Here is a 111571-nt window from a genome sequence, read left to right as displayed (position 1 = left end):
GCTGGCATCCGTCATAGAGGCGCTAACCAGGCTCGCCACACATTCGCTAGCCAAGCGCTATCCAGCCACGTTCCGATCGAGTTGGTTGCCCGCCAACTCGGCCACACTGACACCACTATGGTACGCAAGCACTACGGCCGCTGGATATCGAAGGGCACTAAAAGCATGGCAGATATAGTATCGAAGATGATGGGGCTGTTGTAGCGTGTGCTATTAATGACCTTGGGACCGGACCTGCTCAATGTATTTCTCCAGCCCTTCCGGCGAAAATCGTGGTGGCTGTAATTTCTCAAAAAGACGCGGCTCACGCTTCGCAAATCTAATACTTCTTCCACCCTCGACAGAAAACTTTTTGTCGAGGGCATCCCCAACATTTTTTAGCGCAGCATCTAAGCTTTGAATACCTTGATCAAGAACTGATAGCATATTTTCCGTAACCATATACAACGCCATAATTCGGCCTGGCTCAACCGATCGCAATACAATTCTAAAATCATTCTCTCTCCCATCAACCAACCCAAGCTCGGAAGCCTTTTGCCGGAAAGCATAAAGCGCCTTATTACGCTCTCTAAAGTTCTCAAAGCAAGCAAAATAAGACTGATCACCAAGCAAAAGCTCTTGAATTGCTTCTGCTGCCTCAACATCAGCAAGCAAGTTAAGGATCCGGCCGTCAACCTGATCTTTGATTGCTGGGGACTCAGGCAATGGACCAATGGAGACAAAACGATGGCCTCTATCCTCGAGCGGAAGAACCGATAGCTTCTTGATAGACACCAACTCAGACATTTTATTTATGAGTTGAAACTTCACCATTCGCAGGACATGAACCGACTCTTTAAAATCTCTATCGAACTCAGCCCTCTTTTGAAACTTATACGCAACTAGCGCGCCCAAGCCAGCACCACCAAAGCCGGTGAAAACTGGTCCTAAAACATCCTTTAAATACGATATCAACACCTGGTCTACGAGACCGGTGGCTGGAGGGTAAAAAGCAAAAACGAACAGCACTATCTGAAACGCAGCGAAAAAGCCCAGAAAAAAACCTAAACCCAAATCACTCCATTTCATTTTTAATACTGCCGGCAGGCAGCACTCCTCCTTAAGTCAATCGCCGCTCCAACCCCAAGGATCGCACCTTTGATCGGGCCTGATTAGGCCTGCTCCGGCCCACTGAATCAGAATTATGCCCTAGGATTGCCCTAAAGCATCAGACTGAAACGACAAAGCCCCTGAAACTTTGCAGTTCCAGGGGCTTTGACATGTATGGCGGAGAGATAGGGATTTGAACCCTAGGTACTGTTGCCAGTACAACGGATTTCGAATCCGTCCCGTTCGGCCACTCCGGCATCTCTCCAGTGGCGCGCATCATACCAGCACTTTCTCCAAAGGCGAAGCCTTTTTGAGAAAAAAATCGCGTGCTTTCAGATGCTTGCGCGAACGTGCCGGTTTACAGCGGCACGCCCAGGCGTTTGGCGACTTCTTCGTAGGCTTCGATGACATCACCGAGGCCCTGGCGGAAGCGGTCCTTGTCCATCTTCTTGCGGGTTTCCTTGTCCCACAGGCGGCAACCATCCGGGCTGAACTCGTCACCCAGGACGATTTCGCCGTGGAATACGCCGAACTCCAGCTTGAAGTCGACCAGCAGCAGGCCAGCGTCGTCGAACAGCTTGGTCAGCACTTCGTTGACCTTCAGCGACAGCGCTTTCATCTTGACCAGTTGCTCGGCGGTGCCCCAACCGAAGGCGACAACGTGGGATTCGTTGATGAACGGATCGCCCTTTTCGTCGTTCTTCAGGAACAGTTCGAAGGTCGATGGCTCCAGCTTGATGCCTTCCTCGACGCCCAGGCGCTTGACCAGGCTGCCAGCCGCGTAGTTACGCACGACGCATTCGACCGGGATCATGTCGAGCTTCTTGACCAGGCATTCGTTGTCGCCCAGCAGCTTGTCGAACTGGGTCGGAACGCCGGCTTCTTCCAGCTTCTGCATGATGAAGGCGTTGAACTTGTTGTTCACCATGCCTTTACGGTCGAGCTGTTCGATACGCTTGCCGTCGAAGGCCGAGGTGTCGTTACGGAACAGCAGGATCAAACGGTCGGCGTCGTCGGTCTTGTAAACCGACTTGGCTTTGCCGCGGTAGAGTTCTTCACGTTTTTCCATGATGGGCTCCGCTTGCTAAATGAGGGGGCTAGACGATTTCGCGCCAGTCGAGCCCGCAATCCTGGTTGGCCACTTGCAGCCAGTCCGGGTCGCACCCGAGGGTATCGACGAAACATTGCCGGGCCAGCTGTGGCAGGTTGTTCTTGCTGCTGAGGTGGGCCAGCACCAGGTGCTGCAACTGTTCCCATCCCAGCTCCGCCACCAGGTTCGCAGCCTGGTGGTTGTTCAAATGTCCGTAGTCGCCGCCTACCCGCTGCTTGAGAAACATCGGGTAGTGACCGCGTGCCAGCAGGTCGCGGCAGTGGTTGGCTTCGATCATCAGGGCGTCCAGCCCGCGGTAGTGCTCCAGCAGCACCGAGTCGTAGCAGCCCAGGTCGGTGAGTACGCCGAGGCGCCTGCGACCGTCGCTGAACACGTACTGCAAAGGCTCCAGTGCGTCATGGGTCACGCCCACCGCGCGGATGCTCAGGTCACCGACGTCGAACGTGTCGTTCGCCGCGAGCAGCCCTGTCGCCTCCAGCGGCTTGCGCAGACCGCGCAAGGTGCCTCGACTCAGGTACACCGGAACATTGTAGCGCCGTGCCAGCAACCCCACCCCATGCACGTGGTCGGCATGTTCGTGGGTCACCAGCACGGCGCTCAGGCTGTCTGGCGCTACGCCGAGCCGCGCCAGGCGCCGCTCGGTTTCACGCAGGGAAAAGCCGCAGTCGACCAGCACCCGCGTGTCGCCACTGCTGACCAGCGTGCCATTTCCCTGGCTACCGCTTCCGAGAACCGCGAAGCGCACTTAACCCAGGTTGTCCTGGATGACGCTCAGCACGCGACGGGCCACGTCAGCCGGGGCCACGGTATTGATGTTCTTCTCGACGGTGACCTGGACGCTGTCACCCACCTTGCTCAGGCGAACCTGGTAGCGCTCGGCACGGGCTTCGATCTCTTCCTTGCTCGGCTCGCTGCCGAACATGCGGCTGAGGAATCCAGGCTCGCTCTTCGGCTCGGCTTTCTCGGCCAGGTTGATGTAGTACAGGCCCAGGCTGCGGTTGATGTCTTCGACCCGCCATTCGCCGTGCTCCAGGGCACGACCAACGCTGGACCAGGCACGATCGAGATCGGCGCCGAGGTTCAGCACCGGGTTACCGCTGCCGTCTTCGCTCAGGCTGACGCGGCTCGGGGCATCGAAGTCGCGGGCCGCGAGCAGGGACACCGAACCGCCTTTCTCGGCGCTGCGGGTCATGCTGGCGAGCATTTCGTCGACCAGCACGGCGTCGACGCCGGTGTTGCTGGAGCGGGCCGGGAAGTCCTGCTCGGCGGTGCTGCCGGCCGCACGCTCGACGGTCACCACGTAGACCTCACTGGTGTTGCGCTGCACGCCCGGTTCGATACGCACGCGAGCGCGGATCTCGCTGTCGCGGCTGCTGGCCGCGCCGCCCAGGCGATCGGCCATGGACGCGGACAGCTCGTCGAAACGCTGCCAGGTGGTGTTGAACTCACCGGTCTGCGGACGCTCTTCAGCGATGCGGAAACCGTTGTCCTCGAAGAACTGCCGGGCCACCGGCCAGGTTTCCGCCGGCGAACGCTGGGCCAGGACCCAACGCGCGGCGCCGCTCTTCTGCAGGCTGAAATCGCTGACATCGGCGGTAGCCGCCAGCGGCAGCGGACGGGGAACCTCGAACTCGCCCTTGACGGTGTCGTCCGCGACATTGCGCGGAATCGGCAGCAGCGGGTCGAGACGCTTCACATTGGTTGCATCGGGCGGCAACTGCATGGGGGCCTTTTGGGTCGCCTCCAGGTAGTCGCTGCCACGGTCACGGAAATACCCGTCTTCGCCCCACAACCAGGCGCAACCGCTGGTGCTGGAAATGACAAGTGCAAGGGCGGAAAGACCAGCCAATCGCTTCATGCGGGGTACGTCCTCAATTAAACCAGTACGCCGCACTGGCGCATGGCCTGGCGCAGCGTGTCATGACAGGAGGTGCTCAGCCAGGTCAGCGGCAGGCGAATGCCGTTGCCCATCAGACCCATTTCATTCAGGGCCCACTTCACCGGAATCGGGTTGGCCTCGATGAACAGGTTCTTGTGCAGCGGCATGAGTTTTTCATTGATGGCCCGTGCGGTTTCGGCATCGCCACGCAGGGCGGCCTCGCACAGGTCGGCCATTTCGCGCGGGGCGACGTTGGCCGTGACGGAGATGTTGCCCTTGCCGCCGAGCAGGATCAGCTCGACCGCGGTCGGATCGTCGCCGGACATGACGATGAAGTCGTCGCTGACGCCGTCGATGATCGCCTTGGCGCGGGTCAGGTCACCGGTGGCTTCCTTGATGCCGATGATGTTCGGCACGCTGGACAGGCGGATCACGGTCTCGGCCAGCATGTCGCAGGAGGTGCGGCCCGGCACGTTGTAGAGGATCTGCGGAATGTCCACGGCTTCGGCGATGTGCTTGAAGTGCTGGTACAGGCCTTCCTGGGTCGGCTTGTTGTAGTACGGCACGACCAGCAGGCAGGCGTCGGCGCCGGCGTTCTTGGCATTCTGGGTCAGGTGAACGGCTTCGCTGGTGGAGTTGGCGCCAGTGCCGGCGATGACCGGGATACGGCCCGCGACCTGCTTGACCACGAACTCGATGACCTGGATGTGCTCTTCGACATCGAGGGTTGCCGACTCGCCGGTGGTGCCGACGGCGACGATGGCATGGGTACCGTTCTGCAGGTGGAAGTCCACGAGTTTGCTGAGGCTGTCCCAGTCCAGACGCCCTTGTGCATCCATGGGTGTGACCAATGCCACCATACTGCCCGCAATCATGAAGCTGCTCCTGCCGGAAAAAGAGAGCGGTAATGGTACTGGCGACATCGGCCTTGCACAAGCGACGCGGGCGCCTGGAGCATTCCCCTTCGCGGCCATTTTCGCTACCCTTTGTCCTTTGATCGGTACACAGCGGCCCGTCGGGCTGCCAACCATGCGTTCCGGCAGTGTCCGCCCCTCGATCCAGAGTCCCTGGAACACGCGGATCCGCCTTTTTACCGCGTCAGGTACCGACCGCTCATCGCTTTAGGAATGCTATGTCCACCCCCACCGTCCGCGAACAATTCCTTGTCGTCAGCGCCCTCGGCCCGAGCCCGATGGAGCTGACCAACATCCTCTGCCGCGCCAGCAACGACAGCCGTTGCGCGGTGGTGACCTCCCGCCTGACCCGCCACGGCGAGTGCAGCGCGCTGATCCTGCAGATCAGCGGCAACTGGGATGCCCTCGCGCGCTTCGAAGGCGCCCTGCCGAGCCTGGCCAAGAAGCACGGTTTCATCGTCAACGTGGTGCGCAGCACCGAACTGGAAGTGCGCCCGCTGTCGCTGCCCTACGTTGCCTACGTCAGCGCCGCCTATCGCCCGGACATCATCAACGAGCTGTGCCAGTTCTTCATCGACCACCGCGTCGAGCTGGAGAACCTGACCTGCGACACCTACCAGGCGCCGCAGACCGGCGGCACCATGCTCAACGCCACCTTCACCGTCACGCTGCCCGCCGGCACCCAGATCAGCTGGTTGCGCGACCAGTTCCTGGACTTCGCCGACGCGCTCAACCTGGATGCCCTGATCGAACCGTGGCGTCCACAGAACCCGATGTAAGGAGCCGCCCCATGGCCGTCGAACTCGATAAACCCGTCGCCGACTTCCAGGTCCAGGCCACCAGCGGCCAACAGGTCAGCCTCGCTGACCTCAAGGGCCGCCAGGTCGTGCTGTATTTCTACCCGAAGGACAGCACCCCGGGTTGCACCACCGAAGGCCAGGACTTCCGTGACCAGTACGCCGCCTTCCAGGCCGCCGGCACCGAGGTGTTCGGCGTGTCCCGCGATGGCCTCAAGTCCCACGAGAACTTCAAGGCCAAGCAGGCCTTCCCCTTCGAGCTGATCAGCGACAAGGACGAAAGCCTCTGCCAGCTGTTCGACGTGATCAAGCTGAAGAAGCTGTACGGCAAGGAATACCTGGGCGTCGACCGCAGCACCTTCCTGATCGACAAGAACGGCGTGCTGCGCAAGGAATGGCGCGGCGTGAAGGTGCCGGGCCATGTGGCCGCGGTACTGGCCGCAGCCGAAGCGCTGAACAAGGCCTGACCAGCTCCAAGCTTCAAGCTTCAAGCGGCAAGAAAAAGCAGTCGGCAGCGCTGCGGATCGCTCTTTCTTGCCGCTTGAAGCTTACGGCTTGAAGCCCTAAAGCAGCGGCGCCACCGCCGGTTCCCGCCTTGGCCAGGCATCCAGCACGGCCTTGAACAGCGTCGCCAGCGGAATGGCGAAGAAGATCCCCCAGAAGCCCCACAGCCCGCCGAACAGCAGCACCGCGCAGATGATCGCCACCGGGTGCAGGCTGACCGCCTCCGAGAACAGCAGCGGCACCAGCACGTTGCCATCCAGCGCCTGGATGATCGCGTAGACCGCCATCAGATAGATGAACTGATCACCCCAGCCCCACTGGAACAGGGCAATCAGGGTCACCGGCACCGTCACCACCACCGCGCCCACATAGGGCACCACCACCGACAGCCCCACCAGCAGCGCCAGCAGTGCCGCGTAGTTCAGGCCCAGGGCGACGAAGGCGATATAGGTGGCCACGCCGCAGATCAGGATCTCGATACCCTTGCCGCGAATGTAGTTGGCGATCTGCCGGTTCATTTCCTCGGCGACCCGGGTCATCAGCGCACGCTCCTGCGGGAGGTAGCTGACAACCCAGCGGGCGATGGTCTCGCGGTCCTTGAGGAAGAAGAACACCAGGATCGGCACCAGCACCAGATAGATCATGATGTTGACCAGCAGCGGCAGGCTGGACAGCGAGAAGGTCAGCGCCCACTGGCCGAACTTGCCGATCTCGCCGCGCATGGCCTCGATCGCCTGCAGCACCTGGTCATCGGACACCAGATGCGGATAGCGCTCAGGCAGCAACAGCAACAGCGACTGCCATTTGCCGAGCATTCCCGGCAGTTCGTTGAACAGGGTGATCAACTGGTGCCAGAGCAACGGCACCAGCACCAGCAGGAATACCCCCAGCGCCCCCATGAACAGCGTGAAGACCAGGGCCACCGCGACCTTGCTCGGCACCTTGAAGCGCTCCAGGGCGTTGACCAGGCCCTGCATCAGGAACGCCAGGACCATCCCCGCCAGCACCGGCGCGAGCATGCCGCCGAGGGTCAGGACCGCGGTGAAACCGAGAAACAGCAGAACCGCCAGCACCACCGCTTCCTCGTCGGAGAAATAACGGTGCAGCCAGCTGCGAAGCACTTTGAACATCGGAGGGACTCAGGCCTTTTTCAGCCAGTAGGTGTAGGTGCCGCCTTCGGCGGTTTCGTGAAGCAGGGTATGACCGGCCAGCTTGGCGAAAGTGCGGAAGTCGCGCTGCGAGCCGCCATCAGTGGCGATGACCTTGAGCACCGCACCGGAAGCCAGGCGGTTGAGTTCCATCTTCGCCTTGAGCAACGGCAGCGGGCAGCTAAGGCCGCTGGCGTCCAGTTCGGCGTCGGGATTGGGGATGGTGGTCATTGCTGCACTCCAGAAAAGCGGGTGGCCGGGTCGGCACAGGTCAGGCGAGCCGGCAAGCCTCGCAGAATTGCGCCACTGGTCGCAACCGTGCGAGGCGGCTACAGTAAGGCTTTTTGTCGACCAGAGCTCCGTGCATGACATTTCTGCGCCCTACCCTGCTGACACTGGCCTGCCTGCTGGCGCTTCCAAGCCATGCCGACGACCTGCCGTCACTCGGCGACGCCAGCTCGGCCATTGTCTCGCCGCAACAGGAACACCAGCTCGGCCGTGCCTGGCTGAGCCTGCTGCGCGGCAATGTCAGCCAGCTGTCCGACCCCCAGCTCAAGGATTATGTCGAAACCAGCGTCTACAAGCTTGCCGAAACCAGCCAGTTGCAAGACCGTCGCCTGGAATTCATCCTGATCAACAGCCCCGAACTCAACGCCTTCGCCGCCCCCGGCGGGATCGTCGGGGTCAACGGCGGCCTGTTCCTCAATGCCCAGACCGAGGGTGAATACGCCTCGGTGCTCGCCCACGAACTCGCGCACTTGTCTCAACGCCACTTCGCCCGTGGCGTCGAAGCCCAGCAGCGCATGCAGTTGCCGATGATGGCGGCCTTGCTCGCTGGCATCGTGGTCGCCGCCTCTGGCGCGGGCGATGCCGGTATCGCCGCCATCGCCGGGACCCAGGCCGCCGCCATCCAGGAACAGCGCCGCTTCTCCCGGCAGAACGAGCAGGAAGCCGACCGTATCGGCATCCTCAACCTAGAAAAGGCCGGCTACGACCCGCGCAACATGCCGACCATGTTCGAACGCCTGATGCGCCAGTATCGCTTCGACGCCAAGCCGCCAGAGTTCCTCCTCACTCACCCGGTTACCGAAAACCGTATCGCCGACACCCGCAACCGGGCGGAACAGGCGCCGGCGGGCGGGATCGAGGACAGTGCGCGCTACCAGTTGATGCGTGCGCGTGTGCAGTTGTTCTATGAGGGCACGCCAGGTCTGGCGGCCAAACGTTTCCGGGCGCAACTGGACGAGAACCCGAAACTCGACGCGGCGCGCTATGGCCTGGCCCTGGCGCAGATCAAGGGCGGCCAGCTCAACGAAGCACGGGAGAACCTCAAGCCCCTGCTGGCCAAGGCGCCCAACGACATCACCTACAACCTGACCCAGATTGACCTGGAGATCACCAACAACCGTCTTGCCGATGCCCAGCAACGGGTGGATCGCATGCGCCAGCTGTATCCGGGCAACTATCCGCTGAAACAGGTGGCTGCCGACCTGCTGCTCAAGCAGAACAAGCCGGCCGAGGCGGAGAAGACGCTGGAAGCGCTGGTCAAGGAGCGCGGGGACGACCCGGATGTCTGGTATGACCTGGCCGAAGCTCGCGGATTGTCCGGCAATACCATCGGCCTGCACCAGGCCCGGGCCGAGTTCTTCGCGTTGACGGGGGATTTCGACCAGGCGATCCAGCAGCTGGACTACGCCAAGCGGCGGGCCGGCACCAACTTCCAGCTGGCCTCGCGGATCGATGCGCGGCAGCGGGACATGCTGGAGCAGCAGCGGATGGTCAAGGACATGATGCGCTGATCTTCAGGGCCTCATCGCTGGCAAGCCAGCTCCCACAGGTACTGTATACACCGAACCTGTGGGAGCTGGCTTGCCAGCGATGGGAGCCCCTCGAATCTTAAGCGTTACCAGAGAGCTTCAACCGCGCCGCCGCGGTGAAATCCAGCATTCGCTGCAACGGCCGGATCGCCTGTGGAACCAGGGCCGGCTCGACGAAGATCTCGTTGGTGCCTTCACGCAGGCACTGCAGGGTGCGCTCCAGGGTGTTCATCGCCATCCACGGGCAATGGGCACAGCTGCGGCAGGTCGCACCGTTGCCCGCCGTCGGCGCTTCGATGAACTCCTTGTCCGGGCACAGCTGCTGCATCTTGTAGAAGATGCCGCGATCAGTGGCGACCACGAAACGCTTGTTCGGCATGCGCTGCGCCGCCGCAATCAACTGGCTGGTGGAACCCACCGCGTCGGCCAGCTCGATCACCGCTTCCGGCGATTCCGGGTGCACGAGGATCGCGGCATCCGGGTACAGAGCCTTGATATCGGCCAGTTGCCGCGACTTGAACTCTTCGTGAACGATGCAGGCACCGTCCCACATCAGCATGTCGGCGCCGGTCTGCTTCTGGATGTAACGCCCCAGGTGCTGGTCCGGGCCCCAGATGAAGGTCTCGCCGTTGTCCATCAGGCTTTCGACGATCTCCAGCGCGCAGCTCGAGGTCACCACCCAGTCGGCACGGGCCTTCACCGCCGCCGAGGTGTTGGCGTAGACCACCACGGTACGCTCCGGATGCTGGTCGCAGAAGGCCGAGAACTCGTCCACCGGGCAGCCCAGATCGAGGGAGCAGGTCGCTTCCAGGGTCGGCATCAGGATGCGTTTTTCCGGGGTGAGGATCTTCGCCGTCTCGCCCATGAAGCGCACGCCGGCCACCAGCACGGTCTTGGCCGGGTGGTTCTTGCCGAAGCGGGCCATCTCCAGGGAGTCGGCCACGCAACCACCGGTTTCCTCGGCCAGGGCCTGGATCACCGGGTCGCAATAGTAGTGGGCGACCAGCACCGCATCCTGCGCCTTGAGCTCGGCGGCGATGGCGGCACGGTAGTCGGCCTCCTGTTCAGGAGTGAGGGGCTTGGGCTGCTTGGCGTCCAGGTGGGCCTGGACCAGAAGGCGTTCGGAAATCTGCGTCATGTTCGCAAGACCTGCAGGCGCTGATGCGCGTAAGTCGAGAGTATCATCGGGCACGGACAAATCGGGTAACAGCTTGACTGTTGCACGGGCGGCAAAGTCCGCTGCGACCTCGGTTTTATGAGTGGCCGAAGGCTACAGACAATCGGATGAATTCTAAAGAGTTTTTTACCCCGCCAGGCGGGTGGGCGACGCTCGACACATCGCCCGCCAGCCCAGGTGGTTACTGTGCGGCGCCGGTGATTCCGGCAGTACGCTGCTGGACCAGGGCAGCGAACTGATCGGCGGTCATCTTCTGGCCGTTGAAGTCCACCTGGCCGTCGGCGTACTTCAACTGTACGAGGACGTCGTCGCCCTTGACCGTCGCCAGCTGGCTTTGCGCGGCGATCATCCCGACCATCTCGCCGGAAGCCGAGGCCTGGCGGACCTGCTCGGCGTCCAGCCCTTCGAGTTTGGCGCGCAGGGCCGCCAGGTCACCGACCATCGGCTTGGAGATCTTCAGGTTGGTCTGCAGCGCCTTCACCGACTGGGCGAAGGCCTGCTCCAGCGGGATACCTTCCAGCCCCTTGCCGGACAGGTCCAGATCGAGGTCGAAGCGGCTTTCGCCGTTGGCCGTCTTGAACGACAGCTCCTGCAAGGTCACCCGCGGACCGCCCTCCAGCAGCTTCAGCAACGGCGCCTGCAACTGCGGATCGTCCAGCATCATCGCGCCAGCATCCGGAGTCATGCTCAGGGCCATGCCTTGCAGTTGCGGCAGGTTCTGCTCATACCAGTTCACCAAACTGCCGACCGCTTCCGGGTTCAGCCGCTCCACGCTCCAGGCGAAGCGGGCGCTGCCGATGGGATTACCGGAAAAACTGATGTCCGCCAGGCTGGCCTGCTGCTTCAGCGACAGGCCCGCCTCCTCGATGCGATAGACATCGCGCTGCTCGAACTTGCCGAAGTGCAGCGACTGCTCGTTGCCGAACGACAGATTGCTTTCTGCGACATCCAGGTTCATCGAGCCGACGAAATAGCCGTAGTCACTCATGGTGAAGTCGGTGGACAGGGCAACACCCTTGAACGTCACATTCACCGGGGCTTCGCCAGCGGTCAGCAATGCTACCCGGCCCAGATCGCCCTGCAGGCGCAGGCCATCGCCTTTCAGCGACGACTCCAGGTTCAGGGTCAGGCCAGAGAACGACAGCGAGGTGCCATCCTCATCGCTGGACTCGAACGGCTCGACCCGCAGTTCATTGTGCAACGCACCGCCGTAGCCAACGCTCATGCTGCCTTGCAGCGGGGCCTTGTCGCCGGTCAGGCCGAACCACGAGGCGGTGTTATCGGTCTTGAGCAGCGCGTAGTTGCTTGCCGCCATGACCGGCGCCAGTTGCAGGCGCTTGACCCGCGACCAGGGGAACGGGCCGTGCTCCAGATGATCGCTGAACTCCAGCTGGATCGGCTCGACGTCGTTACCGGCGAGGGTCAGGCGGTAGCGCGCTTCGCTGCTGAACACCCCGGATTCCAGGGACAGCAGCTCGACCTTGCCGCTGCCACTGCCGCTCAGGGCCGCCGCCAGTTGCCGGTTGGACTGCGCCAGCGAGGATTCGAGCACCTCGGGCAACTGCTTGCCGGTGTACCACGCGATCGAGGTGCAGGCCGCACCTACTACAACCAGCCCGCCAATAACTACCAGTGCTTTCTTCATGAAGTGTTCCAGTTGCGTTCCTTGAGTAGAGAAGGCCCGGACTTAAGTGGTCGGGCCTTCGGAGGGCGAGAGTAACATTAGTGAAAGATGATTCCCCCGAACCAGGTGAAACTAATGAACCGATTTACGCCCGAGTATCCTGAGGAGTTCATCCAGGGGTAGTGTTCTACCATTCAACTCCGCCTCATCAGGCGGCGCCACACGCAAGTTCATCTGGATCTCGTTGCTCGAGCGTCAGACGATAACGCGCATCGGCACCGAACGTCCGGGCATCGAGAGAAAGCAGCTCGATTCTGGCCTTGCCTTCAAATCCAAGCGCCACCTTCAACTGCTGGTTAACCTGAACGAGCACGGCGTCCAGCCGTTGCGGCATTTTCCCCGTGTACCAAGCGGCTAGAACGCCAAGCGAAACAAGCACGCCGAGCGCTATCAGTATTTTTTTCATTACGTGGGTCCAGCGGCAGGAAAGGTCACCCGGAAATCTCTCCAAAGCATTTCAAACGGGACGTTATCACCACGCCGGGGTTCGAATCGGTCAGGAAAGAGCGACTGAAGAGAAGGAAAGATCGTCGCCTGTCGTGGCCTTATTCCGAGAACCGCACTGCCTTCCAAACACTCGGACAAAAGACAATCCGGCAAACGCCAGTCGGCCCCTCACGAAACTGTCATCGGACACTGCCATGGTTCTGCGCATCGCTCCGCCCTGTGTGGCGGGAGGAACAGCATCGCGCTGAAAAGGGAGCCTCTTATGAAAGTTGCAGTGTTCGGTACCGGTTACGTGGGCCTGACCCTCGCTGCCTGCCTCGCCGAGGTTGGCCATGCGGTGTGCTGCGTGGACGTCGATGCCCATCGCGTGGCGAGCCTGTCCGAAGGCCATTGCCCGATCTTCGAGCCCGGCCTGCCGGAACTGCTGAAGAACGGCCTGACCAGCGCGCGCCTGAAGTTCACCCTCGACGCCGCCCGAGCCATCGATACCGCAACGGTGATTTTCATTGCCGTCGGCACCCCTTCGCTCCCCGACGGCAGCGCCGACCTGCGCCAGGTCTTTGCCGTGACCGACAGCATCGCCCGCCACGCCCGGGGCGAAAAGGTGGTGGTCAACAAGTCCACCTCGCCGGTGGGCACCGTGGATGCGATCAAGGCCCGCCTTGCCAGCCACGATGCCAGCACCGCGCAGCGCCTGGACGTGGTGAGCAACCCGGAATTCCTCAAGGAAGGCTCGGCGGTACTGGACTGCATGCGCCCCGACCGCATCCTGATCGGTGGCGCCAGCCCGACGACCCTGAACCTGCTGCGCGAGCTGTTCGCACCGTTCAGCCGTAACCATGACAAGTTCATCAGCATGGACGCTCGCAGCGCCGAACTGGCCAAGTACGCGGCCAATTGCATGTTGGCGACCAAGATCTCGTTCATGAACGAAATGGCCAACCTGGCCGAACACACCGGTGCGGATATCGAGGCGGTGCGCCGCGGCATCGGCTCCGACCCGCGCATCGGCTACGACTTCATCTACGCCGGCTGCGGCTTTGGCGGTTCGTGCTTCCCCAAGGACCTCTCGGCCCTGCAACGCATCGCCGAGCAATACGATTACCAGCCGCGCCTGCTCCAGGCCGTGGATGCGGTAAACCAGCGGCAGAAGCATCGCCTGTTCGAGAAAATCCTCGATCACTACGACGGCGACCTGGCCGGCAAGACCTTCGCCCTCTGGGGCCTGGCATTCAAGCCCAACACCGATGATATGCGCGAGGCCTCGAGCCAGGTCCTGCTGCGTTCGCTGTGGCAGGCCGGGGCGAAAGTCCAGGCGTTCGATCCCCAGGCACGCGCCGAGGCACGCCGCCTGTTCGGCGAGCGCGACGATTTGCAACTGATGGACAGGAAGGAAGACACCCTGGCCGGCGCCCATGCCCTGGTGATCGTCACCGAATGGCAGGATTTCAGGGTGCTGGACAGCGGGATGGTCAGGCAGCGCCTGCTCGATGGCACGGTGTTCGATGGCCGCAACCTGTTCGAGCCGGCGCAGATGGCCGAGGCAGGACTGGCCTACTACAGCATCGGCCGGCCTGATGCCGGAACGCGCCCAGGCGCTCCGGCGGTGCAGGCATAAGGCAGCGCCTTACTCGTTGACGTCCATGAACTCACGGGCCCAGACGATGTAGTCGTTCGGCTGGGTGTAGGTGTGGGTCAGCTCGGTCGCGCTCAGGTCCGAGGCGGCGCTGGTGATCCGGCGCTGTTCGCGCAGGCAGTCGTAGGTGGCCTTGATCGCGGCGAAGTAGGCGCCATGGCCATCGACGGCGATACGCACACCGAGTTGCGCCAGGCGCGCATCGTCGTGCAGTTGCGGGTTGCCGTAGGTGACCAGCATCAGCGGTACGGTGAGGTGGCGGGCGATCTCTTCGAGATGCTCGAAATCACGAACACCGACCATGCAGATGCCATCAGCGCCAGCATTCTGGTACGCCACGGCGCGAGCGATGACTTCCTCGGTCGGAATGGCGGCGGCGTTGGTCCGGGCGATGATCACCAGCTCCGGGTCGACACGGGCTTCAAGCGCTGCACGAACCTTGCCGACACCTTCGGCGATGCTGATCAGGTCAGTGGACTTGCGGCCGAACTGGGCCGGCAGCAGGGTGTCCTCGATGGTCAGGGCAGAAACCCCGGCGCGTTCCAGTTCGATCACCGTGCGCATCACGTTCAGGGCGTTACCGTAGCCATGGTCGGCGTCGGCAATGAATGGCAACTGGGCGACACGTCCGATACGGGTCGCCTGCTCGGCGAACTCGCTCAGGGTGATCAGGGCAAAATCCGGTGCTGCAAGTACCTGTAGCGACGCCACCGAGCCCCCGAGGATACCCACCTCGAAACCGAGGTCGGCGGCAATACGCGCGGACATCGGGTCGAACACCGAGGCGGTGTGGTAACAGTTGGGGGACGCAAGGAGTTTACGAAACGCACGGCGCAGTTCTTGGTGGGACGCTTTAGGCATGATCAATCCACTTATCTCGACTTCATTCTGCCCGGCAACATACCACTGCTTGATGTCGCTCTGACAGCAGGAAAGGTCTTTGTCCGACAAATTGACGAAACGTTTCATCTCCCGGGATTGAAGGGCTGCGCTGGAACAGGGGATTCCCCGAGCGGGACGGAGAGAAGTAAGAAGCGGGAAAATCGGCGCTGCGCAGCGAGGAAATTTTCCAGTCTTTCATCAAAAAATCGCGAAATGAGTATGAACTGTGCATGGGTTTCTCCATCAACACTGACTCAGGCCAATCCTGAGAAAGCCATCAGGGATTAGCGTATTGGATCCATTTGCACACTCAGTGATTCCCCTAGCCATTAAGCGTAGCTTTTGTGCGGCTATGGCATAATGAAATCATTCCGCACCTCCAGATAACGAGCCGTGACTTGTGTCAGTAACTACCCTAACCGTCTGTGACGACTCCACCGTTGCCCGCAAGCAGGTCCTGCGAGCCTTGCCCTCCGACTGGCCGGTTTCGGTCACGGAGGCCGCCAACGGACATCAATGCATGGACGCCGTGCGCAAGGGCCTGGGCCAGGTCGTGGTGCTCGACCTGAACATGCCGGAAATGGACGGCTATCAGGTACTGCATGCGCTGCGCGACGAGGGCTTGCAGGCCAATGTCATCGTTATCTCAGGGGACGTGCAGCAGGAGGCCCTGCGCCGCGTGCAGGAACTGGGCGCCCTGGCCTTCCTGAAAAAGCCCTTCGAGCAAGAACAACTGCGCGAAACCCTGGACCGCCTGGGCCTGCTGCAACTGGCGGGCCGGGCGGCGCAGAGCCATCGTCCGCAGACCAGCGCCAGCGTCAGCTTCAACGAGGTGTTCCGCGAAACCGTCAACGTCGCCATGGGCCGCGCCGCCGCACTGATCGCCAAGGTGCTCGGGGTGTTCGTGCAACTGCCGGTGCCTAACGTGAACATCCTCGAAGTCGGTGAACTGCACATGGCCCTGGCGGACGCCGGGCGCTGCAAGCAACTGACCGCGGTGTGCCAGGGCTTTATCGGCGGCGGTATCGCCGGAGAGGCGCTGCTGATGTTCCACGACTCGGAAATCGCCGATATGGCGCGGCTGATGAAGCATGAGAGCAGCCACGCCTCCGACCTGGAGATGCTCCTGGACCTGTCCAGCATCCTGATCGGCGCCTGCCTGAGCGGCATCGCCGAGCAGGTCGACGTGGTGTTCTCGCAGTGTCACCCGCAGATCCTCGGCCAGCACGCCAATATCGAGGAACTGATCCGGGTCAACCAGCGGCGCTGGAAGAAGACCCTCGCGGTGGAGATCAGCTACGGCCTGGAAGGCCATGACATCAGCTTCGACCTGTTGCTGCTGTTCACCGAAGACTCCATCGAACGACTGACCCATAAACTCGCGTACCTGATGAACTGAGCCATGAACAAAGCCCTTGATCTGACCGAGTTCCACTGGCTGCTGGCGATCGTGCAGAGCATCGACGTCGGCGTGGTAGTGCTCGATCGCGACTACTGCGTGCAGGTCTGGAACACCTTCATGGAGAACCGTTCCGGGGTGCCGCCCAAGGACGCCATCAGCCAGTCGTTCTTCCGGTTGTTCCCCGAAGTCAACGAGGACTGGTTCCGGCGCAAGCTCGACAGCGTGGGCACCCTTGGCACGGCAGCGTTCACCGTGTGGGAACAACGCCCCTATCTGGTGCGGTTCAAGAACTACCAGCCGATCACCGGGCAGGAAGACTTCATGTACCAGAACACCACGCTGTTCCCGCTGCGCTCCACCGACAGCAGCATCAGCCATTTCTGCCTGGTGATCTACGACGTGACCGACGTCGCCACCAACCGGCACATGCTGCAGTCGGCCAACGCCCAGCTGCAGAAGCTTTCCAGCACCGACCGCCTGACCGGCCTGTACAACCGCGGCCACTGGGAAGACAGCCTCAAGGTCGCGTACGCCCGCCACCAGCGTCATGGCAACGCCACCAGCCTGGTGATGTTCGATATCGATCACTTCAAGCGCATCAACGACACCTACGGCCACCAGGCCGGCGACGAAGTGATCAGGCAGGTCGCCGCGCTGCTCCGCGAGTATGTGCGCGACACCGACGTGGCGGGGCGCTATGGCGGCGAGGAGTTCGGCGTGGTGCTGTCGGATACCGACAAGCATGGCGCGGTGGCCTTTGCCGAGCGCCTGCGCAAGGCGGTGGAGGAACTGGAAGTGAAGCATGAAGGCTTGACCATCCGCTTCACCATCAGCCTTGGGGTCGCCGATCTTGGCCAGCCGTCCGACAGCCACGCGGACCTCATCGCCTGGGCCGACCAGGCCCTGTATGCCTCGAAGAAAGGCGGACGCAACCAGGTTTCCGTGTACGGATGACAAGACGCCATCACCGCCTTGCATCTGCAAATCATTCTCGTTAAAGTCGGCGCCCTCGCCCTCCCGGGATAACGGCCGCCATGTCGAGCATGAGCACGGAAGAACTGGAACGGGCATTCAAGGCCCATTCCCGTGAGCTGCGAGTGTTCCTCTATCGACAGCTGCACAGCACCGAGACCGCTGCCGACCTCACTCAGGAAACCTGGTTGCGCATGCTCAGGCAGCGACCGCGCACGCCGGTGGAGAACCTGCGGGCGTTCATCTTCCGCATCGCCCGCAACCTGGCCATCGATCATGTGCGCAGCCGCGCCTCCCGCGAGCGTCACGACCAGGGCCTGGCGTATCTTTACGAAGTCACCGGCGAAACGCCCGAGCTGATCGACACCGTCGCCGCCAGCCAGGAACTGGAAACACTGGATGCCGCACTCAAGCGCATGGGGGAGCCGGAGCAAAGCATCTTCCTCAAGTGTCGCCTCCAGGGCATTGCACAAAAGGATGTAGCCCGGGAGCTGGGCATGTCCCTCAGTTCGGTGGAGAAGCACCTGGCCAGCGCGCTGGACTTTTTGCGTCGAAGCCTTCAGCGTTGAACACCATGCCTGACCTCAAAGCCGATCCTGCCGACCTTCACGCCACCGCCCAGTACTGGGTCGTACGCCTGACCTCGGAAGACGTGGCACCTGCCGATATTGCCGCCGCCCGCGCCTGGTGCGCCGAGGATCCCGCGCACCAGCGGGCATTCGTCGACGCACGCCGGCTATGGCAGCTCAGCGGGCACTTGCAGGCCCCTGCGATACAGCGCCGCTCACCGACGTGGGCCTGGGCGACAGCGGCAGTCCTGCTGATCGCCCTCGGGCTCGGACTGGTCCGACAGCAGGCCTGGGATGCGGATTACCACACCGGCCTCGGCGAACAGCAGCGCATCACCCTGGCGGACGGCTCCCATGTCCTGCTGGATTCCGACTCGGCGATAGACGTCAGCCTGTACGGTGACCGGCGGGAAATCACCTTGCGCAAGGGCGAGGCGCTGTTCGAAGTGGCACATGACCCGCAGCGCCCCTTCCAGGTCCGTACCGGGGACCTGGGCGCGACCGCCCTCGGCACCGTCTACGCGGTGCGCAAGCGCGGTGACGACGCACAGGTCACTGTGGCCCGCGGGCGTGTCGCGGTAAAGGACGCCGGCGCCAGCCTGGTCCTCGGTGCCGGGGAACAGGTCAGCCGCCTGAACGGCGCCCTTGGCGATAAACAGACCGTCGATACCGCCAAGGCCCTGGCCTGGCAACACGGCCGCCTGGTCTTCGAGATGGCACCGCTGCCGGATGTACTCGCCGAGTTGCAGCGCTACCGGCCTGGCTACCTGCTGATAGGCGACGACAGCCTGCGCACGCTCAAGGTCAGCGGCAGTTTCCGCCTCGACCGCCTGGAGGATGCCCTGGGCACGCTGGAGCAAGCGTTTCCCTTGAGGATCCAGCGCTACACCGACTACCTGCTGGTACTACAGCCCCGCTGAGTGAAATTATTTTTACGGGTCTGCCGGGCTCACCCGTCTTCCCTCGCGAAAAAGATAATTACTTGCATTCGCCAGGGAGAATCAGATGTACCCACCGTCCACCGGTCACCGCCCGATCGTCCTCGCCCTTCGCCGCGCCACGCTGCTGATGGGGCTGCTGCCTGCTATCGCCTGGGCAGAGCCGGTCGCCTTCGATATTCCGGCCCAGTCGCTGGCCAGCGCGCTCAATCAGCTCGCCGAGCAAAGTGGCTTGCAGGTCATCTACAACGGTGAACTGGTGCAGGGCCTCAACAGCCCGGCCGTGCGTGGCAACCAGGAACCGGAGGCTGCCCTGCAACGCCTGTTGCAGGGCAGCGGGCTGATCTGGCACAGCACCGGCCAGGGCAGCGTCATGCTGGACAAGCCTGCCACAGGCGAGAGCGTCCAACTGGGTGCCACCGCCATCAGTGCTGCCCTCTCCGGCGACAGCACCACCGAAGGCAGCACGCGCTACGCCCCCTCCGGTCCCAGCAGCACAGCCACGCGCCTGGGCATGAGCCTGCGCGAGACGCCGCAATCGGTGACCGTGGTTACCCGCCAGCGCATGGACGACCAGAACATGAAGGACCTGGACGACGTGCTGGAGAACACCACCGGCATCGTGGTGATGAAGAACGGCGGCGAGCGCTCCCTGTACCAGACGCGCGGGCAACTGGTGGAAAGCCTGCAGATCGATGGCGTGCCCACCAACATCAGCAATGCCTATTCGATGGACGCCATCTCCAAGCCGGCCACCGACATCTACGACCGCATCGAAGTGGTGCGCGGTGCTACCGGCCTGACCGAGGGTGCCGGCACGCCATCGGCGGCGATCAACATGGTGCGCAAGCGCCCGACGGCCGAACCTCAGGCGCTGGTCGAGACCTCGGTGGGCTCCTGGGACGACTACCGGACCATGCTCGACCTCTCTTCGGCACTGAACCCCGAAGGCACCCTGCGCGGTCGCACCGTGGTCAGCTATAACGATGCCAACAGCTACATGGACAACGTGAAGAAGGAAAACCAGCTGTTCTACGGCATCGTCGAGATGGACCTGACGCCGAACACCCTGGCCACCCTCGGCTTCTCGTGGCAGAAAGACCGTAACTCCGGCTATGACTGGTCGGCGTTGCCTACCCGTGCCGATGGCTCCTTCTATCCGCTGTCGCGCTCGACCAACCTCACCGGCCAGTGGAACAAACTGAACAAGCGCAACACCACGGTGTTCGCCGACATCCAGCACAGCTTCGACAACGACTGGAAGCTGGTGGTGGCCGCCAACCAGATCTGGGCGAAGTCGGAATTCCTCGGCAACTACACCTGGCGGGTCAGTGGCGACCGCTTCAGCCTCAATCCGCGTCACTTTTTCTACGACGATACCCAGACCAGCCTCGACGGCTATGCGACCGGCCCCTTCCAACTGTTCGGCCGACGCCATGAACTGGTGCTCGGCGCCAATATCCGCCAGGACGACTTCGACTACCACGGCGGCCGTGACGCGACCTACAACTACCAGTTCGACATGAACGACCTGTCCGGCTTCAATCCACCCAAGCCGACCGCGCTCAATTCGAACCAGTGGAAGTACAACATCACCCAGCAACAGTCGGGCCTCTACAGCGCCGCACGCTTCAGCCTGAGCGACAGCACGAAGTTCATCCTTGGCAGCCGCCTGAGCTGGTTCAAGACCGAAAACATGACCAACACCACTGGCACGCCGCGGCGCAGCGAATACGCGAAGAACCAGGAAGTCACACCCTATGCCGGGCTGGTGCAGGAACTGAGCGACAACCTGAGCGCCTATGCCAGCTACACCGAGATCTTCAAGCCGCAGAGCAACCGCGATATCAGCGGTTCGATCCTCGACCCCATGACCGGCAGCAACTACGAGCTCGGGCTCAAGGGCGAGTTCCTCGACAAGCGCCTGACCGCCAGCATGGCGCTGTTCCAGGCGGACCAGACCGGACGGGCAGAGTATGTGATTCCCTGTGATTGCTACGAAGCCTCCGACAAGGTGCGCAACCGGGGCATTGAGCTGGAAATGAATGGCGCGCTGACGCCAGACTGGAGCCTTTCGGCCGGGTATACCTACACCCAGTCGAAATACATTGGCGGCAGCCAAAAGGGCGAGGCATTTGCCTCGAATGCACCGCGCCATCTGCTCAAGGTTGCCACCGACTACCGCCTGCCCGGCGTCCTGAACAGGGCGCGGGTGGGCGGCAGCGTCAACGTGCAGAGCGACATCAGCAATCGCGACGAAGGCTATACCATTCGCCAGGGCGGCTATGCCCTGGCCAACCTCCACGCAGTCTACGAACTGGATGAGCACCTGGAGCTGCAGTACAACCTGGACAACGTGTTCGATCGCAAGTACGTCCAGACCGTGGGCAACGACAACTACTGGAACTTCTACGGCGAGCCGCGCAACTTCAACGTGGCATTGCGGGCGAAGTTCTGACACGGGGCGCTCAAAGCCGGGAGCGGTTTCACCGCTCCCACGCATTAAAAAAACCATGAACGAAAAAGCCCGCCGACCTCGAAAGGTGGCGGGCTTCTTCGTACTGCGTATGGTGGGTCGTGTAGGATTCGAACCTACGACCAATTGGTTAAAAGCCAACTGCTCTACCAACTGAGCTAACGACCCGTTGGATGGCGCGTATAATACTGATTTCTAACAGGAAATCAACACCCCATCGCAAAATAATTCAAAAATATCTGGTCGGGTCCTGAACACCGGCCGCTGCGAAGCCTTCGGCGCGCAGGCGGCAGCTGTCGCATTTGCCACAGGCACGGCCTTCATCATCGGCCTGGTAGCAGGAAACCGTGAGGCTGTAGTCCACGCCACGGGCCAAGCCCGCCTGGACGATCTGCGCCTTGCTGAGGTTCTGCAGTGGCGCCTGGATACGGAAGCCCTGCCCTTCGACACCGGCCTTGGTCGCCAGGTTGGCCATGCGCTCGAAGGCTTCGACGAACTCGGGACGGCAGTCCGGGTAGCCGGAGTAGTCCACCGCATTCACTCCGATGAAGATATCCCGCGCCTCCAGCACCTCGGCCCAGCCCAGGGCGAGGGACAGGAACACCGTGTTGCGGGCCGGCACGTAGGTCACCGGAATGCCGTCGCTGGGTGCTTCGGGCACGTCGATGCTGCTGTCGGTCAGGGCCGAGCCGCCGATACCGTTGAGATTCAGGCCGATCACCTTGTGCTCCACCACACCCAGGTCGCGGGCGACCCGGGCGGCGGCATGCAGCTCGGCGCGATGGCGCTGCCCGTAATCGAAGCTCATGGTGTAGCACTGGTAGCCCTCGGCCTTGGCCATGGCGACCACGGTGGCCGAATCCAGGCCGCCGGACAGCAGAATTACCGCACGTTTCTCAGTCATTGCAGAAGCTCCTCTCAGCGTCCCGGTTCGTCGTTCCAGAGCAGTTTGTGCAACTGCATCTGCAAGCGAACCGGCAGGTTGTCGGCGACGATCCAGTCGGCCAGATCGGTGACGTTCAGTTCATGGTGGCTGGGCGAGAACAGGACTTCGCCGGCACGCTTGTCGAGCCCGTACTGGATCAGCTTGGACACCGCCCAGTCGTAGTCCTCGCGAGAACAGAGGACGAACTTGACCTGGTCGTTGGCGGTCAGCAGCTCGATGTTCTCGTAGCGGTTGCGATGGACTTCGGCCGAACCCGGGGTCTTCAGGTCCACCACGCGGCTGACGCGCAGGTCGACCGCAGAGATGTCCATCGAGCCGCTGGTTTCCAGGGAAACCTCGTAGCCGGCGTCACAGAGCTGCTTGAGCAAAGGAATCGCATTGGGCTGGGCAAGCGGCTCGCCACCGGTCACGCACACGTAGCGCGGGCGATAGCTGGCGACCTGTTCGAGGATCGAGTCGAGAGTGCGGAGGGTGCCGCCACTGAAGGCGTAGGCGCTGTCGCAGTACTGGCAGCGCAGCGGGCAGCCGGTGAGACGCACGAATACCGTGGGCAGCCCAGCGGTGCGCGTTTCACCCTGCAAAGAGTAAAAGACTTCGGTGATGCGTAATGTGTCTTGCATAGTCGCCACGGGCTGGACAGCTGAACAGGCTGCCCGCCTCCGTCAGGCACCATCGCGAACTCGACATAGCGTTATTCGCGACGGCGTTTCAATAAAAGGGCGCAGATTCTAACGAAAAAACCCGCGACAGGCGCGGGTTTCTTTCAAGCGGTGCGATCAGAGCTTTTGCAGGTCGCGCTGGGCAAGCTGTGCAGCCGAGGTACCCGGGTACTGGGTGACCACTTGCTGGAGAATGCCCTTGACCCGGTCGGTGTGACCGAGACGACGCTCCACGTCGGCCAGCTTGTACAGCGAATCCGGCACCTTGTTGTGCTTCGGATACAGCTGGCTGACCTTGGCGAACGCCTGGCCGGCGCCTTGCAGGTCGCCTTTGGCCAGGTTCACTTCACCCAGCCAGTACTGGGCATTGCCGGCGTACTGACTGTTCGGGTACTTGCGCAGGAAGGCGTTGAATGCCTGGGCGGCCTTGTCGAAATCCTTGGCCTTGATCAGGTCGAAGGCTGCGTCGTAATACAGCTTTTCCTTCGCCGGATCGCCCGGTTCGCTGCTCGCAGCCGGCGGGTTGGCCGGGGCTGCGGTATTGCCGGCGGCAGGTGCAGAGGCACCACCGTCAGCGGAATTCTCGGGGGTTGCGGACGGAGCCGGGGCTGCGCCGCTGGAAATACGCCGATCCAGGTCCTGGTAACGCTCCAGGCCTTCCTGTTTCAGGCGGGATACTTCGTTCTGCAGGATCTCGATCGTGTTTTGCTGACGATCGATCTGCTCCTGCATCTGTTGCAACTGCATGAACAGCTGGCCCTGCGCAGAGGCAGGGGTCGAAACCCCTCCCCCGGCGTAGGCGCCGTTCGTACCGTAACCTGCAGGCGGATAACTGCTTGCGCCGTTATATCCACCAGCATTGTCATCGACAACAGGAACCTCAGCCGCTGCCATGAGAGGCAGGGTGAGAGCCAGGACGGTTACAGCACGACGGCACGCTCGCATATCGAATTACTTACGCAGTTCGACGCGACGGTTTTGAGCCCAGGACTGCTCGTCGTTGCCGGTGGCAACTGGACGCTCTTCGCCGTAGGAAACCAGTTCCAGCTGGGCTGGGGAAACGCCTTGCAGCACCAGGTAGCGCTGAACGGCTTTAGCACGACGCTCGCCCAGAGCCATGTTGTACTCGCGAGTACCACGCTCGTCGGTGTTGCCTTCCAGAACGACGCGAGCGCCGTTGCCTTTCAGGTCCTTGGCGTGAACGTCCAGAGCGCGCATGGCTTCTGGCTTCAGGTCCGAGCTGTCGTATTCGAAGTAGAAGGTGGTGATTGCGCGCAGAGCAGCTTCTTCGCTCAGGCTGCCGTCGACAGCACCGGTGTTGGCGCCGTAGCCAGCGTTTGGATCAACAGCGCCTTCGCCAGCGTTGTCACCGCCTTTCGAGGAGCAACCTACAGCTACGGCCATGGCCAGAGCCAGCGCAGCAAACTTACCAAACTTCAGCATTTCCATCGTGAAACTCCTAATGAACCCCAGTGTGTTAAGTAAAACGTGTATCGCCGCATCAGTTCAGGTAAGGGGACCAGGACGGTTCTCTGACTTCGCCTTGAGCGGTAGGAAGCGGGAGCCTCACGCGTCCGTTGAGAGAGACGAGCATCAAGACTCCCCGGCCCTGCTGGCGGGTGGCGTAGATTAGCATGGTGCCGTTGGGCGCAACAGTGGGAGACTCATCAAGGTTGGTATCCGTGAGGATCTTTACACTGCCGCGCTGCAGGTCTTGCGCCGCCACTTTGAAATTGGTGAAACCATCCTGGCGATGGATCATTACCAGAGTCTTTTCATCCGCCGAAAGTTTCGGGTTGGCGTTGTAGTTGCCGACGAAGGTCACGCGCTCGGCGCCGCCGCTGCCGATGGTGGTCTTGTAGATCTGCGGCTTGCCGCCACGGTCGGAGGTGAAGTACAGGGTCGAACCGTCCTTGCCGAAGAACGGCTCGGTATCGATGGCCGGGTTGTTGGTCACGCGGGTCAGCTGACGCGAACCCATGTCCATCACATAGATCTCCGGGTTGCCATCGCGCGACAGCACGAACGCCAGGCGGTTGCCGTCAGGCGACCAGGCCGGAGCACCGTTCAGGCCTTCGAAGTTGGTGATCTGCTCGCGGCGGCCGGTATCGATGTGCTGCACGAAGATACGCGGGCGACGCTGCTCGAACGACACATAGGCGATGCGCTTGCCATCCGGGGCGAAGCGCGGCGACAGGATCGGCTCGCGGGATTGCAGCAGGGTCACTGCACGGGCGCCGTCGTAGTCAGACCGTTGCAAGGTGTAACGCGTGCTGTTGGCAGAGAAGCGCTCGGCGGTCACGTAGAGCATGCGGGTGGAGAACGCACCCTTGATGCCGGTGAGCTTTTCGAACGACTGGTCGGCGATGTAGTGGGACATGTCGCGCAGTTGATCGACGCTACCCGAGACGCTGCCGGTCAGCACTTGCTGCTCGGTGGCGACGTTGAACAGCGCGTACTGCACCTGCAGGCGACCGCCCGACGGCACGATGCTGCCAACCATCACGTACTGGGCACCCAGGGCTTTCCAGTCGCGGAAGATGACTTCGCTGGCCTGGCTCGGCTGGCTGATCATGTTCTGCCGCGGAATCGGCGAGTAGTAACCCGAGTTGCGCAGGTCGTTGCCGATGATATCGGCCATGTCCTCGGGCAGGACGCTGCCGCCCTGCAGACCGAACGGCACCACGGCGATCGGGGTGGCCCGGTCGCTGCCGCTGGTCACCAGGATGTTCTTTTCTTCTGCGTTGGCCATCCCTGCTGCACAGCAGAGAACGACCAGCAGTCCTCTAAGAAGGTTAATCACAAGGCTAGGTCCTCAGGTGTGAATGTCATCTTGAATGAACGATACGGATTGAATTCGCTCGGTTTCAAACCCTGCATCTCGGTCAGGCGGCCGATGTTCTTGACTGCCGCCACGGCGGAGCTGTCGAACGGACCGTCACCACTGGAGCGTGCGACGCTGACGTTGGTGATGGTGCCATCGGGCAACATGTTGATCTGCAGGACCACTGTCATGTTCTTGCGCGCAGAAGGTGGACGTGCCCAGCCTTCGGCTGCCCGGGCGCGGATCAGGTCGTCGAAGTCGCCGGCGACCTGGTCGCCCTGCTCGTCCGCCAATGCCTGCTGGCGCTCGGTGGTGTCGGACAACAGCTCGGCCAGGGCCTGGGCTTTCTTGTCTTCCGCCGCCTTGCGGGCTGCCTCGGTGGCCTTTTTCTTGGCCGCGTCGGCTGCTGCCTTCTTCTTCGCTTCTTCAGCTGCCTTTTTCTTCGCCTCTTCGGCGGCGGCGGCTTTCTTCTTCGCGTCCTCGGCAGCCTTTTTCTTGGCGTCCTCGGCTGCTTGTTTCTTCGCCTCTTCGGCCGCCTGCTTCTTGGCCTCTTCCTCAGCCTTCTTCTTGGCTTCGTCTTCGGCCTTCTTCTTGGCGATGTCGGCGAGCTGCTTCTCTTCGGCCTTCTTGGCTTCGTCGGCTTTCTTCGCTGCCTCGGCTTTCTTGGCTTCGTCAGCGGCCTTGGCCTGTTCGGCCTTCTTCGCTTCAGCGGCCGCGCGGGCTTCCTCGGCCTTTTGAGCAGCTTCCTCTTTCTTTTGTTCCGCGGCCTTCACAGCCTCCTGCTTCTGCTGCTCGACCTTCTTCTGCTCCATCTGCTCTTCTTCAGTCTGGCGCGCAGCGGTTTTCTTCGCTTCCCCGGCAATCTTCTGATTGGTCTGGGTGGTCGCCTGACTCTTGGATTTCAGTTGGTACAGGGTAGCCTGGACAATAGGCTTGGCCGGCGGCAGTTCAGGGGTCATGGCGAAGCTGACGAACAGCATGCCGAACACCAGGACGTGCAGCGCGATGGCCCAGACACTGGGCCAGAAGTAGCTTTCCGAGGCGGATGGCTCTCGCTGTTGCATCAGGGCGCCTCGGTAATCAGGCCAACGTTACCGACACCGGCCTTCTGCAACCCGCCCATGGCGCCCATCACCGCACCGTAGTCGACGGACTTGTCGCCACGGATGAAGACCTGGGTCTGTTTGCCCTGGTCACGGCCGGCGGCGATGATCTTGGTCACCGCGTCGGTCATTTGCGGCAAGGTCATGGCCTTGTCCATCTGCTTGTCGGTGTCGACTTCGCTGCCAAGGTTCCAGTAGTAGGTCTTGTCAGCCTTGATCGAAATGGTCAGGACCTGGACGTTGTTGTCCTGCGGCAAGGCTTCGCTGGAAACCTTGGGCAGATCGACCTTAACGCCCTGGTTGAGCATCGGTGCGGTGACCATGAAGATGACCAGCAGTACCAACATCACGTCGATGTAGGGCACCACGTTCATCTCGGCGACCGGCTTGCGTTTCTGACGAACTCGGGCCATTGGTTTCTACCTGATCACTCTTCGCTGGTGTGCACTTTGCGGTGCAGGATGGCCTGGAACTCGTCGGCGAACGTGTAGTAACGACCGATCAGCACTTCACTGCGGGCAGCGAAACGGTTGTAGGCGATAACCGCCGGAATCGCGGCGAACAGGCCGATCGCGGTGGCGATCAGGGCTTCGGCGATACCCGGGGCAACGGTGGCCAGGGTGGCCTGCTGTGCCGAGGCCAGGCCACGGAAGGAGTTCATGATCCCCCAGACGGTACCGAACAGGCCGATGTACGGGCTGGTGGAACCGACGGTGGCGAGGAACGGCAGGCTCTGCTCGAGCTTCTCTTCCTCGCGGGAGATGGCCACGCGCATGGCGCGACCGACACCTTCCATTACCGCATCAGGATCGACGCCCGGCTGCTGGCGCAGGCGGGAGAATTCCTTGAAGCCGGCACGGAACACTTGCTCGACACCCGAATCCGGATCCGGGTTGCTGCCGGCCTGGCGATACAGCTTGGACAGGTCGATACCCGACCAGAAGCGCTCTTCGAAGCTGTCCAGAGCTCGGCGACCGGCGCGCAGCATGGTGCTGCGCTGGAAAATCATGATCCACGAAGTCACCGATGCAGCAACCAGTGCCAGCATGACCAGCTGCACCACGATGCTGGCATTGCTGACCAGGCTCCACATGGAGGTATGGTCGACGACGTTAGCTTCCACGCTTAATCTCCTGCGTTTGTATGAATGCCCGCACTGCCCGCCTCGCTGAAGGCCGCTCGCAGTTCGGGGGGAATAGCCCGGGGTTTGAAGGTATCGGCGCGCACACAGGCCACCAGGAACTGCCCTTCACAGAGCAGCGTTGCATCACTTTCGCGCCAGACCTGCTGCACGAAACGCAGGCTGGCACGATTCAATTCAAGCACTTGTGCGGTGACCCGCAATTCGTCGTCCAGCCGGGCCGGCGCGTGGTAGCGCGCTTCGCTGGAATGAACCACGAACAAGGTGTTCTGCTGCGCCAGTTGCGACTGGGCAAAGCCCAGGTCACGCAGCCTTTCGGTGCGGGCGCGCTCCATGAATTTCAGATAATTGACGTAATACACCACGCCGCCCGCATCGGTGTCCTCGTAATAGACACGACAGCGATGTGCGAACGGCTCGACCCCATTTTGCGCGCGCATACTCTAGTGCTAACTCCTCAGCTTGCCAATCCGCCCAACCAACTGTTTTTGCGGATCATGTCGTATTGCTAGCGCCGTCAGTGCCAGTCGGCGATTAGGACCACAAAACCGCAAGATAAATCTGTCACTCATCATCTGAATCGGAAAAATCACTACCAGATGCTTCACCGAGCTGTTTCGGAATGTTCAGGCCGAAATGCAGGTAGGCATGCCGGGTCACCACACGACCACGCGGAGTACGCATGATATAGCCCTGCTGGATCAGGTACGGCTCCAGCACATCCTCGATGGTATGGCGCTCTTCGCTGATTGCAGCAGCAAGACTGTCCACGCCTACCGGGCCACCGTCGAACTTCTCGATCATGGTCAGCAAGAGACGTCGGTCCTGGTGGTCGAAGCCACGTTCATCGACATCCAGCAGGTTCAGCGCCATGTCCGCGACCGCCTTGGTGATCTCGCCCTTGCCACGCACCTCGGCGTAATCACGCACTCGACGCAGCAGGCGGTTGGCGATCCGCGGCGTGCCGCGGGCACGCCGGGCGATCTCGAAAGCGCCCTCGTCCTCGATCGGCAGGCCGAGAATCCCGCCGGAACGGCTGACGATCGTGGCCAGGTCGGCGTTGCTGTAGAACTCAAGACGCTGGACGATACCGAAGCGGTCACGCAGCGGGTTGGTCAGCATGCCGGCGCGGGTGGTGGCGCCGACCAGGGTAAAGGGCGGCAGGTCCAGCTTGATCGAGCGTGCGGCCGGGCCTTCGCCGATCATGATGTCGAGCTGGAAGTCCTCCATGGCCGGATACAGCACCTCCTCGACCACCGGCGACAGGCGATGGATCTCGTCGATGAACAGCACATCGTGAGGCTCGAGGTTGGTCAGCAGCGCCGCCAGGTCTCCCGGACGCTCCAGGATCGGCCCGGAGGTGCTCTTGATCGACACCCCCATTTCCTGGGCGATGATATTGGCCAGGGTGGTCTTGCCCAGCCCCGGCGGGCCGAAGATCAGGGTGTGGTCGAGGGATTCGCTGCGATTGCGCGCCGCCTGGATGAACAGGGCCATCTGCTCGCGCACCACCGGCTGGCCAATGTACTCGGCCAGGCGCAGCGGACGGATCGCCCGATCCTGGACTTCTTCCCGGTCGCGGCCGGTGGCGGTTATCAAACGGTCGGCTTCGATCACTTAAATCATCCCTTTCAGGCTGCGCCGGATCAGCTCTTCGCTGCTCAGGCCCTTGGCGTCCACGGCGGCCACCGCACGGCTGGCCTCCTGCGGCTTGTAGCCCAGGGAAATCAGGGCGCTGACCGCATCGGCTTCAGCGGTGGAGACGGTCGCCAGAGGCGCTGGACCATTCGGCACCAGTTGGAACATGCTCGGCACGGTTTCCCAGGCCTTGAAGCGGTCCTTCAGCTCGACCAGCAGGCGTTCGGCGGTCTTCTTGCCCACGCCCGGCACCTTGACCAGCGCCGAGGTGTCCTGGGCCTGGACGCAGCGCACCAGTTCATCGACATCCAGCCCCGACATCAGCGCCAGCGCCAGCTTGGGGCCGACACCATTGAGCCGGATCAGCTCGCGGAACAGCTCTCGCTCGCGCTTTTCAGAGAAGCCATACAGCAGGTGGGCATCCTCGCGCACGATCAGGTGGGTGTGCAAGGTCACGCTCTCCCCCACCTTCGGCAGGCGATAGAGCGTAGTCATCGGCACTTCCAGCTCGTAGCCGAGGCCATTGACATCGACAATCAGGTGCGGCGGCTGCTTTTCAGCCAGGGTGCCGCGCAAACGTCCAATCACGTTCAGGTCCTTTCTCGTGAGCGCCGCGATCAGCCAGCGGCGCTTCTATATAAAGCCGGGATGCTATCAGAGACGCAGGCGTCCGTTGCGACTGCGCGCGACACCCAGGCCATGCGGCACCAGGCTGGAGCGGGTGTGAGCGTGACACAGGGCGATGGCCAGGGCGTCGGAGGCATCGATCTGCGGTTTCTGGGTCAGCTTGAGCAGGTGCATGACCATCATCTGCACCGCTTCCTTGTTGGCCCCACCACTACCAGCCACGGCCTGCTTGACCTGACTGGCCGTGTATTCGGCGATTTCCAGCCCGGCCTCGGCCGCCGCGACGATAGCCGCACCGCGGGCCTGGCCGAGCTTGAGCGCCGAGTCGGCGTTGCGCGCCATGAACACCCGTTCGATGCCCATCGTCACCGGGCCGTGCAGGCGGATGACTTCACTCACCCCGCGAAAAACGATCTGCAAACGCTCATGCAGCTCGCCGCTGCCGGTGCGGATACATCCCGACGCCACGTACTCGCAGCCGCGCCCGGTATGGCGCACCACACCGTAGCCGGTAATCCGCGAGCCGGGGTCGATACCTAGAATCAGAGTCATAAGCCTGCTTCATCTGCAAATACAAAAGCCGGCCCCACCTTGCAGGCGGGACCGGCCTCGGACAACCCAAAAAACACTTCAGCCGAGTTTTTCCATGACCTCGTCAGGAATTTCAGCATTGGAATAGACGTTTTGCACGTCGTCCAGGTCTTCCAGCATGTCGATCAGCTTCAGCACCTTCTGCGCGCCGTCCAGGTCCAGCTCGGCGCTGGTGGTCGGTTGCATGACGATTTCCGCATCGGCGGCCTTGAAACCCGCGGCTTCCAGGGCGCTGCGCACGGCATAGAAGCTGGCGAACGAGGTGAACACGTCGAAGGAACCGTCGCCATTGCTGACTACATCGTCGGCATCGGCTTCCATCGCCGCTTCCATCAGCGCGTCTTCGTCGACGCCTTCGGCGAAGCTGATCTGGCCCTTGCGCTCGAACAGGTAGGCCACGGAACCGTCGGTGCCGAGGTTGCCGCCACACTTGCTGAACGCATGACGCACGGCGGCAGCGGTACGGTTGCGGTTGTCGGTCATGGCTTCGACCATGATCGCCACGCCGCCCGGGCCGTAGCCCTCGTAGCTCAGCTCTTCGACGTTGTCCGCTTCGGCGGTGCCGGCGCCACGGGCGACGGCACGGTCGATGATATCGCGGCTCATGTTCGCCCCCAGCGCCTTGTCCAGGGCCAGGCGCAGACGCGGGTTGGACGACGGATCGCCCCCGCCCTGCTTGGCAGCGACGGTCAGCTCACGAATCCACTTGGTGAAGATCTTGCCTCTCTTGGCATCCTGGCGCTCTTTGCGGTGCTTGATGTTCGCCCACTTGGAATGACCCGCCATAACTGACTCCAAAAATCCTTGAAACAAAATCACGCGCCCTCCCGGCTCGATGCGGGAAGACACAATTAAATCGGGTGCCTTAAAGCAAAGGCGCATCCCGTGGGATGCGCCTTTCAGGACCGCTTACTCAGCCTTCTGCGTTTCGCGCAGACGGATGTGCAGCTCGCGCAGGGCCTTGGCGTCGACCAGGCCAGGGGCCTGGGTCATGACGCACGCGGCGCTCTGGGTTTTCGGGAAGGCGATCACTTCACGGATCGACTGGGCGCCGGTCATCAGCATGACCAGGCGGTCCAGACCGAAGGCCAGGCCGCCGTGTGGCGGAGCGCCGAACTTCAGGGCGTCGAGCAGGAAGCCGAACTTCTCTTCCTGTTCAGCCGCTTCGATACCCAGCAGACGGAATACCGCCTGTTGCATTTCCTTGCGGTGGATACGGATCGAACCGCCACCCAGCTCGGTGCCGTTCAGGACCATGTCGTAAGCGCGGGACAGTGCGGTGGCCGGGTTGGCCTCCAGCTCTTCCGGGGTGCACTTCGGCGCGGTGAACGGGTGGTGCAGCGCGGTGAAGCTGCCGTCTTCGTTTTCCTCGAACATCGGGAAGTCGACGACCCACATTGGCGCCCACTCGCAGGTGTACAGGTTGAAGTCGGCACCCAGCTTGATACGCAGCGCGCCCAGGGCCTCGCTGACGATCTTGGTCTTGTCGGCACCGAAGAAGACGATGTCGCCATCGACCGCGCCGACGCGATCGAGGATCACGTTCAGGTTGGCTTCCGGGATGTTCTTGACGATCGGCGACTGCAGGCCTTCGACGCCCTTGGCGCGCTCGTTGACCTTGATGTACGCCAGGCCCTTGGCACCGTAGATGCCGACGAACTTGGTGTACTCGTCGATCTTGCTGCGCGGCATGCTCGCGCCGCCTGGCAGGCGCAGGGCGGTGACGCGGCATTTCGGATCGTTGGCCGGGCCGGCGAAGACCTTGAAGTCGACGTCCTTCAGTTGGTCGGCAACGTCGACCAGTTCCAGCGGGATACGCAGGTCAGGCTTGTCGGAACCGTAGCGGCGCTGGGCTTCTTCGAAGGTCATGTGCGGGAATTCGCCGAATTCCAGGTCCAGGACTTCCTTGAACAGCTTGCGGATCATGCTCTCGGTCAGGCCCATGATCTCCGATTCATCAAGGAAGCTGGTCTCGATGTCGATCTGGGTGAATTCTGGCTGGCGGTCGGCACGCAGGTCTTCGTCACGGAAGCACTTGGCAATCTGGTAGTAGCGGTCGAAGCCGGCGACCATCAGCAGTTGCTTGAACAGCTGAGGCGATTGCGGCAGGGCGAAGAAGCTGCCGGCGTGGGTACGGCTCGGCACCAGGTAGTCGCGGGCGCCTTCCGGGGTAGCACGGGTCAGGATCGGGGTTTCGACGTCGAGGAAGCCGTTCTCGTCGAGGAAGCGACGGATGCTCGAAGTGATGCGCGAACGCAGACGCAGCTTGTCGGCCATTTCCGGGCGACGCAGGTCGATGAAGCGGTAGCGCAGGCGGGTTTCCTCGCCGACGTCGGAGTATTCGTTCAGCGGGAACGGCGGGGTTTCCGCTTCGTTCAGCACTTCCAGCTCGTAACCCAGGACTTCGATGGCACCGGAGGCCATGTTCGGGTTGACGGCACCGGCAGGACGCGGACGCACCTTGCCGGTGATCTTCACCACGTATTCGCTGCGCACACGGTCGGCGGCAGCGAAGCTGTCTGCGCGATCCGGGTCGAACACGACCTGGGCCATGCCTTCGCGGTCACGGATGTCGAGGAAGATCACCCCGCCGTGGTCGCGACGACGATGGACCCAGCCGCAAAGGGTGATTTCCTGACCGTCCAGGCTCTCGTTCAGTTGGCCGCAATAGTGGCTGCGCATCATGATGGTGGTTTCGCTTCTCGTGATTCGTGAATTCGTTCAGGCCGCAGATTTCACTTGGCGGCCGCAAAGGGTCAATAGTGCAAGACCCGGGCAGTACAGTTCAACTCAGTCGCCGCTGCCAGCCAGATTCTTTTTCGTGCCGGTCTTGAAGTCGGTTTCGTACCAGCCCTTGCCGCTCAGGCGAAAGCCGGGGGCGGAGAGCACCTTCTTCAGTTCGGGCTGCTGGCAGGCGGGGCAGTCGGTCAGCGGCGCCGCGCTGATCTTCTGCAGCACTTCCATCTGGTGGCTGCAGGAACCGCATTGATAGTCGTACAGAGGCATGGGGCGTATCTCGGTGAGCCCTGCGCGGGCCGCGCCGCACAGTAAAAGGCGGGATTATATATGGTTAGCCGGGGCTGTGCAGCCTGCGCTCATTGCTGCCCGTCACTCTGCTCGTCGGCTTCATCGACCCCGTTCAGCAAGAACACCACGCAGATCACCCGTACCAGGCCGGAGAAGTTCTTCACCCCGCCGTGGCGCAGGTGCACCTCCCGATCGACATGGGACAGCACCGAATTGACCGTGCAGCCATTGGCCCGGGCGATCCGCTCCAGCACCGCCCAGTAGATGCTTTCCAGGCGCAGGCAGGTGGCGAAGCCGTTCAGGCGCACCGAACGGGACAGCGGCTGGGCGAGCTGCATGTTGAAATCCGATTCGAACGGGTCGATATCGATGTTCCGCGCGTCACCAGGCTTGCGCACGCTCTGATTCAGGGATCGGGACATTGCCATACCACGCACCAGGACAGGAAAGGGAGCGCAGGCAAGGGTGCCGCGCATGCCCCGTCATGAAGCGCCGATGGATCTTTTCGCACTAGCAGACGCCTGCACTCCTGACGTAGGAGCAATCGGCAAAGCGGGACCTATCGGATAACCTGTGAAAATGCTTCCAGGCCTTGGCAGACGTAGCCGCCAGGCACAAAAAAAGCCCGACTGCAGAACCGCAAGCCGGGCTTCGTGCTCACCCTGTACGCGTCAGGGAAGGATCACTTTTCCTCAAGCAGGACGCGCAGCATCCAGGCGGTTTTCTCGTGGACCTGCATGCGCTGGGTCAGCAGGTCGGCGGTCGGCTCGTCACTGACCTTGTCGGTCAGCGGGAACAGGCTGCGCGCGGTGCGCACCACGGCTTCCTGCCCTTCGACCAGGTACTTGATCATCTCGTCCGAGCTCGGCACGCCTTCGGTTTCCTTGATCGAAGCCAGACGCAGGTACTGGGCGTAGGTGCCCGGCGCCGGGAAGCCCAGGGCGCGGATACGCTCGGCGATCGAGTCGACGGCCAGCGCCAGTTCGTTGTACTGCTCTTCGAACATCAGGTGCAGGGTACGGAAGCTCGGACCGGTCACGTTCCAGTGGAAGTTGTGGGTCTTCAGGTAGAGCACATAGGTGTCGGCAAGCAGGCGGGACAGGCCGTCAGCGATGGACTTGCGATCTTCCTGGCTGATTCCGATATCGATTGCCATGTAAAAATTCCTTCCTCTGATTTTCGGGTCGACAAGCTCTGGTCTCACTGTATCAAGAGTTTTCCCCACGCGCAGCCTCGACCCCGCGACACAGCGCTGCAGGCCTTTTGCGCCGGGTGTCCCGCTGATTTGAGTAGCCCCGGGCTTTGCTGTTAAATAGACGCCGTGCCGCCATGGCTGATCGTCAGCGCCATGGTGCATAGGCTGGCACCCCCACGCTTTTGCGCTTTTTCATGTACCGCGCGCCGTGGCCCCAGCTGATCCTGTGATCCGCCTAATAAGATGCGAGCCAAACCACCATGTTCAAGATCGTCCACCTCCTGACGGGCGCAGCTGCCTTGCTGCTGTCCTTCATACCCAGCCTCAGGGCCGATACCACGCCCTACCTGCAACAACCCGACGCCATCTACCTGGCACTCCTCGGCCTGGCCAACCTGATCCTCGCCCCCCTCGTTCCGCAGTACTACAAAGGCGCACGCCAGTACCTGCAGATCGCCGCCAGCGTGCTGCTGGTGCTTGCAGTGATCCTGCAGGCCCTGACCCTGCTGGCACTCGACATGGGCGCCCTCGCCGCCCTGCTGGCCGCGCTGTTCGCGGCGGTGCTGCACCTCTGCGCCGGCTTCATGAGCCCGGCCAAGGCCCGCAGTACCAGCAGCGCCCACTACGACATGAGCAACCGCGATACCGGTACGGTGAAGTGGTTCAACACGTCCAAGGGCTTTGGCTTCATTTCCCGCGACTCCGGTGACGATATCTTCGTGCACTTCCGCGCCATCCGTGGCGAAGGCCACCGGGTACTGGTCGAAGGCCAGCGCGTGGAGTTCTCGGTGATGAATCGTGACAAGGGTTTGCAGGCCGAAGACGTGATCGCCGCTCCCCGGCGCTGATCGCTGAACGGAAAAAGCCGCGAAGCTTGTGGGCTATCGCGGCTTTTTTATGTGCGAAATTTCAGTAATGCGGTGGCGGCGCTTCTTCTTCGCTGGCCTCGTATTGCCCCATCACCTCTTCGTAACGCTTGAGCAAGGCCGCCATCTGCAACTGCAGGCGATCCACCACCCGCTGCTGCTCGACGATCACATCGTTCAGCGCCAGCAGAGTGTCATCCTGGAACGCCAGGCGACTCTCCAGCTCCATTACCCGCTCTTCAAGACTCATCGCTCAAGCCTCCGCGAAACGGAAGTCATCGCCCATTACCTGGGCAATACACCGACGCACTTCATTCAATTGATCGGCGGAGTATTCGCTTGCAGGTTTCTGCCCCCACACCGGCGCAGGCCATGCCGCATCATTGCGACGGCGCACGATCACATGCATATGTAGCTGGCTAACTACATTACCCAGTGCCGCGACATTCATCTTGTCGGCCGCAAAACAATCCTTGAGTGTTTTGCTCAGGAAATCGGTTTCTTTCCAAAGTTGCTGACGCTCACTGTCATCCAATTGAAATATTTCACTGATGCCGGCACGCCGCGGAACAAGGATGAACCATGGATAGTTAGCATCCTTACTAAGTAATAAACGGCAAAGAGGAAAGTCTCCCAATGCGAAAGTGTCTTGTTCAAGGCGCGGATCCAAAGCAAACACGGGGCAATCTCCTCATCATTCAGTGCAATCCGCCTGCGCGGCGCATGAACGCAGGATACTCCTGTTGCCCGGATCGGGCACGGAGAGAGCGGGAAGGCACCGAAAAGCGGCCTGAAACAGCGGCCAGGCGAAGCGTTTCACCCCATGTTTCCGGGCATCGGTAACAAAATGCTACTTTCCGCACCAAAATGGCGCTCACCGACCCGCTGCGGAGCGTCGAGTATCCACAAATTACCCACTCAGAGCCTTGCAACGGTAACGTCCTGACTTTGGGGTCGGATTTTCCGTTATTCCGAAAAAATACCGACGAAAGAGCCGACCGTTCTTTCGGCCCCGGTTTTTCGGACCTTTTCCGTCATCGCACTGGAAAATGTGAAAAATTCGTCAACACTAGGGTGCTTTGAGCACGCTTGTTGCATTGCTCCCTGGCATGGACGGCACGCCATCTGCATAGGCAGGTGAAGTGCGACAAATAACAACAGCTGTACGGGTAGACAGGGAGTCAGGGCAGCATGAACTGCGGTTCTGCCCTATCCCAAACAGCGCTGGAGTTGTGCAGTCCGAATGCGACATGGATATAACTATTTGCGACATGACCATAAAGTTACCGAAAGGTTCAATTCGCAAGTACCACTCATGACAATTGGCGTGATATACATTTCCGCCGATTCAAACAAGAAAGAGCAGCCCCAATAAAAAAACCAGGTGGGGCAGCAGTAATCTTCCTAAAAACCAAAGGAGCAAATCACGATGCGCGTGATGAAGTGGAGCATGATCGCCCTGGCCGTAGCCGCCGGGACCTCGCAACTGGCTGTAGCGTCCTCCCAGGAGGAGTCCAAGGGTTTCGTCGAAGACAGCACCCTGAACGTGAAAACCCGTGCAATGTACATGAACCGTGACTTCAAGCACGGTGCCGCCAACGTGAACAGCAAGGGTGACGTCAAAGGCTACCGCGAAGACAGCGGCGCCTCACTGCTGGGCGTATTCGAATCCGGCTTCACCCAAGGCACTGTAGGCGTCGGCGTGGACGCCATTGCAATGGGCTCCGTCCGCTTCGATGGCGGCTCGGGCCGCACCAGCGGCGCTTCGGGCAACGGCCTGTTCCGCAACGACAGCGACGGCAACCCGGAAAAATCCCAAGGCAAAGGCGGTGCAGCGGTCAAGTTTCGCATCTCCGACACCGTGCTCAAGCATGGTGACCAGTTCGTAGCCAGCCCGGTCTTCGCCACCGATGACAGCCGCCTCCTGCCTGAACTGGCACGCGGTACCTTGATCACCAGTAAGGAAATCAAGGGCCTGGAACTGAACGTCGGCCGCTTCACCTCGCTGAGCTCCCAGACCGGCATGGGCCACGACAGCATCAACGGCCGCAACACCCCGGGCCTGACCTCTGCCAACATCGCTGGCGCGACCTATGCGTTCACCGACAACTTCACCGGCACCATCGCCGCGTCGGATGTCGACGATTACTTCAAGAAACAATACGTCAACCTGAACCTGACCGTTCCGTTCGACGACAAGCAGGCCCTGAACTTCGACTTCAACGCCTACCGTACCAAGGACCAAGGTCAAGCACTGTACGGCGAACAGGACAACAAGATCTGGAGCCTGGCAGCAGCCTATAGCCTGGAAGGTCACAAGTTCACCTTGGCTTATCAACGCTCCAGCGGTGACACCGGCTACAACTACGGTGTAGACGGTAACGGCACTGTCTTCCTGGCCAACTCCATCCAGATCTCCGACTTCGTGGGTCAGGAAGAGAAGTCCTGGCAAGCTCGCTATGACCTGAACATGGCCTCCTATGGCGTGCCGGGCCTGAGCTTCATGACTCGCTACGTGTACGGTGACAACATCGAAACCGCAGACGGCGAAGGCAAAGAGCACGAGTGGAACCTCGAGACCAAGTACGTCCTGCAGGAAGGCCCGGCCAAAGACCTGTCCTTCCGTGTTCGCTACGCTGTGTACCGTGCCAACGATGCGTATGAGAACATCTACGCTTCGGACAACAACGACCTGCGCCTGATCATCGAGTACCCACTGAGCATCCTGTAAGCCCTCTGGCCCACGGACCTCAGTACGAAAAAGCCCGGCCCTGCCGGGCTTTTTCATTTGCGTCATCGACTTACGACAGATTAGGTTTCCTGCGTCCTATACGTCACCGATTCCCCCCCGTACAATGCGGGGTCATTTCAGTTAAGCAACCGACAACGGCCTATCATGCGCACCAGTCAATATTTGCTCGCCACACAAAAAGAAACCCCTTCCGACGCGGTCGTCATCAGCCACCAGCTCATGCTGCGTGCCGGCATGATCCGCAAGCTCGCCTCCGGCCTGTACACCTGGCTGCCGATGGGCCTGCGCGTGATGCGCAAGGTCGAAGCCGTGGTTCGCGAGGAAATGAACGCCGCCGGTGCCCTGGAAGTGCTGATGCCGGCGATCCAGCCAGCAGAGCTGTGGCAGGAATCCGGTCGCTGGGAGCAGTACGGCCCCGAGCTGCTGCGCCTGAAAGACCGCCACAACCGTGAATTCTGCGTTGGCCCGACCCACGAAGAAGTGATCACCGACCTGGCCCGCAACGAGCTGAGCAGCTACAAGCAGCTGCCGCTGAACATGTACCAGATCCAGACCAAGTTCCGTGACGAGATCCGCCCGCGCTTCGGCCTGATGCGCGGCCGCGAATTCATCATGAAGGACGCCTATTCCTTCCATGCCGACCAGGCTTCCCTGCAGGAAACCTACGACCGCATGCACCAGGCGTACTGCAACGTGTTCACCCGCCTGGGCCTGAACTTCCGTCCGGTGCAGGCCGATACCGGCTCGATCGGTGGCAGCTACTCCCACGAATTCCACGTGCTGGCCGAGTCCGGTGAAGACGATGTGATCTTCAGCGACAGCTCCGACTACGCGGCCAACATCGAGAAAGCCGAGGCGATCCCACTGGAAACCGTGCGCCCTGCGCCGACCGAAGCCCTGCGCCTGGTCGACACCCCGAACACCAAGACCATCGCCGCCCTGGTGGAAGGCTTCGATCTGCCGATCGAACGCACCATCAAGACCCTGATCGTCCACGGCGCCGAGAAAGGCAAGCTGGTGGCCCTGATTGTCCGTGGCGACCACGAGCTGAACGAAATCAAGGCAACCAAGCTGGCCCAGGTCGCCGAACCGCTGGTCATGGCCAACGAAGAAGAACTGCGCGCGGCCATTGGCGCCGGCGCCGGCTCCCTCGGCCCGCTGAACCTGCCACTGCCTTGCGTGATCGACCGTTCGGTGGCCCTGATGAGCGACTTCGCCATCGGCGCCAACATCGATGACAAGCACTACTTCGGCGTGAACTGGGAGCGCGACCTGCCGGTGCCGGAAGTCGCCGACCTGCGCAACGTGGTCGAAGGCGACCCAAGCCCGGACGGCCAGGGCACCCTGCAGATCAAGCGCGGCATCGAAGTCGGGCACATCTTCCAGCTCGGCACCAAGTACAGCGAAGCGCTGAAGTGCCAGGTCCTGGGCGAGAACGGCAAGCCGGTCACCCTGGCCATGGGTTGCTACGGCATCGGCGTGTCCCGCGTAGTCGCTGCCGCCATCGAGCAGAACTACGACGACAAGGGCATCATCTGGAGCGACGCCCTGGCGCCGTTCCAGATCGCCCTGGTACCGCTGCGTTATGAAACCGAGGAAGTCCGTGCGGCCACCGACAAGCTGTACGCCGAACTGACCGCCGCCGGTTTCGAAGTACTGCTGGACGACCGCGACAAGAAGACCAGTCCCGGCATCAAGTTCGCCGACATGGAGCTGATCGGCATCCCGCATCGCGTCGTGGTCAGCGACCGCGGCCTGGCCGAAGGCAAGCTGGAGTACAAGCACCGCACCGAAAGCGAGGCCCAATCGCTGCCGGTGGCAGACATCGTCGCCTTCCTGCAAGCCCGTATCCGTCGCTGATAGCCAATGCCAGAGTAGCCATGTTCAAGCGAAGTACCTTTACCTTCGGGGGCGCCGCCTTGTGCGGCGCCCTGCTCCTCAGCGGTTGCGCCAACCAGATGTCCCAGCGCAGCGAGCACGAGGAACGCATCGAGCGCAAGCTGCTCGAGCACAGCCTGCAGATCGATGTCGGGGAACCAGAGGTACTCGAACTGCCGCAACGCCGTGTGCGCATCCATGAACAGAAGAACTTCGAAGTCACCGAGTTCGAAGTGACCCGGCGCTATGATCGCTACACGCCTTATCAACCCTGGCGGGAAATCTACGAGATTCCGCTGGGCGCGGTGGCGGTGGTGGCCGGGGTCGGCGCCAATGTGGTGAACATCTTCGCCCTGGGCACCCTGCCCGACAGCGTGACCCACGACTGGCTCAGCTACGGCTTCGCCGGGCTCAACCCGTTCATGAACGTGCAGTCCAACGGCCGCGCCCAGCAGAACCTGGCCGGTATCGACGAAGTGCAGAAGGACAAGCGCCAGGAATACAGCAGTGTTCCCTGGAGCGAGCGCCCGGTGCTGGTCAAGGCCGGCAAGATGGACCATGAGCTGACCACCGATCGTAACGGCGTGCTGCGCCTGAACCTGCTGGATAGCCCGTTCAGCGAACAGAATCTGACTCACATCGGCACCCTGCACCTGTCCGTGGTCGATGAAGACAGCGCAGTACGTGCCGATGCCAGCCTGCTGGTCAGCGGCACCCTGCGCAGCAAGCTGGTGGAAGCCCACGACCTGATTTTCGACGACCTCGAGGACGACGATGTCAATCAGTGGGTACACCGGGTCAAGCGCCTGTCCGACCTGGGCCTGGAGGAAGAAGCCAGCGAGCTGGAGCAGAGCCTGATCGAGCTGACCCGCAACGATCCTGAGTTGCAACAGGAGTTCCTGCAATCGTTGAGGAAGAATGCCCACCGGCTGGTGGCGGATCCTGCTGCACAATAAACGCAACCGTTTTGGGGCCGCTTTGCGGCCCCAATTGGTTTAAGCGGGAAACAGCTCCATCTGCTCATGGGCACCCCGCAGATCCAGCAAACGCACACCGATCCCCAGCAAGCGAACCGGCCGCCCGCCCCGGGCAAACGCCTGGCTGAGCAACTGCTGGTAGCTCTGCAGATCCCGCCCTGCCCCCGCCTGCTCCAGGGTGGTCTGGCTGAAGTCATGGAACTTGACCTTCACGAACGGCTTGCCGGGACGGTAGCTGCTGTCGATTCGCTCCATCCGGCCATTGAGCGATTCGAGCAGTTCAGGCAGTTTTTCCAGGCAACTGGCCAGATCCGGCAGGTCCTGGTCGTAGGTATTTTCCACGCTGACAGACTGGCGCCGACTATCGTTCTGCACCGGGCGCTCATCGATCCCACGGGCCAGGTTGAACAAACGCTCGCCAAACCCACCAAATTCCCGCACCAGCGTCAGGCGCTCCCACTGCCGAAGATCGAGACAGGTCACGATACCCAGGCGATGCAGCTTGTCCGCCGTCACCTTGCCCACCCCATGCAGCTTGCTCACGGGTAGCTCGGCGACGAAGTCCTCGACTTCCCCCGGGGTAATCACGAAGCAGCCGTTGGGCTTGCGCCAGTCGCTGGCGATCTTGGCCAGGAACTTGTTCGGCGCAACACCGGCGGAGACGGTGATATGCAGGCGCTGGGATATCTTGCGGCGAATGTCCTGGGCAATCAGGGTGCCGCTGCCGGAACAGCGCTGGCTGTCGGTTACGTCCAGATAGGCTTCGTCCAGCGACAATGGCTCGATCAGGTCGGTGTATTCACGGAACACATTGTGGATTTCCCGGGAGGCTTCCTTATAGGCATCCATCCGCGGCTTGACGATCAACAGGTCCGGACACAGGCCCAAGGCATGCCGCGACGACATCGCCGAACGCACCCCGAAAGCACGGGCTTCGTAGTTGCAGGTGGCGATCACCCCACGCCGCTCCGCCGAACCGCCCACCGCCAGCGGTCGCCCTGCCAGACGCGGGTCGTCACGCATCTCGATGGCCGCGTAGAAGCAATCGCAGTCGATATGAATGATCTTGCGTTGGCGCATGGATGACCGTTAATGCAGAAAAATCGTACGCGCAGTATCTCACTCGCCCTGCCCGGCCGCATCAAACCTCTGCATAACCCCCGGTTAGCGCGGCTGCGCTCTGACACCCAGCGCCAGTGAAACGCTCAGGAATGCTAACCATTTGAAGAAGAAAGGATTTTTTTCAGCTTTTGCTTGACAGGGAAATGCATCCCTGTAGAATTCGATCCCACAGGCGCGGGATGGAGCAGCCTGGTAGCTCGTCGGGCTCATAACCCGAAGGTCGTCGGTTCAAATCCGGCTCCCGCAACCAGATTCAAGAAAAAGGCCAATCGAAAGATTGGCCTTTTTCGTTTGCCCCTAAATCAGTGGCGTGAAGGTTTTTCAAGAAAATCAACAATTAAGCATTGACAGCCAGAAGCAAGGCTGTAGAATGCGCACCCATCAGACGCGGGATGGAGCAGCCTGGTAGCTCGTCGGGCTCATAACCCGAAGGTCGTCGGTTCAAATCCGGCTCCCGCAACCAGATACAGAAAAAGGCCAATCGAAAGATTGGCCTTTTTCGTATGCGTCGGAAAAACCTCGCCTGCCTCTGATCCCCCGGGCAGCAATGTGAATATTCTTTAACTAACATGACCGGCACGGATCCGCCTGAACGCTAGTAATATTCAGACATTATTATTCCATAGGGATTGGTAAATTGACCGGATACTCCCATCCTGTCGCGCACAGTCCCCGAGGTGATTGATGCGCCCAACCGCTGAAACCGACATTCCCGTTACCGCCGCCCATCCCATCGCCCCCAGCCGTCTGCGCTGGCTCGATCTGCTGAGCAAGTATCGTCAACCCATCGGCCTGGCCGTGACCCTGGTGTTGTTCGGGATAGCCCTGATCGCCTGTCGTCACCTGCTCAGCGAGCTGGATATCTACGCCCTGCACGACCAGTTGCTGAGCGTGCCCCTGCCTGCGCTGGGCGGTGCCTTGCTGGCGACCGTCGTCGGTTTCGTGATCCTGCTCGGCTACGAGTGGTCGGCGAGCCGCTACGCCGATGTCAGGCTGCCAGCGGGCAGCCTGGTCATGGGCGGTTTCTGTGCCTTTGCCATCGGCAATGCCATCGGCCTGTCGCTGCTTTCCGGCGGTTCCGTGCGTTATCGCCTGTATGCCCGCCAGGGCATCGGTGCCGCCGAAGTGGCGCGCATGACCTTGTTCGCCAGCCTGTCGCTGGGTTGCGCCCTGCCACCCCTGGCAGCATTGGCGACCCTGAGCAACCTGCCGGCGGCGGCCGAAGCACTGCGCCTGCCGGCCAGCGTGCTCGGCAGCATTGCCATCGCGGTCCTGCTGCTCAGCGCCGCCCTCGCCTACGGTCTCTATCGTCGTCGCCTGCCGGAACAGCCGTTCGCCCATGCCCTGCTGACCCGGGTCGGACGCCGTACCCTGCGCCTGCCGGGCGCCAGGCTGACCCTGCTGCAACTGGTCATCACCGCGCTGGACGTGGCCGCCGCTGCAACCGTGCTTTACCTGCTGCTGCCCGAAGCCCCGCCCTTCGGCGCCTTCCTGCTGGTCTACCTGCTGGCCCTGGCGGCTGGCGTACTCAGTCACGTCCCAGGCGGCGTCGGCGTCTTCGAAGCGATCCTGCTCGCCGCCTTTGCCAACCAGTTGGGCGCCGCACCGCTGGCTGCCGCCCTGCTGCTGTACCGCCTGATCTATGTGTTGCTGCCGATGCTGGTGGCCTGCGTGATCCTGCTGGCCAGTGAAGCGCGGCGCTTCCTTTTTGCCCAGCAGGCAATCAAGGTCGCTTCGGGCCTCGCCGCACCGGTGCTGGCAGTGCTGGTGTTTCTCTCCGGCGTGGTCCTGCTGTTTTCCGGCGCCACCCCGGAGATCGATACCCGCCTCAAGCACCTCGGCTTCCTGATCCCGCACCGCCTGATCGACGCGTCGCATTTCGGCGCCAGCCTGATCGGTGTGCTCTGCCTGTTACTGGCCCAGGGCCTGCGCCGCCGTCTGTCCGCGGCCTGGATGCTGACCACCATATTGCTGCTGGTCGGCGCCCTGCTCTCCCTGCTCAAGGGCTTCGACTGGGAAGAAGCCAGCATCATGATCTTCACGGCGAGCCTGCTGGCCCTGTTCCGCCGCTCGTTCTATCGCCCGAGCCGCCTGCTGGAACTGCCGTTCTCGCCGGTCTACCTGGTGGCCAGCGCCTGCGTGGTCGGGGCATCGATCTGGTTGCTGCTGTTCGCCTACCAGGACGTGCCCTACAGCCATCAACTCTGGTGGCAGTTCACCCTGGATGCCGACGCACCGCGCGGCTTGCGCTCGGCCCTGGGCAGCGCCGTGCTGTTGGTGGTACTGGCCCTGACCTGGCTGCTGCGCACCGCCCGCCCCACCATCCACCTGCCGACCGCCGAGGAGCTGCAGCGCGCCAACCGTATCCTGCTGGCTTCGGACCAGCCTGACGGCGGCCTGGCCCTGACCGGGGACAAGGCGCTGCTGTTTCATCCCAACGATGACGCGTTCCTGATGTACGCGCGCCGCGGCCGCAGCCTGGTGGCGCTGTACGACCCAATCGGCCCGACCCAGCGCCGCGCCGAGATGATCTGGCAGTTCCGCGACCTCTGCGATATCCACCACGCCCGCCCGGTGTTCTACCAGGTGCGCGCGGAGAACCTGCCCTTCTACATGGACATCGGCCTGACCGCGATCAAGCTGGGCGAAGAAGCACGGGTCAACCTGCTGCGCTTCGACCTGGAAGCCAAGGGCAAGGAGATGAAGGACCTGCGCTACACCTGGAACCGTGGTGGCCGCGATGGCCTGAGCCTGGAGATCCACGAACCCGGCCAGGCGCCGCTGGAAGAGCTGAAGGCCATTTCCGACGCCTGGCTCACCGGCAAGAATGTACGGGAAAAGGGCTTCTCCCTTGGCCGCTTCAGCGAAGAATACCTGCAACACTTCCGCATCGCCCTGATCCGCTTCCAGGGCCAACCGGTGGCGTTTGCCAACCTGCTGGAAACCCACAGTCGCGAGCTGGCCAGTCTCGACTTGATGCGCGCCCATCCGGAGGCGCCGAAGCTGACCATGGAATTCATGATGATCGGCCTGATCCAACATTATAAACAGCATGGATATGCCCGCTTCAGCCTTGGCATGGTGCCCCTCTCGGGCCTGCAGCCGCGGCGCGGCGCGCCACTGACCCAGCGTTTGGGCTCGATGGTGTTCCAGCGCGGCGAGCAGCTCTACAACTTCCAGGGCCTGCGCCGCTTCAAAGACAAATTCCAGCCTGACTGGGAACCCCGTTACATGGCCGTCCCTGCCGGACTCGATCCGCTGGTCGCACTGGCCGATACCGCCGCCCTGATCGCGGGCGGTCTTACAGGATTGGTGAAACGCTGATGATTCGACGTTACTGGTATTACCTGCTCGGCGCGCTGCTCGCGGCGCTGCTGGCAGCAGCGGCAGGCTTCTGGCTGTGGACCCGTCCCGCTCCGCAGGCCCATCTGGAGCACATCACCCTCGGCGACGGCAGCAATGCGGTACGCGTCATCCCCGGCACCGAGGCCAAGGCCCGGGTAGTGATCGCCTCGCCGCAGGATCAACTGCTGAGCGACAAGCAACTGCTGGACCTGAGCCAGAGCGGTGAAGCGCAATTGGTCCAGGTCAGACTGCCGCTGGGCGACTGCAACCTGCAGCAAAAGGCCGTGCAACTCGCCACCGACCAGCTCAAGGGCGCCCCGACCCTGGTCGCCGGTATCGGCCCTGGCGCCAACCTGGCCTGGGACTGGTTGGCCGCGCAGAAAGACGACAAGGCCCAGGCGATTTCCGTGGACTTCAACCTGGAGCGTCCGGGCTGCACCCTTCCGGTCGCCAAGTCGGCGCCACACGGCCACTGGAACGTGGCCTGGAACGACAACCCGGACGACGCCAGCGCCGCCTTCGTGCGCGACCAGGCCAATGCCGAGACCAGCATCTCCGACTACGACGTGCACCTGCCGCAAGTGCTCAAGGCCCAATTGACCACGGCCCTGCTGGGCGAAGATGGCAATGCCATGAGCATCCCGGTGGTCGAGGTTCCCGCCGGCCAGACCACCGACACCGTGACCCTGTTCCTCTCGGGTGACGGTGGCTGGCGCGACCTCGACCGTGATGTCGCCGGCGAAATGGCCAAGCTGGGTTACCCGGTGGTGGGCATCGACACCCTGCGTTACTACTGGCAGCACAAGACCCCGGAGCAGAGCGCCGTCGACCTGTCCGAACTGATGCAGCACTACCGGCAGAAATGGGGCACCAAGCGCTTCGTCCTGACCGGCTATTCCTTCGGCGCCGACGTTCTGCCGGCGATCTACAACCGCCTGCCCGCCGAAGACCAGAAGCGCATCGACGCCGTGATCCTGCTGGCCTTTGCCCGCAGCGGCAGTTTCGAGATCGAAGTGGAAGGCTGGCTGGGCCAGGAAGGCAAGGAAGCCCCGACCGGTCCGGAAATGGCCAAGATGCCGGCGGCCAAGGTGCTCTGCGTGTATGGCGTGGAAGAAACCGACGAAAGCGGCTGCACCGAGAACACGGCGGTGGGCGAGAAGCTCAAGCTGCCGGGCGGTCACCACTTCGACGAGAACTACCCGGCGCTGGCGCGCAAGCTGATCGGGGAGATCGAAAGCCGTCAGGGAAAGACCAGCGTGGCTGAGCAAAATTGATGTAGGCCTTAGGCCCCCATCGCTGGCAAGCCAGCTCCCACAGGTATCGCGTGCACCGCTGGACCTGTGGGAGCTGGCTTGCCAGCGATAGGGCCCTCAAAAGCACCTCAGATCTCGACCTGAGTCCCCAACTCGATCACCCGGTTCAACGGCAGATTGAAGAACCGCAAATTACCGTTGGCATTCTTCAGCAGGAAGGCGAACAGATTCCCCCGCCACCGCGCCATGCCTTCCAGCCGCGACGCGATCACCGTCTCCCGACTGAGGAAATAGGTCGTGCGCATCGGACTGAAGTCCAGCTCGTCCAGGTGACACAGGCGCAACGCCGCCGGTACGTCGGGCTCGTCCATAAAGCCGAAGTGCAGCAGCACCCGGAAGAAACCGTCGCCATACGCCTCAACTTCGAAACGCTCCTGCTCCGGCACCCGCGGCCGGTCTTCGCTGACCACGGTCAACAGCACCACCTGGCTGTGCAGCACCTGGTTATGCAGCAGATTGTGCAACAGCGCGTGCGGCACGGCATCTGCCCGCGCGGTGAGGAACACTGCGGTCCCTTCAACCCGATGCGGTGGCTGCACGCGAATACTGCCGATGAACACCGGCAGGGGCAGCGCACCTTCGTCGATCCGCTCCACCAGGATCTGCTTGCCGCGCTTCCAGGTACTCATCAACAACAGCAACACCGCGCCGGCCAATACCGGGAAGGCACCGCCCTGGACCACCTTGGGCAGGTTGGCGGCGAAGAACAGACCGTCCACCAGCAGGAAACCGATGAGAATCGGCACGGCCAGCAGCGGCGGCCATTTCCACAACAGCAGCATCACCGTCGAGACCAGCAACGTAGTCATCAGCATGGTACCGGTCACCGCCACGCCATAGGCCGCAGCCAGGGCGCCGGAGGACTCGAAGCCGATCACCAGCAGGACCACCGCCACCATCAGCGACCAGTTCACCGCACCGATGTAGATCTGCCCCTGCTCGTCACTGGAGGTGTGCTGGATCTGCATGCGCGGGATATAGCCGAGCTGGATGGCCTGGCGGGTCAGGGAGAAGGCTCCGGAAATCACTGCCTGGGAGGCGATCACCGTGGCCAGGGTGGCCAGCGCGATCAGCGGCAGCAGGGCCCAGGATGGCGCCAGCAGATAGAACGGATTGCGCGCGGCGTCCGGGTTCTGCAGGAGCAAGGCGCCCTGGCCAAAGTAGTTCAGCACCAGGGCCGGCAACACCAGGGCGAACCAGGCACGGGCAATGGGCTTGCGGCCAAAATGCCCCATGTCGGCGTACAGCGCTTCGGCGCCGGTCAGTGCCAGCACCACGGCGCCGAGGACGGCCACGCCAATGCCCGGATGGACGATGAAGAAGCGCACCGCCCACACCGGGTTGAACGCCTTGAGCACCTCGGGGCTCTGCGAGATGCCGTGCAGGCCGAGCAGCCCCAGCACCACGAACCAGGTGACCATCACCGGCCCAAAGAGGATGCCGATCTTCGCCGTGCCGTGTTTCTGCACCAGGAACAGTGCCACCAGCACGATCAGGGCGATGGGCACCACCCAGTGATCGATGCCGTCGAAGGCCAGCTCCATCCCCTCCACCGCGGACAGTACCGAGACCGCCGGGGTGATCATGCTGTCGCCATAGAACAGTGCGGCGCCGATCAGGCCGCAGGCCACCATCAATGCCTTCAACTTCGGCCGCGCCCCCGCCGCACGGGTCGCCAGGGCCGTCAGGGCCATGACCCCGCCCTCGCCCTGGTTGTCGGCGCGCAGGATGAAGGTCACGTACTTGAACGACACCACCCAGATCAGCGACCAGGCGATCAGGGAAAGAATGCCCAACACACCATCATGGTTGACCGGCACCCCATAACCGCCGGTAAAGACTTCCTTGAGGGTATACAAGGGGCTGGTCCCGATATCGCCATAGACCACCCCGACAGCTGCCACCAGCAGGCCCAACGACTTGGTCGCCCCATGCCCTGCAGCGGCTTCACTGCTTGCCTGACCCATCAACCACTCCCGCAAAAAAGAACCGGAAACCGGTGAATCTCGTGCCAGACGCGATGAATTTTCCCGTCGGCCGAACCGCGTTGCGCTTGTCATAAATTGACACAGGCGTAACGCGGCGAAGCATAGCGCAGCGTTCGTCGTTTTTCTGCTGGCTGGGTGACTCTGCCGTCAAGGAACGCTCTCACCCAGGCACTAAATAAACGCTCACATTTCCGTCCGCCGTATGCCACTGGACAGTGGCTACACTCCTCTCCCACCTCACAAGGAGGTGCCTGTTCAACAACACATCGATCCCACCAAGACTCCTGGAAATCTCACAAGGTGAAGTGAAATGACAGCTCGTACCCAGTTTCATGAAGACAGCGTTCTCGGCATGCTGCGGGATGACGAGGATTTTGCCCTTGAGTATCTCGCTGCCGCGCTCGAGGAAATCGACGAGCCTGGCGGAGAAGAGATCTTCCTCCTCGCGATTCGTCGGATCGCTGAAGCGAGAGGTGAGCCGGGAAAAGCAGCTATTCTCATCGCCCAATAGCCTTGGAGGTAACCAGCGCAGCATTCGTCGTTTTTCTGCTGGTCAAGCACGCGAACGCTCGCTAGAATTGCGCACTTTTTGATCAGAGGCGCCTGGAAGCGCCCAGCAGGGCTGCCTTTCGTTATCCACGCGGCAGCCCCTCTACACCGAGGTTAGCCATGTCCACCACCGCTACTCCCACCACGCCGAAGGTAGGGTTCGTCTCACTCGGGTGCCCGAAGGCCCTCGTCGATTCCGAGCGCATCCTCACCCAGCTGCGGATGGAAGGCTACGAAGTCGTGCCTACCTATCAGGACGCTGATGTGGTGGTGGTCAACACCTGCGGCTTCATCGACTCGGCCAAGGCCGAATCCCTGGAAGTGATCGGCGAAGCCATCAAGGAAAACGGCAAGGTCATCGTCACCGGCTGCATGGGCGTCGAGGAAGGCAATATCCGCGACGTGCACCCGAGCGTGCTGGCCGTGACCGGTCCGCAGCAGTACGAGCAGGTGGTCAGCGCCGTGCACGAAGTGGTGCCGCCACGCCAGGACCACAACCCGCTGATCGACCTGGTGCCGCCACAGGGCGTCAAGCTGACCCCGCGCCACTACGCCTACCTGAAGATTTCCGAGGGCTGCAACCACAGCTGCAGCTTCTGCATCATCCCGTCGATGCGCGGCAAGCTGGTCAGCCGCCCGGTCGGCGAAGTGCTGAGCGAGGCCGAGCGCCTGGTCAAGGCCGGGGTCAAGGAGATCCTGGTGATTTCCCAGGACACCAGCGCCTACGGCGTCGACGTCAAGTACAAGACCGACTTCTGGAACGGCCGCCCGGTCAAGACCCGCATGCTGGAGCTGTGTGAAGCCCTCAGCAGCCTGGGTGCCTGGGTTCGCCTGCACTATGTCTACCCGTACCCGAACGTGGACGACGTGATCCCGCTGATGGCCGCCGGCAAGATCCTGCCGTACCTGGACATCCCGTTCCAGCACGCCAGCCCGAAAGTGCTGAAGTCGATGAAGCGCCCGGCCTTCGAAGACCGCACCCTGGCGCGGATCAAGAAATGGCGCGAACAGTGCCCGGACCTGATCATCCGCTCGACCTTCATCGTCGGCTTCCCCGGCGAAACCGAGGAAGACTTCCAGTACCTGCTGGACTGGCTGACCGAAGCCCAGCTCGACCGCGTCGGCTGCTTCCAGTACTCGCCTGTGGAAGGCGCGCCGGCCAATGACCTGGGCCTGGACGAAGTCCCGGACGAGATCAAGCAGGACCGCTGGGACCGCTTCATGGCCCACCAGCAGGCCATCAGCAGCGCCCGCCTGCAACTGCGCATCGGTCGCGAGATCGAAGTGCTGATCGACGAAGTCGAGGAGCAGGGCTCGGTAGGCCGTAGTTTCTTCGATGCCCCGGAAATCGACGGCAACGTGTTCATCGACGGCGATCACGGCTTCAAGCCGGGCGACAAGGTGCGCTGCCGGGTGGTGGACGCCGACGAGTACGACCTCTGGGCCGAGCCGATCTAAGCCCTCAGCGGATCAGACAAAGCCCCTTTCCGGGGCTTTGTTTTTTTCAGCCGGCCGCCACATCCCCGCAGCCGGTTACAATGCTTTCCATTCCTTCGCAACACGGCCCTCCTCAATGTCTGAAACCACCCGCCTTTCCAAACGCCTTATCGCCCAACTGGGCTGCTCCCGTCGCGAGGCCGAACTCTATATCGGTGGCGGCTGGGTCACCGTGGATGGCGAGGTCATCGACGAGCCGCAGTTCCAGGTCGATCAGCAGGTCGTAGCCCTGCTGCCGGGCGCCAAGGCCGATGCGCCAGAGCCGGTAACCCTGCTGCTGCATCAGGAGGCCGGGCAGAACGCCGAAAGCGGCCGCCAGGGCATGACGCCCGAGACTCTCTCCGCCGCCCATGCCGAAGGCCGCCGTGCCCTGCGCGGGCATTTCGCCCGCCTCAAGTGCCTGGCCGAGCTGCAAGCCGGTGCCAGCGGCCTGCAGGTGTACACCCAGGACTGGCGCACCGAGCGCAAGATCACCTCGGACCTGCGCAAGCTGGAACAGGAATACGTGGTGGAAGTCAGCGGCGAGATCATCAAGCACGGCCTGGAGCGCCTGAACCGCGGCTTCGAGTGGAAGGGCCAGGAGCTGCCAGCGGTCAAGGCCAGCTGGCAGAACGAAACGCGCCTGCGCATGGTCCTCAAGAACCCGGCACCCGGCCTGATCGAACTGCTGTGCCGTAGCGTCGGCCTGCAGGTGGTCGGCATGCGCCGCATCCGCCTGGGCGGCGTGGCCATGGGCAAGCTGCCGGCCGGGCAATGGCGCTACCTGGAAACCAAGGAAAAATTCTGAGCCGCGCCACACTGGCGACGCTCCCGAACAGGACTCTGTAGATGATTCACAACGACGTACTGCGCAGCCTGCGCTTCATGCTGGACATTTCCGACACCAAGATGGCCCAGATCGCCCGCAGCAACGGCTTCAAGCTGAATGACACGGACATGGCCAACTACCTGAAGAAGGAGGACGACAAGGACTTCGTGCATTGCCCGGACGACGTCATGGCGCATTTTCTCGATGGTCTGGTGATCTTCCGCCGTGGTCGGGATGAAAGCCGCCCGCTGCCACCGATCGAACTGCCGGTCAGCAACAACACCATCCTCAAGAAGCTGCGGGTGGCCTTCGAGCTGAAGGACGACGATATCCTCGCCCTGCTCAAGGCGGTGAACTTCCCGGTGTCCAAGACCGAGCTGAGCGCGCTGTTCCGCAAGGTCGGGCACGACAACTTCCGCCCGTGCGGTGACCAGCTGCTGCGCAATTTCCTCAAGGGCCTGAGCCAGCGGATCCGTGGCTGAATCGCTGATGGACTACAAGGTCTCGCCAGTCGGCTTCGTGCGCTCCTGTTTCAAGGAGAAGTTCGCCATTCCGCGTCAGCCGCAACTGGCCCCGGCGGCCCGTGGCGTGCTGGAACTGGTACCACCGTTCGATACCGGCGAGGCCGTGGCCGGCCTGGAACAGTGCAGCCATGTGTGGCTGCTATTCCTGTTTCACCAGGCGCTGGAAGAAAAGCCCCGGCTGAAGGTGCGCCCGCCGCGTCTGGGCGGCAATACCTCCATGGGCGTGTTCGCAACCCGGGCGACCCATCGGCCCAACGGTATCGGTCAGTCGGTGGTGAGGCTGGAGAAGGTCGAGCCGGGTCGGCTGTGGTTGTCAGGCATCGACCTGCTGGACGGTACGCCAGTTCTCGATATCAAGCCGTATGTGCCCTACGCCGACAGCATCGTTGGGGCGAGCAACGACATGGCCAGTGCGCCGCCTGCGGCCATCGCCGTGGAATGGAGTGATAAGGCGCTGGTGCAGGCCCATGAGCATGCCCAGCGGCTGGTTGAGCCCTTGGTGGAACTGATCGAGCAGTGCCTGGCCCAGGATCCGCGGCCGGCCTACCAGGTGCCGCCGCCGGAGCGAGTGTATGGGGTCAAGTTCTGGGATGTGCAGGTCAGGTGGCACTATCCGGAGCTGGAGAGGATCAGGGTGCTGGAAGTGGTGGCTGATCCTGAGCGCTGCTGAACCCTCTGGGCGCTATAAGCCACAAGCTTCAAGCCGCAAGAAAAAGCAGTCCGCGCCGCCGCAGCTTTTACTTATCACTTGCGGCTTACAGCTTGCAGCTCCCCAAAAAAAAGCGCAGGCCAAGGCCTGCGCTTTTTTCATATCGGCTTACTTCTCGACGAAAGCACGCTCGATCAGGTAATCACCCGGCTCGCGCATGCGCGGCGAGATCTTCAGGCCGAAGCTGTCCAGCACTTCGCTGGTTTCGTCCAGCATGCTCGGGCTACCGCAGATCATCGCGCGGTCGTCCTGCGGATTGATCGGCGGCAGGCCGATGTCGCTGAACAGCTTGCCGCTGCGCATCAGGTCGGTCAGGCGACCCTGGTTCTCGAACGGCTCGCGGGTAACGGTCGGATAGTAGATCAGCTTGTCACGCAGCGCTTCACCGAAGAATTCGTTCTGCGGCAGGTGCTCGGTGATGAACTCGCGGTAGGCGACTTCGTTCACGTAGCGAACGCCATGAACCAGGATGACCTTCTCGAAACGCTCGTAGGTTTCCGGGTCCTGGATGACGCTCATGAATGGCGCCAGGCCGGTGCCGGTGCTGAGCAGGTACAGGTGCTTGCCCGGGTTCAGGTCGTCGAGGACCAGGGTGCCGGTAGGCTTCTTGCTGATGATGACCTCATCGCCTTCCTTCAGGTGCTGCAGCTGGGAGGTCAGCGGACCGTCCGGCACCTTGATGCTGAAGAACTCCAGGTGCTCTTCCCAGTTCGGGCTGGCGATGGAGTAAGCACGCATGAGCGGGCGGCCGTTGGGCTGTTGCAGGCCGATCATCACGAACTGACCGTTCTCGAAGCGCAGGCCCGGGTCGCGGGTGCACTTGAAGCTGAACAGGGTGTCGTTCCAGTGGTGCACACTGAGGACACGTTCGTGGTTCATGTTGCTCATGTAAGGGGGCTCCTGAGAAAAACGCAGCGCTAAAACCGAGAGCGCGATTGCGCGATAGTTTAATGCGGAGGACAATATCTGTTAAATGAATTATCAAGATATGTCTTATCGGTTATATAGATATGCGATTTACTCTTCGTCAGCTTCAGGTCTTCGTCGCCGTCGCCCAGCATCAGAGCGTGTCGCGTGCCGCCAGTGTGCTTGCGCTGTCGCAGTCGGCGGCCAGTACGTCCATCACCGAGCTTGAGCGGCAATCCAGCTGCCAGTTGTTCGATCGCGCGGGCAAGCGCCTGAGCCTCAATGCCCTCGGCCATCAATTGCTGCCCCAGGCCGTGGCCCTGCTCGACCAGGCCAAGGAGATCGAGGACCTGCTCAACGGCAAGTCCGGTTTCGGCTCCCTGGCAGTAGGCGCCACACTGACCATCGGCAACTACCTGGCGACCCTGCTGATCGGCAGCTTCATGCAGGTCCATCCGGAAAGCCAGGTCAAGCTGCATGTGCAGAACACTGCGCATATCGTGCAACAGGTCGCTCACTACGAAATTGATCTGGGTCTAATCGAGGGTGACTGCAACCATCCGGATCTGGAGGTGCAGCCGTGGGTCGCGGATGAGCTGATCGTCTTCTGCGCGCCCCAGCACCCGCTGGCCAAGCTCGGCACCGCCACTCTCGAGGAACTGACCCGCGAGGCCTGGATCCTCCGCGAGGAAGGCTCCGGCACGCGCCTGACCTTCGACCAGGCCATGCGTCATCACCGCTCGGCGCTGAACATCCGCCTGGAGCTGGAACATACCGAAGCGATCAAGCGCGCCGTGGAGTCCGGCCTGGGCATCGGCTGCATTTCCCGCCTGGCCCTGCGCGACGCCTTCCGCCGCGGCAGCCTGGTGCCGGTGGAGACACCGGAACTGGACCTGGCGCGGCAGTTCTACTTCATCTGGCACAAGCAGAAATACCAGACCTCGGCGATGCGCGAATTCCTCGAACTGTGCAGGAGTTTCACCGCCGGCGTGCAGCGCAGCGATGAAATCGTCCTGCCCAGCATCGCTTAAAGCAGGATCACGCCCCAGACCAGGCCAACCATGGTCAGCGCCACGAACTGCGCAGCGCTGCCCATGTCCTTGGCGTTCTTCGACAGCGGATGGCGATCAAGGGAAATACGGTCGATCGCCGCCTCGACGGCCGAGTTGAGCAGCTCGACGATCAAGCCCAGCAGGCACACCGCAATCAGGATCGCCCGTTCGGCGCGGCTGACATCCAGCCAGAACGCCAGCGGCACCAGGATCACATTGAGCAGCACCAGCTGGCGGAACGCCGCCTCACCGGAGAACGCTGCGCGCAGACCGTCGAGGGAATAACCCGCAGCATTGAAAACACGTTTGAAACCGGTCTGACCTTTGAAGGGCGACATAGGGAGAACCACTTCCGACTGTGGAGAGCGGTGCAGACTAGTGCACCGCGAGTCAAAAAACCGTGAAGGTCGATGATCAACTGGAGGACACGGATTCCAGCTGTTGCAACAGCAGCGCAGCCTGGGTCCGGGTACGCACGCCCAGCTTGCGGAAGATCGCGGTAACGTGGGCCTTGATGGTCGCCTCGGAGACGTTCAGCTCATAGGCGATCTGCTTGTTCAGCAAACCTTCGCAGACCATGGTCAGAACCCGGAACTGCTGCGGCGTCAGGCTGGCCAGACCTTCGCTGGCGGCCTTGGCCTCGGCGGAGACATCCACCTTCTCGAACGCCTGCGGCGGCCACCAGACCTCGCCATCGAGCACCTTGCGCACCGCGTCCTGGATTTCCTCCAGCGGGCTGGACTTGGGGATAAAGCCACTGGCGCCGAACTCCCGGGACTTGACCACCACTGCGGCTTCTTCCTGGGCCGACACCATCACCACCGGGATCTGCGGATACTGCCCACGCAGCAGCACCAGGCCGGAGAAGCCGTAGGCTCCCGGCATGTTCAGGTCGAGCAGGACCAGGTCCCAGTCGGATTTCTCGGCGAGGCGGGTCTCCAGTTCGGCGATGCTGGCGGCTTCCACCAGGCGCACATCAGGCCCCAGCCCCAGGGTCACGGCCTGGCGCAGGGCGCTGCGGAAAAGCGGGTGGTCATCGGCAATCAGGATTTCGTAGGTGGCCATCGATCTAATGATCCTGTTCTGTGCTGGATCCGGAAGTTTCATCATTATGAAGCAAAGTGCAACACTTGCCCCTTGGACTATAGGAAGGGCTTGAGTCGCTGATGGACGGCGTCGTCGCTATCCAGCGGCAACTGGAACTTGGCGCCGAGGTAGTGGGCGCTGAAGACGTCGAGGTAGGCATCCAGCGCTTGCGCGGCGTTCTGGTCACCGGCCAGCTCCAGGCACATGGCCGCCACTTCCGCCGTACAGAAATGGTCATCGCGCTTGGAGCGGCGCAGGCGATAGCGGGAAATCTGCTCCGGCGCCAGGCTCAATACCGGGAAACGGTCCAGATACGGGCTCTTGCGGAACATCTTGCGCGCTTCGGTCCAGGTCGCGTCCAGCAGGATGAACAGCGGCCGCTTGCCCGACGCCGGGCGCACCTCGGTCACTACCCGCGACGCTTCGACGAACTCACCGGGGAAGACGATATAAGGCTGCCACTGCGGCTGGTCGAGCAGCGCCAGCAACTGTTCGTCCACCACTGTGCGCTGCCAGCCAAAGGCACTGGTGTCTTCGATAAGGTCGGCGATCAGCCAGCCGGTATTGGTCGGTTTTAGCGGCTCGGTATCGTGCATCAACAGGCACATGCCCGATTCGGCAGCTACCCGCGGGCGCCAGGTGCACAGGCAATAGTCGAAGATCACCCGGCAGTCCGGGCAACGCGGTGCACGGGAACCACGGGCGACGAAGGGTTTGATGCTGCGGGCCAGGCGTTCGGCGCGCAGGCGCGAGACGGCGTGGCTCATGAAGACATTTGGCGAGAAAGGCTGACGAAAGGCACTGCGGACGCTCAGGCGGGCGGAATCGGCGGGAGTTTACGGCACAACGCTTTACCGTGCAGGGAAATCTCCTGCTCCACTATAATCGCTGGCTTATCGATGGTTGCGAATGACTGCGCTCGTGACGGAACACGGCGTACGGATGCGGGTCAAAGCGCCAGTTACCGAATCTGGAGAAGTGAATGCTGCGTTTCATCGCCCCTACCCTGAGCCTGCTGCTGGTTCTGCCGCTGGCTGCCAATGCCGCGTCCAAGCAGGAATACGAACTGACCCAGATGCTGGAGAAGGTCGCCAAGGACAGCAGCGCCGGTACTCCGCGCGCCATCAACGAGGACATCCTCGACCAGGGCTATACCGTCCAGGGGCCACAACTGATCAACCACCTGAGCGTGCGCGCCAGCCACGCCCAGCAGATGCGCGCCAACCCTGACAAGGTGCGTGACCAACTGGGTGCCAGCGTTTGCACCAACACCGGCTACCGCCAGTTGCTGGCCCGGGGCGCGGTGCTGACCTACCAGTTCACCGAGTACAAGACCAATCGCCCGGTGGCGGTGGAGAACTTCAACGCCCAGAGCTGCGGCATCAACGGCAAGAAAAAGTAACTACATCAGGCGACTGCTTTCGCGCCGCTGCTCTTCATCGGCGCGCAACTCAGCGACCAGCGCCTGCAGATAACGCGATCGCCGCTCGCCGCCTGCAAGCCGACGCAGGCATTCCTCCTCGACGCTCAGGTTGTTGGCCTGAGCCGCATTTTGCAAAAGCCGGAACAGCTGGCTATCGACCTCAAGACTGACCCGGTGCATATGCAGCCTCCCTGAGCCGCGCATCGCTACGTTTCAGTAAAACAGAGCAAAAGCGCACTTGGATCCGATCTGACGAGCGGCGCGCCACACCGCTCGAAAGCGAATAAAACGACGATCTGTCATGACGCTATGCGCACATGCTCAACGAAGCGCAAACGCACGGCAGGGTCTAGATTGATTACAAACACCTTTCAGATTCCGGACAGACAAAGGAGGCTGTCCGCGCCCCGTCCGTGCCGCGACAACATCCCTAGAACGAAAACACCAAGGGATCAGCTTTTGCTGCAGAAAGGAGACGTTTGCATGCCTTATCTATCCAACGAGCTGCTAGCCAGCCACTTCAAGAACCTGGGGATCGACCTCGACCACATTGACCAGCAATTGCACCTGGTCGCCGCCGACAGCCCCAACCTGCCGCTGTACCGGGACATGATGCTCACCGTGCTGCGCATGGCCCACGACGACAGCAACCGCTGGAACGCCAAGATCACCCTGCAGGCCCTGCGCGAACTCGATCATGCCTTCCGGGTGATGGAGCAATACAAGGGGCGGCGCAAGGTCACGGTATTCGGTTCGGCGCGCACGCCGGTCGAACACCCCATGTACGCCCTGGCCCGGGAGCTGGGCGCCACCCTCGCCCGCTCGGACCTGATGGTCATCACCGGTGCCGGCGGCGGCATCATGGCCGCGGCCCACGAAGGTGCCGGGGTGGATAACAGCCTGGGCTTCAACATCACCCTGCCCTTCGAGCAGCACGCCAATGCCACGGTGGATGGCACGGACAAGCTGCTGCCGTTCCACTTCTTCTTCATCCGCAAGCTGTTCTTCGTCAAGGAAGCCGATGGCCTGGTGCTCTGCCCGGGCGGCTTCGGCACCCTGGACGAGGCGCTGGAAGTCCTGACCCTGATCCAGACCGGCAAAAGCCCGCTGGTGCCAGTGGTGCTGCTGGATGCCCCCGGCGGCAGCTTCTGGCAGGACGCCCTGGCGTTTATCAAGCGGCAACTGGAGGAGAACCGCTACATCCTGCCCAGCGACATGAAGCTGGTGCGCCTGGTGCACAGCGCCGAGGAAGCCGTCGCCGAAATCAACCAGTTCTACGCCAACTATCATTCCAGCCGCTGGCTGAAGAACCAGTTCGTCATGCGGATGCAGCATCCGTTGAGCGAAGCGGCGCTGCAGGACATGCAGGAGGCTTTCGCCGATCTGCGCCTGAGCGGCGATTTCAGCCAGCACGCCTACTCGGGCCCGGAACAGGATGAGGCCCGCTTCAGCCATCTGCATCGTCTGGTGTTTGCTTTCAATGGCCGCGATCAGGGCCGCTTGCGGGAACTGGTGGATTTCATCAACCTGCCGGAAAACCGCGAAACCCCGCAGTCTCCCGCACCAACGGCACAACGCGCCCGGCAACCGGTCAAGGTCACCTGAGCGCGTTCAATCGTCCAGGCTTCGGCCGCTCAGCAGGCGGCCGACCCTCTCCATGGAAAAACCGCGATAGACCAGGAAGCGGGTCTGCTTGGCCCGCTCACGCGGGTCCCCCGGCAGTTGCCCGGCAAACTTGCGTCGCCAGACATCCGCCAGCTGCGCCTGCCAATCGATATCGGCTTCACGCAGCGCTTGTTCCACATCACCACGAGGCAGGCCACGCTGGGTCAGTTCCTCGCGAATACGCGACGGGCCATAGCCCGAGCGTGCGCGGGAGCTGATATAGCTTTCCAGATAACGGGCTTCGCTCAGCAGCCCCTCGTCCGCCAGGCGGTCGAGTTCGTGCTCGATCATTTCAGGAGAGGCGCCGCGCTGACGCAACTTGCGCGTCAGCTCGGCTCGACCATGCTCGCGGCGTGCGAGCAGGTCCATGGCTGTCCGCCTTACGGCGACGGGGGTGTCGAGTACAACGGACATGCGCGGGCTCAGAAGTCGGCGTCAGCGTCAGCCAGATCTTCCGCAGATTCGTTTTCTGCGGCGGCTTTGCCAGCAGCATCAACGGCACCCGGGTTCAGCAGTTTTTCGCGGATCTGCTTCTCGAGGGTTTCGGCGATTTCCGGGTTCTCGGCGAGGAACTTGGCCGAGTTGGCCTTGCCCTGACCGATCTTGCTGCCCTGGTAGCTGTACCAGGCGCCGGATTTCTCCAGCAGGCCGTGCAGCACGCCCAGGTCGATGATCTCGCCGTTGCGGTAGATACCCTTGCCGTAGAGGATCTGGAACTCGGCCTGACGGAACGGAGGCGCGACCTTGTTCTTGACGATCTTGACGCGGGTTTCGCTGCCGACCACTTCGTCGCCTTCCTTCACCGCGCCGGTGCGGCGGATGTCCAGACGAACCGAAGCGTAGAACTTCAGGGCGTTACCACCGGTGGTGGTTTCCGGGCTGCCGAACATCACGCCGATCTTCATGCGGATCTGGTTGATGAAGATGACCAGGCAGTTGGCGTTCTTGATGTTGCCGGTGATCTTGCGCAGGGCCTGGGACATCAGGCGGGCCTGCAGGCCGACGTGCATGTCGCCCATCTCGCCTTCGATCTCGGCTTTTGGCACCAGGGCTGCCACGGAGTCGACGATGATCACGTCGACGGCGTTGGAACGCACCAGCATGTCGGTGATTTCCAGGGCCTGCTCACCGGTGTCCGGCTGCGAGACCAGCAGGTCGTCGACGTTGACGCCCAGCTTGCCGGCGTACTCGGGATCGAGCGCGTGCTCGGCGTCGACGAAGGCGCAGGTGGCGCCGGCTTTCTGGGCCTGGGCGATGACCGACAGGGTCATGGTGGTCTTACCGGACGACTCAGGGCCGTAGATCTCGACAATACGGCCTTTTGGCAGGCCGCCGATGCCGAGGGCGATGTCCAGGCCCAGGGAGCCGGTGGAGATGGCCGGGATCGCTTGGCGCTCGTGGTCGCCCATGCGCATGACCGCGCCTTTACCGAATTGACGTTCGATCTGACCCAGGGCCGCAGCCAAGGCACGCTTCTTGTTGTCGTCCATTGAAGTCCTCACGTAATCGATAGGGCCTGACGGCCAGAAACAACTGTATAAGTAGCCAGTATTATTCCACAGGCTTTTATTTCCGCCTACCCCCGATTCGTGAATTACTCCGCACCAAGGTGTAACAAGCCCTCTAGCGCGGCGATTACCGTTTGTCGGCGCACCGCTTCGCGGTCGCCGTCGAAGTGCCGGCGCTCGCTGGAAACGTGCTCGCCGTCGGCAAAGGCCAGCCACACGGTGCCCACCGGCTTGGCCGGCGAACCGCCGTCGGGCCCGGCCACACCACTGACCGCCACGGCGAAGCGCGCGCCACTGGCGGCCCGGGCGCCGCGGACCATGGCCTCGACCACTTCCCGGCTGACCGCGCCGACCTGACTGAACAACGCCTCCGGCACCTGCAACTGGCGGGTCTTCTGCGCGTTGGAATAGGTCACGTAGCCGGCCTCGAACCAGGCCGAGCTGCCGGGGATGCGGGTGATGGCTTCGGCAATGCCGCCACCGGTGCAGGACTCGGCGGTGGTCACTTGGGCATTGAAACGGCGCAGATGTTCCCCCAGGCGGGTGGAAAGAACGGTGATCGGGTCCATGGCGAGCTCCTTGGCAAAAACCGCCCTACCCTACACCACTCAGTACACCAGTGCGCGCACGTAGGCCTGACAGGCGCGCAAGGCGATCAGTCCCTCGTCGCCGTCGCCGACGATGGCGACAATTCGTCGAGCATGCGCCGGGTCAAGTCGGGCTCGCGGGGGGTCATGAACCACGCTGCCGGCGCCGGGGGTGGCAGGCACAGCGGTGGAGTCGGTGTCGCTGGCGAGGAGGACTGACAACCGCAGATCAGCAGTAGCCAGGCGGTCGCGCAGGCGAGCCTGAGTCTGTTGGGCATCGATAAGCTCCCGGGAATGGGTCTGGTCGGCGGACTGCAGGCGTTGTTCAAGGACCAGGCGACGGCTTTGCTGATCCTGCAACTGCACGGCAAAGGTCTCGGCCTGTTGCTGGCGCTCGCGGGCGTATTCGCGCTCGCGCAAGGCCATGGCCCGATCATGACGCCAGGTCTGGACCTGCCAGGTCAGCCCGCAGGCCGCCAGCACCAGCAAGGCCAGGACGATCAGGCGAGCGCGGCTCAACACAGCACCTCCCGGGCGCGGGCCCAGAGCTTGAGGCGGTCCTCCAGGCCGTTGAGGCCGCCATTGATATGCCGGGTGATGCGGTTGAACTCGCCCAGGTCGGCCAGTTGGTTGAGCCCGCGCGAATGCCAGAACCAGGCCGCCGATTCGGTAGCCCACTGGGGTTCCTCGAGCATCTGCGGACGCGCCAGCAGGCGCTCGTCCTGGAACAGCGCCATGCTGCAGGCGCGGTAGTTGTTGCGGCCGGTGATCTGGATCAGGCCACGACCGCAGTACAGTTGGCCATCGCCATCGGCCTCGGGGGTGTTGCCCAGGCGCTGGGCCAGGGTGCCGGTGTCATAACGTGACAGGTACTGGGCCGAGCCCAGCTCCTTCACGTAGCGCAGTTGTCCGGACTCGTGGCCGATCTGGGCGAGAAAAGCGGCCATGCGGCGTGGCGTGTCGATGGACCAGTGGGCCATGGCGGCATTCAGCGGTGCAACGAAAACGCCCGCTGAAGCGCGGGCGTTGGGGTAGATGCGGAACAGGTCGGGTTCGGTCAAGTTCATTTGGGCTCCTTGCTCTGCGTAACCTTGAGCGGCTTGCTCTGCTTGGTCTTTGGGCTTTTCGCCGTGGACTTGCCCTGGTTGGTGCCGTTGCATTGCACGGTGGTGTCCCAACCGGTAGCCGTGAAGGTCTGGGTAACGTTGTCGATCAGATAGTCGCCGTCGAGGCCGTCCTTGAACCCCTTCACCCGCAGCATGCGCTCGGCGAACAGGTCGGTGCGCCCGGCCATCTCCAGGTACACCGTGGCGGTGCTGCGCTTGAAGGCCTCCAGGCGGGCCTTGGCCGCTTGCTCTGCGGCGCTCTTGTTCGGGTAGATATGCTTCTCGGTGAAGACCGCGCTGACATCCTCGGGCGTGTCTTCGTTGTTTACCTGGATTGCCTGCTGCTTGCCCGTGGCCGGGTCCTGGTAATGGCTCTGGGCCGACTTGTAGGTAGCCCGGTCCTTCAGGTGAAACTTCCAGCGCCGTACGTCATGCAGCGTCAGCTCGACCACGCCGAGGTCCTTGCCGCTGGCACTTTTTCCACCCTGCCGCGGCAGCACCAATAACGCCCCGTCGGCGATCTTGGCGGTACAGCCGTATTGCTGCGCGATACGGGTAATGAAGTTGAAATCCGATTCCTTGATCTGCTCGACCCGGGGGATGACCGTGGTCACGGGACACTGTGGCTGCCAGCCATTGCGCGCAGCGATATCGCGGACAATCCGCTGCAGCGTCCGGTTCTCCCAGCTACCACTGCGAATGGTTTTGCCGGTACCCCGCATATCCGCGGCCTTGCCACGGATTTCCATGGTCGAGGCCGGCCCAGTGAGATCGATCTGGTCCACGGTGTAGCGCCCCAGGCGTGTCAGCTCCTGGCCGGCATAGCCGAGGTAGACCTCCAGTTGCGCCCCCCGTGCTGGCAAGGCCAGGGCACCGTCGCGATCATCGAGCTTGAGCTCGAAATCATCGGATTCCATGCCCGTCTTGTCGGTGCTGCGCAGCAGCAGGACACGGTCGTTGATCAGCGCTGTGATGTCTTCGCCGTCGGCGATGATGCGAAACACAGGTTGCATGTTCAGGCTCCAGAAAAAACAAACCCCGCACGAGGCGGGGCTTGAAACTGCGAATGGCTCAATCCCACAGCATGACCGTGGAATCGGCTGCGGTGGACAACTCCGGCAGCCTGATCAGCACCCCGGCACGAAACGGCTGGGCCTCATCGGCCAGCCCCTGGTTGGCGTCCAGCACCGCCTCGACGCTGCCGCGCAGATGCCCGTAGAAGTGCTGGCACAGGGTATCGAGCAGATCCCCGTCAGAGGTTCGACATATCGTCGCCATAGCTCACGAACTCCAATGTGAAGGCTTGCTTGCCAGGAATGCCGCCTGCCAGGAGGCTGTCCTGGGTTTCGCTGACGCTGAGCAGGCACCAGTTGCCGAGCAGCTCTCCGTAGCCGGTCGTGAGACTGAACGGCCGCAGTTGCTGGCCGATACTGCGCAGGCGCTCCAACTGACCGAGCCCACCCTTGAAGGAGGGAAAGATCGCGCCCTCCAGGGTGATCTTGTCATCGCCCATGGCAACGGCCTGCTGCGCCTTGCTGCGCGACAGGCGATCCTGGCCGGCCCAGTTGAAGGCCTTGGTGCGCTTGAACTGGTTGAACGCTGCGGTATCGAGGTTGAAGTAGAAGGCTTCCGCTCCGTTTTGCAGTGGCTGCAGGATCAGCAGGTGTGGAAAGGGTTTGACCGCTTCTTCCGCCGGTGTTGTTTGCGGCGCAAAAGCGCCGGTCGGCAGGATCGCACCCAGCGACGGGCTGATCTTGCCGGCGACCCGGTTGATTGCAGCGGCGGCCTTGCCGGCTTGTTCGGAGAAACTCTCCAACCGGCTCTCGACCTCGCCCATGACACTGACCGCCCGGTTGTACGTCGCCGCAACCGTCCCCACCGTCGACTGCGCCACCTCGATGGCACGCATGGTGCGTTGCAGCTTCTTGCCAATCATTTCGCCCACGAAGGGCAGGTTTTCCAGCTCGGTGGCCGCACCGGTGATATCGCTGACGGCACCATTCAAGGGCCCCAGCATTTCATCGGCACTGCGCCGCCCGGCCTCGCCTGCCGTTACCAGCGAACGCAGGCTGGATTGCAGTTGTTCCACGTAGGCCATGGGATGCTCCTTTATGCGACGTAGGAATTGGCCGGGGTATCCCACATCTGATTGCCTCGATTGGCCTGGGCAGCCAGGTCGGCGAACAGCCGCTGGATCTCCGGTGTGAGTTGACGAACGAGATCGACCGGATCGGCAATGGTGCCCTGGACGGTGATCGGGATGCTCGGTGAGACCGTGAAGTACTGCGCAGCAGGTGTGCTCGCTGCGTTGACCTGGACATTGCCGGCCTGCTGCGTGAGTGCCTCGCTGGCGACCGATGCGGAGACAGGCGCTGGTACTGCCGGCCCATACTGCCGCGCGGTACTGCTTTCCAGTGAAACGACTGGCGTAGCAGCCTTGGTTGGCGTTGCCTGATCCTCGGGCTTGTCGCCTGAGCCAAACAGATACTTGCCCAGCTTCCCACCCAGGTCCCCGCCGACCATGCCGCCGAGGGTGGAGCCCACCATGGCACCAATCGCCGTTCCAACCCCGGGAATCGGGATCAGTACCGAACCAAGCGCTGCCCCCACTGCGCCACCGACCACAGACCCGCCAAGATCTCCAGCAGCAGCGCCATAGCCCTCGGCCTTTTCGTCGAGAGTGTCAGCGTTCTGGAAGGTCTCCAGGGCAGTCATCCCTGCGTTGAGATAACGGGAGCCAGGAATGTTGCGTGCCAAGGAAGCAACCTTGCTGAAGGTTCCAGATGCACGACTCCATACGCTCCCGGCAGCCCCAAGGCTGACTGATGACCCGCCATTGCCCGCAAAACCGAAGGAGAATTGCGATGGCGGGCCGCCAGCGAACGTCCTGGCGGATGACCGTGCCGAATGTGGCGAGTCGGCCGGTGCACTGCGCTTGAGGTTTTCCGAGGTTCGCCGGTTGCTGCGCTCCTCGCGTGTTTGCCGGGTACGCTTGGGCTTGCCAGCATTATTGTCCGGACCTTTCCTTTTTTTCTGCTTGGTCCCGTCATCACGCCCTGGCGCAGCGTTGCCCGGCCAGTTGGTGACGAAGACCCGAGTCGCCTTGTTGCCGCCGGCTGCCGGGATGGCCTTCGCGGGCGTTTCCTTGCGATCTTTCTGGGCAAGGGCCGAAGGCCAGTTTCTCACCCATACATTTTTCGCCCCGCCGCCCCCCTGCCTCTGAGGGGCAGTAGCGTCCCTGGCAGGTTTCCGGGTAAACGAGCCCGGCCAGTTCCTGACCATGACATCCAGCGCTACGCCACGCCTGCCTTGATTGACGGCAGCACCATCCTTGCCAGCGTTCGGCTTGAGCGAGGCTGGCCAGTTCTTCACCACGACGTCCTGTGTCTTGGTGGCCGCCTCTTTCGGTGGCGGCTTTTCTTCTTTCGGTGAGGCAGGCCAGTTCCTCACCATGACGTCCAGCGCCGCACCGAACTTACCGTGCTCACTGACCGTGCCCTTCCTGCCAGACTCTGGCTTGAGCGACGCCGGCCAGTTCTTCACCATCACGTCCAGTGCTGGACCGAGCTCGCGTTTCGCGCTGGCAGCGCCCTTCTTGCCAGCCTCCGGCTTGAGCGATGCCGGCCAGTTCTTCACCATCACGTCCAGCGCTGGACCTGACTCGCGTTTCGCGCGGGCCATGCCCTTCTTGCCCGTTTCCGGCTTGAGCGACGCCGGCCAGTTCTTCACCATCACGTCCAGCGCTGGACCGGACTCGCGTTTCGCGGTGGCAATGCCTTTCTTGCCCGCCTCCGGCTTGAGCGACGCGGGCCAGTTCTTCACCACGACGTCTATCTCGCGCTTACCCTCCGAAGGGGGAGCCGGCTCCTTGGTAAGGGCTCCCGGCCAGTTCGTCACGAATACCTTCGACTCGGCATCCTCACCGGACTGGCCAGAAGCCGATGAACCCAATGGCTCATCGGCCCCGAGGAGCCTGGAACCTATCCGCTTCAGCCAGGCCCCCTTCCCGTCACCGGCTTCGCCACCGCCCCGGCCAAATACCGCCTTGCCAGCGCCCAGCAGCTCCTTCCCGGTGCGAAGCGCTGCGAATGCCGAAACCGCTCCGGTGACCGCCAGTACCAACGTTCCCAGCACGGTGGATAAGGATCCGCAAGCCTGTACCAGATTGGCCAAGCCGTTGACGACGACCGTTACCGCCTTCATCACCTTATCGGTGACCGGGCTCAGCGCATCCCCGATGTTGATGGAAAGCCTGGAGAATGCTGCGCCCATCTCGCTGTGGATCTGGGCCGATCCTTCGCGGCGAGACTTCAGATCATCCTCGACGTAATCAGTGCTGGCCTTCTTTTGAACCTCGGGCAGGGTCTTCTCGAGGATCTGGTACTCGACATCCGCCGCGATCTGGACTGTAGTCCCCAGGCTTTTGCCACGCTCTTGCAGCATCTGCGCGGCAAGAATCGCGCTGTCAGGGCCTTTAAGCTCCTTGGCTTTCATGGCCGCCATCATGCGCGGCATCATTTGCGTGACATCGCCAATGCCGACCTTCCCATCCTTGGCCTGAGCGATGATCTGGTTCAGCACATTCTTGACCGCGTCGGGATTCTCCTTGGAGTTGGTTACCCCTCCCTCCTGCAGGCTGCGGAACAGCGCCGCCGTATCCTGGGCACTGACACCCTGGCCTTTGGAAAACTGCGCAGCCAGGGGCGCCAGGTCCAACGACTGCCCAAGGTCGAGCCCTGAGTTGAGCATCTCCCGGATCAGTTCGGCAGCTTCTGCCTTGCCCATGCCGGTAGCGTTGGATATGTCCGTGACCTTGTCGGATATCTTTGTCCGTGCAGCCTCTCTCTTCTCCGGGTCTCCCTGCCCCTTGATCGCAATATCGTTCACCACATCCTGGTAGGACGCGCTCTCAAGAACCGTCTTCCCGGCCGCCTGCATGACGGTATTGGACGCGCCGATCACGGTCTTGCCGTGATCGGCTGCTCCAACCGCCCCCGCAGGCAACTTCGCCGACTGCATGGCATTGCCCAGGCCCTGGTAGAGCCCGGTCAGTTTTTCCACTGCCGTCATCTGGCTGCTCAGGTTGCCCTGGATGCTGTTCAAGGTGGTCAGGCATTCCCGACCACCTTGCACGGCACGATCCAGCGCAGTCCTGTAGGCGGCGCCCAGGGCGACCACCTTTTGCTGGGTGAGCTGCAGCGCATCGCCGACAAGCTTCACCTGCGCCATCAACCGGTCGACAGCGTCCTGCGCCCCTTGGGTGGAGCCCAGGCTCGAGACTGTCGCGGTACCGGCACTGGCCTTCGTTGCCTGTTCGCCCGCCATATTGTCCTCCATGCGCGCAAACCCGGCTCAATCTGTGAGCCACCAGACCATGTCGGAGTACGACATGGTCATGATCTCGGTGGCAGAGAATCTCAGCTCCGTGGCGAGCCGCTTCGCTGCCGCTTTCTGACGCGAGGGATCAAAGCTCGTCGTCCTGCACCAGGCGAAAATACCCGGCCTGCAGCCGGCCGTAGTCCTTGAGGGTGAGCCCCTCCAGGTCCTTGGTGCCGACTTCCGCCAGGGACGCGAACAGGTTCAGCTCGCGTTGTTCATCCTCACCGCCGCCAGACTGCGCGGCACGCAAGTCGCGCACGGTCGGGGCGCGCAGCGACAGGCTGTCGACCTGTACGCCGTTGGCCTCGCTGGGACGACTGAGCCGGACCACCACACGCTCGGCGCTGACGGTCATCCAGGTAGGTACTTTCGTTGCTTGGGTCATACGAGCTTGTCCTTGTGTCAGAGGCCGAGGGCGGTACGTTGGGCGATCAGCTGGTCAACACCGTTGACGACGCGCTTCATGCCCAGCGGGTCGATCTCGTACATCAGTCGACCGTCGATCTCGAGCTTGTAGTAAGTCAGGGAAACGGTGTGCTTGACCGAGCTTTCGCTCGGGGTCTTCCACTCACCCATTTCCACCACGGTCAGGGCGCCACGCAGGGTGACGATCACCGGAGTGACCTTGCCTTTCAGCCCCTTGAAGGCGCCACGGAAGGTACCGTTGAACGACGAGTTGTCCGCCAGGCCGAAGAACTTCAGCGACTCGGGACGCACGCCGGCGGTGGCGAACTCGGCGGTGAGCTTTTCCAGGCCCTGGTCGATATCGACCGGGACGTCCATGCCGCCAAAGCGTTGCTCGGCGGCTTTCACCGTCAGTTTCGGCAGGGTCAGGCTGCTGACATTGCCCTGAAAGCTGACGCCATCGACGAACAGGTTCAGGTTGGCGAGGGTTTCGGGAATCATTGCCATGTGTATTTCTCCTTAAGCGGCTTGGTCGAGGACTTCGGTCAACCACTGGTTGGTGACCTCGACACGGAAGTTGGGGTTTTCGGCAGGCGGTACGTCGGTGAAGCGGATGTTCCAGTAGACCTTGCCCTGCTCCAGCTGGCTGGCGGTGTTCAGGTCCGGGTCGGCGTAGACCTCGAAATTGATGATCGCGCCCTGGGCCTTCAGGTCGCGCATGAAGTTCTCCAGGCCCTCGGTCACGTCCTTGACGTAGGTCGCGGTGATCGAGCGGTCCACCGCCCATTTGTGGCCGTAGAGGATCGCGTCCATGACGATGTCCAGGGTCCGCACGCGGGTGACGAAGGCCCACTTCGGATCGCTGGACAGGGTGCGGTTGCCCCACAGGCGGAAGCCGTCATCGCGGATGATGGTGGTGATGTTGGCGTTGTTCAGCAGGTTGGCGCGGCAGGTCTCGTCGCCATCGAGGAATTCCACGGCACGGGTGGTGCCGGTGATGCCGACGAATTCCTTGTTCGATGGCGAGGCCCAGAAGCCGTACTCGTTGTCGGTCCAGGCGAACAGACCGGCGACCCAGGCCGAGGCCGGTGCATCGACGGTGGCGTCGGCGCCGGTGTCCCAGTACTTCACGCCTGGGTCGACCATGAACGCGCGCTTGGCGCCGAAGTTTTCCGCATAGGCCAGGGCAGCCTCGTCGGTGGTGCCCGGGCCGTCGATGATCGCCAGGCCGCGCAGCTTGTCGGCCAGGGCCACCAGGGCGGTGCCGACGGCCTGGGTGGCGCTGTGTTTCGGGGTCACCAGCAGGCGTGGCTGGGCATTGAAACGGCTCTTGCCGTCGAGCAGCGCCTGCAGGCCGGTACGCTTGCCGTCGGCTTCGACGCCGCCGATGATCGCCGAGGTCTGCTCGGCAGCATCGGTGAGCTTGGCCACGCCGCAAGCGACGATGACCGACTTGGCCCGGGCAAAGACGGCCTGGCAGGCCTTGGTGATGGCGGCATCGGCGCCGAATGCGGCGATGGCTTCACGCTCGCTGGTGATCAGCACCAGGTCGTTGGCCTTGGCCGTGGCGGTCGGGCCTTCAGTGAAGGTGTCGACCAGGCCGATGATGGAAGAAGACGGCAGCGCGATGCTGCGTGCGCCGGTGTCGATATTCGTTACGGTAACGCCGTGAAAAAATCCACTCATTGCTGTTTTCTCCAGACATGAAAAAGCCCCGTCAAAGCGGGGCACTCGTTGAGATAAGGGAAAGGGGAAAGGGGAAAGCCCGCGTCAGCGGACCTCATATGATCGCGGAGCGATCCAGGCCGGCGCCTCGGGGCGGCGGCCACTGTCGGGGAAGCGGTTGGACTGGGGCCAGTCGCGAAGCGACTGGATGTAGCTCAGCAGCTCAGCGAACTGGTCAGACGAAAGACTCAGCGGCAGGCCGATTTCCAGTTCGTCGCGGTGCCGCTCACTCAGCCACTTCACGCTATCCAGTTCGCTGTTTCGCCAAAGTCGCTCAAGTCGCTCGTATCGCTCAGTCCTCAGAGCCTCGTCGAGGACCCACGCGCCATCTGTCCAACGATGGTCAATGCTCGGCGGCGGCAGATGAGTGAGACCGTCGGGCAAGTCACCCAGGTCCTCGTGACGGCTTTGCACGCCGCTCTCGGTTGAGAAGACTGGACCGCGCCAGTCGGGCACAAGGGACCAGTCCCCGTCGCTCCGTACGACGGCACTTCCTGCCGGGCAATCAGGCGGAGCCTTCGTGTATGCGTGCGCTGGAATCAACCATTCGCCCGGCTCAAGCGGGTTCGGATCTGCGTCCCCGCTGCCCAGAAACTCGCCCGAGCCAGGGTGAGTGTGATAGATCTTCATCCTAATTACCTCGATTCAGTATTTGATGCAGGCCAGCAGAGCAATGTTGCGAGGACGGGCTGTCCCGTGAGTCACGCCCCATGCACTTGTCGCACCCCCTTGACCTGGGACAGCACTCGGGAACACGTTCGCACCGGAACTGAGCCGGTCAGCACCGAAGGACGCGGGATCTGATCCTGCGCTCAGATGGACACCACCGATCCCGTCATAAGAGGGGTCATCAGCGGCAACCAGGGTTCCGTTTTGAAATGAGCCGAGCGCGCGAAGCGAGTCGATGCCTCGACCGTCGTCCCAGCTACGCAGGAACTCCCCGCGAAGATCCGGAAGGTTGAAGGTCGTGCTGCCGTCTCCGGCCCCACCGAAGGCACCGATGGCCGCGAACAGTCGCGCATACGTGCTGCGGCTGACCAATGCGCCGTTGGCCTTGAGGTAGCCCGAAGGCGCAACATTGGACGGGAAGTACATGATCATCCCTGGCCAGACCTGCTTGTCGAGGCGCTCCCATTCCGTCCATTGCCCGGAGTAGGTACTTCGCGCATAGACTGCGCTGCCTTCGCTGTACTGAATGGCCATCTGCGCGCGATTGGCCGTGGCAGAAATCGCGGAGAAGAACGAAGTCGTGATATGCCAATAGACTCCCGGCACCGGCGTATTGGCGTGATTCGACACTATGACCTGGCTGGCCGCGAGATTGGGATCGACAGCAGCGCTTCCCGCTGCCAGACCAGAAGCAAGATCCAGCGACTGCGCCAGCCCTGCAACATCAGCAACGGCATGGGAATGCGTGGTCGGGGCCTTGCCAGTGAGCGTTGAGGCCAGGCCTGTCACCGCACTGAGCGGCAGTTCTCCATCCTTGGCCAGCGCCAGCGCAGGTGCCGACACGTTGCTGGAGTTCAGGACAACCGTACGCTCGGCCTGCACTTCCCCGGCGATGGGTGCTTCGCAAAGCTCGCTCGACCAGTTCTGGAAGTAGGACAGCTCCCCGCTGAACGCCTGGGTACGAATCGCAGTGATCGTAAGGCGTGGAACGTAGGCATTCATCCCGAAATCCAGGCGGATGCCAATGAAGCCGTTCATCGGAACGATATAGGCCTTGAATCCCTGGCCAAGCGAAACGGTCGGGCTATTCACCATCAGCTTTGGCGAATACACCGCATCTCTGTAGTAGTACCAGTTCAGTTGTGCATCGAAAGGACTGGTGTAGGGGTTCAGGCCGCCGCGGATCAGAAGGGTGGGCATCACCCCTTCGACCATCGGGATCTGGGTCTTGACCAGGACGCCCGAAGCGAACTCGAACCTGGAAATGTCGAGGCACTCCAGGGTGAAAGCTCCCGTCAGGTTTCTGCCACGGATCTGGACGTCATCGGCAATCCCGTAGCCTGCCAGGCTGGTCGCTTTCTCGGCCTTCCCATCCACCCGGTTGAGCACCGTGGTCGCGAAATTCGGGTCGTTGCCCAAGGCGTCCGCCAGTTCCTTCAAGGTATCCAGCGCGCCGGGCGAACCGGCGATCAGGTCACTGATGGCGGAGGTCACGAATGCCGTATTCGCGAGCTGCTGGGAGTTGTTGCCAGACGTGGCAGTGGGCGCCGTAGGAACACCGGAAAGCGCAGGGCTCAGTAGCGGCGCCTTCAATGCCAGCGCCGTATCGACCTGGGCCCGTGTATAAACATCGGTCAGCCCGTAGCCGGCGACGGTAGTCGGGTTGCTCGCCGCGACCACGCGACCGTACTTGTCGACTGTCACACTGCGATACGTGCCTGCTGAAATCCCGGTCCGTCCAAAGGCCATCTCGAATGACAAGGCGCTTGTACCCAGGGTGATCGGTGCATCGGTGACCAATTGCCAGGCACTGTCGCCATTCGCAGCGCCCTTCTCCACCAGCACCAGCAGCCCCGGCGTTACCTTGGCGTTGCTGTCGGCGTCGGTGCTGCGCCCCCAGGCCCCGGCGGCGACCACATACAGGCCGTTGTCCTTGGCGGCGGCCTGGTCCTTGACCAGTACCCGACTGCCCGTCTGCAGCGCCACGCCATCGATGGTCTGTACGCCACTCAAGGTGACCGGCGCAGTGGTCGCCACCAGCACCGAGTACTTGAAGTCCTGGCGGGCCAGTTCTTCGGTCACCCACTCGCGGGTCGCCAGCACGACGCTGGGATCGATGCGCAACTGGACGTTGCTGGCGCTGCTGACCACCAGGCTCATGCGCACCACCTGGGTGCGGCCCGAGCCCTGGCTCAGCAATGGCTTGTAGGTCGGTGCACAGTTGGCGACCGCCACCAGATCGCCGTCTTCGTCATAGAGACCGATCTCGCGAATCCAGCGACCGCCGACATCGGCCGGAATGACCTGCTCGGCGACAACGATCGCGCTGTTCTTGTCGTCGACCTTCAGTTGGTTCAGCGGGGCCCGGCGCCATTCGGCGATCAGTGCAGTTTGATTAGCATTGGGAGTCGGGTCGCTGCCGTTGGCATCGCCCACGCCCATTTGCGTGATTTTCCACGGGATGCCCAAGGCATCGGCGTTGGCTTGCTTGGCCGCCCCCACCGCAGTGAGGATGGCGTAAAACTGGGAATTCTGGTCAACCATGTGCAATGTCCAGAGTGTCAATGGTGTGTTCACGGCCACCGCGACCAATCTGGCCGGTGACCTCGATTTCGCGGGGAGTCAGCGGATACACATCGAGCATGTCGCCGTCGCTCAACGAGCCGCCAACATAGAGGCGGCCAGTCGATTCCAGGCTGATCGCCAGGCCGACCATGTGCCGGCTGACAGGCCTGGCGTCATCCAGCAGCGCCGTCAATTCGTCATAGGTTTCGTCGCTGATGCCGTCGTTGGAAACACCGATCTTCAGCGAGAAGGTGCCGGGTACGCCTGGGGGTTCCTGGTTGAACCACTCGACCACTTCGATCAGATAACCAAAGGGTTCGACGACCCGTCGCAGAGCGCCGAGCGTGCCTTTGCGGGCATGGACCAGGAACGAACTGCGGATCATCGAGCGCTTGACCGTATCCGGCCAGGTCTCGTCCCAGCGGTCGACCGACCAGGCCTGGGCCAACTGGTGCAACAGGTGCGATGGACAGGTATCGGGGTTGTAAAGGGTTCGCAGCGGAATCTGCAGGTCATCCGCCGAAGCGACCTCCACAGCCCGTTCCAGTTGAGAACTGTTGAGCGGCAGGAGGCTGTTCATGTCAGTCTCCCTGGACCACGGTAACGCCATCGCACCAGGCCGCCTGCCCCTTGCTCGGCCGAATGTCCTGCCAGCCGATCAGCTCGACCCGCGCGACACCGCTGATATGCAGCTGGGCATCGATCCCGGAGCGCGCGACCTCAACACCAAGGCGGCGCCGAGGATTGATCCAGGCCTGCAAGCGGCGCCGACACTCGACCAGGGTCGCCTCGGTTTCCGGCCCGTTGCTGGCCATGTGCAGAATCGCGTTGATCGTGTAAGGCAGGATCTCGGCGCTGCGCACCGTCAGGCGATCAGCCACCGGACGTACTTCGTCGTCATTGAGGTAGGCCGCGACCTGCGCCAGCAACTCCGGACTGGCGACACCCTCGTTATCGAAGCTCAGCACCGTCACATCCACCACCGCCGGCGACGGGCTTTCCGCCGTGGCATCGGCGACCTGGCCGGAGGCGTTGCGGGCATGCAGGATGTAGCTGTTGCGCGGGCCTGCCGTGGTCAGTCCTTCATAGACCAGTTCGATACGCTCGCGCAGGGCGTCGTCTTCTTCCAGTACCTGCTCGGTCGGCGGCACGGTGCTCGGGTCAGCGGCACGCACTACCAGGCGTTGCAGTTGCACGTTGGCGGCCAACTGGTCCAGATCACTACCTTTGGCATACGCCAGCAGCAGCGCCTTGGCCGCATCGTTGACCCGTGCCCGGTTGAGCAGAGTGCGATAGGCGCCGACTTCCAGCAGCTTGGTCACCGGGTCGCTTTCCAGTTGCGCGGTCCAGCTGTCGCCCATGTGCGACCTGAAGGCCTCCAGGTCAGCCTGGAAGATATCCTCGAAATCCAGGTCCTCCAGCACCTGCGGCGCGGGTAGCGCCGAAAGGTTCACGATACTCATGCCGTCACCTCCAGGATCTGGCTGTCACCCAGGTATTGCCCGGTGAGCTGCAGGCTGATCTGCCCGTCCACCACCGCCGTGACCCGGACCCGTTCCAGTTTCAGACGCGGTTCCCAGCGCACCAGGGAGCGTGCGACTTCGGCCTGCACCGCACTTTTCCAGCCTTCATTGACGGGAAGGTCGACGAAGCGGCGCAGCTTGCTGCCGTAGTCAGGACGCATGCGCCGGCTACCCAGCGGGGTGGTGAGGATGTCCTCGATGGACTGGCGCAGGTGGGCGAGACCGGAAAGTGGCTGACCGGAGCGGCGATCCATTCCGATCATGGCGCTACTCCTTCGCTTGATTGGGGTTGTGCACTGCGGCGCGGACACCGGGTGCGAAGTGCTTTTTCGTGGGCGCCATGGCGTCCCCCCTGGCATGAAAAAACCCGCAACGGGCGGGCTTCAGTGTTTGTGGTTCGGCGTATTGCCTGCGGTATCGATGATCGTGCCGCCGCCATGAATGTTTCCCGTCACCTCCAATGCACCATTGATCTGCACCGGACCATTCAAGGTCAGGCTGCCAGCGGTCAGCGTGATGGAGTCGGGGGTGGCCGTCAGCGTGCTGCCGCCGACCTTGAGGGTGATGCTGCCGCGGGGCAGATCGATGGTGTAGGTGCTGGCCTGCCAGTCGTAGACCAGCGAGCCGCCATCGTCGAAACGCCAGACTTCGACGTGCTCGCGGTTGTCCGGCGCGTTGCCGGCATTGCCATAAAGGCCGGGGATAAAAGTGCCCTGGGCCGGCTCGCCGCTGGGACTGACCAGCATGCCCTGCTCGTCCAGGCTCGGTGCCCGCCAGTGCCGGGCCTTGCCGGCGGCCTGGCTGTGCCAGCGCACCCAGGCGCTGGTCCAGCCGGCACCGTCGGACACCCGGACCCGGGCGGCAGCCAGATCGACCGCCACTACCCGGCAGGGAATCAGCAGGCCGGCGATCATGCGGTCGTGCATCGAACTGACGTAGCTCATGCAAAGTCCTCCGGGGCCTTGTAGTCGCTTTCATGCCCCGGCCCGGCATCCGGGTCGAAGGCCAATACCAGGGTTCCCGGCGGTTGGTTCGGCCAGGGCCATTGCGCCTCGCCCAGATGCAGTGCCTGTTGCCACTGCACCGTCCAGGTCGATGGCGAGGTGGTCGTCGGCATGGCCTGGATGCCAATGGCTTCCTCGACGAAATCGATGCCCCAGTACTGCTTGCGCAGCAGCACCATCAGCTGTGCTGCCAGGGTCACCGTTTCCAGTGGCGCTTGTGCTCGACTGCCATCGGTACTGATGCGCGCTTCGAACGTGGCCACGACCCGGGAATGGCCATCACCGGGATCGATGCCCGGCTTCAGATCGACGATGCCGTGAAACAACGCGGGCAGCGGTGTTTCCTGTTGCACGACGGCATAACTGCCGACGGTGGCCAGTTGCGGCATCGCCGCTTCGATGCTTGCGCTGATGGCCTGATGCAGTGCATTGAGGTCGCTCATGATCTCTCCTTGCTGTCAGTGCCCAGCCCGAGGCGCTTGATCGCCCAGCGCTCATAAAGCCCCATGGTGATGTCCGCACCGCCGACGGCGGTCAGGCAGCCCAGGGCACTGGCCGCCCACATCGAGAGGCCGCTGGCATACAGCAGCATCACGGTGGACACGCCGCAGACCATGCAGGCCCCCGAGCGCAGCGCCAATCGCCTGAGCAGGGCGCCGCCTCGGGCGCCTGCCTTGTCCGCTCGCCACATCTCGCCGGAGACCCCGCCCAGCAGCGCCAGGACGATCACCAGCCAGATCGGCATTTCCAGTAGCGTTTGTTGTTCGCTTGTCACGGTCCTGCCTCCTTTCTACTTCCCGCACAGCGTCGGGCCGAACGGGGAATGGGACCGAGTGGTTACTCGGCATTCCAAAAAGCCCGGGAGCACGTCCTGGGCTTTTCAGTAATGCGTCGTCAAGACGCCCGCCACTGCTGGTGCGCTGGGCATCTGCGCTTCAAGTTGTTGACTCCGACCGCGGCCACCTGCCCGCCGGATAACTGCTTCTGGTGCTTTACGCTGCACACCCGGGTCAGTTGCCAACCCTCTGAACAGTCGAGGCCTGTTCATCGCTGCCTTTCTCGCCGCCGGCGTCTGACCGGCTTGAGACGAACTTTATGCATGGATGCATATACAGTCAATGCATTTTTGGAAATATTTGCATTGATGGATTTGCATATACGCATCAAACCCTTGCAGGCAGTGGCGTGCAGCGCTTTTCAGCAGACGAAAAAAAACCCGCCGGGGCGGGTTTTCAATGAAGGCGGGAGGGGGTCAGCGGGCGAACATGCCCCACCAGAACACATGACCGAGGATCGCGATCTGCTCTTCCTGCATCTGCTGGAAGCTGTAGTCCTCGTCGGGGTGCTCGTCGCGGTTGAAGCTGCGCAGACGGATGCCGGTGGGCAGGCGGTAGAGTTGCTTAACTCGCAACTGGCCATTGTGGTTGATGGCGTAGAGGTCACCGTCGATGATGTCGCCGATCGAGCACTTGCCTGTGTTGACCCCTACCGTAGCGCCGTCGCGCAATACCGGGAACATGCTGTTGCCGCGTACCGTCACGCACTTGGCCTGGTCGAACTGCACGCCGTTGTGACGCAGGCTGCGCTTGCCGAAACGCAGGCGGGCGCGCTCGCTTTCCTCGATGACGAATCTTCCTGATCCTGCTGCCAACTCGACCTCACGAAGAAAAGGAACGGACACCTCGTCGTCCTCGACGGGGGTTTCATCGTCCCACAGGCTGATATCACGCAACTCGTCATGATCGGGCTCGCGCTCGGCCATGCGGCTGTCACCCAGGTCGGCACGGCCACGCAACTGGTCAGTGCTCACGCCGAAGTACTCGGCGATCTTCGACACGTGTTTGTCCGAAGGATCGACGATCTTCCCGCTGAGAATCCGCGACAGGGTGGATTGAGGCACGCCGGTACGACGGTGCAGCTCCGTGGCGGAGATTCCGTGGCGTTCCAGCAGTGATTTGAGAACGAGGGCTACATTGCGCTTTTGCATGGGATGCATATTGGCTTGGGATAGGGAGAAATGCAATTGCAAATATGCATCTTTTCGCGCTGCACGGAATGAATTGCAATGGCCCGACGTGGTTGGCCGCCTGCCGGTCTCAGCGCCCATGGAAAAATCCCTGTATTATTGAGCGTTTCATCCCCTTCAAAGACCCCCTGCTCCTAGGCCTTGAATGTCTGATCTCTCCGCACACACCCCAATGATGCAACAGTACTGGAAGCTGAAGAACCAGCATCCAGACCAGCTGATGTTCTACCGCATGGGCGACTTCTACGAGATCTTCTACGAAGATGCGATAAAGGCCGCGAAACTGCTGGATATCACCCTGACCGCGCGCGGTCAGTCGGCGGGCCAGTCGATTCCCATGTGCGGTATCCCCTTCCATTCGCTCGAAGGCTATCTGGCCAAGCTGGTGAAGCTGGGGGAATCGGTGGTGATCTGCGAGCAGATCGGCGACCCGGCCACCAGCAAGGGGCCGGTGGAACGCCAGGTGGTGCGCATCATCACGCCGGGTACGGTGAGTGACGAGGCGCTGCTGGACGAACGCCGCGACAACCTGATCGCTGCAGTACTCGGCGACGAGCGCCTGTTCGGCCTGGCCGTGCTGGATATCACCAGTGGCAACTTCACCGTGCAGGAGCTCAAAGGCTGGGAAAACCTGCTGGCCGAGCTGGAGCGCACCAACCCGGTCGAGCTGCTGATTCCGGACGACTGGCCGCAGGGCCTGCCCGCCGAGAAGCGTCGTGGCTCCCGCCGTCGCGCGCCATGGGATTTCGATCGTGACTCCGCGCGCAAGAGCCTGTGCCAGCAGTTCGCGACCCAGGACCTGAAAGGCTTCGGCTGCGACAAGCTGACCCTGGCCATCGGCGCCGCCGGCTGCCTGCTGGGCTACGCCAAGGAAACCCAGCGCACCGCCCTGCCCCACCTGCGCAGCCTCAAGCATGAGCGCCTCGACGACACGGTCATCCTCGACGGCGCCAGCCGCCGTAACCTGGAGCTGGACGTCAACCTCGCCGGCGGCCGCGACAACACCCTGCAGTCGGTGATCGACCGCTGCCAGACCGCCATGGGCAGCCGCCTGCTGACCCGCTGGCTGAACCGCCCGCTGCGCGACCTGAAAGTACTCCAGGCACGCCAGGGCTCGATTCGCTGCCTGCTCGATAACTACCGGTTCGAGCGGCTGCAACCGCAACTCAAGGACATCGGCGATATCGAGCGGATCCTCGCCCGTATCGGCCTGCGCAATGCACGCCCGCGTGATCTGGCCCGACTGCGCGACGCCCTCGGCGCCCTGCCCGAGCTGCAGAACGCCATGGCCGAGCTGGAGGCGCCGCACCTCGCCCGCCTGGCCGCCATTGCCGGCACCTATCCGGAGCTGGCTGGCCTGCTGGAAAAAGCCATCATCGACAACCCGCCTGCGGTCATCCGCGACGGCGGCGTGCTGAAGACCGGCTACGACGCCGAGCTGGACGAACTGCTGTCGATCAGCGAGAACGCCGGCCAGTTCCTGATCGACCTGGAAACCCGGGAAAAGGCCCGCACCGGCCTGGCCAACCTCAAGGTCGGCTACAACCGCGTGCACGGCTACTTCATCGAGCTACCGAGCAAGCAGGCGGAACAGGCCCCGGCCGACTACATCCGCCGCCAGACGCTCAAGGGCGCCGAACGCTTCATCACTCCCGAGCTGAAAGTCTTCGAGGACAAGGCGCTGTCGGCCAAGAGCCGCGCCCTGGCCCGGGAAAAGATGCTCTACGATGCGCTGCTGGAAACCCTGATCAGCCACCTCGCGCCGCTGCAGGACACTGCCGCCGCATTGTCCGAGCTGGACGTGCTGAGCAACATGGCCGAGCGCGCCCTGACCCTGGACCTGAACTGCCCGACCTTCGTCGACGAGCCGTGCATGCACATCGAGCAGGGCCGCCACCCGGTGGTCGAGCAGGTCCTGACCACGCCGTTCGTGGCCAACGACCTGGATCTGCATGACAGCACCCGAATGCTGATCATCACCGGTCCGAACATGGGCGGTAAGTCCACCTACATGCGCCAGACCGCACTGATCGTGCTGCTGGCCCATATCGGCAGCTACGTGCCAGCGGCCAGTTGCCAACTGTCGCTGGTGGATCGCATCTTCACCCGTATCGGCTCCAGCGATGACCTGGCCGGTGGCCGCTCCACCTTCATGGTGGAAATGAGCGAAACCGCCAACATCCTGCACAACGCCACCGACCGCAGCCTGGTGCTGATGGACGAGGTGGGCCGTGGGACCAGCACCTTCGACGGTCTGTCCCTCGCCTGGGCCGCCGCCGAGCGTCTGGCCCAACTGCGCGCCTACACCCTGTTCGCCACGCACTACTTCGAACTGACCGTGCTGCCGGAGAGCGAACCGCTGGTGGCCAACGTGCACCTGAATGCCACCGAGCACAACGAGCGCATCGTCTTCCTCCACCACGTCCTGCCGGGGCCGGCCAGCCAGAGCTATGGCCTGGCCGTGGCGCAACTGGCGGGCGTACCGACGCCGGTGATCCAGCGTGCCCGGGAGCATCTGGGCCGTCTGGAGACGTCCAGCCTGCCGCACGAGGCGCCCAAAACTGCGACGCGTGGTCGCAGTGAGCCAGCAGTCCCTCATCAGAGCGACCTGTTCGCCAGCCTGCCGCATCCGGCCATCGACAAGATCGGCAAGCTCGATCTGGACAACATGACCCCGCGCCAAGCTATCGAAATGCTCTATGAACTGAAGACTCTGTTATAACGCGGCGCTTCACAAGCTGTTAGAATCCCGCGCGGTTTGGCGGAGCGTCGAGTTATTAGCCTGGCTCGCCGCAAACCTACCGAACCGAGCGGCCCTGACTGGAAGGGCACCGCTGCCGTCGCCTGAGGAGAGAATTAGAAATGACCTTCGTCGTCACCGACAACTGCATCAAGTGCAAGTACACCGACTGCGTAGAAGTCTGTCCGGTGGACTGCTTCTACGAAGGACCGAACTTCCTGGTCATTCACCCGGATGAGTGCATCGACTGTGCGCTGTGCGAGCCTGAATGCCCTGCCCAAGCCATCTTCTCGGAAGATGAAGTCCCTGATGACATGCAGGAATTCATCGAGCTGAACGCCGAGCTGGCAGAGATCTGGCCGAACATCACCGAAAAGAAAGACGCGCTGGCCGATGCCGAAGAGTTCGACGGCGTCAAAGGCAAGATCAAGGATCTGGAGCGCTGAGTCCCGGACTCGCTCCCGACCAACGAAAAAGGCCCTCGCGGGCCTTTTTTCATATTCTGCGGGCAAAAAAAAGGGGCGGTTTGACCCGCCCACATTTTTTCCGTAGTCCCTGTATTCCCTGTCATCATCCTGATGAATCGCATCCTGCGATGTCCTTGGTCGTCATCCTGACAACCTGTGTCAGTCCGTAGACACAGGACAAATATTAACCCGTACAACGCTGGTCGCAACTGGCAATGGCTCTCAAAAAAAGACATAGGGGTCATTGAAGCAAAAACAAAATTCTTTTAATTTCAATAAGTTATTGAATTCACCACACGCAAATCGACCTAAATTTACCTCGTTTTGCTGCAATCACTTACACGTCGCGTAAGCGATTACTTACATCAAAAGGCTCGGTCCTGACGGAACCGTCTTATGTCCTAGGACTGCCAACGCGATCAGGCAAGGGCTACGCTCCTACGCTCCCCAGGTGAAAGCAGGTTCATAGGGGACCCTGCCGACACAAATCAAAACGCCCCGAACCAGTCGGGGCGTTTTCGATGCAAGGCCGATCGTTATTCTTATTGGAACAGCGACTCACTCGAGAGGCCGTTCTTCTCCAGGATCTCGCGCAGACGCTTGAGCCCCTCGACCTGGATCTGACGCACCCGCTCACGGGTCAGGCCAATTTCCAGCCCGACGTCTTCCAGCGTGCTGCTTTCATGACCCCGCAGACCAAAGCGGCGAATCACCACCTCACGCTGCTTGTCGGTCAGCTCGCTCAGCCACTGGTCAATGCTCTGCGACAGGTCATCATCCTGCAGCAACTCGCAGGGATCGGTCGGCCGGTCGTCAGTCAGGGTATCGAGCAGGGTCTTGTCCGAGTCTGGCCCGAGGGAGACGTCTACCGACGATACCCGCTCGTTCAGCCCAAGCATGCGCTTGACCTCGGCGACCGGCTTCTCCAGCAGGTTGGCGATTTCTTCAGGGGAAGGTTCGTGATCGAGCTTCTGGGTCAGTTCGCGGGCAGCGCGCAAATAGACGTTGAGCTCCTTGACCACATGAATCGGCAGGCGAATCGTGCGGGTCTGGTTCATGATCGCCCGTTCGATGGTCTGCCGGATCCACCAGGTCGCATAGGTGGAGAAACGGAAACCACGTTCCGGGTCGAACTTCTCGACCGCACGGATCAAGCCCAGGTTGCCTTCCTCGATCAGGTCGAGCAGGGAAAGCCCCCGATTCACATAGCGGCGGGCGATTTTCACCACCAGGCGCAGGTTGCTCTCGATCATCCGCTTGCGGCCGGCAGGGTCGCCACGTTGCGACAGGCGCGCAAAATGGACTTCCTCTTCAGGCGTCAGCAGCGGGGAGAAACCGATTTCATTGAGATACAGCTGAGTCGCATCAAGTGCCCGGGTGTAATCGATGTACTTGTGCTGTTTTAGCGAAGAGCCCTGTTTGGCCCTGGTCCGAACCGAAGGTACAGCAGGTTCGTCTGACACCACATCCGTTTCCAAAACGATGCCGGTCTCCATGAGAAGAACCTCATCGTCGATGTCAAACTCCGGCGCTTCTTTGCTGAGAGCCATTGTTATAGTCCTTTGCTGAGTTCGAACTCAGACTCGAGCGCACCTTGTCCATGGCGTCGCCAGAGCCTGTCCCCATTACGCTAAGGAACAGGCCGGAACCAACAATCAACGGTTTGGCAGGAACTGCAATGGGTCTACCGGTTTACCCAGACGGCGTATTTCAAAGTGAAGCTTCACGCGATCGGTGCCCGTGGACCCCATTTCGGCAATTGTCTGCCCAACCTTGACTTGCTGTCCCTCCCGAACCAAAAGCCTGCGGTTATGACCGTAGGCACTCACGTAGGTTTCGTTGTGCTTGATGATTACGAGCTCACCGTAGCCCCTTAAACCACTACCGGCGTACACCACCGAACCATCAGCGGCAGCAAAAACAGGCTGTCCCAAATCCCCGGCGATATCAATGCCTTTATTCAAACTACCGTTTGAAGCGAATTTTCCAATCAGCACGCCGTTCGCCGGCCAGGCCCAGCCGCCGCTGGAGCGCTCTGCTGCGGGAACCTGGGTGGGCGCCGTGGACGGTGTGACCACCGGTGCGGAGCTTGCAGTGCCAGTATTTTTCACCGGTGGCGGTGTTCCCGCCGGACGCCGGGTCACCGTGGTCTTGCTCGACGGGGAAGTCGAGGTCACAACGCGGGAAGACCCGGAAGAAGGCTCATCGAAGCGGATCGCCTGGCCCGGGCGAATGGTATAGGGCGGATCGATATTGTTGCGTGCAGCCAGGGACTTGTAATCCCAGCCATAGCGGAAGGCGATGGAAAACAGCGTATCCCCGGGGCGCACCACATATTGACCGGAAGTGACCGCAGGGCGCTTGGGTGCGGCATTGTTGCGATCGACCACCCGCGCACCGCTGGAAGAGGAAGAAGTGCTGGAGCAACCCGTCACCAACATGCCAAAGGCAAGTGCAACCACCAGAAGCCTGATGCTTGATAGACCCATACGCTGCCGAATGACTGTTTGACTCACCCGCCGCTCCCTTAAATGGTGACCGAGTTTGAAAACGCAATAATGTTGCAATTATAACCATGCGCCAGACACTTGCGCGCGCAGTACAAACGCAAAACGTGAACAGTTGCCGCCCAATACAGGGGCACCCGGCTGATAGACCCGATGCCACGCGGAGAATTCGCCCACTTCAAAAATAAACAGGCGTCAGGACAAGGTGCCGTTGAGCAGGGGTACAAAACGCACCGTGCCCAGCACACGCCGGGAGAAACCATGCTCCTCGCGGACGATCAACAGCAGTTGCTGGACCTCGCCGACATTGCCCACGGGAATCACCATGCGCCCGCCCGGCGCCAGTTGGTCGAGCAACGCCTGGGGCACTTCCTGGGCCACGGCGGTGACGATGATGCCGTTGTAAGGGGCCAGTGCCGGCCAGCCTTCGCTGCCGTCGCCCCAGCGGAACACCACGTTGCGCAGGTTCAGTTCGGTCAGGCGTTCCTTGGCCCGATCCTGCAGGACCTTGATCCGCTCGACGGAGAACACCCGCTCCACCAGTTGCGCCAGCACGGCGGTCTGGTAGCCGGAACCGGTACCGATCTCCATGACCTTGTCCAGCGGCCCCGCCTCCAGCAGCACCTCGCTCATGTGCGCAACCATGAACGGCTGCGAGATGGTCTGGTTGTGCCCGATCGGCAGCGCGGTATCTTCGTAGGCGCGGTGCGCCAGCGCTTCATCGACGAACAAATGCCGCGGCGTGCGACGCAGTACATCCAGTACTCGCGGGTTCGACACCCCCTCCTCGCACAGGCGCTGGATCAGCCGCTCGCGGGTGCGTTGGGACGTCATGCCGATACCGCGGCGCATCATATCGTCCTGATCGCGCATCAGAGCACACCCTCCAGCCAGCCCTGCAGGCGTTCGAAGGCATCGTTGAAGGTGCGGTCCAGCTGCAGCGGCGTGATCGACACATAGCCCTGCATGACCGCATGGAAATCGGTGCCCGGCCCGCCATCCTCGACATCGCCGGCCACCGCGATCCAGTAGCCTTCCTTGCCCCGCGGATTGACATCCTTGATCGGCGCGGCGGCGCGGGCGCGATGGCCCAGGCGGGTCAGCTGGATACCGCGAATATGATCCAGCGGCAGGTTGGGAATATTGACGTTGAGCACGGTGCGCGGTGGCAGTTCCAGCCGCGTATGCGCCTCGACCAGCTTGCGCGCCACATAGGCCGCCGTCGGCAAGTTGTCGGGCAGGCGCGACAGGAGCGAGAAAGCGAAGGAGGTGTTGCCGAGGAAACGCCCTTCCAGCGCCGCGGCCACGGTTCCCGAATAGAGCACGTCGTCGCCGAGGTTGGCGCCGAGGTTGATTCCCGACACCACCATGTCCGGGGTCTGCTCCAGCAGGCCGTTGAGACCGAGGTGAACACAGTCGGTCGGCGTGCCGTTGATGCTGATGTAGCCGTTGGGCAGGGTGTGCGGATGCAGCGGACGGTCGAGGGTCAGCGAACTGCTGGCACCGCTCTTGTCCTGGTCCGGGGCGATCACCACGCAGTCGGCATAATCCGCCAGCGCACCATGGAGCGCAGCGATACCGGGCGCGAGAACGCCATCGTCATTGGAAATCAGAATACGCATGGGCTGTCCGTCTGCCCTGCCGGGACCAGATCAAGGAGTTCGCGCACCACCACGGTGGCGAAGCATCCGGCCGGAAGGACGAATTCCAGTTGCAGGATATCAGGCTCGGGATAATGCCACGTCAGCCGGCCAATGGGCAGTCGCAGAATGCGTCGTTCCTGCTTGAGTGCGGCATTCCCAAGCCACTGGCAAAGTGCCGCGTTCTCGTCGCCGATCCGCTGCTCGAGCACGCCGGCCGCGCCCTGCGTGGCGGGAAACCCTTCGCCCCACAACGGACCGGTGGGATGCAGGTCGAGAATGCCCAGGCGAGGATCACAGCATTCCGACTCGCCTGCCGGAAAGAAGCTACGGCTGTCGGTGAAGGCCAGCAGGTCACCGACCCGGGCCTGCTGCCAGCTGCCGTCACCGACACGCTCGGCCAGAACACGGTTGAACAGGTAGCTGCGCGCGCTGGACAGCACCCGCGAACGCAGGTTGCGCTGCTCCGGCAGGGCCTTGCGTTCGGCCCAGTGCCGAGCCTCCTCGACATTGCCGCCCTGATGACCGAAGCGCTGGGAACCGAAGTAGTTCGGCACGCCTTGGGCGCGCAGTTGTTCGAGGCGCGCGTCGAGGGCGGCGCGATCGGCCTGGAGCTGGGTCAGGCGCAGGGTGAAGCCGTTGGCCGAGTGGGCACCGCGCTGCAGCTTGCGCGAATGCCGGGTGCGCTCGAGGATGCGCAGGCTTTCATTTTCGGCGGCCGTGAAATCCGGATCGGCCTTGCCCGGCAGGTGCAGGCTGAACCACTGGCGGGTCAGGGCCTGACGGTCCTTGAGCCCGGCATAGCTGATGCTCTTCAGCGGCACGCCGGCAGCGCGGGCCAGGCGGCGGGCCGCTTCCTCGGTGTTTAGGTCGCGTTTCTCGACCCACAGCCACAGGTGCTCGCCCTGCCCCGACAGCGGGATATCCAGGACTTCATCGACCTGGAAGTCTTCCGCCACCGCCTTCAATACCGCACGGCCCAGTGCCGGCCCGCTCGCGCGCGGACCGAGAAGTTCGAGTTCGGTCATGCTGGCAGCAACAAGGCGACGGCGTGAACCGCGATACCTTCCTCACGCCCGGTGAAGCCGAGCTTTTCGGTGGTGGTGGCCTTGACGTTGACCTGGTCCAGCTCGACCTGCAGGTCGGCAGCGATCAGCTCGCGCATGCGTTCGATATGCGGCGCCATCTTCGGCGCCTGGGCAACGATGGTGGCGTCGACATTGCCGACCTTCCAGCCCTTGGCCTGGACGATGCCGACCACATGACGCAGCAGCACGCGGCTGTCGGCACCCTTGAATTGCGGGTCGGTATCGGGGAAGTGGCGACCGATGTCACCCAGCGCGGCAGCGCCGAGCAAGGCATCGCTCAGGGCGTGCAGCAGCACGTCGCCGTCGGAATGGGCCAGCAGCCCGTATTTGTGCGCGATCTGCACGCCTCCCAAGGTGATGAAATCGCCTTCCGCGAAGCGGTGCACATCGTAGCCGTGGCCAATACGCATAAAAAAACGCCCTGATTGAGTCAGGGCGTGATTCTACCCGCTTTGCCGGGCCTTGGGCTTGAATTGTCGCCTCAAGCGCGGCCGGCACCCAGCGCTGCGGCATGATGCCGCAAGTGGTCATCGATGAAGCTGGCGATGAAGTAGTAGCTGTGGTCGTAACCCGGCTGCAGACGCAGTTGCAGCGGATAGCCCGCCGCTTGCGCAGCCTGCTGCAACACCTGCGGCTTGAGCTGGTTTTCCAGGAAATCGTCGCGATCGCCCTGGTCCACCAGCAACGGCAACTGCTCGCTGGCCTGGGCGATCAACACACTGGCATCCCACTCGCGCCAGCGCGAACGGTCTTCGCCCAAGTAACGGCCGAGGGCCTTCTGGCCCCACGGGCAATCCATCGGGTTGCTGATCGGCGCAAAGGCCGATACCGACGAGTAACGCCCGGGGTTGCGCAGGGCACAGACCAGCGCACCGTGACCGCCCATGGAGTGGCCACTGATGGAGCGCTTGTCCGAGGCCGGGAAATGCGCCTCGATCAGCGCTGGCAGCTCATCCACCACATAGTCGTACATGCGGTAGTTGGCGGCCCACGGCTGCTGGGTCGCATTGACGTAGAAGCCCGCACCCAGGCCAAAGTCCCAGGCGCCGTCCGGATCGCCCGGCACCTGGGCGCCGCGCGGACTGGTGTCCGGCGCGACGATGATCAGCCCCAGCTCGGCGGCGAGCTTGTGCGCGCCGGCCTTCTGCATGAAGTTCTCGTCGGTGCAGGTCAGCCCGCTCAGCCAGTACAGCACCGGCAGCTTGCCGCCCTGCTCCGCCTGCGGCGGCAGGTACACGGCGAACACCATGTCGCACCCCAGCACCTCGGAACGGTGGCGGTAACGCTTGTGCCAGCCACCGAAGCTTTTCTGGCAGGAAATGTTTTCCAGGCTCATGCGCGACCTCAGAAGTGGATGACGCTGCGGATGCTCTTGCCTTCATGCATCAGGTCGAAGGCCTTGTTGATGTCTTCCAGCCCCATGGTGTGGGTGATGAAGGTATCCAGCGGGATCTCGCCCTTCTCGGACATCTCGACATAGCTCGGCAGCTCGCTGCGACCACGCACGCCGCCGAAGGCGGAACCGCGCCAGACGCGACCGGTGACCAGCTGGAACGGGCGGGTGGCGATTTCCTGGCCGGCACCGGCAACACCGATGATCACCGACTCACCCCAACCCTTGTGGCAGCACTCCAGCGCCGCACGCATCAGATTGACGTTGCCCACGCACTCGAAGGAGAAGTCCACGCCGCCGTCGGTGAGGTCGACGATGACTTCCTGGATCGGACGGTCGTAGTCCTTCGGATTGACGCAGTCGGTAGCACCGAGCTGGCGGGCGATTTCGAATTTGCCCGGGTTGATGTCCACGGCGATGATGCGCGAGGCCTTGGCCTTGACCGCACCGATGATCGCCGACAGGCCGATGCCGCCCAGGCCGAAGATGGCCACGGTGTCACCCGGCTTGACCTTGGCGGTGTTCAGCACCGCGCCGATACCGGTGGTCACGCCGCAACCGAGCAGGCAGACCTTCTCCAGCGGCGCTTCCTTCTGGATCTTGGCCACGGAGATTTCCGGCAGCACGGTGTACTCGGAGAAGGTCGAGGTGCCCATGTAGTGGAAGATCTGCTGGCCCTTGTAGGAGAAACGGGTGGTGCCGTCCGGCATCAGGCCCTTGCCCTGGGTGGCGCGGATGGCCTGGCACAGGTTGGTCTTGCCCGACAGGCAGAATTTGCACTTGCCGCATTCCGGGGTGTACAGCGGGATCACGTGGTCGCCCACGGCCAGCGAAGTCACGCCCTCGCCCACGGCTTCGACGATCGCGCCGCCTTCATGGCCGAGGATCGACGGGAAGATGCCTTCCGGATCAGCGCCGGACAGAGTGTAGGCGTCGGTATGGCAGACACCGGAAGCGACCACGCGCAGCAGCACCTCGCCGGCCTTGGGCATGGCCACGTCGACTTCGACGATTTCCAGCGGTTTCTTGGCCTCGAAGGCTACGGCGGCACGGGACTTGATCATCAATCTTCTCCAATGAAAGGACATTTCAGGCACGCAGTGTAATTCAAGGTCTTTTGATGAATAATCAGGCCAAAGACAAAACATTATTGCCGTACAGAGATAATCAATGAGCAATCGCTGGGAAGGGATCGACGAATTCGTCGCGGTGGCCGAGTCCGGGCAATTCACCGCCGCCGCTGATCGTTTGGGCGTGTCGTCCTCCCATATCAGCCGCCAGGTGGCGCGCCTCGAAGAACGCCTGCAGACCCGTCTGCTCTATCGCAGCACCCGCCGGGTCACCCTCAGCGAAGCCGGCCAGACCTTTCTCCAGCATTGCCAGCGCCTGCAGGACGGCCGCGAGGAAGCCCTGCGCGCCATGGGCGACCTCACCAGCGAGCCCAAGGGCCTGTTGCGCATGACCTGCGCGGTGGCCTACGGCGAGCGCTTCATCGCACCACTGGTGGCCAGTTTCATGAGTCAGTACCCGCAATTGCGGGTGGATATCGAGTTGACCAACAACACCCTGGACCTGCTCCACGAAGGCATGGACCTGGCCATCCGTCTTGGTCGCTTGCAGGAGTCGCGACTGGTAGCTGCACGACTGGCGCCACGACGCATGTACCTGTGCGCCTCGCCGGACTACCTGAACCGTTATGGCCGCCCCCACAGCCTGTCGGAACTGGCGCGGCACAATTGCCTGATCGGCAGTTCGGATATCTGGGCGATGCAGCAGGATGGAAGGGAAATCGCCCAGCGGGTGCAGGGCAACTGGCGCTGCAACAGCGGCCAGGCCGTGCTCGACGCGGCGCTTCAAGGGATGGGCCTGTGCCAGTTACCGGACTATTACGTGCTGGAGCATCTGGGCAGCGGCGCCCTGGTCTCGCTGCTGGAAGCGCACCAGCCACCCAACACCGCGGTGTGGGCGCTGTATCCGCAGCAGCGGCATCTGTCGCCGAAGGTGCGCAAGCTGGTGGATCACTTGCGCGAGGGGTTGGCGAAACGCCCGGAATACCAGGCGATCTGAGGTATCAGCGCTGGGACCAGCGCTGGCGCAGCCACTCCAGGTCTTCCGGGCGGGTGACCTTGATATTGTCATTGCGCCCTTCGATCAGCCGCGGCGCCTGGCCGGACCATTCGATGGCAGAGGCTTCATCGGTGATCGCCACGTCCGCCACCAGGCTGTCGGCCAGCGCCCGGTGCAAGGCGCCAAGACGGAACATCTGCGGGGTGTAGGCCTGCCAGATGGTGCTGCGGTCGACGGTGGCCTCGACCCGGCCATGGGCATCGGCGCGCTTGAGGGTGTCCCGGGCCGGAACAGCCAGCAGGCCGCCCACCGGGTCATCCGCCAGCTCCAGGAGCAGGCGGTCCAGGTCATCCCGGGACAGGTTGGGCCGTGCGGCATCGTGGACCAGCACCCAATCGCCATCCGCCGCCCCATGGGCATGCAGCAGCAACAAGGCATTGAGCACCGAATCGGCCCGCTCGCGGCCACCGGTGGCACGCTGGATACGCGGGTCGCGGGCACAGGCCAGGTCGGGCCAGAAAGGATCGTCAGCGGCAACGCTGACCACCACCCCTTTCAGCGAGGGATGGTCGAGAAAACAGTTGAGGCTGTGTTCGAGAATCGTGCGTCCGCCCAGTTGCAGGTACTGCTTGGGCCGGTCGGCGGCCATGCGCGCACCCACGCCGGCGGCGGGGATCACTGCCCAGAAGGCAGGCAGCGGTGTGTTCATTGGGCCAGTTGGTAGAGGGTTTCGCCCTCTTTCACCATTCCCAGTTCATGGCGGGCCCGCTCTTCCACGGTTTCCATACCTTTTTTCAACTCCAGCACCTCGGCATCGAGCACGCGGTTGCGCTCCAGCAGACGCTCGTTCTCGGCGTGCTGGTCAGCGATCTGCTGCTTGAGTTCGGCCACCTGGGCCAGGCTGCCATTGCCCACCCACAGCCGGTACTGCAAGCCACCGAGCAGTGCGAGAAGGACGAGGAACAACCAATAGGGACTACGCATCAGGACATCCAGTGGCGAAAGACCGCGTGTGCGAAAGGCTGATGGCACGAAGCCTGACCGAAGCCAGGCTTTGTGAGTAAAGCATTCGCAGCGCACATGACGCGCGCTTGGACAGCGTCCGGCGCGTCAAGGTGCTGTCTTTTTACCATCTATCGCTTAGCCGCGAAACTCGTCGCGACCACGGTACACCGCCTTGGCGCCCAATTGCTCTTCGATGCGCAGCAGTTGGTTGTACTTGGAAACGCGGTCGGAGCGGCACAGCGAACCGGTCTTGATCTGGCCGGCAGCGGTACCCACGGCCAGGTCGGCGATGGTGGAGTCTTCGGTTTCGCCCGAACGGTGCGAGATCACCGCGGTGTAGCCGGCGGCCTTGGCCATCTGGATGGCTTCCAGGGTCTCGGTCAGCGAACCGATCTGGTTGAACTTGATCAGGATGGAATTGGCGATCTTCTTGTCGATGCCTTCCTTCAGGATCTTGGTGTTGGTCACGAACAGGTCGTCACCGACCAGTTGGACCTTCTCGCCGATCTTGTCGGTCAGGACTTTCCAGCCAGCCCAGTCGGACTCGTCCAGACCGTCTTCGATGGAGATGATCGGGAAGCGCTCGGTCAGGCCTTTCAGGTAGTCGGCGAAACCTTCGGCGTCGAACGACTTGCCTTCGCCGGACAGGTTGTACTTGCCGTCTTCGAAGAATTCGCTGGCGGCACAGTCCAGGGCCAGGGTCACGTCGGTGCCCAGCTTGTAGCCGGCGTTGGCCACGGCTTCGGCGATGGCGCCCAGGGCGTCTTCGTTGGAAGCCAGGTTTGGCGCGAAGCCACCTTCGTCACCGACAGCAGTGTTCAGGCCACGGGCCTTCAGCACGGCTTTCAGGTGATGGAAGATCTCGGTGCCCATGCGCAGTGCGTCGGAGAAGGTCTTGGCGCCAACCGGCTGGACCATGAACTCCTGGATGTCGACGTTGTTGTCGGCGTGCTCGCCGCCGTTGATGATGTTCATCATCGGAACCGGCATGGAGTACTGGCCAGGGGTGCCGTTCAGGTTGGCGATGTGCGCGTACAGCGGCAGGTCCTGGTCCTGGGCGGCAGCCTTGGCAGCGGCCAGGGACACGGCGAGGATGGCGTTGGCGCCCAGCTTGGCCTTGTTCTCGGTACCGTCCAGCTCGATCATGGCGCGGTCCAGGGCTTTCTGGTCGACCGGGTCCTTGCCCAGCAGCAGGTCGCGGATCGGGCCGTTGATGTTGGCAACGGCTTTCAGCACGCCCTTGCCCAGGTAACGGCTCTTGTCGCCATCACGCAGCTCCAGTGCCTCGCGGGAGCCGGTGGAAGCACCCGACGGCGCGCAGGCGCTGCCGATGATGCCGTTGTCGAGCAGCACGTCCGCTTCCACGGTTGGGTTGCCGCGGGAGTCGAGAACTTCACGACCTTTGATGTCGACGATTTTTGCCATTGTTGTAAGCACTCCAGAATTGACGAAAACAACGCAGCTTGAAGAATCCGCTCTTTCGCAGGCACGGGGCACGGGCAGGCCTGACGCGGAGAAACCCCTGACCGGAAGGTCAGGGGTGGAACGGGCGGTACTTTACCGGAGAAACGCGGCTTATGCGGTTTCTACCGTCGGAAAACTCTTCACCAGGTCATCCAGTTGCTTGAGCTGGGTCAGGAAAGGTTCCAGTTTGTCCAGGCGCAGGGCGCACGGACCGTCGCACTTGGCGTTGTCCGGGTCCGGATGGGCCTCGAGGAACAGGCCGGCCAGGCCCTGGCTGAGTCCGGCACGGGCCAGCTCGGTGACCTGGGCGCGACGGCCGCCGGCGGAATCGGAGCGACCGCCCGGCATCTGCAGGGCGTGGGTCACGTCGAAGAACACCGGGTACTCGAACTGCTTCATGATGCCGAAGCCGAGCATGTCCACCACCAGGTTGTTGTACCCGAAGCTGGAACCGCGCTCGCAGAGGATCAACTGGTCGTTACCCGCTTCTTCGCACTTGGTCAGGATGTGTTTCATTTCCTGGGGCGCGAGGAACTGGGCCTTCTTGATGTTGATCACCGCGCCGGTCTTCGCCATCGCCACGACCAGGTCGGTCTGGCGCGACAGGAAGGCCGGCAGCTGGATGATGTCGCAGACCTTGGCCACGGCTTCGGCCTGGTAGGGCTCGTGCACGTCGGTGATGACCGGCACGCCGAAGGTCTTCTTCACTTCCTCGAAGATCCGCAGGCCTTCTTCAAGGCCCGGACCGCGGTAGGAGTTGACCGACGAGCGGTTGGCCTTGTCGAAGCTGGCCTTGAACACGTAGGGGATACCGAGCTTCTCGGTAACCCGCACGTACTCCTCGCAGACCTTCAGGGCCAGGTCACGGGATTCCAGGACGTTCATGCCGCCGAACAGGACGAACGGCTTGTCGTTGGCGATCTCGATGTTACCGACGCGAATGATCTTCTGGGTCATGGATCAGGCCTTGTTCTTCTGCGCCAGGGCCGCCTTGACGAAGCCGCTGAACAGCGGGTGACCGTCACGCGGGGTCGAGGTGAACTCAGGGTGGAACTGGCAGGCGACGAACCATGGGTGGTCCTTGGACTCGACCACTTCCACCAGCGCACCGTCGCCGGAGCGACCGGATACTTTCAGACCGGCGTCGACCAGCTGCGGCAGCAGCTTGTTGTTCACTTCGTAGCGGTGACGGTGACGCTCGACGATCACGTCCTTGGCGTAGCAGTCGTGGACCTTGGAGCCGCTTTCCAGCTGGCACTCCTGGGCGCCCAGGCGCATGGTGCCGCCCAGGTCCGACGCTTCGGTACGGGTTTCAACGGCGCCGGTGGCGTCTTCCCACTCGGTGATCAGGCCGACGACCGGGTGACCGCTGTTGCGATCGAACTCGGTGGAGTTGGCGTCCTTCCAGCCCATGACGTTACGGGCGAACTCGATGACCGCCACCTGCATGCCGAGGCAGATGCCCAGGTACGGCACCTTGTTCTCGCGAGCGTACTGGACCGCGGTGATCTTGCCTTCCACGCCGCGCAGACCGAAGCCGCCCGGGACCAGGATGGCATCGACGCCTTCCAGCAGGCCGGTGCCCTGGTTCTCGATGTCTTCGGAGTCGATGTAGCGCAGGTTGACCTTGGTGCGGTTCTGGATGCCAGCGTGGCTCATCGCTTCGATCAGCGACTTGTACGCGTCCAGCAGTTCCATGTACTTGCCGACCATGGCGATGGTCACTTCGTGCTCTGGGTTGAGCTTGGCATCGACGACCTTTTCCCACTCGGACAGGTCGGCGCCATTGCATTGCAGGCCGAAGCGCTCGACGACGAAGTCGTCCAGGCCCTGGGCGTGCAGCACGGCAGGAATCTTGTAGATGGTGTCGACGTCTTCCAGCGAGATGACCGCACGTTCTTCAACGTTGGTGAACAGCGCGATCTTGCGACGGGACGACACGTCGACCGGGTGGTCGGAACGGCAGATCAGCACGTCAGGCTGCAGGCCGATGGAGCGCAGCTCCTTGACCGAGTGCTGGGTCGGCTTGGTCTTGGTCTCGCCTGCGGTGGCGATGTACGGGACCAGGGTCAGGTGCATCAGCATCGCGCGCTTGGAGCCGACTTCGACCCGCAGCTGGCGGATGGCTTCGAGGAACGGCTGCGACTCGATGTCGCCGACGGTGCCACCGATCTCGACCAGGGCCACGTCGGCATCGCCGGCGCCCTTGATGATGCGACGCTTGATCTCGTCGGTGATGTGCGGGATGACCTGGATGGTGGCGCCCAGGTAATCACCACGACGCTCCTTGCGCAGCACGTGCTCGTAGATGCGGCCGGTGGTGAAGTTGTTGTTCTGGGTCATGGTCGTGCGGATGAACCGCTCGTAGTGGCCCAGGTCAAGGTCGGTCTCGGCGCCGTCGTGGGTGACGAACACTTCGCCGTGCTGGAACGGGCTCATGGTGCCCGGGTCGACGTTGATGTACGGGTCCAGCTTGAGCATGGTGACCTTGAGCCCCCGCGCCTCCAGGATGGCCGCCAATGAAGCCGAGGCAATGCCTTTCCCCAATGAAGAAACAACACCGCCCGTGACGAATATGTAGCGCGTCATGAAAAACCCTAGAAGTCTGCGTTAAAGCGGTCAGTGCCGCCGGGGAAAGCGAAGGAAGGCCGAAGCCCCCGATCACCTGCGTCAATCACAGTGCATCCGAAAATACTGCCGCGTCTGTACAGACCGGGGGTTGAAATCCCGGTACGGAGCTCGCTACACATTTTGAGAATCGCCCAGCAAAAAACTGCTTGGTAATCGGCAACTCCTGCGGCTCGAATCGGGCTCACAGAAGCTGTATCAAGAAGGGAGCGTAGTCTACCCGAAGATGCCCATCACCTCAAACCTTGCTCACTCGTCGGTACATGCCACACAAGTTGCAAATCGCCATCAACGAGGTCCGGGAAGTTGGCGACGGCGACCAGCCGCTCACCTGCGAACAGCAGTGGCAAGCGGCCACGAACGAAGGCGGGAACCCCGCGTTCATTGAGCAAACGCTTGAGATCGCGATGGCCGCGAGCGGCGATGTTCATGTGTTCGCCGCCCTGGCGGTAGGCGATCCGCAGGGTCTCCCTGGGCTTTTTACCCCTGATTAAAAGGAAGCCGTTGCCAGGCAGTTCCAGCGCCGAGGGTGGATCTTTCCAGCATTGCGCCCCATCGGGAGCGCCGAGCCACTCGCCACTCAACCAGTAGATGCGCTCACCGGCCCGATGCAGCTCGCCATCGGCGAGTTTCCAGATCGGTGAAGCGTCGGGGCGGGCATCGCGTAGAGCGTCCCAGCCGGCCCAGTGATCGGCATCGGGCAGGCGGGTGAAACAGGCGAGCCAGAACCTAAGGACATTGCGCTGACGCGCTGGAGAAAGCCGGAGCAACCCTGGCAAATGCAAGGATGGAAGACCGAGCCAGGGAAAATCATCCTGCGTCTGGGCTTGCTCCAGATCGTCCGAGGCCAGTTCATCCAGCAACTCACCCGCCTCGGCGAGATGACCGGCAGTACGGGCCAGCGTGCGACTGACTTGTGGCCAGCGCGAGGCCAGGGCCGGAAGCACTTCTTGTCGCAGGTAATTGCGCGTGAAGCGGGTATCGCCGTTCGACGGGTCTTCGATCCAGTCCAGGCCACGATCACGGGCATAGCGAAGAAGCTCGTCACGAGAGCTGTCGAGCAAGGGCCGAAGCAGCCAGGCGTCACCCAGCGGCCGCAGTTCGCGCATGGCCATCAACCCTCGCAATCCGGCGCCACGAAGCAGGCGCAGCAGCAGGGTTTCGGCCTGGTCCTCGCGGTGCTGGCCGGTCAGCAGGACCTCACCACTCCGGAGGACTTCACTGAAGGCGGCGTAGCGGGCATTGCGCGCAGCCTGTTCGAGGCTGGCGCCCTCTTCCACCGTGACATGGCGAACCAGCAGTTCGACGCCCAGTGAGTTGCACAGGCGCTGACAGTGTTCTGGCCACGCATCCGCGACCGGTTGCAGGCCGTGATGGACGTGGATGGCGCGCAATGCCGGGCGATCCTTCATGGTTGCCAGCAGGTGCAGGAGTACCGTGGAATCCAGTCCGCCCGACAGCGCCACGCACCAGCCCGGCGCATTCTGCCAGTTGGCGAGCTTGTCCTCGAGGCGGGATGCGAGGTCGGTCATGTTCAGGATCCAATAAAGCAAGTGGGGCCGCTTCGCGCCCCTTCGCGAGCAAGCTCGCTCCCACAAGAGGTGCATATTGCACATTCCTCTGTGGGAGCGAGCTTGCTCGCGAAGGGCTGCAAAGCAGCCCCAATAAGCTGACAGGATGGCTTCAGATCAGAGACCGTAGCTCATCAGACGGTCATAACGGCGCTTGAGCAGCGCGTCGTTGTCGAACTTCTTCAGCATGTCCAGTTGCTGGATCAGCTCGCCACGAACCGAGGCAGCCATCACGGCAGGATCACGGTGCGCGCCGCCCAGCGGCTCGGAGATGACCTTGTCGACGATGCCCAGGCCTTTCAGGCGCTCGGCGGTGATACCCATGGCTTCGGCAGCATCGGCAGCCTTCTCGGCAGTCTTCCACAGAATCGAAGCGCAACCTTCCGGCGAGATCACCGAGTAGGTCGAGTATTGCAGCATGTTCAACTGGTCGCAGACACCGATGGCCAGTGCACCACCGGAACCACCCTCACCGATGACGGTAGCGATGATCGGGGTCTTCAGACGCGCCATCACACGCAGGTTCCAGGCGATGGCTTCGCTCTGGTTGCGCTCTTCGGCGTCGATGCCCGGGTAGGCGCCCGGGGTGTCGATGAAGGTCAGGATCGGCATCTTGAAGCGTTCGGCCATTTCCATCAGGCGGCAGGCCTTGCGGTAGCCTTCCGGACGCGGCATGCCGAAGTTGCGACGCACCTTCTCGCGCACTTCACGGCCTTTCTGATGACCGATGACCATCACAGGACGGTCTTCCAGGCGGGCGATACCGCCAACGATCGCGGCGTCGTCGGCGAAGTGACGGTCGCCGTGCAGTTCATCGAACTCGGTGAAGATGTGCTCGATGTAGTCCAGGGTGTACGGCCGGCGCGGGTGGCGCGCCAGGCGGGCGATCTGCCAGCTGGTCAGATTGCCGAAGATGCTCTTGGTCAGCTCGCTGCTTTTATCCTGCAGACGGCCGATTTCATCGCCGATGTTCAGCGAGTTGTCATTGCCGACCAGGCGCAGCTCTTCGATCTTGGCTTGCAGGTCAGCAATCGGCTGTTCGAAATCCAGAAAATTCGGGTTCATAGGCATCCGTCTTGGGTCGACGGCCAGGCGGCCGGCCGGTTGATCCGTTTGGCGCCCTACCTTAAGGGATCAGGCGCGTTCAGGTCGAGATTAAAAATTCATCGATAGTGCAAAAAGACGTTCTCACGGCCGAACTGGTCACGCAGGGCCTGAATCAAGCCGTCGGCCGGGTCGATCCGCCAGTCTTCGCCGAACTGCAGCTGGGCCTTGGCGTCGCTGCCGGTGTATTCCATGCTCACCGGACAGGCACCGCGATGGCGTTTGAGCAGCTCGCCCAGCCAGGCCAGACGGTCGCCCTTGAGCGCGTCGGCGTGGATCTTCAGGCGCAGGCTATCGGCCAGGTTGGTCCGCGCATCCTCCATGCTCATCACCCGCTTGACCCGCAGGCGCAGGCCGCCGGAGAAGTCGTCGTTGCTGACTTCGCCCTCGATCACCACCATCGCGTCGTTCTGCAGCAGCGACTGCGAAGCCATGAAGGCGTCGGCGAACAGCGAGGCCTCAATCCGCCCGGAACGGTCGTCGAGAGTGACGAAGCCCATCTTGTCGCCCTTCTTGTTCTTCATTACCCGCAGGGCAATGATCATTCCGGCGACGGTCTGGGTATCGCGCGCCGGCTTAAGGTCGATGATGCGTTGCCGGGCGAAGCGGCGGATCTCGCCTTCGTATTCGTCGATCGGGTGGCCGGTGAGGTACAGGCCCAGGGTTTCCTTCTCGCCGCGCAGGCGTTCTTTCAGGGTCAGTTCGCGGGCCTTGCGGTGGCTGGCGTAGACGTCGGCATCCGGCTCGTCGAAGAGGCCGCCGAACAGGTCGGAGTGGCCGCTGTCGTGGGTACGGGCAGTCTGCTCCGCCGACTTGATCGCCTCTTCCATCGCCGACAGCAGCACCGCACGGTTCTGGTCGACGTTGGCCTGATAGGCCTTGATCTCGTCATGGAAGAACGGCCCGAGACGGTCCAGCGCGCCACTGCGCACCAGGGCATCGAGGGTGCGCTTGTTGATGCGCTTGAGGTCGACCCGGTGACAGAAGTCAAACAGGTCCTGGAACGGTCCGCCTTCGGCCCGCGCCTCCATGATCGCTTCCACCGGGCCTTCGCCGACGCCCTTGATCGCACCGAGGCCATAGACGATGCGACCGTCGTTGTTCACGGTGAACTTGAAATCGGAGAAGTTCACGTCCGGCGCGTCGAGGCGCAGCTTCATGCTGCGCACTTCCTCGATCAGGATCACCACCTTGTCGGTGTTGTGCATATCCGCCGAGAGCACCGCAGCCATGAAGGGCGCCGGGTGGTGGGTCTTCAGCCAGGCGGTCTGGTAGGAGACCAGGCCATAGGCGGCGGAGTGGGATTTGTTGAAACCATAACCGGCGAATTTTTCCACCAGGTCGAAGATGTTGCCCGCGAGGTCGCCATCGATGCCGTTGTTGGCGCAACCTTCGATGAAACCGCCGCGCTGCTTGGCCATTTCCTCGGGCTTTTTCTTACCCATGGCCCGGCGCAGCATGTCCGCGCCGCCCAAGGTGTAGCCGGCCATGACCTGGGCAATCTGCATCACCTGTTCCTGGTACAGGATGATCCCGTAGGTCGGCGCCAGGACTGGTTGCAGGCCTTCGTACTGGTAATCCGGGTGCGGATAGGCCAGCTCGGCGCGGCCGTGCTTGCGGTTGATGAAGTCGTCCACCATGCCCGATTGCAGCGGACCGGGTCGGAACAGGGCCACCAGTGCGATGAGGTCTTCCAGGCAGTCGGGCTTGAGCTTCTTGATCAGCTCCTTCATGCCGCGGGATTCAAGCTGGAACACCGCCGTGGTTTCGGCCTTTTGCAGCAGCTCGTAGGTCTTGCGGTCATCCAGCGGGATGAAGTCGATATTGAGATCCGGCAGGTTCTGCTTGGCCTGCTCGCGGTTGATGATCTCCATCGCCCATTTGATGATGGTCAGGGTGCGCAGGCCGAGGAAGTCGAACTTCACCAGGCCCGCCGCCTCGACGTCATCCTTGTCGAACTGGGTGATCAGGCCGCCGCCCTCTTCGTCACAGGCGATCGGCGAGAAGTCGGTGAGCTTGGTCGGCGCGATCACCACACCACCGGCGTGCTTGCCGGTACCCCGGGTGACACCCTCGAGCTTGAGGGCCATGTCCCAGATTTCCTTGGCGTCCTCGTCAGTCTTGAGGAAATCGCGGAGAATTTCTTCCTGCTCGTAGGCCTTTTCCAGGGTCATGCCCACTTCGAACGGAATCATCTTCGACAGACGATCCGCCAGGCCGTAGGACTTGCCCTGCACCCGCGCCACGTCGCGCACCACCGCCTTGGCCGCCATGGTGCCGAAGGTGATGATCTGGCTCACCGCATTGCGCCCGTAGGCCTCGGCCACGTATTCGATCACCCGGTCGCGGCCGTCCATGCAGAAGTCGACGTCGAAGTCGGGCATGGAAATACGTTCGGGGTTGAGGAAACGTTCGAACAGCAGGTCATAGGCCAGCGGGTCGAGGTCGGTGATCTTCAGTACGTAGGCCACCAGCGAGCCGGCACCCGACCCCCGGCCCGGACCGACCGGCACGTCGTTGTTCTTGGCCCACTTGATGAAGTCCATAACGATGAGGAAGTAACCGGGGAAACCCATCTGGATGATGATGTCCAGCTCGAATTTGAGCCGGTCCAGGTAGGTCTGGCGCTTCTCTTCGTAGTTGGGCGTGGTTTCCTTGGGCCAGAGCACCTTGAGGCGCTCTTCCAGGCCTTCGTGGGACACGTGGCGCAGATAGTCGTCGATGCCCATGCCGTTGGGCGTGGGGAAGTCGGGGAGGAAGTACTTGCCCAGTTGCACCGTGATATTGCAGCGCTTGGCGATCTCGACGGTGTTTTCCAGGGCCTCGGGCAGGTCGCTGAACAGCTCGGCCATTTCTTCCGGGCTTTTCAGGTATTGCTGGTCGCTGTAGTTGCGCGAGCGGCGCGGGTCATCCAGTGCGCGGCCTTCGCCGATGCACACGCGGGTTTCGTGGGCGTCGTAGTCCGACTGCTTGATGAAGCGCACATCGTTGGTCGCCACCAGCGGCGCACCCAGGCGATCGGCCAGGGCCACGGCGGCGTGCAGATATTCTTCGTCGCCGGCGCGGTTGGTGCGCTGGACCTCGACGTAGAAGCGATCAGGGAACATCTCCATCCAGTCCCGCAGCAGCACTTCGGCCTGGGTCTCATGACCGTTCATCAGGGCCATGCCGATATCGCCTTCCTTTGCCGCGGACAGGGCGATCAGGCCCTGCGCCGCTTCGGCGATCCATTCGCGCTGGATGATCACCAGGCCGTTGCGCTGGCCGTCGGTCCAGCCACGGGAAATCAGCTCGGTCAGGTTGCGGTAGCCCTGGGCATCCATCGCCAGGAAGCAGATGCGTGCCAGCGGGTCTTCCGCGTCATCACCGGCCAGCCACAGGTCGGCCCCGCAGATCGGCTTGATCCCGGCGCCCATGGCGGTCTTGTAGAACTTGACCAGCGAGCACATGTTGCTCTGGTCGGTCACCGCCACCGCCGGCATGTTCATCCCGGTCAGGGCCTTGGCGAGCGGCTTGATCCGCACCAGTCCGTCGACCAGTGAGAATTCGGTATGCAGGCGAAGATGAACGAAGGAAGCCGACATGATGATCCTATAGCAGCGCAAAACGACAAGGCCCGGATTGTACCGGGCCTCGATCAAAACATCAGCCGGTGCAAAACGAACCGGACTGAAGGTGAATGCCTGGGGTCAGACCAGGCTGGGCTGACCACCGGCCAGCACTTGGGCCTCATAGGCCGCACGCACGGGGGCGAAGGAGCGCCGGTGGATCGGCGTCGGGCCCAAGCGAGCCAGCGCCTCCAGGTGGACGGGGGTCGGATAGCCCTTGTGCCCGCCGATGCCGTAGCCCGGGTAGATCAATTCGAAAGCGGACATTTCACGGTCGCGGGTGACCTTGGCCAGGATCGACGCGGCAGCGATGGCCGGCACCTGACTATCGCCCTTGATCACGGGTGAGGCTGGCACCTGCAGTTTTGGGCAGCGGTTGCCGTCGATCAGCGCCAGTTTCGGGGTGATATGCAGGCCTTCGACCGCGCGCTGCATGGCCAGCATGGTGGCGTGCAGGATGTTCAGCTCGTCGATCTCGTCGACTTCGGCGCGGGCGATGCAGAAGCTCAGGGCCTTTTCGCAGATCTCGTCGAAAAGTTTCTCGCGACGTGCCTCGGTGAGTTTCTTCGAGTCGTTGAGGCCGAGGATCGGCCGCGCCGGATCGAGGATCACCGCAGCCGTCACGACCGCGCCGCACAGCGGGCCACGGCCGACCTCGTCGACACCGGCGACAAGGTCCTCGACCAGGTTGAAGTCCAGTCCCATTTGCATTTATCGATCTTCCAGCAGGGCCAGCACCGCCTCGGCTGCCTGGTTCGAGGCATCGCGGCGCAAGGTGCGGTGAATCTGGTCAAAGCCTTCGGTCTGTTGCGTACCGTCGCGCACCAGCGGTGCCAGGGTCTGCGCCAGGGCCTCCTGGGTGGCGGCCTCCTGCAGCAGCTCGGGCACCAGCAGGCGCTGGGCCAGCAGGTTGGGCAACGAGACGTAAGGGCTTTTCACCAGACGTTTGAGAATCCAGTAGCTCAAGGGCGCCAGGCGGTAAGCGACCACCATCGGACGCTTGAACAGCAGGGCTTCGAGGGTTGCGGTACCGGAGGCGATCAGCACCGCATCGCAGGCCGCCAGGGCCTGGTGGGACTGGCCATCGAGCAGGGTTAGCGGCAGGTCGCGTCCGGCGAGCATCTGCTCCAGCTGAGCACGGCGCGTGGCGTTGGCACAGGGCGAAACGAAACGCACCCCCGGCACCAGTTCGCGCAGGCGCTGCGCAGTATCGAGGAACAGGGCGCCCAGGCGGCCAACTTCGCCACCCCGGCTGCCCGGCATCAGTGCCACCAGCGGTCCGTCCGGTAGGCCCAGCGCCTGGCGCGCAGCCTGGCGATCCGCCTCAAGCGGGATGGTGTCAGCCAGTGGGTGCCCGACAAAACGCACCGGCACGCCCTGCTCTTCGTAGAACTTCGCCTCGAAGGGGAACAGGGTCAGCATCAGGTCGCAGCCTTCGCGGATCTTCAGCACGCGCTTCTGTCGCCAGGCCCAGACCGACGGGCTGACGTAGTGCACGGTCTTGATCCCGGCCTGACGCAGCTTCAGTTCGATATTGAGGGTGAAGTCGGGCGCGTCGATGCCGATGAAGACGTCGGGCTTTTCCTCGATCAGGGTCTGGATCAGCAGCTTGCGGCGCTTGAGCAACTCCGGCAGACGGCCCAGCACTTCGACCAGGCCCATCACCGCCAGGCGTTCCATCGGGAAATAGGACGTTAGGCCCTCGGCTTCCATCAAGGGGCCGCCAACACCGATAAAACGAATCTCCGGATGACGGGCTTTGAGTGCCCGCATCAAACCCGAGCCGAGAATGTCGCCGCTGGCCTCACCAGCCACCAGCGCTACGCAGAGGGCCGGCATATCAGCGGGTGATGCCGCGGGCGGAGTTCTGGATCGACTGGCGGAACAGTTCGACTTCAGGGAACTGCTGCGACGAAGCCTCCAGCTCGACGATGGCCTGGTCGACGGTCAGGCCCTGGCGGTAGACCACCTTGTAGGCACGACGCAACGCATGGATGGCGTCTTCGCTGAAACCGCGACGGCGCATGCCCTCGAAGTTCATGCTGCGCGCCTCGGCCGGGTTGCCGAACACCGTGACGAAGGCCGGCACGTCCTTGCCGATCGCCGTCCCCATGCCCGAGAAACTGTGGGCACCGATATGGCAGAACTGGTGGACCAGGGTGAAACCGGAAAGGATCGCCCAGTCATCCACGTGCACATGACCGGCCAACGCGGTGTTGTTGACCAGGATGCAGTGGTTGCCGATCACGCTGTCGTGGCCGATGTGGGCATAGGCCATGATCAGGTTGTGATCGCCGAGGGTGGTTTCCGAACGGTCCTGCACGGTGCCACGGTGAATGGTCACCCCTTCGCGGATGACGTTGTTGTCACCGATCACCAGGCGCGTAGGCTCGCCTTTGTACTTGAGGTCCGGCGTGTCTTCGCCAACCGAGGAAAACTGATAGATGCGGTTATTGCGGCCGATACGGGTCGGCCCCTTGAGCACTACGTGCGGACCGACGACGGTCCCCTCCCCGATCTCGACATCCGGGCCGATGATCGACCAAGGACCGACCTCGACACCATCGGCCAGCCTGGCCGAGGGGTCGATGATTGCCCGAGGGTCAATCAAACTCATAGTTTGCGTTCCGCGCAGATGATCTCGGCGGAGCAGACAGGCTTGCCGTCGACCGAGGCCTGGCAGTCGAACTTCCAGATCTGGCGCTTGCAGCTGATGAATTTCGCTTCGAGGATCAGTTGATCACCTGGCAGTACCGGCTGGCGGAAGCGCAGCTTGTCGGAACCGACGAAGTAGTAGAGGGTGCCGTCCGTCGGCTTGGCATCGAGCATCTTGAAGCCGAGGATGCCGGCAGCCTGAGCCATGGCCTCGATGATCAGCACACCCGGCATGATCGGGTGCGCCGGGAAGTGACCATTGAAGAACGGCTCGTTGATGCTGACATTCTTGTAGGCACGAATGCGCTGACCCTCGACGTCCAGTTCCACTACCCGGTCCACGAGCAGGAACGGATAACGGTGGGGCAGGTATTCGCGAATCTCGTTGATGTCCATCATTTCTGGGGGAAGCCTGTAGTGAAGATAGGGAACACGTGCAGGGCGCCGTGCACCTTTGGCCATTCGGGACCGCCCATGGGCAGCCCCGCAGCCTTGATCAGGAAAAAAGTATCAGCCATCAGATGATGGCTGGCCGCCGGAGGTCACGGCGTCAACGCGCTTTTCTACCTGTTGAAGTCGTTTGGCCATGTCGTCCAGCTGGCGAATCCGCGCGGCGCTCTTGCGCCAGTCGCCGAGCGTTTGCATCGCCGTACCGGAAGAATAGCCGCCTGGCTCGGTGATGGAGCGGGTGACCATGGTCATGCCGGAAACGAAGACGTTGTCGCAGACATCGATGTGACCGACCATGCCGACGCCGCCGGCGATGGTGCAATGCTTGCCGATCTTCGTGCTGCCGGAAATACCGACACAGGCCGCCATGGCCGTGTGGTCGCCGACCTGCACGTTGTGGGCGATCTGGATCTGGTTGTCGAGCTTGACCCCGTCACCGATGCGGGTGTCGGCCAGTGCACCGCGGTCGATCGCGGTATTCACGCCGATTTCCACATCATCACCGATGGTCACGCCACCGATCTGCGCAATCTTCTGCCAGACACCTTTCTCGTTGGCGAAGCCGAAGCCTTCACCGCCGAGCACCGCACCGGACTGGATGACCACGCGCTTGCCGATGCGCACGTCGTGGTACAGGGTCACGCGCGGGGCAAGCCAGCCGCCATCGCCGATCACGCTGCGGGCACCGATGAAGCAATGGGCACCGAGGGTGACATTGGCGCCGATCACCGCACCGCTCTCGATGACCACGAACGGACCAACACTGGCGCTGGCATCGACCTGCGCGTCCGCCGCCACCACGGCGCTGGGATGAATTCCCGCCACAGCCTTGGGTTTGGGGTCGAACAGGTGGGAGATGCGCGCGTAGGCCAGGTACGGATCGGGCACGATCAGGGCGTTGCCGGAGAAACCTTCGGCATCGGCGGCACGCAGCAACACCGCAGCCGCCTGGGTATCACCCAGGTATTTGCGGTATTGGGGATTGGCCAGGAAGCTCAATTGGCCGGGGCCGGCTTCCTGCAGGGTCGCAAGACCAGTGATGTCGAGTTCCGCGGGACCTTGCAGGGTCGCGCCGAGGAACTCGGCCAACTGGCCGAGTTTCATGGTCGCCGTCATATCAACGGGACTGGTTCATGCGCTCGATGACCTGGCGGGTGATGTCATACTGAGGCTTGACATCGATGACCGCGCCACGCTCGAGAACCAGGTCGAAACCGCCTTTCTTGATGACTTCCTCGACAGCGCCATCCAGTTTCGGCTTGAGCTGCTTGAGCATGTCACGGTCGGCAACCGCCTTGGCTTCGTTCAGTTCCTTGGACTGGAACTGGAAATCACGGGCCTTTTGCTTGAACTCAAGCTCCAGACGCTCGCGCTCGCCCTGAGCCATCTTGTCGCCGCCCTTGACCAGACGGTCCTGGATACCCTTGGCGCTGCTTTCCAGGTTCTTCAGCTTGGTCAGTTGCGGACCGAACTTCTTCTCTGCATCCACCGCGTAGGCCTTGGCCGCATCGGATTCCAGCAGGGCCATCTGATAGTTCAGAACGGCAACCTTCATTTCGGCAAAAGCCGGGGTCGCGACCAGGGCCGCAGCCAGTACAGCCAGTTGAGTCAACTTACGCACGATGCACTCCTACAGAATCCGTTGTCGTTTACGTGGACCAGACCCTTAGAAGGTCTGACCCAGAGAGAATTGGAACACCTGGGTATCGGCATCGTCCGGTTTCTTCACCGGCATCGCCAGGCTGAAGCTCAACGGACCCAGTGCGGTAATCCAGGTCACACCCAGGCCGACGGAGCTGGCCAGGCCGGAAAGGCCGAACTTCTCGCAATCTGGCTTGGAGCCGCAATTGGTGTCGTAGACGTTACCCATATCCCAGAATACCGAGGTACGCAGGGAACGCTGGTCCTTGACGAACGGCAGCGGGAACAGCAGTTCGACACCACCCTGCACGAGGACGTTACCACCGAACGGCAACGGGTCCTGGTCCGGGTCGGTCGCGGTACCACGGGCGGCGTTGGCCTGGCTCGGGGTACTGCGTGGACCGAGGCTGCTGTCCTTGAAGCCACGCACCGAGTTGAAACCACCCGCGTAGTAGTTCTCGTAGAACGGCAGGCCCGAGGTGGAACCATAACCGTCGCCATAACCCAGCTCGGTATGCAGGCGCAGGGTGTAGTCGTTGCTGAGCGGCTTGAACAGCTGACCACGGTAGTCGAGCTTGAAGAACGACAGGTCGCTACCTGGAGTGGTGGCTTCCAGGGTCAGGCTCTGCGAGTGACCACGGGTTGCCAGCACGCCCTTGTTCAGGGTCGACTCGGACCAGCCGGCGGACGCCTTGAAGTTCAGGAAGCTGTCATCGCCTTCCTTCTCCAGGAAGTCGAAGATCTCGTCAACGGTATAGGTACCGGTCTTGATCTTGTCCTGCTGCACGCTCAGGCCGAAGGTCAGGCGCGACGTCTCGCTGATCGGGTAGCCGACGTTGACACCGGCACCCAGGCTGTCCACCGCATAGCTCGCCACGTCGACGTCGAGGTCGTCGTAGTTGGTGGTGCGGTAGAACGCGTTGTAGCCCAGGCTAACGCCATCGGCGGTCCAGTAGGGGTCCACGAAGCCGAAGTTGTATCGGCTCTGGTATTCGGAACGGGTCAGGCCGATGGAGACCTTGTTACCGGTACCGAGGAAGTTGTTCTGGCTGATCGAGCCGCCGAGGATCAGGCCGGCGCTCTGGGCGAAACCGACGCTGGCGGTGATCGAGCCGGAGGCCTGTTCTTCCACGGTGTAGTTCACGTCCACCTGGTCGTCGGTGCCCGGTACGGCCGGGGTCTCGACGTTGGCTTCCTTGAAGAAGCCCAGGCGCTCGAGGCGGGTCTTGGACTGGTCAATCAGGTAGGTCGAAGCCCAGCCGCCTTCCATCTGGCGCATTTCACGACGCAGCACTTCGTCCTCGGACTTGGTGTTGCCACGGAAGTTGATGCGGTTGACGTAGGCACGCTTGCCCGGATCGACGACGAAGGTGATATCGACGGTGTGGTCTTCGTCGTGCGGCTGAGGCACGCCGTTGACGTTGGCGAAGGTGTAGCCTTCGTTGCCCAGGCGACGGGTGATCAGCTCGGAGGTGGTGGTCATCACCTTGCGCGAGAATACCTGTCCAGGCTGGGCCAGCAGCAGCGCCTTGACCTGGTCTTCCGGAACCTTGAGGTCGCCGGACAGCTTCACGTCACGAACGGTGTACTTCTCGCCTTCGTTGATGTTGACGGTGATGTAGACGTGCTTCTTGTCCGGGGTAATGGATACCTGGGTGGAAGCGATGTCCATGTTGATGTAGCCGCGGTCCAGGTAGTAGGAGCGCAGGCGCTCGAGGTCACCGGAGAGCTTTTCGCGGGCGTACTTGTCGTCGTTCTTGAAGAACGACAGCCAGTTGGTGGTCTTGAGTTCGAACAGGCCCTGCAGGTCATCGTCGGAGAACACGGTGTTGCCCACGACGTTGATGTGCTGGATGGCCGCGACCGTGCCTTCGTTGATCTTGATCTTCAGGCCGACGCGGTTGCGCGGCTGCGGCACGACCTCGGCGTCGACCTCGGCCGAGTAGCGGCCCTGGGCGACGTATTGGCGTTGCAGTTCGTTACGCACGCCTTCGAGGGTGGCACGCTGGAAGATCTCGCCTTCGGCCAGGCCGGACTGTTTCAGGCCCTTCATCAGGTCTTCGGTGCTGATCGCCTTGTTGCCCTCGATCTCGATGCTGGAGACCGACGGACGCTCGACGACGTTGATGATCAGGACGTTGCCATCACGGCTCAGATTGATGTCCTGGAAGAACCCGGTCTTGAACAGGGAACGGGTCGACTCCACCAGGCGACCATCATCCGCCTGGTCACCGACGTTCAAGGGCAGGGCACCGAAAACGCTGCCGGCGGAAACCCGCTGCAGACCGTTGACGCGAATATCGGAGATGGTGAAGGACTCGGCGTGAACTTCAGCGATCATCAGTGCGGCGAGAGCCGCAGTTAGCAGCAGACGTTTCATGAAGTCCTTTTTTATTCCAACTGGCAATAGACGACCCACCGCAAGGACGCGGCAGGCTCGCAATTGAGCGAAGCGTTACAGTCGACCCAAATCGTTGATCAGGGCGAGCAACATCACCCCGACTACCAAACTGATACCGATCTGGACCCCCCAACCTTGCACCCGGTCCGACAGCGGACGCCCACGCACCCACTCGACCAGGTAAAACAGCAAATGCCCCCCATCCAGTACCGGAATGGGCAGCAAGTTAAGAACTCCGAGGCTAATGCTCAGATAGGCAAGGAAATTCAGGAAATCTCCGAGGCCCGACTGGGCTGAAGCGCCCGCCACTTTAGCAATGGTTATCGGTCCGCTCAAGTTTTTTACCGAGAGCTCACCGAAGAGCATTTTCTTCAGTGATTCGAGGGTCAGGACACTCATGGTCCAGGTCCGGGAAAGCCCCTCGCCCACCGCTTCCAGCGGGCCATAGCTGACTTCGCGGAGCATTTGCGCCGGCCACTCGGCCTGGGCCACGCCGGCCCCGAGGTAGCCGGTAGCGGCCTGGCCTTCGCCACGACTGGCCAAGGTCACCGGCAGCTCCAGGCGCGCGCCATCGCGCTCCACGCCCAGTACCACGCGGCCGCCAGCACGACTGCGCACGTTGTCGACCACCTGCTGCCAGTCGCTCAGCGCCTGGCCATCGAGGGTCAGCAGGCGATCGCCGGTCTTCAGGCCCGCCGCCTGGGCCGGGCCTTGCGGATCGAGCTCGGAAAGTACCGGAGCCAGGGCTGGACGCCACGGGCGAATACCCAGCGAACTGATCGGGTCCGGCTCATCGGCGCCCTTGAGCCACTGGTCGAGGGTTACGGTGTAGGTGTTATCGGTGGTCGCGCCCTCGCTGCGCACATCCACCCGCAGCGGACCGCTTTCGCCCAGGCGACGGACCAGTTGCAGATTGACCGCAGCCCAGCCAGTGGTCGGCTTGCCATCGATGGCTACGATTTCCTGCCCCGTGCTCAGCCCCGCCACCGCAGCCAGGCTACCCGGCTCGACATTGCCGATGACCGGACGCACCTGCTGGCTGCCCAGCATGGCCAGGATCCAGAAGAACAGGATGGCAAGCAGGAAGTTGGCGATCGGGCCGGCAGCGGTGATGGCGATGCGCTGGCCGACGGTCTTGCGATTGAAGGATTGCTCGAGCAGAGCGGATGGTACGTCGCTCTCGCGCTCGTCGAGCATCTTGACGTAGCCGCCCAGGGGAATGGCGGCGATCACGAACTCCGTGCCCTGGCGATCATGCCAGCGCACCAGCGGCGTGCCGAAGCCCACGGAGAAGCGCAGGACCTTCACGCCACAGCGACGAGCCACCCAGAAGTGCCCGAACTCGTGAAAGGTAACCAGTACACCCAGTGCGACCAGGGTGCCGATGATCATGTAGAGCGCGCTCATGTCTTTCTCCGAATAACGTTCAACCGGGGCGGGCTCGACACACTCAACGCCCGTGACGCGTCAACCACTCGCCCGCCAGCTCGCGTGCGCGCTGGTCGGCAGCGAATACCGCATCGAGCGAGCCGACGGCAACCACCGGCTCACGCTCAAGCACCTGCCCGATCATACTCGCGATCTCCGGGAAGCGGATGCGCCCCCGAAGAAAGGCTTCCACCGCGACCTCGTTGGCGGCATTGAGCACCGCCGGGGCGCTGTTGCCGGCTTCGGCCGCTTCACGGGCCAGGCGCAGGCAGGGGAAGCGCTGTTCGTCCGGCGCCTCGAAGTCGAGACGGGCGATGGCGAACAGGTCCAGTGCCGGCACCCCGGAGTCGATCCGCTCGGGCCAGGCCAGGGCGTTGGCGATCGGGGTGCGCATGTCCGGGTTGCCCAACTGGGCCAGGACAGAGCCGTCGACATAATCGACGAGGGAGTGAATCACACTTTGCGGATGCACCACCACCTCGACCCGGGACGGCGGCGCATCGAACAGCCAGCAGGCTTCGATCAACTCGAGCCCCTTGTTCATCATGCTCGCCGAGTCCACCGAGATCTTCCGACCCATGGACCAGTTGGGGTGGGCGCACGCCTGCTCGGGGGTGACCCGCTCCAGCTCGGCTGGCGAAGTCTGACGGAACGGGCCGCCGGACGCCGTCAGCAGGATCCGACGCACCCCGACCTGATCCAGGCCGCGGGCATAGTCGCCCGGCAGGCACTGGAAGATGGCGTTGTGTTCGCTGTCGATGGGCAGCAGCACCGCGTTACTGCGCCGTACCGCGTTCATGAACAAGGCACCGGACATCACCAGCGCCTCCTTGTTGGCCAGCAGGACCTTTTTGCCCGCCTCCACCGCCGCCAGGGTCGGACGCAGGCCTGCGGCACCGACGATGGCCGCCATGACCGCATCGACCTGCGGGTCGGCCGCCACGGCACACAGGCCACGCTCACCCACCAGCACCTCGGTGCGCGAACCGGCCGCGTCGAGACCGGCACGCAGGGTGGCGGCCGAGGCTTCGTCCGGCACCACGGCAAACACCGGCGCATGCTTCAGGCACAGCGCCAGCAGTTCATCCAGACGGGAATAGCCGCTCAGGGCGAAGGTCTCGTAACGATCCGGATGGCGGGCGATGACATCCAGCGTGCTCAGACCGATGGAGCCGGTGGCCCCGAGCACGGTAATACGTTGCACGCGACTCACATCAGGCCCCAATGCAGGACGGCGAACAGGGGAATGGCGGCGGTCAGGCTGTCGATGCGATCGAGAATGCCACCGTGCCCCGGCAACAGGTTGCTGCTGTCCTTGATCCCTGAACGACGCTTGAACATGCTCTCGGTCAGGTCGCCAACCACCGAGCCCATGACGATCAGGGCCGCACCGAGCAGCGCAAGGATCAGTTGCCCCACGCCCCAGTCACGGGACAGACCCACGCACAGGGTGATGACCAGGCTCAACGCCAGGCCACCGTAGACACCTTCCCAGCTCTTGCCTGGGCTGACTTCGGGGGCCAGCTTGCGCTTGCCGAAGGCCCGACCGGAGAAATAGGCGCCG

General features: G+C 62.4%; 112 protein-coding genes, 4 tRNA genes and 1 pseudogene (2 of these 117 only partly in view). 29 read left to right on the top strand and 88 right to left on the bottom strand.

Annotated features, from left to right (window positions below):
- Window positions 1-204 carry the 3' portion of a tyrosine-type recombinase/integrase gene (locus AC2CQI_RS27410; protein WP_484578457.1) on the top strand. Its footprint begins 87 nt before the window's first position, so 204 of the gene's 291 nt are visible here — the last part of the coding sequence; its start codon lies off the left edge, out of view; the stop codon is at window positions 202-204.
- A gap of 9 nt (window positions 205-213) precedes the next feature.
- Here the strand turns inward: AC2CQI_RS27410 and AC2CQI_RS27405 are convergent, their stop codons facing one another.
- From AC2CQI_RS27405 to dapA, 6 genes are all read right to left on the bottom strand, one after another.
- The gene (locus tag AC2CQI_RS27405; RefSeq protein ID WP_484578456.1) at window positions 214-1068 is read right to left on the bottom strand and encodes a hypothetical protein; all 855 of its coding nucleotides are present in this window, start codon (window positions 1066-1068) and stop codon (window positions 214-216) included.
- 196 nt (window positions 1069-1264) lie between these two features.
- Window positions 1265-1354, bottom strand: a tRNA-Ser gene (locus AC2CQI_RS27400).
- A gap of 93 nt (window positions 1355-1447) precedes the next feature.
- A complete protein-coding gene (purC, locus tag AC2CQI_RS27395) occupies window positions 1448-2158 on the bottom strand; it encodes a phosphoribosylaminoimidazolesuccinocarboxamide synthase (RefSeq protein WP_075806118.1) in 711 nt (236 codons plus the stop codon).
- Between the two features lie 28 nt (window positions 2159-2186).
- Window positions 2187-2945, bottom strand: coding sequence for an MBL fold metallo-hydrolase (locus AC2CQI_RS27390; protein ID WP_075806119.1), 759 nt, complete (start codon window positions 2943-2945; stop codon window positions 2187-2189).
- On the bottom strand, window positions 2946-4058 hold the full coding sequence (gene bamC / locus AC2CQI_RS27385; RefSeq protein WP_075806120.1) for an outer membrane protein assembly factor BamC: 1113 nt from the start codon (window positions 4056-4058) through the stop codon (window positions 2946-2948).
- A 17-nt stretch (window positions 4059-4075) separates the two neighbouring features.
- Entirely contained in the window at window positions 4076-4954 is an 879-nt protein-coding gene (gene dapA, locus AC2CQI_RS27380) for a 4-hydroxy-tetrahydrodipicolinate synthase (protein ID WP_484578455.1), read from the bottom strand.
- A 257-nt stretch (window positions 4955-5211) separates the two neighbouring features.
- On the opposite strand from dapA, the gene AC2CQI_RS27375 reads away from it, so the two are divergent.
- Both AC2CQI_RS27375 and AC2CQI_RS27370 read left to right on the top strand, forming a co-directional pair.
- A complete protein-coding gene (locus AC2CQI_RS27375) occupies window positions 5212-5772 on the top strand; it encodes a glycine cleavage system transcriptional repressor (RefSeq protein ID WP_009399603.1) in 561 nt (186 codons plus the stop codon).
- A gap of 11 nt (window positions 5773-5783) precedes the next feature.
- A complete protein-coding gene (locus AC2CQI_RS27370; RefSeq protein ID WP_484578454.1) occupies window positions 5784-6257 on the top strand; it encodes a peroxiredoxin in 474 nt (157 codons plus the stop codon).
- A 96-nt stretch (window positions 6258-6353) separates the two neighbouring features.
- Here AC2CQI_RS27370 and AC2CQI_RS27365 read toward each other — a convergent pair whose 3' ends face one another.
- Both AC2CQI_RS27365 and AC2CQI_RS27360 read right to left on the bottom strand, forming a co-directional pair.
- Window positions 6354-7424 (bottom strand): AI-2E family transporter, encoded by a 1071-nt coding sequence (locus AC2CQI_RS27365; protein ID WP_075806123.1) that lies wholly within the window; start codon window positions 7422-7424, stop codon window positions 6354-6356.
- A 9-nt stretch (window positions 7425-7433) separates the two neighbouring features.
- Entirely contained in the window at window positions 7434-7673 is a 240-nt protein-coding gene (locus AC2CQI_RS27360) for a sulfurtransferase TusA family protein (protein ID WP_484578453.1), read from the bottom strand.
- A 134-nt stretch (window positions 7674-7807) separates the two neighbouring features.
- On the opposite strand from AC2CQI_RS27360, the gene AC2CQI_RS27355 reads away from it, so the two are divergent.
- Entirely contained in the window at window positions 7808-9241 is a 1434-nt protein-coding gene (locus AC2CQI_RS27355) for a M48 family metalloprotease (protein ID WP_484578452.1), read from the top strand.
- 97 nt (window positions 9242-9338) lie between these two features.
- Here the strand turns inward: AC2CQI_RS27355 and nadA are convergent, their stop codons facing one another.
- The 3 genes from nadA to AC2CQI_RS27340 form a co-directional block, all read right to left on the bottom strand.
- A complete protein-coding gene (nadA, locus tag AC2CQI_RS27350) occupies window positions 9339-10397 on the bottom strand; it encodes a quinolinate synthase NadA (protein WP_075806126.1) in 1059 nt (352 codons plus the stop codon).
- A 220-nt stretch (window positions 10398-10617) separates the two neighbouring features.
- Window positions 10618-12081 (bottom strand): YdgA family protein, encoded by a 1464-nt coding sequence (locus AC2CQI_RS27345; RefSeq protein WP_484578451.1) that lies wholly within the window; start codon window positions 12079-12081, stop codon window positions 10618-10620.
- A gap of 187 nt (window positions 12082-12268) precedes the next feature.
- Complete coding sequence (locus AC2CQI_RS27340) at window positions 12269-12526, bottom strand: DUF945 family protein (protein WP_484578450.1); 258 nt, start codon at window positions 12524-12526, stop codon at window positions 12269-12271.
- Window positions 12527-12829: 303 nt separating this feature from the next.
- Here AC2CQI_RS27340 and AC2CQI_RS27335 point away from each other — a divergent pair, with 303 nt between their 5' ends.
- Window positions 12830-14185, top strand: a complete 1356-nt coding sequence (locus AC2CQI_RS27335; protein ID WP_075806129.1) for a UDP-glucose dehydrogenase family protein — start codon at window positions 12830-12832, stop codon at window positions 14183-14185.
- Window positions 14186-14194: 9 nt separating this feature from the next.
- Here the strand turns inward: AC2CQI_RS27335 and AC2CQI_RS27330 are convergent, their stop codons facing one another.
- Together AC2CQI_RS27330 and AC2CQI_RS27325 are read right to left on the bottom strand one after the other, a co-directional pair.
- The gene (locus tag AC2CQI_RS27330) at window positions 14195-15064 is read right to left on the bottom strand and encodes an isocitrate lyase/PEP mutase family protein (RefSeq protein ID WP_075806130.1); all 870 of its coding nucleotides are present in this window, start codon (window positions 15062-15064) and stop codon (window positions 14195-14197) included.
- A gap of 22 nt (window positions 15065-15086) precedes the next feature.
- Window positions 15087-15317: a hypothetical protein gene (locus tag AC2CQI_RS27325; protein WP_144443639.1), complete on the bottom strand. Its 231-nt coding sequence runs from the start codon at window positions 15315-15317 to the stop codon at window positions 15087-15089.
- A gap of 168 nt (window positions 15318-15485) precedes the next feature.
- Here AC2CQI_RS27325 and AC2CQI_RS27320 point away from each other — a divergent pair, with 168 nt between their 5' ends.
- The 5 genes from AC2CQI_RS27320 (at window position 15486) to AC2CQI_RS27300 (ending at window position 21424) form a co-directional block, all read left to right on the top strand.
- Window positions 15486-16484, top strand: a complete 999-nt coding sequence (locus tag AC2CQI_RS27320; RefSeq protein ID WP_075806131.1) for a response regulator — start codon at window positions 15486-15488, stop codon at window positions 16482-16484.
- Between the two features lie 3 nt (window positions 16485-16487).
- Window positions 16488-17441 (top strand): GGDEF domain-containing protein, encoded by a 954-nt coding sequence (locus AC2CQI_RS27315; protein WP_075806132.1) that lies wholly within the window; start codon window positions 16488-16490, stop codon window positions 17439-17441.
- 80 nt (window positions 17442-17521) lie between these two features.
- Entirely contained in the window at window positions 17522-18028 is a 507-nt protein-coding gene (locus tag AC2CQI_RS27310) for an RNA polymerase sigma factor (RefSeq protein ID WP_075806133.1), read from the top strand.
- Between the two features lie 5 nt (window positions 18029-18033).
- Window positions 18034-18948 (top strand): FecR family protein, encoded by a 915-nt coding sequence (locus tag AC2CQI_RS27305; RefSeq protein WP_484578449.1) that lies wholly within the window; start codon window positions 18034-18036, stop codon window positions 18946-18948.
- Window positions 18949-19033: 85 nt separating this feature from the next.
- Window positions 19034-21424: a TonB-dependent siderophore receptor gene (locus AC2CQI_RS27300; RefSeq protein ID WP_484578448.1), complete on the top strand. Its 2391-nt coding sequence runs from the start codon at window positions 19034-19036 to the stop codon at window positions 21422-21424.
- Window positions 21425-21534: 110 nt separating this feature from the next.
- On the opposite strand, the gene AC2CQI_RS27295 is transcribed toward AC2CQI_RS27300, so the two are convergent.
- The 18 genes from AC2CQI_RS27295 to AC2CQI_RS27210 all read right to left on the bottom strand — a co-directional run bounded on the left by AC2CQI_RS27295 (window position 21535) and on the right by AC2CQI_RS27210 (window position 35154).
- Window positions 21535-21610, bottom strand: a tRNA-Lys gene (locus AC2CQI_RS27295).
- Between the two features lie 61 nt (window positions 21611-21671).
- The gene (queC, locus tag AC2CQI_RS27290) at window positions 21672-22346 is read right to left on the bottom strand and encodes a 7-cyano-7-deazaguanine synthase QueC (RefSeq protein WP_484578447.1); all 675 of its coding nucleotides are present in this window, start codon (window positions 22344-22346) and stop codon (window positions 21672-21674) included.
- Window positions 22347-22360: 14 nt separating this feature from the next.
- Window positions 22361-23008, bottom strand: a complete 648-nt coding sequence (queE, locus tag AC2CQI_RS27285; RefSeq protein ID WP_484578446.1) for a 7-carboxy-7-deazaguanine synthase QueE — start codon at window positions 23006-23008, stop codon at window positions 22361-22363.
- A 156-nt stretch (window positions 23009-23164) separates the two neighbouring features.
- A complete protein-coding gene (ybgF, locus tag AC2CQI_RS27280) occupies window positions 23165-23992 on the bottom strand; it encodes a tol-pal system protein YbgF (RefSeq protein ID WP_075806137.1) in 828 nt (275 codons plus the stop codon).
- Between the two features lie 6 nt (window positions 23993-23998).
- A complete protein-coding gene (gene pal / locus AC2CQI_RS27275) occupies window positions 23999-24496 on the bottom strand; it encodes a peptidoglycan-associated lipoprotein Pal (RefSeq protein ID WP_042121796.1) in 498 nt (165 codons plus the stop codon).
- Window positions 24497-24548: 52 nt separating this feature from the next.
- Window positions 24549-25799, bottom strand: a complete 1251-nt coding sequence (tolB, locus tag AC2CQI_RS27270) for a Tol-Pal system beta propeller repeat protein TolB (protein ID WP_256721242.1) — start codon at window positions 25797-25799, stop codon at window positions 24549-24551.
- Between the two features lie 47 nt (window positions 25800-25846).
- Window positions 25847-26935, bottom strand: coding sequence for a cell envelope integrity protein TolA (tolA, locus tag AC2CQI_RS27265; RefSeq protein ID WP_081430350.1), 1089 nt, complete (start codon window positions 26933-26935; stop codon window positions 25847-25849).
- Window positions 26935-27387, bottom strand: a complete 453-nt coding sequence (gene tolR / locus AC2CQI_RS27260) for a protein TolR (RefSeq protein WP_042121801.1) — start codon at window positions 27385-27387, stop codon at window positions 26935-26937. Before tolR ends, tolA begins: the two co-directional genes overlap by 1 nt.
- Window positions 27388-27401: 14 nt before the next feature.
- Complete coding sequence (tolQ, locus tag AC2CQI_RS27255) at window positions 27402-28097, bottom strand: protein TolQ (RefSeq protein WP_075806140.1); 696 nt, start codon at window positions 28095-28097, stop codon at window positions 27402-27404.
- Between the two features lie 2 nt (window positions 28098-28099).
- On the bottom strand, window positions 28100-28555 hold the full coding sequence (gene ybgC, locus AC2CQI_RS27250; protein ID WP_075806141.1) for a tol-pal system-associated acyl-CoA thioesterase: 456 nt from the start codon (window positions 28553-28555) through the stop codon (window positions 28100-28102).
- Window positions 28556-28679: 124 nt separating this feature from the next.
- A complete protein-coding gene (ruvB, locus tag AC2CQI_RS27245; protein ID WP_075806142.1) occupies window positions 28680-29732 on the bottom strand; it encodes a Holliday junction branch migration DNA helicase RuvB in 1053 nt (350 codons plus the stop codon).
- On the bottom strand, window positions 29733-30341 hold the full coding sequence (gene ruvA, locus AC2CQI_RS27240; RefSeq protein ID WP_075806143.1) for a Holliday junction branch migration protein RuvA: 609 nt from the start codon (window positions 30339-30341) through the stop codon (window positions 29733-29735).
- A 66-nt stretch (window positions 30342-30407) separates the two neighbouring features.
- Window positions 30408-30932 (bottom strand): crossover junction endodeoxyribonuclease RuvC, encoded by a 525-nt coding sequence (gene ruvC / locus AC2CQI_RS27235; protein WP_075806144.1) that lies wholly within the window; start codon window positions 30930-30932, stop codon window positions 30408-30410.
- 78 nt (window positions 30933-31010) lie between these two features.
- Window positions 31011-31757, bottom strand: a complete 747-nt coding sequence (locus tag AC2CQI_RS27230) for a YebC/PmpR family DNA-binding transcriptional regulator (RefSeq protein WP_075806145.1) — start codon at window positions 31755-31757, stop codon at window positions 31011-31013.
- A 123-nt stretch (window positions 31758-31880) separates the two neighbouring features.
- Window positions 31881-33656: an aspartate--tRNA ligase gene (gene aspS, locus AC2CQI_RS27225; protein ID WP_075806146.1), complete on the bottom strand. Its 1776-nt coding sequence runs from the start codon at window positions 33654-33656 to the stop codon at window positions 31881-31883.
- Window positions 33657-33761: 105 nt separating this feature from the next.
- Window positions 33762-33977, bottom strand: a complete 216-nt coding sequence (locus AC2CQI_RS27220) for an FmdB family zinc ribbon protein (RefSeq protein WP_075806147.1) — start codon at window positions 33975-33977, stop codon at window positions 33762-33764.
- Window positions 33978-34066: 89 nt separating this feature from the next.
- Window positions 34067-34420 carry a ribbon-helix-helix domain-containing protein gene (locus AC2CQI_RS27215; RefSeq protein ID WP_075806295.1) on the bottom strand — a complete coding sequence of 118 codons (354 nt, stop codon included), beginning with the start codon at window positions 34418-34420 and terminating at the stop codon, window positions 34067-34069.
- 260 nt (window positions 34421-34680) lie between these two features.
- Window positions 34681-35154 (bottom strand): Dps family protein, encoded by a 474-nt coding sequence (locus AC2CQI_RS27210; RefSeq protein WP_009402123.1) that lies wholly within the window; start codon window positions 35152-35154, stop codon window positions 34681-34683.
- A gap of 299 nt (window positions 35155-35453) precedes the next feature.
- Between AC2CQI_RS27210 and AC2CQI_RS27205 the strand changes: the two genes are divergently transcribed.
- Complete coding sequence (locus AC2CQI_RS27205; RefSeq protein ID WP_484578445.1) at window positions 35454-36041, top strand: cold-shock protein; 588 nt, start codon at window positions 35454-35456, stop codon at window positions 36039-36041.
- A 61-nt stretch (window positions 36042-36102) separates the two neighbouring features.
- On the opposite strand, the gene AC2CQI_RS27200 is transcribed toward AC2CQI_RS27205, so the two are convergent.
- Both AC2CQI_RS27200 and AC2CQI_RS27195 read right to left on the bottom strand, forming a co-directional pair.
- The gene (locus AC2CQI_RS27200; RefSeq protein WP_075806149.1) at window positions 36103-36309 is read right to left on the bottom strand and encodes a SlyX family protein; all 207 of its coding nucleotides are present in this window, start codon (window positions 36307-36309) and stop codon (window positions 36103-36105) included.
- A gap of 3 nt (window positions 36310-36312) precedes the next feature.
- The gene (locus tag AC2CQI_RS27195; protein ID WP_075806150.1) at window positions 36313-36738 is read right to left on the bottom strand and encodes an HIT family protein; all 426 of its coding nucleotides are present in this window, start codon (window positions 36736-36738) and stop codon (window positions 36313-36315) included.
- A gap of 750 nt (window positions 36739-37488) precedes the next feature.
- Between AC2CQI_RS27195 and AC2CQI_RS27190 the strand changes: the two genes are divergently transcribed.
- From AC2CQI_RS27190 to AC2CQI_RS27180, 3 genes are all read left to right on the top strand, one after another.
- A complete protein-coding gene (locus AC2CQI_RS27190) occupies window positions 37489-38790 on the top strand; it encodes an OprD family porin (RefSeq protein WP_484578444.1) in 1302 nt (433 codons plus the stop codon).
- Window positions 38791-38955: 165 nt separating this feature from the next.
- Window positions 38956-40671: a proline--tRNA ligase gene (locus AC2CQI_RS27185; RefSeq protein WP_484578443.1), complete on the top strand. Its 1716-nt coding sequence runs from the start codon at window positions 38956-38958 to the stop codon at window positions 40669-40671.
- A gap of 20 nt (window positions 40672-40691) precedes the next feature.
- Window positions 40692-41645, top strand: coding sequence for a hypothetical protein (locus AC2CQI_RS27180; protein WP_484578442.1), 954 nt, complete (start codon window positions 40692-40694; stop codon window positions 41643-41645).
- A 39-nt stretch (window positions 41646-41684) separates the two neighbouring features.
- Here the strand turns inward: AC2CQI_RS27180 and dinB are convergent, their stop codons facing one another.
- Window positions 41685-42746, bottom strand: a complete 1062-nt coding sequence (gene dinB, locus AC2CQI_RS27175) for a DNA polymerase IV (protein WP_484578441.1) — start codon at window positions 42744-42746, stop codon at window positions 41685-41687.
- Window positions 42747-42961: 215 nt separating this feature from the next.
- Between dinB and AC2CQI_RS27170 the strand changes: the two genes are divergently transcribed.
- The 4 genes from AC2CQI_RS27170 to AC2CQI_RS27155 all read left to right on the top strand — a co-directional run bounded on the left by AC2CQI_RS27170 (window position 42962) and on the right by AC2CQI_RS27155 (window position 47407).
- Window positions 42962-43038, top strand: a tRNA-Met gene (locus tag AC2CQI_RS27170).
- A gap of 136 nt (window positions 43039-43174) precedes the next feature.
- A tRNA-Met gene (locus tag AC2CQI_RS27165) sits at window positions 43175-43251 on the top strand.
- Window positions 43252-43472: 221 nt separating this feature from the next.
- On the top strand, window positions 43473-46112 hold the full coding sequence (gene mprF, locus AC2CQI_RS27160) for a bifunctional lysylphosphatidylglycerol flippase/synthetase MprF (RefSeq protein WP_484578440.1): 2640 nt from the start codon (window positions 43473-43475) through the stop codon (window positions 46110-46112).
- Entirely contained in the window at window positions 46112-47407 is a 1296-nt protein-coding gene (locus AC2CQI_RS27155; RefSeq protein WP_484578439.1) for a virulence factor family protein, read from the top strand. The genes mprF and AC2CQI_RS27155 overlap by 1 nt, the downstream gene beginning before the upstream one ends.
- Window positions 47408-47514: 107 nt before the next feature.
- Here AC2CQI_RS27155 and AC2CQI_RS27150 read toward each other — a convergent pair whose 3' ends face one another.
- Window positions 47515-49413: a potassium transporter Kup gene (locus AC2CQI_RS27150; RefSeq protein ID WP_075806157.1), complete on the bottom strand. Its 1899-nt coding sequence runs from the start codon at window positions 49411-49413 to the stop codon at window positions 47515-47517.
- 331 nt (window positions 49414-49744) lie between these two features.
- Between AC2CQI_RS27150 and AC2CQI_RS27145 the strand changes: the two genes are divergently transcribed.
- The 5 genes from AC2CQI_RS27145 to tsaA all read left to right on the top strand — a co-directional run bounded on the left by AC2CQI_RS27145 (window position 49745) and on the right by tsaA (window position 53482).
- Window positions 49745-49945 (top strand): hypothetical protein, encoded by a 201-nt coding sequence (locus AC2CQI_RS27145; protein WP_372239146.1) that lies wholly within the window; start codon window positions 49745-49747, stop codon window positions 49943-49945.
- A 158-nt stretch (window positions 49946-50103) separates the two neighbouring features.
- Window positions 50104-51441 (top strand): 30S ribosomal protein S12 methylthiotransferase RimO, encoded by a 1338-nt coding sequence (gene rimO, locus AC2CQI_RS27140; protein ID WP_484578438.1) that lies wholly within the window; start codon window positions 50104-50106, stop codon window positions 51439-51441.
- Window positions 51442-51556: 115 nt separating this feature from the next.
- Window positions 51557-52267 carry an rRNA pseudouridine synthase gene (locus tag AC2CQI_RS27135; RefSeq protein WP_075806159.1) on the top strand — a complete coding sequence of 237 codons (711 nt, stop codon included), beginning with the start codon at window positions 51557-51559 and terminating at the stop codon, window positions 52265-52267.
- A 41-nt stretch (window positions 52268-52308) separates the two neighbouring features.
- Window positions 52309-52770, top strand: a complete 462-nt coding sequence (locus AC2CQI_RS27130) for a YehS family protein (RefSeq protein ID WP_484578437.1) — start codon at window positions 52309-52311, stop codon at window positions 52768-52770.
- Between the two features lie 7 nt (window positions 52771-52777).
- The gene (gene tsaA, locus AC2CQI_RS27125) at window positions 52778-53482 is read left to right on the top strand and encodes a tRNA (N6-threonylcarbamoyladenosine(37)-N6)-methyltransferase TrmO (RefSeq protein WP_484580672.1); all 705 of its coding nucleotides are present in this window, start codon (window positions 52778-52780) and stop codon (window positions 53480-53482) included.
- 147 nt (window positions 53483-53629) lie between these two features.
- Here tsaA and fpr read toward each other — a convergent pair whose 3' ends face one another.
- Window positions 53630-54409: a ferredoxin-NADP reductase gene (gene fpr, locus AC2CQI_RS27120; protein WP_075806161.1), complete on the bottom strand. Its 780-nt coding sequence runs from the start codon at window positions 54407-54409 to the stop codon at window positions 53630-53632.
- 122 nt (window positions 54410-54531) lie between these two features.
- Between fpr and AC2CQI_RS27115 the strand changes: the two genes are divergently transcribed.
- Window positions 54532-55458, top strand: coding sequence for a LysR family transcriptional regulator (locus AC2CQI_RS27115; RefSeq protein ID WP_075806162.1), 927 nt, complete (start codon window positions 54532-54534; stop codon window positions 55456-55458).
- Here AC2CQI_RS27115 and AC2CQI_RS27110 read toward each other — a convergent pair.
- The 3 genes from AC2CQI_RS27110 to AC2CQI_RS27100 form a co-directional block, all read right to left on the bottom strand.
- Complete coding sequence (locus tag AC2CQI_RS27110) at window positions 55455-55817, bottom strand: diacylglycerol kinase (protein WP_009395173.1); 363 nt, start codon at window positions 55815-55817, stop codon at window positions 55455-55457. The genes AC2CQI_RS27115 and AC2CQI_RS27110 overlap by 4 nt on opposite strands.
- Window positions 55818-55893: 76 nt before the next feature.
- Window positions 55894-56544, bottom strand: coding sequence for a response regulator transcription factor ErdR (gene erdR / locus AC2CQI_RS27105; RefSeq protein WP_075806163.1), 651 nt, complete (start codon window positions 56542-56544; stop codon window positions 55894-55896).
- Window positions 56545-56621: 77 nt separating this feature from the next.
- Window positions 56622-57332 (bottom strand): tRNA-uridine aminocarboxypropyltransferase, encoded by a 711-nt coding sequence (locus AC2CQI_RS27100; RefSeq protein WP_075806164.1) that lies wholly within the window; start codon window positions 57330-57332, stop codon window positions 56622-56624.
- A gap of 215 nt (window positions 57333-57547) precedes the next feature.
- Here AC2CQI_RS27100 and AC2CQI_RS27095 point away from each other — a divergent pair, with 215 nt between their 5' ends.
- Window positions 57548-57967 carry a quorum-sensing-regulated virulence factor family protein gene (locus tag AC2CQI_RS27095; RefSeq protein ID WP_075806165.1) on the top strand — a complete coding sequence of 140 codons (420 nt, stop codon included), beginning with the start codon at window positions 57548-57550 and terminating at the stop codon, window positions 57965-57967.
- Here the strand turns inward: AC2CQI_RS27095 and AC2CQI_RS27090 are convergent, their stop codons facing one another.
- Window positions 57968-58168, bottom strand: a complete 201-nt coding sequence (locus AC2CQI_RS27090) for a hypothetical protein (RefSeq protein WP_075806166.1) — start codon at window positions 58166-58168, stop codon at window positions 57968-57970. It lies immediately after the preceding gene.
- Between the two features lie 303 nt (window positions 58169-58471).
- On the opposite strand from AC2CQI_RS27090, the gene AC2CQI_RS27085 reads away from it, so the two are divergent.
- Window positions 58472-59593, top strand: a complete 1122-nt coding sequence (locus AC2CQI_RS27085) for an LOG family protein (RefSeq protein ID WP_484578436.1) — start codon at window positions 58472-58474, stop codon at window positions 59591-59593.
- A 6-nt stretch (window positions 59594-59599) separates the two neighbouring features.
- On the opposite strand, the gene recX is transcribed toward AC2CQI_RS27085, so the two are convergent.
- The 22 genes and pseudogenes from recX to AC2CQI_RS26975 form a co-directional block, all read right to left on the bottom strand.
- Entirely contained in the window at window positions 59600-60067 is a 468-nt protein-coding gene (gene recX / locus AC2CQI_RS27080) for a recombination regulator RecX (protein ID WP_075806168.1), read from the bottom strand.
- 8 nt (window positions 60068-60075) lie between these two features.
- On the bottom strand, window positions 60076-61143 hold the full coding sequence (gene recA, locus AC2CQI_RS27075; RefSeq protein ID WP_075806169.1) for a recombinase RecA: 1068 nt from the start codon (window positions 61141-61143) through the stop codon (window positions 60076-60078).
- Between the two features lie 104 nt (window positions 61144-61247).
- Entirely contained in the window at window positions 61248-61730 is a 483-nt protein-coding gene (locus tag AC2CQI_RS27070) for a CinA family protein (protein ID WP_484578435.1), read from the bottom strand.
- 39 nt (window positions 61731-61769) lie between these two features.
- A complete protein-coding gene (locus AC2CQI_RS27065; protein ID WP_484578434.1) occupies window positions 61770-62267 on the bottom strand; it encodes a lysis system i-spanin subunit Rz in 498 nt (165 codons plus the stop codon).
- The gene (locus AC2CQI_RS27060; protein ID WP_484578433.1) at window positions 62264-62815 is read right to left on the bottom strand and encodes a glycoside hydrolase family 19 protein; all 552 of its coding nucleotides are present in this window, start codon (window positions 62813-62815) and stop codon (window positions 62264-62266) included. The genes AC2CQI_RS27065 and AC2CQI_RS27060 overlap by 4 nt, the downstream gene beginning before the upstream one ends.
- Entirely contained in the window at window positions 62812-63867 is a 1056-nt protein-coding gene (locus AC2CQI_RS27055) for a phage late control D family protein (RefSeq protein WP_484578432.1), read from the bottom strand. Before AC2CQI_RS27055 ends, AC2CQI_RS27060 begins: the two co-directional genes overlap by 4 nt.
- A 58-nt stretch (window positions 63868-63925) precedes the next feature.
- Window positions 63926-64132, bottom strand: coding sequence for a tail protein X (locus AC2CQI_RS27050; RefSeq protein ID WP_484578431.1), 207 nt, complete (start codon window positions 64130-64132; stop codon window positions 63926-63928).
- Complete coding sequence (locus AC2CQI_RS27045) at window positions 64107-64952, bottom strand: phage tail protein (RefSeq protein ID WP_484578430.1); 846 nt, start codon at window positions 64950-64952, stop codon at window positions 64107-64109. Before AC2CQI_RS27045 ends, AC2CQI_RS27050 begins: the two co-directional genes overlap by 26 nt.
- An 11-nt stretch (window positions 64953-64963) precedes the next feature.
- A complete protein-coding gene (locus AC2CQI_RS27040; RefSeq protein ID WP_484578429.1) occupies window positions 64964-68179 on the bottom strand; it encodes a phage tail tape measure protein in 3216 nt (1071 codons plus the stop codon).
- 139 nt (window positions 68180-68318) lie between these two features.
- Window positions 68319-68618, bottom strand: coding sequence for a phage tail assembly protein (locus AC2CQI_RS27035; RefSeq protein ID WP_484578428.1), 300 nt, complete (start codon window positions 68616-68618; stop codon window positions 68319-68321).
- 17 nt (window positions 68619-68635) lie between these two features.
- Window positions 68636-69145: a phage major tail tube protein gene (locus AC2CQI_RS27030; RefSeq protein ID WP_484578427.1), complete on the bottom strand. Its 510-nt coding sequence runs from the start codon at window positions 69143-69145 to the stop codon at window positions 68636-68638.
- A 12-nt stretch (window positions 69146-69157) separates the two neighbouring features.
- The gene (locus tag AC2CQI_RS27025; protein WP_484578426.1) at window positions 69158-70324 is read right to left on the bottom strand and encodes a phage tail sheath subtilisin-like domain-containing protein; all 1167 of its coding nucleotides are present in this window, start codon (window positions 70322-70324) and stop codon (window positions 69158-69160) included.
- 84 nt (window positions 70325-70408) lie between these two features.
- Window positions 70409-70993 (bottom strand): hypothetical protein, encoded by a 585-nt coding sequence (locus tag AC2CQI_RS27020; RefSeq protein WP_484578425.1) that lies wholly within the window; start codon window positions 70991-70993, stop codon window positions 70409-70411.
- 15 nt (window positions 70994-71008) lie between these two features.
- Complete coding sequence (locus tag AC2CQI_RS27015; protein WP_484580671.1) at window positions 71009-71458, bottom strand: phage tail protein; 450 nt, start codon at window positions 71456-71458, stop codon at window positions 71009-71011.
- Between the two features lie 1185 nt (window positions 71459-72643).
- A pseudogene (locus AC2CQI_RS27010) lies at window positions 72644-73576 on the bottom strand (phage tail protein); the annotation flags it as partial.
- Complete coding sequence (locus tag AC2CQI_RS27005; protein ID WP_484578424.1) at window positions 73569-74177, bottom strand: phage tail protein I; 609 nt, start codon at window positions 74175-74177, stop codon at window positions 73569-73571. The gene AC2CQI_RS27005 and the pseudogene AC2CQI_RS27010, both read right to left, overlap by 8 nt.
- A gap of 1 nt (window position 74178) precedes the next feature.
- Window positions 74179-75060 carry a baseplate assembly protein gene (locus AC2CQI_RS27000; protein WP_484578423.1) on the bottom strand — a complete coding sequence of 294 codons (882 nt, stop codon included), beginning with the start codon at window positions 75058-75060 and terminating at the stop codon, window positions 74179-74181.
- Window positions 75057-75383 (bottom strand): GPW/gp25 family protein, encoded by a 327-nt coding sequence (locus AC2CQI_RS26995; RefSeq protein WP_075806183.1) that lies wholly within the window; start codon window positions 75381-75383, stop codon window positions 75057-75059. Before AC2CQI_RS26995 ends, AC2CQI_RS27000 begins: the two co-directional genes overlap by 4 nt.
- A 120-nt stretch (window positions 75384-75503) precedes the next feature.
- Entirely contained in the window at window positions 75504-76064 is a 561-nt protein-coding gene (locus AC2CQI_RS26990) for a phage baseplate assembly protein V (protein ID WP_484578422.1), read from the bottom strand.
- Window positions 76061-76567, bottom strand: coding sequence for a hypothetical protein (locus AC2CQI_RS26985; protein ID WP_484578421.1), 507 nt, complete (start codon window positions 76565-76567; stop codon window positions 76061-76063). The genes AC2CQI_RS26990 and AC2CQI_RS26985 overlap by 4 nt, the downstream gene beginning before the upstream one ends.
- Entirely contained in the window at window positions 76564-76899 is a 336-nt protein-coding gene (locus AC2CQI_RS26980; protein ID WP_075806186.1) for a phage holin family protein, read from the bottom strand. The genes AC2CQI_RS26985 and AC2CQI_RS26980 overlap by 4 nt, the downstream gene beginning before the upstream one ends.
- Before the next feature lie 477 nt (window positions 76900-77376).
- Window positions 77377-78111 carry a LexA family transcriptional regulator gene (locus AC2CQI_RS26975; RefSeq protein WP_484578420.1) on the bottom strand — a complete coding sequence of 245 codons (735 nt, stop codon included), beginning with the start codon at window positions 78109-78111 and terminating at the stop codon, window positions 77377-77379.
- 184 nt (window positions 78112-78295) lie between these two features.
- Between AC2CQI_RS26975 and mutS the strand changes: the two genes are divergently transcribed.
- Together mutS and fdxA are read left to right on the top strand one after the other, a co-directional pair.
- Window positions 78296-80872, top strand: coding sequence for a DNA mismatch repair protein MutS (gene mutS, locus AC2CQI_RS26970; RefSeq protein ID WP_484578419.1), 2577 nt, complete (start codon window positions 78296-78298; stop codon window positions 80870-80872).
- Window positions 80873-81012: 140 nt separating this feature from the next.
- Window positions 81013-81336: a ferredoxin FdxA gene (fdxA, locus tag AC2CQI_RS26965; RefSeq protein WP_075806189.1), complete on the top strand. Its 324-nt coding sequence runs from the start codon at window positions 81013-81015 to the stop codon at window positions 81334-81336.
- A 563-nt stretch (window positions 81337-81899) separates the two neighbouring features.
- Here fdxA and rpoS read toward each other — a convergent pair.
- The 8 genes from rpoS to AC2CQI_RS26925 all read right to left on the bottom strand — a co-directional run bounded on the left by rpoS (window position 81900) and on the right by AC2CQI_RS26925 (window position 89049).
- Window positions 81900-82907, bottom strand: coding sequence for an RNA polymerase sigma factor RpoS (gene rpoS / locus AC2CQI_RS26960; protein ID WP_075806190.1), 1008 nt, complete (start codon window positions 82905-82907; stop codon window positions 81900-81902).
- Window positions 82908-83012: 105 nt separating this feature from the next.
- On the bottom strand, window positions 83013-83873 hold the full coding sequence (locus AC2CQI_RS26955) for a peptidoglycan DD-metalloendopeptidase family protein (protein WP_484578418.1): 861 nt from the start codon (window positions 83871-83873) through the stop codon (window positions 83013-83015).
- A 186-nt stretch (window positions 83874-84059) separates the two neighbouring features.
- A complete protein-coding gene (locus AC2CQI_RS26950; RefSeq protein WP_178392073.1) occupies window positions 84060-84698 on the bottom strand; it encodes a protein-L-isoaspartate(D-aspartate) O-methyltransferase in 639 nt (212 codons plus the stop codon).
- A 38-nt stretch (window positions 84699-84736) separates the two neighbouring features.
- Window positions 84737-85486 carry a 5'/3'-nucleotidase SurE gene (gene surE / locus AC2CQI_RS26945; RefSeq protein WP_484578417.1) on the bottom strand — a complete coding sequence of 250 codons (750 nt, stop codon included), beginning with the start codon at window positions 85484-85486 and terminating at the stop codon, window positions 84737-84739.
- Window positions 85474-86532, bottom strand: a complete 1059-nt coding sequence (truD, locus tag AC2CQI_RS26940; protein WP_484578416.1) for a tRNA pseudouridine(13) synthase TruD — start codon at window positions 86530-86532, stop codon at window positions 85474-85476. The genes surE and truD overlap by 13 nt, the downstream gene beginning before the upstream one ends.
- Window positions 86529-87002 (bottom strand): 2-C-methyl-D-erythritol 2,4-cyclodiphosphate synthase, encoded by a 474-nt coding sequence (ispF, locus tag AC2CQI_RS26935; protein WP_075806195.1) that lies wholly within the window; start codon window positions 87000-87002, stop codon window positions 86529-86531. The genes truD and ispF overlap by 4 nt, the downstream gene beginning before the upstream one ends.
- Window positions 87003-87073: 71 nt before the next feature.
- Window positions 87074-87928 carry an S-formylglutathione hydrolase gene (gene fghA, locus AC2CQI_RS26930; RefSeq protein ID WP_484578415.1) on the bottom strand — a complete coding sequence of 285 codons (855 nt, stop codon included), beginning with the start codon at window positions 87926-87928 and terminating at the stop codon, window positions 87074-87076.
- A gap of 8 nt (window positions 87929-87936) precedes the next feature.
- The gene (locus AC2CQI_RS26925) at window positions 87937-89049 is read right to left on the bottom strand and encodes an S-(hydroxymethyl)glutathione dehydrogenase/class III alcohol dehydrogenase (RefSeq protein WP_075806197.1); all 1113 of its coding nucleotides are present in this window, start codon (window positions 89047-89049) and stop codon (window positions 87937-87939) included.
- A 106-nt stretch (window positions 89050-89155) separates the two neighbouring features.
- Here AC2CQI_RS26925 and AC2CQI_RS26920 point away from each other — a divergent pair, with 106 nt between their 5' ends.
- A complete protein-coding gene (locus tag AC2CQI_RS26920) occupies window positions 89156-90052 on the top strand; it encodes a LysR substrate-binding domain-containing protein (RefSeq protein ID WP_484578414.1) in 897 nt (298 codons plus the stop codon).
- A 4-nt stretch (window positions 90053-90056) separates the two neighbouring features.
- Here AC2CQI_RS26920 and ispD read toward each other — a convergent pair whose 3' ends face one another.
- The 18 genes from ispD to AC2CQI_RS26830 form a co-directional block, all read right to left on the bottom strand.
- Window positions 90057-90761, bottom strand: coding sequence for a 2-C-methyl-D-erythritol 4-phosphate cytidylyltransferase (ispD, locus tag AC2CQI_RS26915; RefSeq protein ID WP_484578413.1), 705 nt, complete (start codon window positions 90759-90761; stop codon window positions 90057-90059).
- Entirely contained in the window at window positions 90758-91036 is a 279-nt protein-coding gene (ftsB, locus tag AC2CQI_RS26910; protein ID WP_009395237.1) for a cell division protein FtsB, read from the bottom strand. The genes ispD and ftsB overlap by 4 nt, the downstream gene beginning before the upstream one ends.
- 156 nt (window positions 91037-91192) lie before the next feature.
- On the bottom strand, window positions 91193-92482 hold the full coding sequence (gene eno, locus AC2CQI_RS26905; RefSeq protein WP_075806200.1) for a phosphopyruvate hydratase: 1290 nt from the start codon (window positions 92480-92482) through the stop codon (window positions 91193-91195).
- Window positions 92483-92632: 150 nt separating this feature from the next.
- Window positions 92633-93478: a 3-deoxy-8-phosphooctulonate synthase gene (gene kdsA, locus AC2CQI_RS26900; RefSeq protein WP_484578412.1), complete on the bottom strand. Its 846-nt coding sequence runs from the start codon at window positions 93476-93478 to the stop codon at window positions 92633-92635.
- A 3-nt stretch (window positions 93479-93481) separates the two neighbouring features.
- Window positions 93482-95110, bottom strand: a complete 1629-nt coding sequence (gene pyrG / locus AC2CQI_RS26895) for a CTP synthase (RefSeq protein WP_075806202.1) — start codon at window positions 95108-95110, stop codon at window positions 93482-93484.
- A 272-nt stretch (window positions 95111-95382) separates the two neighbouring features.
- On the bottom strand, window positions 95383-96681 hold the full coding sequence (gene tilS / locus AC2CQI_RS26890) for a tRNA lysidine(34) synthetase TilS (protein ID WP_484578411.1): 1299 nt from the start codon (window positions 96679-96681) through the stop codon (window positions 95383-95385).
- A gap of 156 nt (window positions 96682-96837) precedes the next feature.
- Window positions 96838-97785, bottom strand: coding sequence for an acetyl-CoA carboxylase carboxyltransferase subunit alpha (locus tag AC2CQI_RS26885; RefSeq protein WP_484578410.1), 948 nt, complete (start codon window positions 97783-97785; stop codon window positions 96838-96840).
- Window positions 97786-97883: 98 nt separating this feature from the next.
- Window positions 97884-101408, bottom strand: a complete 3525-nt coding sequence (gene dnaE / locus AC2CQI_RS26880; protein ID WP_484578409.1) for a DNA polymerase III subunit alpha — start codon at window positions 101406-101408, stop codon at window positions 97884-97886.
- Between the two features lie 105 nt (window positions 101409-101513).
- Window positions 101514-102143: a ribonuclease HII gene (gene rnhB, locus AC2CQI_RS26875; RefSeq protein WP_484578408.1), complete on the bottom strand. Its 630-nt coding sequence runs from the start codon at window positions 102141-102143 to the stop codon at window positions 101514-101516.
- On the bottom strand, window positions 102144-103271 hold the full coding sequence (lpxB, locus tag AC2CQI_RS26870; protein ID WP_075806207.1) for a lipid-A-disaccharide synthase: 1128 nt from the start codon (window positions 103269-103271) through the stop codon (window positions 102144-102146).
- A 1-nt stretch (window position 103272) separates the two neighbouring features.
- Window positions 103273-104049, bottom strand: coding sequence for an acyl-ACP--UDP-N-acetylglucosamine O-acyltransferase (gene lpxA / locus AC2CQI_RS26865; RefSeq protein ID WP_075806208.1), 777 nt, complete (start codon window positions 104047-104049; stop codon window positions 103273-103275).
- Window positions 104046-104486, bottom strand: a complete 441-nt coding sequence (fabZ, locus tag AC2CQI_RS26860) for a 3-hydroxyacyl-ACP dehydratase FabZ (RefSeq protein WP_009395253.1) — start codon at window positions 104484-104486, stop codon at window positions 104046-104048. Before fabZ ends, lpxA begins: the two co-directional genes overlap by 4 nt.
- A gap of 111 nt (window positions 104487-104597) precedes the next feature.
- Window positions 104598-105653 carry a UDP-3-O-(3-hydroxymyristoyl)glucosamine N-acyltransferase gene (gene lpxD, locus AC2CQI_RS26855; protein ID WP_484578407.1) on the bottom strand — a complete coding sequence of 352 codons (1056 nt, stop codon included), beginning with the start codon at window positions 105651-105653 and terminating at the stop codon, window positions 104598-104600.
- A 1-nt stretch (window position 105654) separates the two neighbouring features.
- A complete protein-coding gene (locus tag AC2CQI_RS26850; RefSeq protein ID WP_075806210.1) occupies window positions 105655-106158 on the bottom strand; it encodes an OmpH family outer membrane protein in 504 nt (167 codons plus the stop codon).
- 45 nt (window positions 106159-106203) lie between these two features.
- On the bottom strand, window positions 106204-108558 hold the full coding sequence (bamA, locus tag AC2CQI_RS26845; RefSeq protein WP_075806211.1) for an outer membrane protein assembly factor BamA: 2355 nt from the start codon (window positions 108556-108558) through the stop codon (window positions 106204-106206).
- A 75-nt stretch (window positions 108559-108633) separates the two neighbouring features.
- Entirely contained in the window at window positions 108634-109986 is a 1353-nt protein-coding gene (gene rseP, locus AC2CQI_RS26840) for a sigma E protease regulator RseP (RefSeq protein ID WP_484578406.1), read from the bottom strand.
- Between the two features lie 43 nt (window positions 109987-110029).
- The gene (gene ispC / locus AC2CQI_RS26835) at window positions 110030-111220 is read right to left on the bottom strand and encodes a 1-deoxy-D-xylulose-5-phosphate reductoisomerase (RefSeq protein WP_484578405.1); all 1191 of its coding nucleotides are present in this window, start codon (window positions 111218-111220) and stop codon (window positions 110030-110032) included.
- Window positions 111217-111571, bottom strand: the end of a protein-coding gene (locus AC2CQI_RS26830) for a phosphatidate cytidylyltransferase (RefSeq protein WP_075806214.1). The gene runs 449 nt beyond the window's last position; the window shows 355 of its 804 coding nt (coding positions 450-804); its start codon lies beyond the right edge, outside the window; the stop codon is at window positions 111217-111219. Before AC2CQI_RS26830 ends, ispC begins: the two co-directional genes overlap by 4 nt.

Source organism: Pseudomonas sp. P2S-1 (genome assembly GCF_057197725.1).
Note: the sequence above shows the minus strand (reverse complement) of the source record. Positions and strands in the feature narration are given on the sequence as shown.

Excerpts from the sequence above, each read along its gene's own strand:
- AC2CQI_RS27135 (WP_075806159.1), top strand. The coding sequence starts at position 51,557 with ATGTCTGAAACCACCCGCCTTTCCAAACGCCTTATCGCCCAACTGGGC.
- AC2CQI_RS26925 (WP_075806197.1), bottom strand. The coding sequence starts at position 89,049 with ATGATCAAGTCCCGTGCCGCCGTAGCCTTCGAGGCCAAGAAACCGCTG.
- AC2CQI_RS26990 (WP_484578422.1), bottom strand. The coding sequence starts at position 76,064 with ATGAGCTACGTCAGTTCGATGCACGACCGCATGATCGCCGGCCTGCTG.
- aspS (WP_075806146.1), bottom strand. The coding sequence starts at position 33,656 with ATGATGCGCAGCCACTATTGCGGCCAACTGAACGAGAGCCTGGACGGT.
- ispF (WP_075806195.1), bottom strand. The coding sequence starts at position 87,002 with ATGCGTATTGGCCACGGCTACGATGTGCACCGCTTCGCGGAAGGCGAT.
- AC2CQI_RS27190 (WP_484578444.1), top strand. The coding sequence starts at position 37,489 with ATGCGCGTGATGAAGTGGAGCATGATCGCCCTGGCCGTAGCCGCCGGG.
- AC2CQI_RS27205 (WP_484578445.1), top strand. The coding sequence starts at position 35,454 with ATGTTCAAGATCGTCCACCTCCTGACGGGCGCAGCTGCCTTGCTGCTG.
- lpxA (WP_075806208.1), bottom strand. The coding sequence starts at position 104,049 with ATGAGTTTGATTGACCCTCGGGCAATCATCGACCCCTCGGCCAGGCTG.
- bamC (WP_075806120.1), bottom strand. The coding sequence starts at position 4,058 with ATGAAGCGATTGGCTGGTCTTTCCGCCCTTGCACTTGTCATTTCCAGC.
- pal (WP_042121796.1), bottom strand. The coding sequence starts at position 24,496 with ATGGAAATGCTGAAGTTTGGTAAGTTTGCTGCGCTGGCTCTGGCCATG.
- AC2CQI_RS26975 (WP_484578420.1), bottom strand. The coding sequence starts at position 78,111 with ATGCAAAAGCGCAATGTAGCCCTCGTTCTCAAATCACTGCTGGAACGC.
- AC2CQI_RS27045 (WP_484578430.1), bottom strand. The coding sequence starts at position 64,952 with ATGGCCTACGTGGAACAACTGCAATCCAGCCTGCGTTCGCTGGTAACG.
- pyrG (WP_075806202.1), bottom strand. The coding sequence starts at position 95,110 with ATGACGCGCTACATATTCGTCACGGGCGGTGTTGTTTCTTCATTGGGG.
- kdsA (WP_484578412.1), bottom strand. The coding sequence starts at position 93,478 with ATGACCCAGAAGATCATTCGCGTCGGTAACATCGAGATCGCCAACGAC.
- AC2CQI_RS26885 (WP_484578410.1), bottom strand. The coding sequence starts at position 97,785 with ATGAACCCGAATTTTCTGGATTTCGAACAGCCGATTGCTGACCTGCAA.
- AC2CQI_RS27220 (WP_075806147.1), bottom strand. The coding sequence starts at position 33,977 with ATGCCTCTGTACGACTATCAATGCGGTTCCTGCAGCCACCAGATGGAA.
- nadA (WP_075806126.1), bottom strand. The coding sequence starts at position 10,397 with ATGACGCAGATTTCCGAACGCCTTCTGGTCCAGGCCCACCTGGACGCC.
- AC2CQI_RS27335 (WP_075806129.1), top strand. The coding sequence starts at position 12,830 with ATGAAAGTTGCAGTGTTCGGTACCGGTTACGTGGGCCTGACCCTCGCT.
- queC (WP_484578447.1), bottom strand. The coding sequence starts at position 22,346 with ATGACTGAGAAACGTGCGGTAATTCTGCTGTCCGGCGGCCTGGATTCG.
- eno (WP_075806200.1), bottom strand. The coding sequence starts at position 92,482 with ATGGCAAAAATCGTCGACATCAAAGGTCGTGAAGTTCTCGACTCCCGC.
- fabZ (WP_009395253.1), bottom strand. The coding sequence starts at position 104,486 with ATGATGGACATCAACGAGATTCGCGAATACCTGCCCCACCGTTATCCG.
- dapA (WP_484578455.1), bottom strand. The coding sequence starts at position 4,954 with ATGATTGCGGGCAGTATGGTGGCATTGGTCACACCCATGGATGCACAA.
- AC2CQI_RS27130 (WP_484578437.1), top strand. The coding sequence starts at position 52,309 with ATGATTCACAACGACGTACTGCGCAGCCTGCGCTTCATGCTGGACATT.
- AC2CQI_RS27180 (WP_484578442.1), top strand. The coding sequence starts at position 40,692 with ATGTTCAAGCGAAGTACCTTTACCTTCGGGGGCGCCGCCTTGTGCGGC.
- ruvC (WP_075806144.1), bottom strand. The coding sequence starts at position 30,932 with ATGACTCTGATTCTAGGTATCGACCCCGGCTCGCGGATTACCGGCTAC.
- AC2CQI_RS27230 (WP_075806145.1), bottom strand. The coding sequence starts at position 31,757 with ATGGCGGGTCATTCCAAGTGGGCGAACATCAAGCACCGCAAAGAGCGC.
- AC2CQI_RS27325 (WP_144443639.1), bottom strand. The coding sequence starts at position 15,317 with ATGCACAGTTCATACTCATTTCGCGATTTTTTGATGAAAGACTGGAAA.
- AC2CQI_RS27405 (WP_484578456.1), bottom strand. The coding sequence starts at position 1,068 with ATGAAATGGAGTGATTTGGGTTTAGGTTTTTTTCTGGGCTTTTTCGCT.
- AC2CQI_RS27015 (WP_484580671.1), bottom strand. The coding sequence starts at position 71,458 with ATGTACTTCCCGTCCAATGTTGCGCCTTCGGGCTACCTCAAGGCCAAC.
- AC2CQI_RS27145 (WP_372239146.1), top strand. The coding sequence starts at position 49,745 with ATGACAGCTCGTACCCAGTTTCATGAAGACAGCGTTCTCGGCATGCTG.
- AC2CQI_RS27100 (WP_075806164.1), bottom strand. The coding sequence starts at position 57,332 with ATGAGCCACGCCGTCTCGCGCCTGCGCGCCGAACGCCTGGCCCGCAGC.
- AC2CQI_RS27360 (WP_484578453.1), bottom strand. The coding sequence starts at position 7,673 with ATGACCACCATCCCCAATCCCGACGCCGAACTGGACGCCAGCGGCCTT.
- AC2CQI_RS27035 (WP_484578428.1), bottom strand. The coding sequence starts at position 68,618 with ATGACCCAAGCAACGAAAGTACCTACCTGGATGACCGTCAGCGCCGAG.
- tsaA (WP_484580672.1), top strand. The coding sequence starts at position 52,778 with ATGGACTACAAGGTCTCGCCAGTCGGCTTCGTGCGCTCCTGTTTCAAG.
- tolR (WP_042121801.1), bottom strand. The coding sequence starts at position 27,387 with ATGGCCCGAGTTCGTCAGAAACGCAAGCCGGTCGCCGAGATGAACGTG.
- ybgF (WP_075806137.1), bottom strand. The coding sequence starts at position 23,992 with ATGCGAGCGTGCCGTCGTGCTGTAACCGTCCTGGCTCTCACCCTGCCT.
- AC2CQI_RS26995 (WP_075806183.1), bottom strand. The coding sequence starts at position 75,383 with ATGATCGGAATGGATCGCCGCTCCGGTCAGCCACTTTCCGGTCTCGCC.
- mutS (WP_484578419.1), top strand. The coding sequence starts at position 78,296 with ATGTCTGATCTCTCCGCACACACCCCAATGATGCAACAGTACTGGAAG.
- ybgC (WP_075806141.1), bottom strand. The coding sequence starts at position 28,555 with ATGCGCGCGCAAAATGGGGTCGAGCCGTTCGCACATCGCTGTCGTGTC.
- AC2CQI_RS27020 (WP_484578425.1), bottom strand. The coding sequence starts at position 70,993 with ATGAAGATCTATCACACTCACCCTGGCTCGGGCGAGTTTCTGGGCAGC.
- AC2CQI_RS27210 (WP_009402123.1), bottom strand. The coding sequence starts at position 35,154 with ATGGCAATCGATATCGGAATCAGCCAGGAAGATCGCAAGTCCATCGCT.
- AC2CQI_RS27305 (WP_484578449.1), top strand. The coding sequence starts at position 18,034 with ATGCCTGACCTCAAAGCCGATCCTGCCGACCTTCACGCCACCGCCCAG.
- erdR (WP_075806163.1), bottom strand. The coding sequence starts at position 56,544 with ATGGCCACCTACGAAATCCTGATTGCCGATGACCACCCGCTTTTCCGC.
- AC2CQI_RS27215 (WP_075806295.1), bottom strand. The coding sequence starts at position 34,420 with ATGTCCCGATCCCTGAATCAGAGCGTGCGCAAGCCTGGTGACGCGCGG.
- AC2CQI_RS27345 (WP_484578451.1), bottom strand. The coding sequence starts at position 12,081 with ATGAAGAAAGCACTGGTAGTTATTGGCGGGCTGGTTGTAGTAGGTGCG.
- AC2CQI_RS27025 (WP_484578426.1), bottom strand. The coding sequence starts at position 70,324 with ATGAGTGGATTTTTTCACGGCGTTACCGTAACGAATATCGACACCGGC.
- lpxD (WP_484578407.1), bottom strand. The coding sequence starts at position 105,653 with ATGACGGCGACCATGAAACTCGGCCAGTTGGCCGAGTTCCTCGGCGCG.
- AC2CQI_RS27330 (WP_075806130.1), bottom strand. The coding sequence starts at position 15,064 with ATGCCTAAAGCGTCCCACCAAGAACTGCGCCGTGCGTTTCGTAAACTC.
- rimO (WP_484578438.1), top strand. The coding sequence starts at position 50,104 with ATGTCCACCACCGCTACTCCCACCACGCCGAAGGTAGGGTTCGTCTCA.
- tolB (WP_256721242.1), bottom strand. The coding sequence starts at position 25,799 with ATGGCCAACGCAGAAGAAAAGAACATCCTGGTGACCAGCGGCAGCGAC.
- AC2CQI_RS27150 (WP_075806157.1), bottom strand. The coding sequence starts at position 49,413 with ATGGGTCAGGCAAGCAGTGAAGCCGCTGCAGGGCATGGGGCGACCAAG.
- recA (WP_075806169.1), bottom strand. The coding sequence starts at position 61,143 with ATGGACGACAACAAGAAGCGTGCCTTGGCTGCGGCCCTGGGTCAGATC.
- AC2CQI_RS27310 (WP_075806133.1), top strand. The coding sequence starts at position 17,522 with ATGTCGAGCATGAGCACGGAAGAACTGGAACGGGCATTCAAGGCCCAT.
- fdxA (WP_075806189.1), top strand. The coding sequence starts at position 81,013 with ATGACCTTCGTCGTCACCGACAACTGCATCAAGTGCAAGTACACCGAC.
- recX (WP_075806168.1), bottom strand. The coding sequence starts at position 60,067 with ATGTCCGTTGTACTCGACACCCCCGTCGCCGTAAGGCGGACAGCCATG.
- rpoS (WP_075806190.1), bottom strand. The coding sequence starts at position 82,907 with ATGGCTCTCAGCAAAGAAGCGCCGGAGTTTGACATCGACGATGAGGTT.
- ispD (WP_484578413.1), bottom strand. The coding sequence starts at position 90,761 with ATGAACACACCGCTGCCTGCCTTCTGGGCAGTGATCCCCGCCGCCGGC.
- AC2CQI_RS27030 (WP_484578427.1), bottom strand. The coding sequence starts at position 69,145 with ATGGCAATGATTCCCGAAACCCTCGCCAACCTGAACCTGTTCGTCGAT.
- tilS (WP_484578411.1), bottom strand. The coding sequence starts at position 96,681 with ATGACCGACCTCGCATCCCGCCTCGAGGACAAGCTCGCCAACTGGCAG.
- mprF (WP_484578440.1), top strand. The coding sequence starts at position 43,473 with ATGCGCCCAACCGCTGAAACCGACATTCCCGTTACCGCCGCCCATCCC.
- AC2CQI_RS27050 (WP_484578431.1), bottom strand. The coding sequence starts at position 64,132 with ATGGCGACGATATGTCGAACCTCTGACGGGGATCTGCTCGATACCCTG.
- fghA (WP_484578415.1), bottom strand. The coding sequence starts at position 87,928 with ATGAGCCTGGAAAACATTTCCTGCCAGAAAAGCTTCGGTGGCTGGCAC.
- AC2CQI_RS27355 (WP_484578452.1), top strand. The coding sequence starts at position 7,808 with ATGACATTTCTGCGCCCTACCCTGCTGACACTGGCCTGCCTGCTGGCG.
- AC2CQI_RS27185 (WP_484578443.1), top strand. The coding sequence starts at position 38,956 with ATGCGCACCAGTCAATATTTGCTCGCCACACAAAAAGAAACCCCTTCC.
- AC2CQI_RS27005 (WP_484578424.1), bottom strand. The coding sequence starts at position 74,177 with ATGAACAGCCTCCTGCCGCTCAACAGTTCTCAACTGGAACGGGCTGTG.
- bamA (WP_075806211.1), bottom strand. The coding sequence starts at position 108,558 with ATGAAACGTCTGCTGCTAACTGCGGCTCTCGCCGCACTGATGATCGCT.
- tolA (WP_081430350.1), bottom strand. The coding sequence starts at position 26,935 with ATGCAACAGCGAGAGCCATCCGCCTCGGAAAGCTACTTCTGGCCCAGT.
- rnhB (WP_484578408.1), bottom strand. The coding sequence starts at position 102,143 with ATGCAAATGGGACTGGACTTCAACCTGGTCGAGGACCTTGTCGCCGGT.
- AC2CQI_RS27315 (WP_075806132.1), top strand. The coding sequence starts at position 16,488 with ATGAACAAAGCCCTTGATCTGACCGAGTTCCACTGGCTGCTGGCGATC.
- ftsB (WP_009395237.1), bottom strand. The coding sequence starts at position 91,036 with ATGCGTAGTCCCTATTGGTTGTTCCTCGTCCTTCTCGCACTGCTCGGT.
- fpr (WP_075806161.1), bottom strand. The coding sequence starts at position 54,409 with ATGAGCAACATGAACCACGAACGTGTCCTCAGTGTGCACCACTGGAAC.
- AC2CQI_RS27060 (WP_484578433.1), bottom strand. The coding sequence starts at position 62,815 with ATGAACTTGACCGAACCCGACCTGTTCCGCATCTACCCCAACGCCCGC.
- AC2CQI_RS27365 (WP_075806123.1), bottom strand. The coding sequence starts at position 7,424 with ATGTTCAAAGTGCTTCGCAGCTGGCTGCACCGTTATTTCTCCGACGAG.
- AC2CQI_RS27375 (WP_009399603.1), top strand. The coding sequence starts at position 5,212 with ATGTCCACCCCCACCGTCCGCGAACAATTCCTTGTCGTCAGCGCCCTC.
- queE (WP_484578446.1), bottom strand. The coding sequence starts at position 23,008 with ATGCAAGACACATTACGCATCACCGAAGTCTTTTACTCTTTGCAGGGT.
- rseP (WP_484578406.1), bottom strand. The coding sequence starts at position 109,986 with ATGAGCGCGCTCTACATGATCATCGGCACCCTGGTCGCACTGGGTGTA.
- lpxB (WP_075806207.1), bottom strand. The coding sequence starts at position 103,271 with ATGCCGGCCCTCTGCGTAGCGCTGGTGGCTGGTGAGGCCAGCGGCGAC.
- AC2CQI_RS27340 (WP_484578450.1), bottom strand. The coding sequence starts at position 12,526 with ATGAAAAAAATACTGATAGCGCTCGGCGTGCTTGTTTCGCTTGGCGTT.
- AC2CQI_RS27155 (WP_484578439.1), top strand. The coding sequence starts at position 46,112 with ATGATTCGACGTTACTGGTATTACCTGCTCGGCGCGCTGCTCGCGGCG.
- truD (WP_484578416.1), bottom strand. The coding sequence starts at position 86,532 with ATGACCGAACTCGAACTTCTCGGTCCGCGCGCGAGCGGGCCGGCACTG.
- dinB (WP_484578441.1), bottom strand. The coding sequence starts at position 42,746 with ATGCGCCAACGCAAGATCATTCATATCGACTGCGATTGCTTCTACGCG.
- AC2CQI_RS27370 (WP_484578454.1), top strand. The coding sequence starts at position 5,784 with ATGGCCGTCGAACTCGATAAACCCGTCGCCGACTTCCAGGTCCAGGCC.
- AC2CQI_RS27200 (WP_075806149.1), bottom strand. The coding sequence starts at position 36,309 with ATGAGTCTTGAAGAGCGGGTAATGGAGCTGGAGAGTCGCCTGGCGTTC.
- surE (WP_484578417.1), bottom strand. The coding sequence starts at position 85,486 with ATGCGTATTCTGATTTCCAATGACGATGGCGTTCTCGCGCCCGGTATC.
- AC2CQI_RS27090 (WP_075806166.1), bottom strand. The coding sequence starts at position 58,168 with ATGCACCGGGTCAGTCTTGAGGTCGATAGCCAGCTGTTCCGGCTTTTG.
- purC (WP_075806118.1), bottom strand. The coding sequence starts at position 2,158 with ATGGAAAAACGTGAAGAACTCTACCGCGGCAAAGCCAAGTCGGTTTAC.
- dnaE (WP_484578409.1), bottom strand. The coding sequence starts at position 101,408 with ATGTCGGCTTCCTTCGTTCATCTTCGCCTGCATACCGAATTCTCACTG.
- AC2CQI_RS26985 (WP_484578421.1), bottom strand. The coding sequence starts at position 76,567 with ATGAGCGACCTCAATGCACTGCATCAGGCCATCAGCGCAAGCATCGAA.
- AC2CQI_RS27055 (WP_484578432.1), bottom strand. The coding sequence starts at position 63,867 with ATGCAACCTGTGTTTCGCATCATCGCCGACGGCGAAGACATCACAGCG.
- AC2CQI_RS27000 (WP_484578423.1), bottom strand. The coding sequence starts at position 75,060 with ATGAGTATCGTGAACCTTTCGGCGCTACCCGCGCCGCAGGTGCTGGAG.
- AC2CQI_RS27085 (WP_484578436.1), top strand. The coding sequence starts at position 58,472 with ATGCCTTATCTATCCAACGAGCTGCTAGCCAGCCACTTCAAGAACCTG.
- AC2CQI_RS26920 (WP_484578414.1), top strand. The coding sequence starts at position 89,156 with ATGAGCAATCGCTGGGAAGGGATCGACGAATTCGTCGCGGTGGCCGAG.
- AC2CQI_RS26950 (WP_178392073.1), bottom strand. The coding sequence starts at position 84,698 with ATGACGTCCCAACGCACCCGCGAGCGGCTGATCCAGCGCCTGTGCGAG.
- AC2CQI_RS27110 (WP_009395173.1), bottom strand. The coding sequence starts at position 55,817 with ATGTCGCCCTTCAAAGGTCAGACCGGTTTCAAACGTGTTTTCAATGCT.
- AC2CQI_RS27095 (WP_075806165.1), top strand. The coding sequence starts at position 57,548 with ATGCTGCGTTTCATCGCCCCTACCCTGAGCCTGCTGCTGGTTCTGCCG.
- AC2CQI_RS27070 (WP_484578435.1), bottom strand. The coding sequence starts at position 61,730 with ATGGACCCGATCACCGTTCTTTCCACCCGCCTGGGGGAACATCTGCGC.
- AC2CQI_RS27115 (WP_075806162.1), top strand. The coding sequence starts at position 54,532 with ATGCGATTTACTCTTCGTCAGCTTCAGGTCTTCGTCGCCGTCGCCCAG.
- AC2CQI_RS27300 (WP_484578448.1), top strand. The coding sequence starts at position 19,034 with ATGTACCCACCGTCCACCGGTCACCGCCCGATCGTCCTCGCCCTTCGC.
- AC2CQI_RS27040 (WP_484578429.1), bottom strand. The coding sequence starts at position 68,179 with ATGGCGGGCGAACAGGCAACGAAGGCCAGTGCCGGTACCGCGACAGTC.